110 protein-coding genes and 3 pseudogenes (1 of these 113 running past the window's edge) are annotated in these 112,581 nt (G+C 59.4%); 54 read left to right on the top strand and 59 right to left on the bottom strand.

What is annotated here, in order from left to right:
- Positions 1-348: 348 nt before the first annotated feature.
- On the top strand, positions 349-1,179 hold the full coding sequence (locus ACM6IQ_RS12845) for an alpha/beta fold hydrolase (RefSeq protein WP_414878990.1): 831 nt from the start codon (positions 349-351) through the stop codon (positions 1,177-1,179).
- A gap of 308 nt (positions 1,180-1,487) precedes the next feature.
- On the opposite strand, the pseudogene ACM6IQ_RS12840 reads toward ACM6IQ_RS12845, so the two are convergent.
- Positions 1,488-1,679 (bottom strand): annotated as a pseudogene (locus tag ACM6IQ_RS12840) (DUF4113 domain-containing protein); the annotation flags it as partial.
- Between the two features lie 5 nt (positions 1,680-1,684).
- On the opposite strand from ACM6IQ_RS12840, the pseudogene ACM6IQ_RS12835 reads away from it, so the two are divergent.
- The 4 genes and pseudogenes from ACM6IQ_RS12835 to ACM6IQ_RS12820 all read left to right on the top strand — a co-directional run.
- Positions 1,685-1,786: pseudogene (locus ACM6IQ_RS12835) on the top strand (peroxidase); the annotation flags it as partial.
- Between the two features lie 104 nt (positions 1,787-1,890).
- The gene (locus ACM6IQ_RS12830; RefSeq protein WP_017338113.1) at positions 1,891-2,397 is read left to right on the top strand and encodes a sigma-70 family RNA polymerase sigma factor; all 507 of its coding nucleotides are present in this window, start codon (positions 1,891-1,893) and stop codon (positions 2,395-2,397) included.
- Positions 2,394-3,362, top strand: a complete 969-nt coding sequence (locus tag ACM6IQ_RS12825) for a FecR domain-containing protein (RefSeq protein ID WP_414878955.1) — start codon at positions 2,394-2,396, stop codon at positions 3,360-3,362. The genes ACM6IQ_RS12830 and ACM6IQ_RS12825 overlap by 4 nt, the downstream gene beginning before the upstream one ends.
- A gap of 102 nt (positions 3,363-3,464) precedes the next feature.
- The gene (locus ACM6IQ_RS12820; protein WP_414878954.1) at positions 3,465-5,900 is read left to right on the top strand and encodes a TonB-dependent siderophore receptor; all 2,436 of its coding nucleotides are present in this window, start codon (positions 3,465-3,467) and stop codon (positions 5,898-5,900) included.
- Positions 5,901-5,965: 65 nt separating this feature from the next.
- Here the strand turns inward: ACM6IQ_RS12820 and ACM6IQ_RS12815 are convergent, their stop codons facing one another.
- The gene (locus tag ACM6IQ_RS12815; protein WP_414878953.1) at positions 5,966-6,475 is read right to left on the bottom strand and encodes a winged helix-turn-helix transcriptional regulator; all 510 of its coding nucleotides are present in this window, start codon (positions 6,473-6,475) and stop codon (positions 5,966-5,968) included.
- Between the two features lie 100 nt (positions 6,476-6,575).
- Here ACM6IQ_RS12815 and ACM6IQ_RS12810 point away from each other — a divergent pair, with 100 nt between their 5' ends.
- Positions 6,576-7,205: an isochorismatase family cysteine hydrolase gene (locus ACM6IQ_RS12810; protein ID WP_017338109.1), complete on the top strand. Its 630-nt coding sequence runs from the start codon at positions 6,576-6,578 to the stop codon at positions 7,203-7,205.
- 6 nt (positions 7,206-7,211) lie between these two features.
- Entirely contained in the window at positions 7,212-8,777 is a 1,566-nt protein-coding gene (locus tag ACM6IQ_RS12805; protein ID WP_414878952.1) for an aldehyde dehydrogenase (NADP(+)), read from the top strand.
- Between the two features lie 20 nt (positions 8,778-8,797).
- Here ACM6IQ_RS12805 and ACM6IQ_RS12800 read toward each other — a convergent pair whose 3' ends face one another.
- The 4 genes from ACM6IQ_RS12800 to ACM6IQ_RS12785 all read right to left on the bottom strand — a co-directional run bounded on the left by ACM6IQ_RS12800 (position 8,798) and on the right by ACM6IQ_RS12785 (position 13,058).
- Positions 8,798-9,796: a bile acid:sodium symporter family protein gene (locus ACM6IQ_RS12800; protein WP_017338107.1), complete on the bottom strand. Its 999-nt coding sequence runs from the start codon at positions 9,794-9,796 to the stop codon at positions 8,798-8,800.
- Between the two features lie 266 nt (positions 9,797-10,062).
- Positions 10,063-11,571 carry a tripartite tricarboxylate transporter permease gene (locus ACM6IQ_RS12795; RefSeq protein WP_031318754.1) on the bottom strand — a complete coding sequence of 503 codons (1,509 nt, stop codon included), beginning with the start codon at positions 11,569-11,571 and terminating at the stop codon, positions 10,063-10,065.
- A 24-nt stretch (positions 11,572-11,595) separates the two neighbouring features.
- Positions 11,596-12,090, bottom strand: coding sequence for a tripartite tricarboxylate transporter TctB family protein (locus ACM6IQ_RS12790; RefSeq protein ID WP_414878951.1), 495 nt, complete (start codon positions 12,088-12,090; stop codon positions 11,596-11,598).
- Positions 12,087-13,058 carry a Bug family tripartite tricarboxylate transporter substrate binding protein gene (locus ACM6IQ_RS12785; RefSeq protein WP_017338104.1) on the bottom strand — a complete coding sequence of 324 codons (972 nt, stop codon included), beginning with the start codon at positions 13,056-13,058 and terminating at the stop codon, positions 12,087-12,089. The genes ACM6IQ_RS12790 and ACM6IQ_RS12785 overlap by 4 nt, the downstream gene beginning before the upstream one ends.
- A gap of 158 nt (positions 13,059-13,216) precedes the next feature.
- Here ACM6IQ_RS12785 and chrA point away from each other — a divergent pair, with 158 nt between their 5' ends.
- From chrA to ACM6IQ_RS12770, 3 genes are all read left to right on the top strand, one after another.
- The gene (chrA, locus tag ACM6IQ_RS12780; RefSeq protein ID WP_414878950.1) at positions 13,217-14,422 is read left to right on the top strand and encodes a chromate efflux transporter; all 1,206 of its coding nucleotides are present in this window, start codon (positions 13,217-13,219) and stop codon (positions 14,420-14,422) included.
- Positions 14,423-14,583: 161 nt separating this feature from the next.
- A complete protein-coding gene (locus tag ACM6IQ_RS12775) occupies positions 14,584-14,934 on the top strand; it encodes a DUF6152 family protein (RefSeq protein WP_017338102.1) in 351 nt (116 codons plus the stop codon).
- Positions 14,934-15,446, top strand: coding sequence for a DUF6644 family protein (locus tag ACM6IQ_RS12770; protein ID WP_414878949.1), 513 nt, complete (start codon positions 14,934-14,936; stop codon positions 15,444-15,446). The genes ACM6IQ_RS12775 and ACM6IQ_RS12770 overlap by 1 nt, the downstream gene beginning before the upstream one ends.
- Before the next feature lie 75 nt (positions 15,447-15,521).
- Here the strand turns inward: ACM6IQ_RS12770 and ACM6IQ_RS12765 are convergent, their stop codons facing one another.
- A complete protein-coding gene (locus tag ACM6IQ_RS12765) occupies positions 15,522-15,743 on the bottom strand; it encodes a hypothetical protein (protein WP_017338100.1) in 222 nt (73 codons plus the stop codon).
- 199 nt (positions 15,744-15,942) lie between these two features.
- On the opposite strand from ACM6IQ_RS12765, the gene ACM6IQ_RS12760 reads away from it, so the two are divergent.
- The 6 genes from ACM6IQ_RS12760 (at position 15,943) to ACM6IQ_RS12735 (ending at position 23,403) form a co-directional block, all read left to right on the top strand.
- Entirely contained in the window at positions 15,943-16,713 is a 771-nt protein-coding gene (locus tag ACM6IQ_RS12760; RefSeq protein ID WP_414878948.1) for an alpha/beta hydrolase, read from the top strand.
- A gap of 126 nt (positions 16,714-16,839) precedes the next feature.
- The gene (locus ACM6IQ_RS12755; RefSeq protein ID WP_414878947.1) at positions 16,840-17,100 is read left to right on the top strand and encodes a DUF2790 domain-containing protein; all 261 of its coding nucleotides are present in this window, start codon (positions 16,840-16,842) and stop codon (positions 17,098-17,100) included.
- A gap of 39 nt (positions 17,101-17,139) precedes the next feature.
- Positions 17,140-17,811, top strand: a complete 672-nt coding sequence (locus ACM6IQ_RS12750; protein WP_017338097.1) for a heavy metal response regulator transcription factor — start codon at positions 17,140-17,142, stop codon at positions 17,809-17,811.
- Complete coding sequence (locus tag ACM6IQ_RS12745; RefSeq protein WP_414878946.1) at positions 17,808-19,211, top strand: heavy metal sensor histidine kinase; 1,404 nt, start codon at positions 17,808-17,810, stop codon at positions 19,209-19,211. The genes ACM6IQ_RS12750 and ACM6IQ_RS12745 overlap by 4 nt, the downstream gene beginning before the upstream one ends.
- A 505-nt stretch (positions 19,212-19,716) precedes the next feature.
- Positions 19,717-20,901: an acetyl-CoA C-acyltransferase family protein gene (locus ACM6IQ_RS12740; RefSeq protein WP_414878945.1), complete on the top strand. Its 1,185-nt coding sequence runs from the start codon at positions 19,717-19,719 to the stop codon at positions 20,899-20,901.
- 114 nt (positions 20,902-21,015) lie between these two features.
- A complete protein-coding gene (locus ACM6IQ_RS12735; RefSeq protein WP_414878944.1) occupies positions 21,016-23,403 on the top strand; it encodes a DUF3772 domain-containing protein in 2,388 nt (795 codons plus the stop codon).
- Position 23,404: 1 nt separating this feature from the next.
- On the opposite strand, the gene ACM6IQ_RS12730 is transcribed toward ACM6IQ_RS12735, so the two are convergent.
- From ACM6IQ_RS12730 to ACM6IQ_RS12715, 4 genes are all read right to left on the bottom strand, one after another.
- Positions 23,405-24,895: an aldehyde dehydrogenase family protein gene (locus ACM6IQ_RS12730; protein ID WP_414878943.1), complete on the bottom strand. Its 1,491-nt coding sequence runs from the start codon at positions 24,893-24,895 to the stop codon at positions 23,405-23,407.
- A 47-nt stretch (positions 24,896-24,942) separates the two neighbouring features.
- Complete coding sequence (locus ACM6IQ_RS12725; protein WP_414878942.1) at positions 24,943-25,332, bottom strand: c-type cytochrome; 390 nt, start codon at positions 25,330-25,332, stop codon at positions 24,943-24,945.
- A 206-nt stretch (positions 25,333-25,538) separates the two neighbouring features.
- Positions 25,539-26,249 (bottom strand): AAA family ATPase, encoded by a 711-nt coding sequence (locus tag ACM6IQ_RS12720; RefSeq protein ID WP_414878941.1) that lies wholly within the window; start codon positions 26,247-26,249, stop codon positions 25,539-25,541.
- On the bottom strand, positions 26,249-26,992 hold the full coding sequence (locus ACM6IQ_RS12715) for an ABC transporter permease (protein ID WP_414878940.1): 744 nt from the start codon (positions 26,990-26,992) through the stop codon (positions 26,249-26,251). The genes ACM6IQ_RS12720 and ACM6IQ_RS12715 overlap by 1 nt, the downstream gene beginning before the upstream one ends.
- 1,254 nt (positions 26,993-28,246) lie before the next feature.
- On the opposite strand from ACM6IQ_RS12715, the gene ACM6IQ_RS12710 reads away from it, so the two are divergent.
- The 3 genes and pseudogenes from ACM6IQ_RS12710 to ACM6IQ_RS12700 all read left to right on the top strand — a co-directional run bounded on the left by ACM6IQ_RS12710 (position 28,247) and on the right by ACM6IQ_RS12700 (position 31,749).
- Positions 28,247-29,569 (top strand): hypothetical protein, encoded by a 1,323-nt coding sequence (locus tag ACM6IQ_RS12710; RefSeq protein WP_414878939.1) that lies wholly within the window; start codon positions 28,247-28,249, stop codon positions 29,567-29,569.
- Between the two features lie 53 nt (positions 29,570-29,622).
- Positions 29,623-30,891, top strand: a pseudogene (locus tag ACM6IQ_RS12705) (HAMP domain-containing protein); the annotation flags it as partial.
- 93 nt (positions 30,892-30,984) lie between these two features.
- The gene (locus ACM6IQ_RS12700) at positions 30,985-31,749 is read left to right on the top strand and encodes a methyl-accepting chemotaxis protein (RefSeq protein WP_414878989.1); all 765 of its coding nucleotides are present in this window, start codon (positions 30,985-30,987) and stop codon (positions 31,747-31,749) included.
- Between the two features lie 83 nt (positions 31,750-31,832).
- Here the strand turns inward: ACM6IQ_RS12700 and hpaC are convergent, their stop codons facing one another.
- Positions 31,833-32,345: a 4-hydroxyphenylacetate 3-monooxygenase, reductase component gene (hpaC, locus tag ACM6IQ_RS12695; RefSeq protein ID WP_414878938.1), complete on the bottom strand. Its 513-nt coding sequence runs from the start codon at positions 32,343-32,345 to the stop codon at positions 31,833-31,835.
- Positions 32,346-32,606: 261 nt separating this feature from the next.
- On the opposite strand from hpaC, the gene ACM6IQ_RS12690 reads away from it, so the two are divergent.
- Positions 32,607-33,236, top strand: coding sequence for a response regulator transcription factor (locus ACM6IQ_RS12690; protein WP_017338085.1), 630 nt, complete (start codon positions 32,607-32,609; stop codon positions 33,234-33,236).
- Positions 33,237-33,271: 35 nt separating this feature from the next.
- Here the strand turns inward: ACM6IQ_RS12690 and feaR are convergent, their stop codons facing one another.
- The 9 genes from feaR to ACM6IQ_RS12645 form a co-directional block, all read right to left on the bottom strand.
- Positions 33,272-34,192, bottom strand: a complete 921-nt coding sequence (gene feaR / locus ACM6IQ_RS12685; protein ID WP_414878937.1) for a transcriptional regulator FeaR — start codon at positions 34,190-34,192, stop codon at positions 33,272-33,274.
- Between the two features lie 153 nt (positions 34,193-34,345).
- Positions 34,346-35,293, bottom strand: coding sequence for a PDR/VanB family oxidoreductase (locus tag ACM6IQ_RS12680; RefSeq protein WP_017338083.1), 948 nt, complete (start codon positions 35,291-35,293; stop codon positions 34,346-34,348).
- Between the two features lie 199 nt (positions 35,294-35,492).
- Positions 35,493-36,233 carry an SDR family NAD(P)-dependent oxidoreductase gene (locus ACM6IQ_RS12675; RefSeq protein ID WP_017338082.1) on the bottom strand — a complete coding sequence of 247 codons (741 nt, stop codon included), beginning with the start codon at positions 36,231-36,233 and terminating at the stop codon, positions 35,493-35,495.
- Positions 36,234-36,244: 11 nt separating this feature from the next.
- Entirely contained in the window at positions 36,245-36,745 is a 501-nt protein-coding gene (locus tag ACM6IQ_RS12670) for an aromatic-ring-hydroxylating dioxygenase subunit beta (protein ID WP_017338081.1), read from the bottom strand.
- Positions 36,742-38,025, bottom strand: a complete 1,284-nt coding sequence (locus ACM6IQ_RS12665; protein WP_414878936.1) for an aromatic ring-hydroxylating oxygenase subunit alpha — start codon at positions 38,023-38,025, stop codon at positions 36,742-36,744. Before ACM6IQ_RS12665 ends, ACM6IQ_RS12670 begins: the two co-directional genes overlap by 4 nt.
- Before the next feature lie 22 nt (positions 38,026-38,047).
- On the bottom strand, positions 38,048-39,196 hold the full coding sequence (locus tag ACM6IQ_RS12660) for an amidase (protein ID WP_414878935.1): 1,149 nt from the start codon (positions 39,194-39,196) through the stop codon (positions 38,048-38,050).
- Positions 39,193-39,678: a nuclear transport factor 2 family protein gene (locus tag ACM6IQ_RS12655; RefSeq protein WP_414878934.1), complete on the bottom strand. Its 486-nt coding sequence runs from the start codon at positions 39,676-39,678 to the stop codon at positions 39,193-39,195. The genes ACM6IQ_RS12660 and ACM6IQ_RS12655 overlap by 4 nt, the downstream gene beginning before the upstream one ends.
- Before the next feature lie 3 nt (positions 39,679-39,681).
- Complete coding sequence (locus tag ACM6IQ_RS12650) at positions 39,682-40,053, bottom strand: hypothetical protein (protein ID WP_008033901.1); 372 nt, start codon at positions 40,051-40,053, stop codon at positions 39,682-39,684.
- Positions 40,054-40,079: 26 nt separating this feature from the next.
- On the bottom strand, positions 40,080-41,243 hold the full coding sequence (locus ACM6IQ_RS12645) for an acyl-CoA dehydrogenase family protein (RefSeq protein WP_017338077.1): 1,164 nt from the start codon (positions 41,241-41,243) through the stop codon (positions 40,080-40,082).
- Between the two features lie 225 nt (positions 41,244-41,468).
- Here ACM6IQ_RS12645 and ACM6IQ_RS12640 point away from each other — a divergent pair, with 225 nt between their 5' ends.
- From ACM6IQ_RS12640 to ACM6IQ_RS12610, 7 genes are all read left to right on the top strand, one after another.
- Positions 41,469-42,950: a PAS domain-containing sensor histidine kinase gene (locus ACM6IQ_RS12640; protein WP_017338076.1), complete on the top strand. Its 1,482-nt coding sequence runs from the start codon at positions 41,469-41,471 to the stop codon at positions 42,948-42,950.
- A gap of 276 nt (positions 42,951-43,226) precedes the next feature.
- Positions 43,227-44,375 (top strand): amine dehydrogenase large subunit, encoded by a 1,149-nt coding sequence (locus ACM6IQ_RS12635; protein ID WP_017338075.1) that lies wholly within the window; start codon positions 43,227-43,229, stop codon positions 44,373-44,375.
- Positions 44,376-44,388: 13 nt separating this feature from the next.
- Entirely contained in the window at positions 44,389-44,928 is a 540-nt protein-coding gene (locus tag ACM6IQ_RS12630; protein WP_414878933.1) for a MauE/DoxX family redox-associated membrane protein, read from the top strand.
- Positions 44,929-44,931: 3 nt separating this feature from the next.
- Positions 44,932-45,552 (top strand): methylamine dehydrogenase accessory protein MauD, encoded by a 621-nt coding sequence (gene mauD, locus ACM6IQ_RS12625; RefSeq protein ID WP_017338073.1) that lies wholly within the window; start codon positions 44,932-44,934, stop codon positions 45,550-45,552.
- Between the two features lie 19 nt (positions 45,553-45,571).
- A complete protein-coding gene (locus tag ACM6IQ_RS12620; protein ID WP_008079640.1) occupies positions 45,572-46,093 on the top strand; it encodes a methylamine dehydrogenase light chain in 522 nt (173 codons plus the stop codon).
- 99 nt (positions 46,094-46,192) lie between these two features.
- Positions 46,193-46,714, top strand: coding sequence for a cytochrome C (locus ACM6IQ_RS12615; RefSeq protein ID WP_414878932.1), 522 nt, complete (start codon positions 46,193-46,195; stop codon positions 46,712-46,714).
- A 414-nt stretch (positions 46,715-47,128) separates the two neighbouring features.
- Positions 47,129-48,553 (top strand): undecaprenyl-phosphate glucose phosphotransferase, encoded by a 1,425-nt coding sequence (locus ACM6IQ_RS12610; RefSeq protein WP_414878931.1) that lies wholly within the window; start codon positions 47,129-47,131, stop codon positions 48,551-48,553.
- Positions 48,554-48,576: 23 nt separating this feature from the next.
- Here the strand turns inward: ACM6IQ_RS12610 and ACM6IQ_RS12605 are convergent, their stop codons facing one another.
- From ACM6IQ_RS12605 to ACM6IQ_RS12545, 13 genes are all read right to left on the bottom strand, one after another.
- On the bottom strand, positions 48,577-49,713 hold the full coding sequence (locus tag ACM6IQ_RS12605) for a glycosyltransferase 61 family protein (protein ID WP_414878930.1): 1,137 nt from the start codon (positions 49,711-49,713) through the stop codon (positions 48,577-48,579).
- A 77-nt stretch (positions 49,714-49,790) separates the two neighbouring features.
- Positions 49,791-50,933: a hypothetical protein gene (locus tag ACM6IQ_RS12600; RefSeq protein ID WP_414878929.1), complete on the bottom strand. Its 1,143-nt coding sequence runs from the start codon at positions 50,931-50,933 to the stop codon at positions 49,791-49,793.
- A gap of 375 nt (positions 50,934-51,308) precedes the next feature.
- Positions 51,309-52,043: a WecB/TagA/CpsF family glycosyltransferase gene (locus tag ACM6IQ_RS12595; protein WP_414878928.1), complete on the bottom strand. Its 735-nt coding sequence runs from the start codon at positions 52,041-52,043 to the stop codon at positions 51,309-51,311.
- The gene (locus ACM6IQ_RS12590; protein WP_414878927.1) at positions 52,043-53,230 is read right to left on the bottom strand and encodes a glycosyltransferase family 2 protein; all 1,188 of its coding nucleotides are present in this window, start codon (positions 53,228-53,230) and stop codon (positions 52,043-52,045) included. The genes ACM6IQ_RS12595 and ACM6IQ_RS12590 overlap by 1 nt, the downstream gene beginning before the upstream one ends.
- Complete coding sequence (locus tag ACM6IQ_RS12585; protein WP_414878926.1) at positions 53,227-54,429, bottom strand: glycosyltransferase family 4 protein; 1,203 nt, start codon at positions 54,427-54,429, stop codon at positions 53,227-53,229. The genes ACM6IQ_RS12590 and ACM6IQ_RS12585 overlap by 4 nt, the downstream gene beginning before the upstream one ends.
- 12 nt (positions 54,430-54,441) lie before the next feature.
- A complete protein-coding gene (locus ACM6IQ_RS12580) occupies positions 54,442-55,431 on the bottom strand; it encodes a DUF535 family protein (protein ID WP_414878925.1) in 990 nt (329 codons plus the stop codon).
- Between the two features lie 7 nt (positions 55,432-55,438).
- Positions 55,439-56,416 carry a glycosyltransferase family 2 protein gene (locus ACM6IQ_RS12575; protein WP_414878924.1) on the bottom strand — a complete coding sequence of 326 codons (978 nt, stop codon included), beginning with the start codon at positions 56,414-56,416 and terminating at the stop codon, positions 55,439-55,441.
- A 5-nt stretch (positions 56,417-56,421) separates the two neighbouring features.
- Entirely contained in the window at positions 56,422-56,973 is a 552-nt protein-coding gene (locus ACM6IQ_RS12570; RefSeq protein WP_214382496.1) for a serine O-acetyltransferase, read from the bottom strand.
- Between the two features lie 8 nt (positions 56,974-56,981).
- Positions 56,982-57,938 carry a glycosyltransferase family 2 protein gene (locus ACM6IQ_RS12565; RefSeq protein WP_414878923.1) on the bottom strand — a complete coding sequence of 319 codons (957 nt, stop codon included), beginning with the start codon at positions 57,936-57,938 and terminating at the stop codon, positions 56,982-56,984.
- Positions 57,935-58,546: an acyltransferase gene (locus tag ACM6IQ_RS12560; protein WP_414878988.1), complete on the bottom strand. Its 612-nt coding sequence runs from the start codon at positions 58,544-58,546 to the stop codon at positions 57,935-57,937. Before ACM6IQ_RS12560 ends, ACM6IQ_RS12565 begins: the two co-directional genes overlap by 4 nt.
- A 75-nt stretch (positions 58,547-58,621) precedes the next feature.
- Complete coding sequence (locus tag ACM6IQ_RS12555; protein ID WP_414878922.1) at positions 58,622-60,085, bottom strand: GMC oxidoreductase; 1,464 nt, start codon at positions 60,083-60,085, stop codon at positions 58,622-58,624.
- Complete coding sequence (locus ACM6IQ_RS12550; protein WP_414878921.1) at positions 60,082-60,276, bottom strand: hypothetical protein; 195 nt, start codon at positions 60,274-60,276, stop codon at positions 60,082-60,084. Before ACM6IQ_RS12550 ends, ACM6IQ_RS12555 begins: the two co-directional genes overlap by 4 nt.
- A gap of 120 nt (positions 60,277-60,396) precedes the next feature.
- A complete protein-coding gene (locus ACM6IQ_RS12545) occupies positions 60,397-61,773 on the bottom strand; it encodes an oligosaccharide flippase family protein (RefSeq protein WP_414878920.1) in 1,377 nt (458 codons plus the stop codon).
- A gap of 95 nt (positions 61,774-61,868) precedes the next feature.
- Here ACM6IQ_RS12545 and ACM6IQ_RS12540 point away from each other — a divergent pair, with 95 nt between their 5' ends.
- The 3 genes from ACM6IQ_RS12540 to galE are packed head-to-tail and all read left to right on the top strand — an operon-like array spanning position 61,869 to position 67,039.
- Entirely contained in the window at positions 61,869-63,395 is a 1,527-nt protein-coding gene (locus ACM6IQ_RS12540) for an O-antigen ligase family protein (protein ID WP_017338057.1), read from the top strand.
- A gap of 5 nt (positions 63,396-63,400) precedes the next feature.
- Entirely contained in the window at positions 63,401-66,016 is a 2,616-nt protein-coding gene (locus ACM6IQ_RS12535; protein WP_414878919.1) for a cellulase family glycosylhydrolase, read from the top strand.
- A 45-nt stretch (positions 66,017-66,061) separates the two neighbouring features.
- Positions 66,062-67,039 (top strand): UDP-glucose 4-epimerase GalE, encoded by a 978-nt coding sequence (gene galE / locus ACM6IQ_RS12530; RefSeq protein WP_414878918.1) that lies wholly within the window; start codon positions 66,062-66,064, stop codon positions 67,037-67,039.
- A gap of 43 nt (positions 67,040-67,082) precedes the next feature.
- Here the strand turns inward: galE and ACM6IQ_RS12525 are convergent, their stop codons facing one another.
- The 6 genes from ACM6IQ_RS12525 to ACM6IQ_RS12500 all read right to left on the bottom strand — a co-directional run bounded on the left by ACM6IQ_RS12525 (position 67,083) and on the right by ACM6IQ_RS12500 (position 73,141).
- Positions 67,083-67,814 (bottom strand): CpsD/CapB family tyrosine-protein kinase, encoded by a 732-nt coding sequence (locus tag ACM6IQ_RS12525; protein WP_238588342.1) that lies wholly within the window; start codon positions 67,812-67,814, stop codon positions 67,083-67,085.
- Positions 67,815-67,882: 68 nt separating this feature from the next.
- Complete coding sequence (locus ACM6IQ_RS12520) at positions 67,883-69,448, bottom strand: GumC family protein (RefSeq protein WP_031318733.1); 1,566 nt, start codon at positions 69,446-69,448, stop codon at positions 67,883-67,885.
- A gap of 21 nt (positions 69,449-69,469) precedes the next feature.
- The gene (locus tag ACM6IQ_RS12515; RefSeq protein WP_031318732.1) at positions 69,470-70,585 is read right to left on the bottom strand and encodes a hypothetical protein; all 1,116 of its coding nucleotides are present in this window, start codon (positions 70,583-70,585) and stop codon (positions 69,470-69,472) included.
- Between the two features lie 26 nt (positions 70,586-70,611).
- On the bottom strand, positions 70,612-71,169 hold the full coding sequence (locus tag ACM6IQ_RS12510; protein WP_017338051.1) for a polysaccharide biosynthesis/export family protein: 558 nt from the start codon (positions 71,167-71,169) through the stop codon (positions 70,612-70,614).
- A gap of 364 nt (positions 71,170-71,533) precedes the next feature.
- Positions 71,534-72,031 carry a hypothetical protein gene (locus ACM6IQ_RS12505; RefSeq protein ID WP_017338050.1) on the bottom strand — a complete coding sequence of 166 codons (498 nt, stop codon included), beginning with the start codon at positions 72,029-72,031 and terminating at the stop codon, positions 71,534-71,536.
- Positions 72,032-72,313: 282 nt separating this feature from the next.
- Positions 72,314-73,141, bottom strand: coding sequence for a cupin domain-containing protein (locus ACM6IQ_RS12500; RefSeq protein ID WP_414878917.1), 828 nt, complete (start codon positions 73,139-73,141; stop codon positions 72,314-72,316).
- Positions 73,142-73,275: 134 nt separating this feature from the next.
- On the opposite strand from ACM6IQ_RS12500, the gene ACM6IQ_RS12495 reads away from it, so the two are divergent.
- The 4 genes from ACM6IQ_RS12495 (at position 73,276) to ACM6IQ_RS12480 (ending at position 75,105) form a co-directional block, all read left to right on the top strand.
- Positions 73,276-73,794: a carboxymuconolactone decarboxylase family protein gene (locus ACM6IQ_RS12495; RefSeq protein WP_414878916.1), complete on the top strand. Its 519-nt coding sequence runs from the start codon at positions 73,276-73,278 to the stop codon at positions 73,792-73,794.
- Between the two features lie 27 nt (positions 73,795-73,821).
- A complete protein-coding gene (grxC, locus tag ACM6IQ_RS12490) occupies positions 73,822-74,073 on the top strand; it encodes a glutaredoxin 3 (protein ID WP_017338047.1) in 252 nt (83 codons plus the stop codon).
- A gap of 145 nt (positions 74,074-74,218) precedes the next feature.
- Positions 74,219-74,620, top strand: coding sequence for a hypothetical protein (locus ACM6IQ_RS12485; protein WP_414878915.1), 402 nt, complete (start codon positions 74,219-74,221; stop codon positions 74,618-74,620).
- Positions 74,621-74,823: 203 nt separating this feature from the next.
- Positions 74,824-75,105: a DUF3303 domain-containing protein gene (locus tag ACM6IQ_RS12480; protein ID WP_017338045.1), complete on the top strand. Its 282-nt coding sequence runs from the start codon at positions 74,824-74,826 to the stop codon at positions 75,103-75,105.
- A 41-nt stretch (positions 75,106-75,146) separates the two neighbouring features.
- Here ACM6IQ_RS12480 and ACM6IQ_RS12475 read toward each other — a convergent pair whose 3' ends face one another.
- From ACM6IQ_RS12475 to ACM6IQ_RS12460, 4 genes are all read right to left on the bottom strand, one after another.
- Positions 75,147-76,208, bottom strand: a complete 1,062-nt coding sequence (locus tag ACM6IQ_RS12475) for a hypothetical protein (RefSeq protein WP_017338044.1) — start codon at positions 76,206-76,208, stop codon at positions 75,147-75,149.
- 106 nt (positions 76,209-76,314) lie between these two features.
- Positions 76,315-78,900 carry a DNA ligase D gene (gene ligD, locus ACM6IQ_RS12470; RefSeq protein ID WP_414878914.1) on the bottom strand — a complete coding sequence of 862 codons (2,586 nt, stop codon included), beginning with the start codon at positions 78,898-78,900 and terminating at the stop codon, positions 76,315-76,317.
- Positions 78,901-78,903: 3 nt separating this feature from the next.
- A complete protein-coding gene (locus ACM6IQ_RS12465; protein WP_414878913.1) occupies positions 78,904-79,896 on the bottom strand; it encodes a methyltransferase in 993 nt (330 codons plus the stop codon).
- Between the two features lie 10 nt (positions 79,897-79,906).
- On the bottom strand, positions 79,907-81,292 hold the full coding sequence (locus ACM6IQ_RS12460) for an iron-containing redox enzyme family protein (protein ID WP_414878912.1): 1,386 nt from the start codon (positions 81,290-81,292) through the stop codon (positions 79,907-79,909).
- Between the two features lie 194 nt (positions 81,293-81,486).
- On the opposite strand from ACM6IQ_RS12460, the gene ACM6IQ_RS12455 reads away from it, so the two are divergent.
- Positions 81,487-81,918: a cupin domain-containing protein gene (locus ACM6IQ_RS12455; RefSeq protein ID WP_414878911.1), complete on the top strand. Its 432-nt coding sequence runs from the start codon at positions 81,487-81,489 to the stop codon at positions 81,916-81,918.
- Positions 81,919-81,927: 9 nt separating this feature from the next.
- On the opposite strand, the gene ACM6IQ_RS12450 is transcribed toward ACM6IQ_RS12455, so the two are convergent.
- The gene (locus ACM6IQ_RS12450) at positions 81,928-82,644 is read right to left on the bottom strand and encodes a tellurite resistance TerB family protein (RefSeq protein WP_414878910.1); all 717 of its coding nucleotides are present in this window, start codon (positions 82,642-82,644) and stop codon (positions 81,928-81,930) included.
- Positions 82,645-83,245: 601 nt separating this feature from the next.
- On the opposite strand from ACM6IQ_RS12450, the gene pcsA reads away from it, so the two are divergent.
- The 3 genes from pcsA (at position 83,246) to ACM6IQ_RS12435 (ending at position 85,455) form a co-directional block, all read left to right on the top strand.
- On the top strand, positions 83,246-83,968 hold the full coding sequence (gene pcsA, locus ACM6IQ_RS12445; RefSeq protein WP_031318729.1) for a phosphatidylcholine synthase: 723 nt from the start codon (positions 83,246-83,248) through the stop codon (positions 83,966-83,968).
- A 6-nt stretch (positions 83,969-83,974) separates the two neighbouring features.
- The gene (locus tag ACM6IQ_RS12440; protein WP_414878909.1) at positions 83,975-84,361 is read left to right on the top strand and encodes a DUF488 domain-containing protein; all 387 of its coding nucleotides are present in this window, start codon (positions 83,975-83,977) and stop codon (positions 84,359-84,361) included.
- Between the two features lie 167 nt (positions 84,362-84,528).
- Positions 84,529-85,455, top strand: a complete 927-nt coding sequence (locus tag ACM6IQ_RS12435) for a universal stress protein (RefSeq protein WP_414878908.1) — start codon at positions 84,529-84,531, stop codon at positions 85,453-85,455.
- Positions 85,456-85,591: 136 nt separating this feature from the next.
- Here the strand turns inward: ACM6IQ_RS12435 and ACM6IQ_RS12430 are convergent, their stop codons facing one another.
- Together ACM6IQ_RS12430 and ACM6IQ_RS12425 are read right to left on the bottom strand one after the other, a co-directional pair.
- Positions 85,592-86,404 (bottom strand): class I SAM-dependent methyltransferase, encoded by an 813-nt coding sequence (locus ACM6IQ_RS12430; RefSeq protein ID WP_017338035.1) that lies wholly within the window; start codon positions 86,402-86,404, stop codon positions 85,592-85,594.
- Positions 86,405-86,440: 36 nt separating this feature from the next.
- The gene (locus tag ACM6IQ_RS12425; protein ID WP_017338034.1) at positions 86,441-86,710 is read right to left on the bottom strand and encodes a DUF4242 domain-containing protein; all 270 of its coding nucleotides are present in this window, start codon (positions 86,708-86,710) and stop codon (positions 86,441-86,443) included.
- Positions 86,711-86,892: 182 nt separating this feature from the next.
- Between ACM6IQ_RS12425 and ACM6IQ_RS12420 the strand changes: the two genes are divergently transcribed.
- Positions 86,893-87,882, top strand: coding sequence for an AraC family transcriptional regulator (locus ACM6IQ_RS12420; protein ID WP_414878907.1), 990 nt, complete (start codon positions 86,893-86,895; stop codon positions 87,880-87,882).
- A gap of 41 nt (positions 87,883-87,923) precedes the next feature.
- Entirely contained in the window at positions 87,924-88,385 is a 462-nt protein-coding gene (locus tag ACM6IQ_RS12415; RefSeq protein ID WP_414878906.1) for a GNAT family N-acetyltransferase, read from the top strand.
- A 17-nt stretch (positions 88,386-88,402) separates the two neighbouring features.
- Here ACM6IQ_RS12415 and ACM6IQ_RS12410 read toward each other — a convergent pair whose 3' ends face one another.
- From ACM6IQ_RS12410 to ACM6IQ_RS12400, 3 genes are all read right to left on the bottom strand, one after another.
- Positions 88,403-89,635, bottom strand: a complete 1,233-nt coding sequence (locus ACM6IQ_RS12410; RefSeq protein ID WP_017338031.1) for a cytochrome c biogenesis protein DipZ — start codon at positions 89,633-89,635, stop codon at positions 88,403-88,405.
- 109 nt (positions 89,636-89,744) lie between these two features.
- On the bottom strand, positions 89,745-89,999 hold the full coding sequence (locus ACM6IQ_RS12405) for a hypothetical protein (protein ID WP_017338030.1): 255 nt from the start codon (positions 89,997-89,999) through the stop codon (positions 89,745-89,747).
- Positions 90,000-90,047: 48 nt separating this feature from the next.
- Positions 90,048-90,308 carry a DUF2790 domain-containing protein gene (locus ACM6IQ_RS12400; protein WP_017338029.1) on the bottom strand — a complete coding sequence of 87 codons (261 nt, stop codon included), beginning with the start codon at positions 90,306-90,308 and terminating at the stop codon, positions 90,048-90,050.
- 306 nt (positions 90,309-90,614) lie between these two features.
- On the opposite strand from ACM6IQ_RS12400, the gene ACM6IQ_RS12395 reads away from it, so the two are divergent.
- The 5 genes from ACM6IQ_RS12395 to ACM6IQ_RS12375 all read left to right on the top strand — a co-directional run bounded on the left by ACM6IQ_RS12395 (position 90,615) and on the right by ACM6IQ_RS12375 (position 94,933).
- On the top strand, positions 90,615-91,355 hold the full coding sequence (locus tag ACM6IQ_RS12395) for a response regulator (RefSeq protein ID WP_017338028.1): 741 nt from the start codon (positions 90,615-90,617) through the stop codon (positions 91,353-91,355).
- Positions 91,352-92,665: an ATP-binding protein gene (locus ACM6IQ_RS12390; protein WP_017338027.1), complete on the top strand. Its 1,314-nt coding sequence runs from the start codon at positions 91,352-91,354 to the stop codon at positions 92,663-92,665. The genes ACM6IQ_RS12395 and ACM6IQ_RS12390 overlap by 4 nt, the downstream gene beginning before the upstream one ends.
- Positions 92,666-92,770: 105 nt before the next feature.
- Positions 92,771-93,403 carry a CDP-alcohol phosphatidyltransferase family protein gene (locus ACM6IQ_RS12385; RefSeq protein ID WP_017338026.1) on the top strand — a complete coding sequence of 211 codons (633 nt, stop codon included), beginning with the start codon at positions 92,771-92,773 and terminating at the stop codon, positions 93,401-93,403.
- Entirely contained in the window at positions 93,390-93,989 is a 600-nt protein-coding gene (locus ACM6IQ_RS12380) for a lysophospholipid acyltransferase family protein (protein WP_017338025.1), read from the top strand. Before ACM6IQ_RS12385 ends, ACM6IQ_RS12380 begins: the two co-directional genes overlap by 14 nt.
- Positions 93,986-94,933, top strand: a complete 948-nt coding sequence (locus tag ACM6IQ_RS12375) for a phosphatidate cytidylyltransferase (RefSeq protein WP_017338024.1) — start codon at positions 93,986-93,988, stop codon at positions 94,931-94,933. Before ACM6IQ_RS12380 ends, ACM6IQ_RS12375 begins: the two co-directional genes overlap by 4 nt.
- 82 nt (positions 94,934-95,015) lie before the next feature.
- Here the strand turns inward: ACM6IQ_RS12375 and ACM6IQ_RS12370 are convergent, their stop codons facing one another.
- From ACM6IQ_RS12370 to ACM6IQ_RS12360, 3 genes are all read right to left on the bottom strand, one after another.
- Positions 95,016-95,774, bottom strand: a complete 759-nt coding sequence (locus ACM6IQ_RS12370; RefSeq protein ID WP_017338023.1) for a DUF2063 domain-containing protein — start codon at positions 95,772-95,774, stop codon at positions 95,016-95,018.
- Positions 95,767-96,606, bottom strand: coding sequence for a DUF692 domain-containing protein (locus tag ACM6IQ_RS12365; protein ID WP_414878905.1), 840 nt, complete (start codon positions 96,604-96,606; stop codon positions 95,767-95,769). Before ACM6IQ_RS12365 ends, ACM6IQ_RS12370 begins: the two co-directional genes overlap by 8 nt.
- Before the next feature lie 143 nt (positions 96,607-96,749).
- Positions 96,750-98,084, bottom strand: coding sequence for an acetamidase/formamidase family protein (locus ACM6IQ_RS12360; protein WP_414878904.1), 1,335 nt, complete (start codon positions 98,082-98,084; stop codon positions 96,750-96,752).
- Positions 98,085-98,432: 348 nt separating this feature from the next.
- Here ACM6IQ_RS12360 and ACM6IQ_RS12355 point away from each other — a divergent pair, with 348 nt between their 5' ends.
- Entirely contained in the window at positions 98,433-99,479 is a 1,047-nt protein-coding gene (locus ACM6IQ_RS12355) for a class I SAM-dependent methyltransferase (protein ID WP_031318726.1), read from the top strand.
- 147 nt (positions 99,480-99,626) lie between these two features.
- Positions 99,627-100,469: an NAD-dependent protein deacetylase gene (locus tag ACM6IQ_RS12350; RefSeq protein WP_031318725.1), complete on the top strand. Its 843-nt coding sequence runs from the start codon at positions 99,627-99,629 to the stop codon at positions 100,467-100,469.
- Positions 100,470-100,587: 118 nt separating this feature from the next.
- Here the strand turns inward: ACM6IQ_RS12350 and ACM6IQ_RS12345 are convergent, their stop codons facing one another.
- Complete coding sequence (locus ACM6IQ_RS12345) at positions 100,588-101,490, bottom strand: LysR substrate-binding domain-containing protein (protein ID WP_414878903.1); 903 nt, start codon at positions 101,488-101,490, stop codon at positions 100,588-100,590.
- Between the two features lie 235 nt (positions 101,491-101,725).
- On the opposite strand from ACM6IQ_RS12345, the gene ACM6IQ_RS12340 reads away from it, so the two are divergent.
- Genes ACM6IQ_RS12340 through ACM6IQ_RS12330 form a run of 3 tightly spaced genes read left to right on the top strand, consistent with a single transcriptional unit; the run spans position 101,726 to position 104,319 of the window.
- Positions 101,726-102,424 (top strand): CoA transferase subunit A, encoded by a 699-nt coding sequence (locus ACM6IQ_RS12340; RefSeq protein WP_017338017.1) that lies wholly within the window; start codon positions 101,726-101,728, stop codon positions 102,422-102,424.
- A gap of 36 nt (positions 102,425-102,460) precedes the next feature.
- Positions 102,461-103,126 carry a CoA transferase subunit B gene (locus tag ACM6IQ_RS12335; protein ID WP_017338016.1) on the top strand — a complete coding sequence of 222 codons (666 nt, stop codon included), beginning with the start codon at positions 102,461-102,463 and terminating at the stop codon, positions 103,124-103,126.
- Between the two features lie 11 nt (positions 103,127-103,137).
- Positions 103,138-104,319: an acetyl-CoA C-acetyltransferase gene (locus ACM6IQ_RS12330; RefSeq protein WP_414878902.1), complete on the top strand. Its 1,182-nt coding sequence runs from the start codon at positions 103,138-103,140 to the stop codon at positions 104,317-104,319.
- A 264-nt stretch (positions 104,320-104,583) separates the two neighbouring features.
- Here the strand turns inward: ACM6IQ_RS12330 and ACM6IQ_RS12325 are convergent, their stop codons facing one another.
- Positions 104,584-105,903 carry an Nramp family divalent metal transporter gene (locus ACM6IQ_RS12325; protein ID WP_017338014.1) on the bottom strand — a complete coding sequence of 440 codons (1,320 nt, stop codon included), beginning with the start codon at positions 105,901-105,903 and terminating at the stop codon, positions 104,584-104,586.
- A 189-nt stretch (positions 105,904-106,092) separates the two neighbouring features.
- On the opposite strand from ACM6IQ_RS12325, the gene ACM6IQ_RS12320 reads away from it, so the two are divergent.
- The 3 genes from ACM6IQ_RS12320 (at position 106,093) to ACM6IQ_RS12310 (ending at position 108,379) form a co-directional block, all read left to right on the top strand.
- Positions 106,093-106,884 (top strand): hypothetical protein, encoded by a 792-nt coding sequence (locus ACM6IQ_RS12320; protein WP_414878901.1) that lies wholly within the window; start codon positions 106,093-106,095, stop codon positions 106,882-106,884.
- Between the two features lie 84 nt (positions 106,885-106,968).
- The gene (locus ACM6IQ_RS12315; RefSeq protein WP_414878900.1) at positions 106,969-107,643 is read left to right on the top strand and encodes a glutathione S-transferase family protein; all 675 of its coding nucleotides are present in this window, start codon (positions 106,969-106,971) and stop codon (positions 107,641-107,643) included.
- Positions 107,644-107,809: 166 nt separating this feature from the next.
- Positions 107,810-108,379 carry a hypothetical protein gene (locus tag ACM6IQ_RS12310; RefSeq protein ID WP_414878899.1) on the top strand — a complete coding sequence of 190 codons (570 nt, stop codon included), beginning with the start codon at positions 107,810-107,812 and terminating at the stop codon, positions 108,377-108,379.
- A 3-nt stretch (positions 108,380-108,382) separates the two neighbouring features.
- On the opposite strand, the gene ACM6IQ_RS12305 is transcribed toward ACM6IQ_RS12310, so the two are convergent.
- The 3 genes from ACM6IQ_RS12305 to ACM6IQ_RS12295 all read right to left on the bottom strand — a co-directional run bounded on the left by ACM6IQ_RS12305 (position 108,383) and on the right by ACM6IQ_RS12295 (position 111,373).
- Positions 108,383-109,099, bottom strand: coding sequence for an alpha/beta hydrolase (locus ACM6IQ_RS12305; protein ID WP_414878898.1), 717 nt, complete (start codon positions 109,097-109,099; stop codon positions 108,383-108,385).
- Positions 109,100-109,278: 179 nt separating this feature from the next.
- On the bottom strand, positions 109,279-110,391 hold the full coding sequence (locus ACM6IQ_RS12300) for a M14 family metallopeptidase (RefSeq protein ID WP_414878897.1): 1,113 nt from the start codon (positions 110,389-110,391) through the stop codon (positions 109,279-109,281).
- Between the two features lie 202 nt (positions 110,392-110,593).
- Positions 110,594-111,373: an ABC transporter substrate-binding protein gene (locus tag ACM6IQ_RS12295; RefSeq protein WP_414878896.1), complete on the bottom strand. Its 780-nt coding sequence runs from the start codon at positions 111,371-111,373 to the stop codon at positions 110,594-110,596.
- A 162-nt stretch (positions 111,374-111,535) separates the two neighbouring features.
- Here ACM6IQ_RS12295 and ACM6IQ_RS12290 point away from each other — a divergent pair, with 162 nt between their 5' ends.
- A complete protein-coding gene (locus tag ACM6IQ_RS12290; protein ID WP_414878895.1) occupies positions 111,536-112,189 on the top strand; it encodes a type 1 glutamine amidotransferase in 654 nt (217 codons plus the stop codon).
- A 241-nt stretch (positions 112,190-112,430) separates the two neighbouring features.
- On the opposite strand, the gene ACM6IQ_RS12285 is transcribed toward ACM6IQ_RS12290, so the two are convergent.
- Positions 112,431-112,581: the end of a rhodanese-like domain-containing protein gene (locus ACM6IQ_RS12285; protein ID WP_414878894.1), read on the bottom strand. 284 nt of this gene lie beyond the right edge of the window; 151 of the gene's 435 nt are visible here — the last part of the coding sequence; its start codon lies beyond the right edge, outside the window; its stop codon occupies positions 112,431-112,433.

Here is a 112,581-nt window from a genome sequence, read left to right as displayed (position 1 = left end):
GCGTCGCATCAAGTTGGTGCGAATATTTCTGATTTTGTACTGATTACACGCGCTGTTGCGGTGAGATTGCTGTTACGTGAAAGCAGGGACGTACAAAACTAAGCAATGCCGTTCAATAGCTGAACACCTCTCTATCAATACTATGAAATGGGTTTTTTTAGTGAGGATAAGGCTATGCAGCGAAATTCCGATGACGAGACGATAACTGACAACAAGGGCGTTTCACTGCCAAGGCGGGACTTCCTCACCGGTGTTGCCGCAGTGACCATACTTGCGAGCGTGCCCTTTGGCGTCATGGCAGCAACGCAAAAGAAGGTTCAATCACATCCAGCAGGGAGTAATTTCGAAATGACTACAATTAAAACCAAAGATGGCACCCAGATTTTCTACAAAGACTGGGGCCCGAAAGACGCCATCCCCATCATGTTCCACCATGGCTGGCCGCTCAGTGCTGATGACTGGGACAACCAACTGATGTACTTCCTGCAAAAAGGCTACCGCGTCATTGCCCACGATCGTCGTGGTCACGGTCGCTCAACGCAGACGTGGCAAGGTAACGACATGGAAACCTACGCCGCTGACGTGATTGAGCTGACCGATGCGCTCAATCTCAAAGGTGCCATCCACGTCGGCCACTCTACCGGTGGTGGCGAGGTTGCCCACTATGTCGTGCGTGCCAAACCAGGTCGTGTGGCCAAGGCTGTACTGATCAGTGCCATACCGCCGATTATGGTCAAGTCCGACAAAAACCCAGGTGGCCAGGACATCGGCGTTTTCGACGGGCTGCGTAAGGCTCTATTCGAAAACCGCGCGCAGTTCTACGTCGATGTGCCATCGGGCCCGTTCTACGGCTACAACCGCCCAGGAGCCAAGATCTCTCAAGGCACAATCAATAACTGGTGGCGTCAGGGCATGATGGGCAGCGCCCAAGCTCAATTCGATTGCATCAAGGCTTTCTCTGAGACCGACTTCACCGAAGATTTGAAAAAGATTCAAGTACCTACACTCGTGATGCACGGTGGTGATGACCAGATCGTGCCTTACGAGAACTCAGCACCTTTGGCAGTAAAGCTGCTGAAAAACGGCACCCTGAAGAAATATCCAAGCTTCCCACACGGCATGCCGACCACCAATGCCGCTGAAATCAACGCTGACATCCTGGCGTTCATTCGCGGTTGAAAGCTCGGCCATAATCGACCGATGTCTAATATTGTTTGGTTCTTAACGGAATCCTGGGAAACACAGAAACAAGAACGCCGATTTGTTGATGATGTTCGTGCGAGCAAACACATCTAACAAACCGGCGTTTTTATGCGCTAGCGTGGGCCGGTGAGGTAGAAGGAAGGCAGCCCTGATTTCGATAGATACTAGGTTACTAATACACCCTATGCGGACTGGTACCTCCAGAGAGTGCCGCTAGCTCTCATGTGAGTTACCCCCCTCAAAAATATGTCCCTGCGATAATTATTGCTGAGCCATTAGGCTAGTCAGGGCAATCGAACGAAGTTAACGGGCGATACGAGCCACCGGCAATACACTGTCCAAAGCTGATCAACCCGCGTCGTGAAGCTTTGACTCATCATCTCTCTTCGCATGCCCCAATCCGGGTCGGCCGGCACACCCGCAAGATGCATCGTTCCCCTGCACCACCTACTATTGATGGCATCCAAAACGCCCATCACTTTCGGGCAATTACGACCGTTTGCTCGATTTCAGCACGGCGGTCACCGGAGGCCTGTTCTTCGTTCCTTCAGCAGACCTGCTGGAAGAACTGGCGGATCGTTGAACCAAAGAAGTGCCCGCTCCGTTGGCGAAGTCAGAGATTGCAGTGGCCATCATCTCAAAGGTAGTATTGAGAACGATTCACACTAACATCTGGAAAACCAACCGGTGCAACCTCCTCCGACCAGCAAGCTGGGCTTCTTTTTCAGCGACCATCATCGCTGGCTGCTGCAGCATATCCAGCGGCGACTGCGCAATCACGCGGACGCTGAGGACACCGCCGCCGATACGTTTTGCCAGATGCTGACTGCCCGGGTAGACCCGGACAGCATCGAACAACCTCGCGCTTACCTCTCGACCATTGCCCGACGCCTGATCTTTGATCGTCATCGCCGGCGCAAGCTGGAACTGGCCTACCTCGAACGCCTGTCCACGCTGCCCGAAGCGTTCGCCCCTTCCCCTGAAGAACAGTTGCAGTTGATCGAAGCCCTGGTTGCCATCGACCGGGCGCTCGACGGCTTGCCAATAGTCGTCAAAGCCACGTTCCTCTACAGCCAGCTCGACGGTTTGAGCTACGTGGCGATTGCACAAAAACTGGAGCTGTCGGAGCGCACGGTCAGCCGTTACATGAAACAGGCATTGAGTCAGTGCTACCTGAGCGAGTTGGCGCCATGAGCACGCCGCGTCTCGATCCGGTCAGCGAGCAGGCCATCGACTGGATGGTGAGCCTTCGTGCCGGCAAGCCCGATGCCGCACTGCAAGAACGGTTCAACGCATGGCTGGCGATGGATCCCGCCCACGCCCGGGCCTGGGCAACATTGCAAGAGCGCCTCGGGGCTTCCTTCAACACCATTCGTGCGCTGGATCGGCGCCTGCCCGGTCAGGCCGACGAAGCACGGCAACTGCTGCTGCAACCCCACGGTTCACGCCGCGATGCGCTGCGCGTGATCGTCGGCCTGGGCCTGCTGGGCGGCGGCGCATGGCTGGGTGTTCGCAGCCCGCTGGGTGACTCGCTGCTGGCGGACCTGCACACCGTCCGCGGCCAGCGCCAGGACTTCACGCTGACCGACGGCAGCCGCCTGAGCCTGAATGCCGACAGTGCGGTGGATCTGCGCTTCGATGACCAGCAAAGGCTGGTGATTCTGCGCCACGGCGAACTGGTGATTCAGGTCACAGCCGACCCCACGCGTCCACTGCGCGTGCGCACTGCCCAGGGTGAAATACGTGCACTGGGCACCCGATTCCTGGTGGCTCAGGAACAAGACGCGACTCGCGTCGTGGTGCTGCAGCATTCGGTCGAAGCCCGTCTGTTCGACGGTGCGACGCTTGACCTGCAGGAAGGCCAATCGGCCTTGTTGTATGAAGGGAAAATTGCCCCGGTGGCTGGCGATCAGCGTCATCGCGCCGATTGGCTCAGCGGCCGATTGAATGTGCTGGACGAACCTCTGGAGCAAGTGGTCGACGCGCTACGTCCTTACAGTAGGGGTTTCGTCCGAGTGGCGCCCGAGGTTCGCGGTTTGCGCGTCCAGGGCGTATTCCCGTTGAACGATCCCGATCGGGTGTTCACGGCGCTGGCAGAAACACTGCCGATTCGCGTGGATCGCTACAGCCCGTGGCTGACGCTGATTCGTCCGAAATAACCCGGCTGAACCACTTTTTTTGCAAATCGCTCTCATTCGTGTCCGGTTTTCATTTCTCGTCCCACCTATCTCCTGACACTTTCACATTTTCAGGAGAACGCTGTGTTCAACCCATGGCCCCACGCCCTTTCCGCCGCTGTCGCCCTGGCAACCCTGGCGAGCCCTGCCCTGTCACAGGCCCAAGACCTGACGTTCAACCTGCCGGCCGGCCCCCTCGCCAGCACACTGAATGCCATCGCCAGCCAGAGCGGCCATATCGTTTCATTGGAGCCTTCGCTGGTGCGGGGCAAACAGGCACCGGCGGTGATCGGCCAGATGCCCGTGGAACAAGCGATGCAAAAGGCGTTGGCGGGCAGCGGCCTGCAATTGCGAGTGACCGGACAAGGTAACTTCAGCGTCGAGCCCGCCGCCGACAGCGGCGCAGCGTTGCAACTGGGCGTGACCAACATCGTCGAACGCAGCACCGACGCCACCACCGAAGGCTCAGGCTCTTACGCCGCGCGAGCAGTGACCATCGGCAAGGGCACCCACACCCTCAAGGAAATCCCGCAGTCGGTCACGGTGATGACCCGCAAGCAAATGGACGATCAGGATATCGTCGATCTCAAGGACGCGGCCAACAAGACCACCGGCCTGGTCGGTGCTCAAGGTGTCGGCAGAGGCTTGATCCTCAGTTCGCGCGGTTTCCAGATCGATGACTGGCAATACGACGGCGTGCCGATCCCGCGCAACACCTACGCGCTGGGCAACTGGGCCACGCAGGACCTGATCTTCTTCGATCGCATGGAAGTGCTGCGTGGCGCGTCCGGTTTGCTGCAAGGCACCGGCAGCCCTGGTGGCGCCGTCAACCTGGTGCGCAAACGCGGCCAGAACGCACCGACCGTCACCCTCACCGGCAAGGCCGGCTCCTGGGATCACTACGGTCTGCAACTGGACGCCGGCGGGCCGCTGAACCAGGCCGGCACCGTGCGCGGCCGCCTGGTGGCCGACCAGGACAACAGCCACTCGTTCGTCGATTCCGAATGGTATGAGACCACCTCACTGTACGGCGCGCTGGACTTCGATCTGAGCGAGGACACGACCCTGGGTTTTGCGGTCAGCCAGTCCGACGGTGAATCGCGCTCGAATGTCCGCGGCTTCCCGCGCTACGCCGACGGCAAACCCGTCGACCTGCCGCGCAAAACTTACACCGGGGCGAAGTGGAACCATTCGGACATCGATGTCACCACGCTCTACACCGACCTGGAGCACCGTTTCAATGACGATTGGGCTTTCAAGGTTGGCGCTGTGCGCATGACTGAAACCAACAAGGCGAAGAACCAACGGGTGCAATCCAGTGGCAATGGCATCAATGCCGATGGCAGCGGCGTGCAATACGCTGACTTCGTAACTGACTTGGACTCCACCAAAGTCGCGCTGGACATGAACCTCAACGGCAAGTTCGAAGCCTTGTCCATGCAGCAGGAAATCATGGTGGGCGGCAACTACTCCAAGTACACCTCGGATGACAAATTCGCTCGGACCTTCAATAACAGTACCGACACTCTCTTCGACATTGATCACGATCGTCCCGAAATCAGCTACGACGGTTTGCTCAATAGCCCCGGAGGTCGTGGGACACCGAGCAAATATGACATCCGCCAAAAGGGCCTGTACGGCAGCTGGCGGGTCAAGCCGATCGATCCGCTGACCCTGGTGCTCGGCTCGCGGGTCAGCTGGTACGACTACAGCTACAAATCGTGGCGCCAGGACGCGACCAGCATCACCGCCGATCCTGAAAGCACCAGCAACGAAAACGGCGAAGTGACCCCTTTCGCTGGCATCGTCTATGACCTGAGCCGCGAATGGGCGGTCTATGCCAGCTACACCGACGTGTTCACACCGCAAACCGAACGCGATACCGGCGGCTCGGTCGTTAAACCGATTATCGGTACGAACTACGAAGTGGGTCTCAAGGGCGAGTTGATGGAGGGACGGGTCAATACGTCCCTGGCCCTGTTCCGTTACGACCAGGAAAACCGTGCAACGCTCGATACCGATGGTGGGCAAATCTGCGACGGTTGGTACTGCTCGAAGGCTTCCGGCAAAGTACGCAGCCAGGGTCTCGACGCTGAAATCAGCGGCGAAGTGCTGGACGGCCTGCAACTGTTTGCCGGTTATACCTACAACACCACCAAGTACCTCAAGGACCCGGACAACGAAGGCAAGGTCTTCAGCTGGTGGACGCCGAAACACATGCTGCGCGTCTGGGGCAACTACCAGTTGAGTGGCGACTGGAGCCGTGTCAGCACTGGCCTGGGCTTCGTTTCTCAAATCCACACTATTGGTTACGACCACTCCGTCAACGTACCGGGTTACACCGTGTGGAACGCCCGTGTCGGTTACCAGCTCACGCCGGAAATCGAGCTGGCGATGAACGCCAACAACCTGTTTGACAAGACCTACTTTGCGGCGGCGTACAACCAGATCAATGGCAACAATAACTACGGTGATCCGCGCAACGTGATGTTCAGTGTGAAATACACGCCGGAGTTCTGACACCGCTGATCATTTGCACAACGCCCTCCTCGTTCGCAAGCGCAGGGAGGGCGGTTACAGCCTCCTTAAGCTTGGCCCCGACTCCCTTTGAAAGCCTCACGCCGCGTATGTCGTTCTGCGGCGTAGGCTTCGCTCTGCTCACTGCTCAGCTCATCCCGACGCAACAACTCACCGCAATGTTCGCAAAGCGGTCCTAACCCTGCGGGCTCGCCACAGGTCTTGTGGGTGTACACCACCGCCAGGCCTTCCTCCGGCGACTTGCACCAGGTTTCCCCCCAGGCACGCAGCGCCAGTATCACCGAGTAAAAGGCCTGCCCTTTTTCGGTCAGGTGGTACTCGTAGCGTGGCGGGCGTTCGTTGTAGAGACGGCGCTCGACCAGGCCGTCAGCCTCCAGACTCTTCAAGCGTGCAGCGACCATTTGCGGGGTGCCGCCGGTCTGCGCCTGGATCTCGTCGTAGCGATGACTCCCCATAATCAACTCACGCAGTACCAGCACGGTCCAGCGGTCGCCCACGATCGCCTCGGCCCGGGAAATCGGGCAAAGGGTGTCGGGAACACTGGTATTTATCGACATAGGACTTGCCTCTTTCACAGTTACTATGATTATCATATCAACAAGATGCCCAGGCAAGTCCCCGGCACCGGTCACTCAACTTTTCGTGGAGAACATCGTCATGTCGAACGCCCCGTATCCGCTCAACAGGACCGCTTACCTGCTGGTCGATCCGTACAACGATTTCCTGTCGGAAAACGGCAAGGTCTTCCCCTTGATCAAGCCGATCGCCGAGCAAGTCGGCCTGCTCGACAACCTGCGCGCCCTCGACCGCGCGGTGCGCGCCCGCGACATTCCGGTGGTCATCGTACCGCACCATCGCTGGGAACACGGCGACTACGAAGGCTGGGACCATCCGACACCGACCCAGTGCAAGATCATGCACATGCACCACTTCGCTCGCGGGGAATGGGGCGGCGAATGGCATCCGGATTTCGCGCCAAAGGACGGTGACATCGTCGTCCAGGAGCATTGGGGCTCCAGCGGCTTTGCCAATACCGATCTCGATTTTCGCCTGAAGCAGAAAGGCATCACTCACGTGATCATCGTCGGCCTGCTGGCCAACACCTGCATCGAAGCGACTGCCCGCTATGCATCGGAACTGGGTTACCACGTCACGCTGGTGCGTGATGCGACTGCTGCCTTCCGCCCGGAGATGATGCACGCTGCCCACGAGCTGAATGGCCCTACCTTTGCTCACGCCATTGTGACCACGGAAGAACTCGTCGCCACGCTGGCACAGCAGGAGTAACCGCTGATGAAACTGACAGGAAACCTGCTGATCGGCGCCCACGATGTCCCTGCCACTGAAGGGACGATGAAAGCGCTCAACCCCGCCACCAACACGTTGATCGAACCGGATTTTGCGCTGGGTGGCGTGGCGCAAGTCCACCGGGCGGCAACGCTCGCCGACGAGGCATTCGACAGTTACAGCCACACCTCGCTCGCTGCGCGCGCGGCGTTTCTCGAAAGCATTGCCGACAATCTTGAAGCAGTCCGCGCAGAGTTAGGGGCCCGTGCCGCGCTTGAAACGGGCTTGCCGCAAGCGCAACTGGAAGGTGAGGCCACAAGGGCCGCCACACAGTTTCGCCAGTTCGCGGAGGTCGTGCGCAAAGGCCGCTTCCTGCAACTGGCCATCGATCCGGCGCAGCCTGATCGTCAGCCTCGCCCGCGCATGGACCATCGGTTGCAAAAAATCGCCATCGGCCCGGTGGCGATTTTCGGGGCGAGCAACTTTCCGATCGCCTATTCAGTGGCCGGTGGCGATACCGCGTCGGCATTGGCCGCTGGCGCGACCGTCATTCTGAAGGCGCACAACGCCCATCCGGGCGCTTCGGAAATCCAGGCGCGGGCTATCCAGAAGGCGGTGCAGGACCACGGGTTGCACGAGGGCGTTTTCTCGATGGTGCGCGGCATGGGCAACACGATCGGCGAAGCCCTGGTCGATCATCCGCTGGTCAAGGCCGTGACGTTTACCGGTTCGGAACAGGGCGGCATGGCGTTGTATCGCCGTGCGCAACTACGGCCCGACCCCATTCCGGTGTTCACCGAGATGACCAGCATCAATCCCACGTTCATCCTGCCCGCCGCACTGGCCGAGCGCGGTGCGCAGATCGGTGACGGCTTTATCGAGCGCATGCTGGTCAATGTCGGGCAAGCCTGCCTCAGGCCCGCCCTGCAGATCGCGATCAAAGGTGCGGGTCTTGAAGCACTGCGCGACGCCATGGTGAAACGCGTGGCCGAGGCCTCGGCGCGCACAATGCTGACGCCGGGGATCCATGCGTCCTACCTCAACGGTCTGGCCGCAATGGAGGACGCCGGTGCGCGCCGCGTCGCCGAAGGTTCGGCCCCCAGCGCAGACTTTGACGGCCAATCGGCGCTGCTGGAGGTCAACGGCCAACGCTTCCTGAGCGAAGCGGTACTTTCGCAGGAAGTCTTCGGTCCATCCGCGCTGCTGGTGACCGTCGAGGATGAAGCTGAACTGCTCGCCATTGCTCGCTCGCTCGAAGGCCAGCTCAGCGCCGCGCTGCACCTGGAAGAAAATGACTTGCCACTGGCCCGGCGCCTGCTGCCGGTGCTGGAACGCCGCACCGGGCGCATCGTTGTCAACGCGTTTGCCCATCCCCAGGAGGTGACGTACGCCACCGTCCACGGCGGCCCGTTCCCGGCCACTTCGGACAGCCGCTTCACCTCGGTGGGCATGACGTCGATCGAACGCTTCTTGCGCCCGGTGGCTTACCAGGGTTTTCCGGATGCGCTGTTGCCTGAGGCACTGCGTGATTTCAACCCGCTGAAGCTGCCTCGCCTTATCGACGGGCAATAGCTTGCAATCCAGCCCGGAAATCAAGGATCGACCTGGGCCATGAGTTCAGGAACCGTTTCCGGGCGATTGGCATAACGCTGCGCCAGCACCGCGCAGACCATCAACTGAATCTGATGGAACAGCATCAACGGCAGGATCAACACGCCTATGGTGCTGCCGGCGAACAACACCTGGGCCATCGGTACGCCGGTGGCCAGGCTCTTTTTCGAACCGCAGAACAGGATGGTGATGCGGTCTTCCTGATTGAAGCCGAAGGCTTTGCTCAGCACGGTGGACGCCAGTAATACCAGGCCCAGCACGATGCAGCAGACCACCACCAACCCGGCCAGCTCCCAGAGCGGAATCTGGTGCCAGATGCCTTCGATCACCGCCTCACTGAATGCACCGTAGACCACCAACAGGATCGAGCCTTGATCGACGAACTTGAGCCAGCTCTTGTTGCGCGCCACCCAGGCGCCGATCCAGCGTCGGGCGATCTGCCCGGCAATGAACGGCAGCAACAGTTGCACGCTGATCTTCAGAATCGCATCGAGCGTCGAACCGCCCTCGCCGTGCACATTCAGCAGCAACGTCACCAACAACGGCGTCAGGAGAATCCCGAACAGGCTGGAGGCCGCCGCGCTGCAAATGGCTGCCGGGATATTCCCGCGGGCCAGGGACGTGAAAGCAATCGCCGACTGCACTGTGGCGGGTAGCGCGCAGAGGTAGAGCATGCCCATGTACAGCTCGTCGCCGATCAGCGGCGAGAGCAAAGGTTTGAGCGCCAGGCCGATCAACGGAAACAGGATGAACGTCAGGCTGAACACCAGCAAATGCAGGCGCCAGTGGCCGGCACCGGCGATGATCGATTCACGCGACAGTTTGGCGCCATGCAGGAAAAACAACAGGGCAATGGCGAGGTTGGTCAGCCAGCCAAAACCGACCGCGACCTGGCCGCTGGCAGGCAGCAGGCTGGCGAGAACGACCACGCCGATGAGGGTCAGGGTGAAGTTGTCGGGCAAAAAACGGGGGCGAGTCATCGGTGGCATCCAGCGGTGGCGAGGAACGGTGCCCCGACTCTAACGCGCCAGCGGATTGCCGACTAACGCTAACAAGCCAGTAGATATCGGCAAAAGGACATAACCAGCGCTGAATGCAGCAAGTTGAAGCCGACCAGCATCGCGCGTCTGATTTCGCAAGCTTCGAACTACCAGGAACGCACTTTCAGCGGCGTTCCCCTCCATCGACCAGGACCGATCGGTGTTCGCCGGATTCGCACATGAATTCGTTAGCCTCTCTGACGTGCTCAATCATCTTCATGCAACTTGATGCCCCTCGCGTGCAGCAGATGCGGGACCAGCAGCACCAGCAACGTCAACGCCAGAAACGCAGCGGAAATCGGTTGCGTCAGAAACACCGTCCAGTCGCCCTCGCTGATCGATAACGCGTTACGCAGTTGTTTTTCCGCCATCGGCCCCAGCAGCATGCCCACGATCACCGGAGCGACAGGGAAGTCGAATCGGCGCATCAACACCCCGCCCCACCCGATCGCCAGCATCAGCAACAGGTCGAAAGATGAGTGACGCATGCCGTACACGCCGATGGTGGCGAACACCAGAATCCCGGCGTTCAGGTACGGCCTCGGGATTTGCAGAAGTTTGACCCACAACCCCACCAACGGCAGGTTCAGCACCAGCAGGATGACGTTGCCGATGTACAGCGAGGCCACCAGGGTCCAGACCAGTTCACCCGAGGTTTCAAACAGCAGCGGCCCCGGTTGCAGGTTGTAGTTCTGGAAGGCGGCCAACAGGATGGCTGCGGTGGCCGATGTCGGGATACCGAGGGTCAGCAACGGCACCAGCGAGCCGGTGGCGCTTGCGTTGTTCGCCGCTTCAGGGCCGGCAACACCCTCGATGGCGCCCTCGCCTTTGCTGGCAGCAAATTCTTTCGGGTATTTGCTGAGCTTGCGCTCGGTGGAATAGGACAGGAACGTCGGGATCTCCGCGCCACCGGCCGGGATCGACCCGAAGGGAAAACCGATCAACGTTCCCCGCAGCCACGCCGGAACCGAGCGCTTCCAGTCGGCGCGCGTCATCCACAAGGAGGACATGCGGTGTCGACCGGTTGCCTCTTCCTTCTGATACAGCAGGCTGTACAGCGCTTCGCCCACCGCAAACAACCCGACCGCCACCAGCACGACTTCGATGCCATCGACCAGCTCTGGAACGCCCAAGGTGTAGCGAGCGATACCGGAGGTCGAGTCCAGCCCGATCAATCCGACGGTCAAGCCAATCCCCAGGGATGCAAAGCCGCGCAACATGGACGCCCCGAGCACCGCAGACACCGTTGTGAACGACAGCACCAGAATCGCGAAATACTCCGCAGGCCCAAACTTCAGTGCCAGTTTTGCCACGATGGGCGCAAACAAAGTCAGCAGAACCGTGGCGATAGTACCCGCCACAAAAGAGCCGATGGCCGCCGTGGCCAAGGCTGGTCCCGCTCGACCATTTCGGGCCATGAGGTTGCCTTCCAGGGCCGTGACCATGGACGAGGATTCCCCGGGTGTATTAAGCAAAATGGACGTCGTGGAACCGCCGAACTGCGCGCCATAGTAAATGCCGGCGAACATGATCAGCGCGCCGGTGGGATCGACCTTCGCGGTGATCGGCAGCAGCAGCGCCACGGTCAGCGCCGGACCTATGCCCGGCAAGACGCCGATGGCGGTGCCGAGCAGGCAGCCAATGAACCCCCACATCAGATTGATCGGCGTCAGGGCCGAGGAAAAACCCATTGCCAGGCTTGCAAGAATGTCCACCCTGTTGATCTCCTGCGGCCCGAATCAGATCCAGGCGTTGACAAGCGGCGGAAGGGAAACCCCCAGCCCGGCATTGAACAGCCAGTAAATCGGTAGCGTCAGGGCTATGCCGATGGCGAGATCACGCAGCGGATGGCGACTGCCAAAGCCCCGCGCCGAGCAGGCGAACAACAGCGCGGCCGCCAGGACGAATCCGATCAGATTGATCAGCACGGCCACCCCCAACAACCCCCCCGTCACCCACGCCACACCGGCCTTGCCGCCAGGCAACACTTTGGCGGATTCGTCTTCGTGGTCCGCCAGTTCGCGAAAACCGCCGGTAAGGGCCTGATAGCTCAGTACCACGCCTACGCCCGCGAGGAATACCGCCACGGCATAGGGATAGACGTACGCGCCAAGAATGACGAACCCCATCTCGTCAGGGAAAAGAAAAGCGCCGTAGGCCAGCACGGCGCTGATGGCGATCACACCGACGCCAATCGCCAGTTGCACTGGCACGATTGCGCGCGAATGGCTCATGGTTTGACCAGCCCCACCTCGACCAGCATCGCCCGCAGCCGCACGTGCTCGGCGTCGACGAATTTACCGAACTCGTCACCGGTGAGGATGTTGGGCGACCATTTGTTGGTTTCAATATTGTCTTTCCAGACTTTGCTGTTGGCGGCGGCGACCACGGCGTCGGTCACTTCCTTGCGCTGCCCGGGTGTGAGATTCGCAGCACCGTAAACACCACGCCAGTTGCCGATGATCACGTCATACCCGCTTTCTTTAAGCGTTGGAGCATCGATGCCTGCCACGCGCTCCGGTGCACCGATGGCGAGCACACGGAACTGACCACTCCTGACGTACTGGCCCAGCTCGGCATAACCGCCGGTGATGACTTTGATCTGCCCTCCCAATGCCTGGGCAACCACTTCCCCTCCGCCCGCGAAGGCAACGTAATTGACCTTGTTGACCGGAACGCCCATTTTCGCGGCCAGTTCGGCAATGCCGATGTGATCGATCGACCCCTTGGAACCCCCGCCCCAGGAAATACTGGTCGGTTTGTCCTTGAAGGCTTTCAGCAGGTCCTCCAGGGTTTTGAATTCGGACTCCTTGCGCACCGCAATCACGTTGTATTCGGTAAACAGCCGTGCAATTGGCGTCACATCTTTCAAGGTAATCTGCGGTTTGTTCTGCTCGATGCCAGTCACCATGATCGCACCGACCACCAGCAGCGCATTCGGATCGCCTTTGGTGCTGTTGGCAAACTGCGCCAGCCCCAGCGTCCCCCCTGCACCCCCCTTGTTTTCGAAGGTGGCGGATTTGGCGGCGTTGGCTTCAATCAAGGCTTTGCCCAAGACGCGTGCGGTCTGGTCATAACCGCCGCCCACCGAACCGGGAGCCATGAACTTGACGGTATCCAGCGCAAATGCAGGCGTTGCAAGCACAGCGGTGCTGACGACAGCCGCGAGCAAAAGGGTGGATCGACGTAACAATGCAAACATGCGTTTTCTCCCGAGACTTTTGTTTTTATGGGGCACCGGTTGAACGTCGATCAGGGCAAATATCCCGATCAATGAACATCCATCTCAGGATAAGCGTAGGCCATGGTTAGAATGGCGGCATACAACACTGAATCACTTCATTTCAGGAAGACGCGTATATGGACGATCCCCGTGCCGATAGCCGCAGTAGCCCATGGTCGGTGTTCATCATTTTCCTGCGCCTCGGGCTGACCTCTTTCGGCGGCCCCATTGCGCATCTGGGCTATTTCCGGGATGAGTTCGTCACACGGCGTCGCTGGCTGTCGGAACACAGTTATGCCGATTTGGTAGCGCTGTGCCAATTCCTGCCAGGGCCGGCCAGCAGCCAGGTCGGCATTGCACTGGGCCTGTCTCGGGCGGGATATCGCGGGGCGCTCGCGGCGTGGGCCGGTTTTACGTTGCCGTCAGCCGTTGCCCTGATCCTGTTTGCACTAGGGCTTTCCCGGTACGGTGCACTCCTGTCGCCTGGCGCGCTGCACGGGCTCAAGGTGGTGGCTGTCGCGGTGGTTGCGCAAGCCGTATGGGGCATGGGGCGAAACCTGTGCACGGATGGGCTGCGCGTCACCTTCATGATGATTTCAGCCGGCGTTGTCCTGTTTGAACCGTCTGCCTGGGCGCAGGTCGGGGTGATAATCGCCGCCGGTGTCGCCGGCCTGCTGTTGTTCAAACCCGCACAGCGTGATGGGCACGATCCTTTGCCTATCTCCTTCAGCCGGCGCGCCGGGGCGATCTGGTTGTCGCTGTTCGTGGCACTGCTGATCGGCCTGCCGATCTTGAATCAACTTTTTCCAAGCCAAACCCTGGCCTTGGTGGATGCCTTCTACCGGGCCGGTTCACTGGTTTTCGGTGGCGGCCACGTCGTGCTGCCGCTGCTGCAAGCCGAGGTGGTGCCTTCGGGCTGGGTCAGCAATGAAGCGTTTCTCGCCGGGTATGGCGCCACGCAGGCCGTACCGGGCCCGCTGTTCACGTTCGCCGCGTTCCTCGGTGCATCCATGAACCTTGCGCCGTCGGGCTGGCTCGGCGGGTTGATCTGCCTGCTGGCGATCTTCGCGCCATCGTTCCTGTTGATCATGGGCGCTCTGCCGTTTTGGGAGCGGTTGCGTCGCAACGTCGGCGCGCAAGCCGCGTTGATCGGGGTGAATGCTGCCGTGGTCGGCTTGTTGCTGGCCGCGCTTTATCAACCGGTCTGGACGAGTGCGATTTTCACCGCACAAGACTTCGCTCTGGCGCTGGTCGCCCTTGTTGCGTTGATGTTCTGGAAGCTGCCACCGTGGCTGGTGGTGCTTGGCTGCGGGGTGGCGGGTTGGCTGTTGAGCGCCGGGTAATCAAAAACAGGGGAATAACCGGTTGATTTTCGCGCAGTTACTTTTTCAGAAACACTAATCCCCGAGCCCACGATTCATCACTGAAAACGGGCGAGCTATTCTAAAAACCAGCTGGACTTCGCGACTTGAGTTTATTGATGGCGTGCATCAGGAGACAGGTCATGAAAAGCATGCTCGGCGGCATTGGTTTGTCACTGATACTGGTGGCAACCGCAGCGTTCGCTCATCACGGCTGGAGTGAATACGACTCCGACAATCCCTTGCAGTTGAACGGCACGATCGAAGAATCGGGTTACTCCCATCCCCATGGATTCGTGCGCCTCAAAACACCGGACAAGACCTGGAACGTGGTATTGGCGCCGCCCTCGCGCATGGAAAACCGTGGTCTTTCCCGGGAGATGCTAAGCGTCGGCAGCACGGTCAGCGTGGTCGGCTACCAGAATCGCAACAAACCGGATGAACTGCGCGCCGAACGCATCACGGTCGGCGGCAAAACCACAGAGTTACGCTGATGCAAACCCTCAACACCGGCGTGGAAGCGGATGCGGACAGCTGGCTGGACTGGGTGGGTGACTCGCAACTGGGCGCCGCCATGCGCGGCGACCTGTGGCTGTATCCGATGGTGGAGGTGGTTCACATCATCGGGTTCGCCGTGTTGGTCGGCTCGGTCGTGATGTTTGATCTGAGGGTACTCGGGTTGTCGAAAAACATTGCCGTGACTGACCTTGCTCGGCACCTGTTGACCTGGTCAGTCGCTGCACTGCTGTTGATCGTGCCTGCGGGGCTGATGATGTTTTCAGCCCACCCACATGATTTCGCCTCCAACGGCGTTTTCATCCTCAAGCTTTGCCTGATTGCGACGGCCGGCCTCAATGCCGCGCTGTTCCACGTCGGCGTCTATCGGTCAGTCCATCAATGGAACACCGCCGTCGCCGCGCCCGGCATTGCTAAATGCCAGGCGCTGCTATCGATCGCGTTGTGGTTCACCGTGGTGTTGTGCGGTCGGTTGCTGGCCTACACCTGAAGATCCGGCCTGCGCGCTGGTTCTGCAATGGTTCGCACAGCAGGCCGAAACAGGCCATTGCGCGTTGATTGAACCCTACGTGCCTCTGCCCACCCCTTCTGTCGCACTGGAAAAAGCCACTCCGGCCTCGCGCACCAGGGTTCGCCATTCCGCGCTGCTGATCAGTCCTTGGCGCTCCATCTCATCGGCGGCCTTGAGCAACTCGTCGTACTGCTCCTCCACATCCATGCGAATTTCGGGTTGTGCGAGGAGTTTGTACCAGGCCGCCAGGGCATCTCGTCTCAGATCATCGGTCATGGTCTAACTCCCAAGAATTGTCTTCGTTTGGAAGTGTTCGAGCGGATGACCGTTCCGGGCTCCCGACATACGGCAGCTCTTGCATTACAAACTTGTCATCGACTTGTCAGCGTTGCCAGCACCCTCGCTTCCTACAGTGACGTCGTCAGTCACCCACACCGGGTGACGCCTCCCACTGAAGATGACAAGGGTCGATACCATGAAACCATTGAGCAAACTCTGCCTGATCGCCGCCAGCCTGTTGATGCTCGGCACCGGATCCGCCATGGCCAGCAACATCGCGCCGGTCAAGGCCAACAACGTCGTGCTGGTGCACGGCTCCTGGGCCGATGGCTCGAGCTGGGCGGACGTGATCTCCCGGTTGCAGGCCGCCGGACTGCACGTCACCGCCGTACAAAACCCGCTGACCTCGGTGGCCGACGACGTCGCCGCGACCCAGCGCGTACTCAATCAGCAAGACGGCCCGACGGTGCTGGTCGGCCACTCCTACGCCGGCACCGTGGTCAGTGAAGCCGGGGTCAATCCAAAGGTCAGTTCGCTGGTATACGTCGCCGCCCGCGCGCCGGACGCCGGGGAAGATTTCGTCGCGTTATCAGGTAAATACCCGACCATGCCCGTGCGCGCCGGCACCGAAGAACACGACGGTTTCGTCAGCCTGAAGCAGGACGCCTTCCTCAAGTACTTTGCCAGCGACGTGCCCCACGACAAGGCGATGCAACTGTTCGCCGTGCAGCAACCGATCGCCAAGACCCTGTTCACCGATCGCACCACCGCAGCCGCCTGGCACAGCAAACCGTCGTGGTACGCGGTCTCCAGCCTCGACCAGACCATCAATCCGGACCTCGAACGCTTCCTCGCCAAGCGCATGGGCGCGACCACCATCGAGCTGCCGTCGAGCCACTTGTCGCTGGTCTCCCACTCCAAAGAGATCGCCGACTTGATCCTCGAAGCCTCCGGCCGCCAGCCATAACGCCGAGGCCGCTTCATTACAGCTTTGTCATTGAACTGTTGGTCGGCTGTCCGGATCGCCTGGTTAACCTGAACTCACTGCCAGGCCACCCGCCGACAGCCAAAACCCCGAATAGAGAGACTTATCATGAAAATGTTTATCCTCGGTTTCGCCGCCCTCCTCGCCACCGGCTCGGCGTTTGCCGATACGCAGACAACCTCGGCGCCAGTGATCCATGACAAGACCGGTTTCTTCGTGCACATGGACGTTGATAAAGTCCTGTCCAGCACCGACATTTCGCAGCAGTGCGGCCTGATTCCGGCGCGGCTCGACTACCTGGACCACCAGGGTCGCGAGCATGTGCTGGATTACCAGGTCAACGGCAGCGGCTGCACCAATGATCATTGATCCGGCTACACTGGCGCCAATTGTCTGAGGCACACGCCCATGAACATCCTCGTAGTCGAAGACGAACCCAAAGCGGGTAATTACCTGCTCAACGGCCTGCAGGAGCTCGGTTACTCCGTCAGCCTGGCGCGGAACGGCGCCGACGGTTTGCACCTGGCCCTGGAGCACGACTTCGACGTCATTGTGCTGGACGTGATGATGCCGAAAATGGATGGCTGGGAAGTCCTGCGCCGCTTGCGCAAGGAAGCCGACACGCCGGTACTGTTTCTCACCGCCCGGGATGACATCGCCGACCGCATCAAGGGCCTGGAACTGGGCGCCGACGATTACCTGATCAAGCCTTTTTCCTTCGCCGAACTGGTGGCGCGCCTGCGCACCCTGACTCGCCGTGGTCCCACCCGCGAAGAAGAACAGTTGCAAGTGGACGACCTGCAAATCGACGTACTCAAGCGCCGCATCACTCGCGCGGGTGTGAAGATCACCCTGACCAACAAGGAATTCGCCCTGCTGCACCTGTTCGCCACGCACCAGGGCCAGGTCCTGTCGCGCTCGATGATCGCCTCACGGGTCTGGGACATGAATTTCGACAGCGACACCAACGTCGTCGACGTCGCCGTGCGCCGCCTGCGCCTGAAAATCGATGACCCGTTCCAGCTCAAGCTGATCCACAGCGTGCGCGGCATCGGCTACCGCTTTGATACACAGCCATGAGCCGCCTTCGCCATTCCCTGACATTGCGCCTGGCGCTGGTGTTTGCCTTGCTGGCGTTTGTCTCGCTGACCCTGTTGGGCGTGGCGCTTTACCGCGACCTGGAGCACGAGCTGATCCGTCGCGACGACGCCGCCCTGGTGAACCGCATCGATCAGTTGCGCACCTTCCTCAACGACAGCAATACGCTGGAGCTCATCAGGACCAAACCGGCGTTGTTCCAGAACATGCTGGGTAATCGCGAAGCCCTGTTGAGCATCGGCGCGCCGGGACAAAAACCCTTGCTGGTGGTCAATCCCGGCAACCTGGCCATGCCGTCGCTGGCGCCGGTGGCGATGGACCATCCGCTGAGCCTGGCCGACGTGCAGCACTACCCCGGCGTGGATGGCGTGCCTTTCGCGGCGTTGGCGGCGACCATCGATTCCGGCGACATGGGCAGCTTGCAAGTGGTCACCGGGCGCCTGATGACCGAGCGCACCGCCGTGCTCGCCCGCTACCGGCTCAATGTGTACCTCTTCGCCAGCGTGGCAGCGATTCTGCTGGCGCTGTCCGGTTACCTGCTGGTGCATCGCGGCCTGCTGCCCGTGCGGCGCCTGGCTCGGCACGCCCACGGTATCGGCGTCGGCAACCTCACCGAGCGCCTCGATGGCCAGGGCGCTCCGCGGGAACTGCTGCCGATGATCGAGGCGCTCAATGCCATGCTCGACCGTTTGGGCAAGGGCTTTGTGCAACTGGGTCAGGTGTCGACCGATATGGCTCATGAGCTGCGCACGCCGATCAACAATCTGCTCGGCGAAACCCAGGTCGCGCTGCAGCAGAACCGCAGCGTCGAAGCCTATCAACAACTGCTCGCCTCCAACGTCGAAGAGCTTGAGCGCCTGGCGCGGATGCTCGACAACATGCTGTTTCTGGCGCGCACTGACCCGGCCAGTGCCTTGAGCCAACGCCAGGAACTGGACGCCGCCGACGAAATGGAACGCATGGCCGACTACTTCGAAGGGCCGGCGGCAGACGTCGGGATCAGCATCGACGCCCAGGGCAGCGGCGTGATTTGGGCAGAGCCGATGCTGCTGCGCCGTGCGCTGGCCAACCTTTGCGCGAACGCCATCAAATATGGGGCGCCGCATTCCGAGCTGTTCATTCGCGCCACGCCTGCGGCTGACGGTATCCGGTTGATCGTGCGCAACCAGGGGCCGACCATTGCTGCCGAACACTTGCCCCGGTTGTTTGAACGCTTTTACCGGGTCGACGAATCCCGCGAGCGTTCGGCGCATTCCAATGGCTTGGGGTTGTCGATTGTGGCGACGATCATGCAATTGCATCACGGTAGGTACAGCGTCAGCAGCAGTGAGGGGGTGACGTGTTTTGAGTTGTTTTTTCCGGAACGGCGGGTGGGTGAGTGAGACGTTGGTAGAGGCACCGATGGAGGTCATCACAGGTTGACGGACAGGCTCGGGGCTTGAGGGGGCGACTGCCGCCAATGCAACCGAGGCGGCCTACCGGCCATGTGTACGCATTCTCCTGTGGGGGGCTGGCCTGCCAGCGATGGTCGTCAACGATGACGCGTGCTGTCTGAAGGATCGCGGTGTCTGGGCGTTCATCGCTGGCAGGCCAGCTCCCACAGGGGATTGATGGCGGACATGTCGTTGGTGTTCACCGCGATGACCTTCAGGCGGCAGGCCCACGGAGCAGGACCGCAGCAACGGATCTGTCCCCGGTCAACAACCCAAAGAATCCGAAACATCGCCCACCCCCTATAAGCCGATCTAAAACACCCTTCCTCTGAAATGGCAAAAAACACCACCCCCCTTGAGCACTTTCGACATAGGCCAACCACACTGCCGCCCCTAGACTCTTTCCCCCAATAAAAGCGCCAAACGCGCCCCCGACTGAACCAGGGAAACCCTCATGAACCCATCCGACATTTTCGTAATCAGTGCCGTCCGTTCCGCCATCGGCAGCTTCGGCGGCTCGCTCAAGGATGTGCCGCCGATTCAACTGGCGACCGACGTGTGCCGCGCCGCCATCGAGCGTTCGGGGCTGGCGCCTGAGCACATTGGCCATGCGGTGATGGGCCATGTGATTCCGACCGAAGCGCGTGACGCCTACATCTCCCGGGCGGTGGCGATGAATGCAGGCCTGCCGAAAGAGACGCCGGCCTTCAACGTCAACCGCCTGTGCGGTTCCGGTCTGCAGGCGATTGTCAGTGCCGCGCAAAGCCTGATGCTCGGTGATGCGGGCGCGGCGCTGGCCGGTGGCGTCGAGTCCATGAGCCGTGGTGCTTATCTGTTGCCGCAAGCGCGTTGGGGCGCGCGCATGGGCGACATGCAAGCCATCGATTACATGCTCGGCGTGCTGCAAGACCCGTTTGCCGGTTTCCACATGGGCATCACCGCGGAGAACATCGCCGAGCGCTACGGCATCACCCGCCAGGCTCAGGATGAACTGGCCATGCTCAGCCAGCAGCGCGCCGCACGGGCAATCGCCGAAGGCCGCTTCGACGGTCAGATCGTGCCGATCGAAGTGGCGTCGCGCAAAGGCACCGTGACCTTCGCGACCGACGAACACGTGCGCGCCGAGGTCAATGCCGAACAATTGGCCAAGATGAAGCCCGCCTTCAAAAAAGACGGCAGCGTCACCGCCGGCAACGCCTCCGGCCTGAATGACGGCGCGGGTGCGTTGATCATGGCCACCGGTGAAATGGTGCGCGCCCAAGGCCTCAAGCCGATGGCCCGGCTGGTGGGTTACGCCCATGCCGGGGTCGAGCCTGAACTGATGGGACTCGGTCCGATTCCCGCTACCCGTCTGGTGCTGAAAAAAGCTGGCCTGACCGTGGCCGACCTGGACGTCATCGAGTCGAATGAAGCCTTTGCCGCGCAAGCCTGCGCCGTGGCCCAGGAACTGGGTTTCGACCCGGAGAAGGTCAACCCCAACGGTTCGGGCATCTCGCTGGGCCACCCGGTGGGCGCCACCGGCGCGATTATCGCCACCAAAGCCATTCACGAACTGCACCGGGTCCAGGGCCGTTATGCCCTGGCGACCATGTGCATCGGCGGCGGCCAGGGCATCGCCGTGTTGTTCGAACGCATCTGACACGTCCGCTGCCCCTCGCCCAGCGGGGGGCAGGCGACCAAACTATTCCTCGAAGGTTTACCTGATGACCTAACCTCATAGGCTGAATGACTAACAATAGAGTCAGGCACTCCTATGCGTCATGCACTGAAAGCCATGATTTTCGTTGCTTTCACGCTTTTCGGGGCGGGACCCGGAATGCTGTCGGCGGCGGACCAACCCGAGATTTCAATGCCCAGGGCGGGCGCTGCGACCCTCACCGTTTCCCCAAGCGATCTCCAGACCCTGCAGGTTCGGCTCGACAACCTCAAACAGCAGATCTCGCTGGTCGATAACTTCAACCAGCTGGAAGGCCCGCAAGACCTGGTCCAGATGTTCATGCTGGATGTCGATCGCCTCACCGCCTCACTGCTTCCGCTACAAACCCAACTGCGTACACAACTGGGCGTGTTGGGGCCTGTCCCCCTCGACGAGGGTGCGGCCGAACAATCCGATATCACCGCGCAGCGAACAGCGCTCACCGAACAAAAAAACAAAGTCGACGCCACCCTGAAAACCCTGGCCACTCTGAAAACCAGTGCCTCCGACCTCATTACCCAGATCGCCGGCATCCGTCGCAACATGCTGGAAAGCGAACTGACCCTGAGCACCCGCAGCATCCTTAACCCCGACTTCTGGTCGCCGGTCCTGGCCCCTTCGCTGGACGATCGACTGCGCGCCAAAACGTTCTTCGACCAGGCGACAGCGGTCACCCGAGCCGCGTGGCAACCGGGCCTGCGCCTCACAACCAGCGCGCTGCTGTTGCTGGCCCTGCTCATCTGGACGCTGGGTCGCCGGCTCGCCGAACGCGGGCTGACCTGGCTGTGCATTCACCGGATGCCGGAAGGACGCCTGCGCCGAAGTTCCCTCGCGCTGGCCTCTGTACTGGCCACCGTATTGACCGTCGGGGTCGCCCTGCAACTGCTGTTTTATACCTTCACACGCCAGACTCCGCTGACGCCGATGCTGACCACATTTTCCCAGGAGTTCGAAAAAGTCGCCTACACCTGCGTCCTGATCACCTCGCTGAGTCGCGCCCTGTTATCCACGAAGCACCCGTCCTGGCGACTTCCGGCGCTCGCCGACCCGGTGGCGCTGTCACTGGAACCTTATCCCCGAGCGCTGGCCGTGGTGCTGTTGGTGCTGATGACAATGAACCAGATCATCAACGCAACCGGAATGAGCAGCGAAGTGGTGATCGCCGGTCGAGGCATCATCGCGCTGGTGATTTGTTTTGTACTGCTGGACATGTTGTTGCGCACCGGCAAGGTCCGAAGGGCCGTCGTGCTCGCGGGAGAGGCCCCCGAGGCAGGCAGGACGGTGGCTGGCGTGCTTTACACAATCGCCAGCCTCTCGATGGGGATAACACTGTTATCTCTGTTGACAGGGTATGTGTCCCTGGCCCGGTTCATCACGTATGAACTGGTCTGGGGCTTCCTCGTGCTCTGCGGCTTTTATGTGCTGATGCAATGCTTCAAGGATGCCTGCGAATACCTGTTCTCGGTCAAAAGTTCCAGCGGCAAGTCGCTGAAACAACTGCTGGGCATTGAAGATCGGCGCCTGGAACAGATTTCGACCATCCTGTCAGGGGTCGGCCGCGCCGGTCTGTTGCTGCTGGCGATCGTCATCCTGTTTGTAGGGGGGGTCGGCACGACCCTGGGGCAATTGCTCGACAACGTCTTTTCCATCCTTGGCGGGGCCGGGTTGCGCAAGCTGAACATCATCCCGGGGCACTTGCTCAATGCCGCACTGGCCTTGTTGATCGGCATTTACCTGATACGCACGCTGGGCCGCTGGCTGGACAAGGAGTTTCTGCCAAAGACCGAAATGGACCCGGGCATGCGCGCTTCGATCACCACACTGTTCGCCAATATCGGCTATGCGTTGGTGATCCTGATGGCGCTGTCATCATTGGGTGTGCAGTGGACCAACCTGGCCTGGATCGTCAGTGCGTTGTCGGTAGGGATTGGCTTTGGCTTGCAGGAGATCGTCAAGAATTTCGTGTCCGGCCTGATCCTGCTGACCGAACGCCCGGTGAAGGTCGGCGACCTGATCAGCATCAGCGGGGTCGAAGGCGACATCCGCCGGATCAACGTGCGGGCCACCGAAATCCAGCTCAGTGACCGCTCGATTGTCATCGTGCCCAATTCGCAGCTGATCTCGCAAAACCTGCGCAACGTAACCCTGGGCGGTAGCGCCCAAGGGGTGGCGACACTGGAACTCACCTTCCCCCTGGACATCGACCCCGAACAGGTGAAAGACCTGCTCTACAACACCTACTGCGAGCACGAAACCATTCTCGACAAACCGGCACCGATGGTGCGCTTCAGCAAACTGACGCCCGAAGGCATCACCCTGACCGTCACCGGCTATGTCGGCAGCCCGCGCATTGTCGGCGTGACCAAGAGCGACCTGCTGTTCGAGATTCTCAAGCGCCTGGGTGCCGCGGGCATCGAACTGGCGAAGCCGGCACCCGCGGTGTGAATCAGTGGGCAATGCACACTGATTTCAGCTCGGTGTACGCTTCGATCACTGCACGCCCGAACTCGCGGCCCATGCCGGATTGCTTGACGCCACCGAACGGCATCGCCGGGTCGAGCAACACGTGGGCATTGACCCAGACAGTGCCGGCTTCGATGCGCGGCACCAGGTTCATGGCTTTGCCGAGGTCATTGGTCCACAGGCTGGCCGCCAGGCCGTAGCGGTTATCGTTGGCCAGGGCGATCACGGCGTCTTCATCGTCAAACGGCATCACCCCCAACACCGGACCGAACACTTCTTCGCGGGCGACCGTCATGCTGTGGTCGATGTCCGCCAGTATCGTCGGCTGCACATAGAAGCCCTCGCCTTCCAGCAACTCGCCACCGGACACCACGCGCGCACCTTCCCGGCGAGCCAGTTCGATGTGTTTGAGTACGCCTTGTTGCTGCTTGCGCGACACCAGCGGGTTGATCGCCGCTTCGCAGTTCATGCCCGCACCGATTGGCATGGCCGAGACCGCTGCCGCGAGGCCTTCGACGAATCTGTCGTGGATCGAGCGATGCACATAAAAGCGCGAAGCTGCCGCACAGACCTGGCCGTTGTTCAGCAGACCGCCGAGGATCGCGCCCTGAATGGCTTTGTCGATATCGGCATCGGCCAGCACGATCATCGGGTTTTTACCGCCGAGCTCCAGCGAGAAACGCGTCATGTGTGCCATGCACGCCACGCCGACACTTTTGCCGACAGCGGTCGAGCCAGTGAACGACACCTTGCTCACCAACGGATGCGCCGTCAGCACGCCGCCGACATTAGCGCCACCGCCGGTGACAACGTTGAACACGCCCGCCGGAATGCCGGCCTCCAGCGCCAGTTCGGCCAGGCGCATGGCGGTCAGCGGGGTTTCCATCGCCGGTTTGATGATCACCGTGCAACCGGTAGCCAGCGCGGGCATCAACTTCCAGGCCGCAATCAACAACGGGAAGTTCCACGGCACAATCCCGACCACCACACCCACCGGCTCACGCTTGGTGAACGCGGTGAATTTCGCCCCTGGCGGCAGCGGAATCGACACGTCAAAGGTCTGCCCTTCGATCTTGGTCGCCCAGCCGGACATGTAGCGCATGAACTCCACGGTGGCGTTCAGATCCAGCGCGCGCGCCATGTTGATCGATTTGCCCTGGCTCAGGGTTTCCAGCTGCGCCAGCTCTTCGGCATGCGCCTCAACCAGTGCGGTGAAGTTCAGCAGAATGCGTTCACGGTCTGCCGGACGCAGCCCCGACCACACGCCGGATTTGAAGGCTTTATGGGACGACTGCACGGCTTGCTCGACCACTTCCAGCGGCGCGTCAAGGGTTTCGCACAGGGTTTTGCCGGTGGCCGGGTTGACCACGGCAATGCTCGGCCCTTCGGCAAACACCCACTGGCCGTCAATGAAACAGCCATGGCGGCGGTCAAGAAATGCAGCAACCTGCGGCAGGATTTCAACGTTGCTCATAAATCACCTTTGGTTTAGACGCATTGTTCAGCCGGATAACGGGCTGATTACTGTTGTTCTTTGAGGAAGCACACGACCGCCTGGCGATCGTCCGCCGATGCCAGGCCCATGTAAGGCATGTAGGTCCCCGGCACGAATGCCTGGGGTTGGGTGATGAGTTGCGCGATGTTCTCGGCCTGCCAGTCGATGTCCTTGTTGCGCATGGCCTGGGAATAGTTGAAGCCTTCCAGCGAGCCGGACTTGCGCCCGACCACACCCGCCAGGTTCGGTCCCATCATGCCTGTCATGCCCTTGGCCACTGAGTGGCAGACCGCGCACTCATTGGCGAAGACCTGGGCGCCACGGCCCTGATCCGGGGCGCAGTCGGCGGCATACGTGGTGTCAGCCAGGACGATAGAGAGCAGACCGATAAGAGGTAGTCGCAGGGAGGTAAACATAGGAAAACGACCTTGAAAAATCTGCGCATTCGCCAAATACGAACGCCAACACTAAAAACCGGGACAGGAACATCCCGGTTGGTTGAAAAGATTGTCTATGGTCGGCGTCACGCAGGTATTGCCCTGCGTGCCAGATGTTTTGGCTGTTCTGCCAAATCGCTTTAAAGTCTCGCTGGAATGCTGGAAAGGGATAAATCGGCTGATCTTTAGACGGATTCAGCTGCTGCGTGGATAAAGGCTTGGTCCAACGAAGTTGCGTTATAACGACTCATGAAATCCTCACCTGAACAGAATGGTTTAAATTGTTTCTGACTGATCATGTAAAAACTGTCACAGTGACTCGCAACCTCTTCGATATTATGCGACGACATTAAAATCGCCGCCCCTTCACTTGCAGCCCCACGTAGACACTTCCAAATATAATGCCTGAACTCCGGATCCACGCCAGCGGTTGGCTCATCCAATACAACAAGATCCGCTTCCACGGCCAACAGTGAAAGAGTAAAGAACCACCGTTTCTCACCGTAACTACATACAGCAGATTTTTTATTCCAAATCTCTTTAAAGCGCTCCACTATTTCGGGACTCCAAGAAGCTAGCTTTCCTAGCGCTTGCTCTTGCGATACAGGCCTGGCAGAACTGAGTAACGCTGTCATCTTGAAAATATCAAACATCCGCAGCACAGGTGGAGTAACTACTGTTTGCGAAAGATAAAGTTGACTAGAGAAGCCATTATTAAACTCACTCTTATCTACCCTCTTCAGACCACAAACAATATCAAAAAAAGTGGTTTTCCCAGATCCATTTGGACCCAGCAAGCCGGTAATCACCCCCGGCAAAACATTCATAGAAGCATCCTTGAATATCACTTTATCAGAATAACTAAAACACAGTAATTTCGCTTCCAGAGCGTTCATTAATAACGACTCCATACTGGATTAATCCTCAAACAATGCAGCGAGAGCAAAAAAGCCAACACAAATGCCACCAACAGACAACACACAAAAATCAAGTGACACTCAACCCCTTCAGTCATAATTTTGTTAGCGACAAATAGTGGATTTACAACATTAAGAGCTTCAACAATCGGGTGTGTACTACGAATACTAACCACACCCAAAACAAGCATTACAAACGAAGCAATCGAAAAGACAGTACCCGCATTCTGGAAATTTATAGGCAATAAACTCAATAGAATCCCGAGCACGCTAAACAGCACGTAGCACAAGAAAAAACGAAAAACAATTGACAAAAGTCCAGGAACATCAGAAGAACCGATAGAAAAATAAATCAACGCATAAAAGACACTACAATAAATGATAGCGATCAAGGAATAAGATAAAAATTGCGCCAACATAAATACTAGTTTTGCTTCAAACGTATATATGAAGGACCTGATAAAACCACTTTCCCTCCTCCCAACTATGTAAAAAGAAAAACCAAACAGAGCTACACTCGAAGAAATATACGCATAAAACCAGGAAGTACGTTCCCAGTAACCCACCCCTGAATCAATAACACCTCCTCGCAAATAGGCCAACAAATAATATGTCGTTGCTGGAGAAACAATCATCCAAAAAAGCGCAACAGGCTCCTTCAATTGTTCTTTTACAAATAAAAGCATCAACATTACAGATCTTTTTATTATAGAAGATGACATCTTTAATCTCCTAAGGAAATGGAATCATTACTCTTTTTCGACCAGCCAATATCGAATCGAAAAACCTGCGGGAATATCTATTTTTGATATTTATATTCTTTGAGTTGTTCATATGAAGAAAAAAATCTGGAGAAAAAAATTTGCAGAAATGATACTGAGAGCTTTCCATGTTGATAGTTTCAGTGTAAAGATAACCGTCGATTTCTTGAGCGCTCAGCACAGTCAAAAGCCCGTCCAAACTAAAATCAAATGTTGGTTTCCTTGGGGCGCGACCACTGATATTTATCGAAGTTGTCTCTCGAAACGTCTCATACTTATTACAACCAATAAAATATCGTAAATACGAGTCTTCAACCTCCTCAACACCACCTTCCGTAGCAGCGAACAAATCCAAGAACCTATATGTTTGCCAAAGCTCATATATCGATTTCTCTAATGCCGACGCTAATGACCCTGCGTATGCCATTCCAGCACAATAATGCACATTCCGGCTTTCATCAGCCTGACCGTAAACTGTCAACAAACATGAACCCGGATAGTCGCAATCCGATATATCTAACACAGCCAATTCCCTGACTTAACAAGATTTTCATTATTTTTCACTCGCTATTTTAGGAAGTGCCTCCAGATGCTGGCGGCGCTTTATATTTATTCATTTTTTGGCCAGACAGCAAGGAGAGATTTTTTTGCATGTAGGACACTTCTCACGAGCCCCTAGGAAAGTTCTCGCAAAAAATAGAGAAGCCAATTCTATTCAACTAATGTTTAAGTTCAAACGAATTTATAACACCACTTTATAAGCTATTAAAAACCCTCGATTTACCCATCATAGATATTGGCGAAAACGGAGTAATATTCGACTCGGGTATCTGTAGGAGCGTCGTAAGAAGTTTCCGCATTTTTCAAAACACCTGCTGATTACTCGAGTTTTTTTCAAAAAAAAAACGACAAACGGTAGCGATAACCAGAGTAGTTATTATTGATAGCCGGGTGATTGTGATGCTTGGTTCGCCGCGCAATTTTGGGCTCGCCACTTAAGTCGGAGGTCATGGCTCACGCTCTGTGTGGATACCTTTGGCAACTCCACTCGAGGGTGTAAACAAACGTGAAACAGCCTGTCAGGTGCCCCCTTCCTAAAATCTGGCATGCACAACCAACTAATTGGCAACCACACAAAAGGCCGGAAAAGTTCCGCGCCTTAGTATCGAAAAAGACCGCAAACCTGCGCTCAAGAACAAGAACGGATGCCACACCATGCTCAAGTCCCCCTTGCTTCGTCTCTCTACGCTTGCTCTGATGATCAGTGCTGGCCATGCCAGCGCGTATGAACTCTACGCCGATGACGACAGTCACCTGAACGCCACGCTGGAAGCGGTATTCGGTATTTTTCACAGTCAGGAAAACTACGCGCTGTCCGGCCGTCTCGATCAGGGTTCTTCTTCGTGGCGCGAAGGCTACGTCAAATATGGCCTGAGCTTCGACAAGGGCCTGGCCGGTGTGGGCACCGCGTACGGCGCGGCCAATATGCTCAGCTCCGGCACCTGGGGCGACGGCGATGCCGCGGGTTTCACCGACGGTTCGGAACGCACCACCAAATTCGAAGACGCCTACCTCGGTTGGCGTTCAGGCAAGCTGTTCGACGTGTTGGGTGAGGATGGCGTCGACCTGTCCTTCGGCCGTCAGAACATCGTGGTCGGTGATGGCTTCCTGATTAATGGTGACGCGCTCAACCTGGGCAACGGCCTGGCCGACGGCGAATTCAACCGCGGAGGCGCTTACTGGCTGGCGGCGCGCAAGGCGTTCGACGAGACGGCCGTGTTGCGCATTGGAGGCAAGGAAGGTTGGCGTGGCGACCTGATGTGGCTGAAATCGGACAACCGCGCCCAAGCCATGACCGAGATGTATGTCGGCACCCTGGAACACGTGTCCGATGTCGGCACCGTCGGTTTGACTTACATCGACACCACCGATATCGACGAACAGTACGCCTCGCCGATTCAACTCGAACGCGACGGCATGAAAACCTACAGCCTGCGCGCTACCGGCAATGCCGGGGTCAAGGACCTGTTCCTTTCCGGCGAATACGCCAAACAGGACAAGCCTCACACCTCGACCGAAGACGCCTGGTACCTGGAAGCCGGCTGGACCTTTTCCGACGTGGCCTGGTCGCCGTATGTCAGCTACCGCTACAGCCGTTTCTCGGAAGGCTACGACACGCTGTTCTACGGTTTCAGCCGTGGTTTCGGCACCTGGTTCCAGGGCGAAGTGGCGGGCAACTACACGGGTCCGTTCAACGCCAACTCGCGGATCCAGAACGTCAAGTTCTCTGTCTCGCCACTGGAGAACCTGACGGTTGGCGCCCTGTACTTCAACTTCGACACCATCGACCGCAACCTCGGCAATACCGATGGCCACGAGGTTGATCTGTACGCCGAATGGCACGTCAACGAGCACCTGAGCGTGATGCCGCTGATCGGTCTGTTCCAGCCGGACAAGAGCGCCGATCAGGGCGGCACGCAGTTGGGCAACAACGACAGGAACCTCTACAGCCAGGTGATTTTCGCCACCACTTTCTAAGCCAGACCGGGGCGGTGGCGCATCCGCTGCCCCGATGGAAAAAGGCCTTTCCAATGCACAAGAAATTCCTGACGATTCAGAGCAAGATCGCCCTCCTCGCCGGCCTCTGCCTGTTGTTGGTGGTGGGTTTGCTGATGGGTTTGTCGCTGTACCAGACCCATCAAAGCAGCCAGCAAGTGGCCCGGGCGAGCAGCGAAATGCTCGCCAATGCCGCCAGGGAACACATGCAGGCACTGGGCAAAGTGCAGGCGATGCAAGTGCAACGCACCTTCATGCAGACTCACGAATATGGCCAAGGGTTGTCGCGCTATCTGCTTTACCTCAGGCAGCTGCAACACCAGGGCAACCTGACCCGCCCACAACTGCGCCAGGCGCTGAGCACCCAGTTGCATCAGGCCCTGATCGACAAGCCCGACCTGCTCGGGCTTTATGTCATTTTCGAACCCGATGCCCTGGACGGTGCCGACGCCAGCTTCGTCGATCAGGCCGTCATGGGCAGCAACGAGACCGGGCGCTTTTCCCTGTACTGGGTGCAAAGCAAACCCGGCGAACTGCAAGCGGTGATCGGTGACGAAGCGCTGCTCGCCAACACCTCGCCCGGTCCCAGCGGCGCGCCGTACAACGCCTTCTACACCTGCGCCCGCGACAGCCGCAAAGCCTGCGTACTGGAGCCGTATTTCGACGAGGCGTCCGGCAGCCGCAAACTGGTGACCAGCATTGCGTTTCCGCTGATCGACAATGGCAAAGTCATCGCCGTGGTCGGCCTCGACATCAACCTCGCCGCCCTGCAACAGAACAGCGAAGCCAGTGCGCTCCAACTGTTCGATGGCAACGGGCAGATCAGCATCGTCAGCCCCCGTGGCGTGATCTCCGCCAACAGCCAGGACGTCAGTCGCCTCGGCCAGCCGCTGGAGAATGCCGAGGTCATGGACACCTTGCGTCAGGGCCAGCCGAAGGTGTTCGTCGACCGGCAACAGATCAACGTCCTCGAACCGCTGGCGCCAATTGCCGGTGCAGTGCCTTGGGGCGTCCTGGTCGGCGTGCCGCAGGATGTGCTGCTCGCGCCTGTCACCACGCTGCAAAAGGCACTGGACGCGCAAGGCGTGCAAAGCACGGCGCTGGAGTTGTTGCTGGGCGGCGGTTCGGCCCTGCTCGGGCTGGTGTTGATCTGGTACGCGGCCTATCGCATCACCCGGCCACTGCAATTACTGACGCGGGTCATGGAGGACATTTCCTTGGGCGAAGGCGATCTGACCCGACGGCTGGCCGTGCAATCACGGGATGAAATCGGCCAACTGGCAACCGCGTTCAACCGGTTTGTCGAGCGCATTCATCACTCGATCCGCGAAGTGTCTTCAGCGGCGACCGGCGTCAATGAAGGTGCCAAACGCGTGCTGCTGGCAACCCATTCATCGATGAGCAACTTCGACGAACAATCGATCCGAACCAACAGCGTGGCGGCGGCCATCAACGAACTGGGCGCCGCCGCCCAGGAAATTGCGACCAACGCCTCCGACGCCTCACAGCAAGCCTCCGCCGCGCGCCAACAAGCCGAAGACGGGCGTCAGGTGGTCGAGCGCACGATTCAGGTGATGAACGAACTGTCCGGAAAAATCAGTGCGTCGTGCGTCAACATCGAAGTGCTGAACAGTAAAACTGTGAACATCGGGCAGATTCTCGAAGTGATCAAGGGCATCTCTCAGCAGACCAACCTGCTGGCGCTCAACGCAGCGATCGAAGCGGCGCGGGCCGGTGAAGCAGGCCGTGGCTTTGCGGTGGTTGCCGATGAAGTGCGCAGCCTGGCCGGGCGCACGCAGACCTCGGCAGCGGAGATTCAGCAGATGATCGAAGCGCTGCAAATCGGTGCGCGTGAATCGGTGACGACCATGACCGAGAGCCAGCAACACAGCGAAGAAAGCGTCAACATCGCCAACCTCGCCGGCAAGCGGCTGGGCAGCGTGACCCAGCGTATTGGCGAGATCGACAATGTGAACCAGTCGGTCGCTGCGGCGACTGAGGAACAGACGTCGGTGGTCGAGGCGTTGAACGTGGACATCACCGAGATCAACACACTGAACCAACAAGGGGTAGAGAACCTGCAATCGACGTTGCAGGCCTGTACCGAACTGGAGCGGGAGGTTGGGCGGTTGAATCATTTGGTGGGGAGTTTTCGGATCTGAAATGAGCGTTGCCTGATCTTCCGCCATCGCGGGCAAGCCCTGTGGGAGCCTGGCTTGCCCGCGATGAACGATAACGCGGTCTCTCAGCAATGCGCTCCGGCATGCTCCAGCCGATGGAACAGCCGGTTGAAATACACCAGGCTATCCCCCTCTCCACGCACCCCGACCTTCGACAACTCCACAAACATCACCGAATGCGACCCCACCTCCTTGCACTCGCTGATGCGCCCTTCCAGCTGCACCAGCGCATCCCGCAGCACCGGCACGCCCGTGTCGCCGCCGTCCCACAGATCCCAGGCGAAACGCTCTTCCATCGACACCTTGGTCATCCCGGCGAAGTGCCGGGCCAGCTCTTCCTGCTCGCCGCACAGCACGTTCACGCACAGCCGGCCGTTGGTGCGAAACACATCGTGGGTGGCGCTGTTGCGGTTGACGCACACCAGCACGGTCGGCGGCGAGTCCGTCACCGAGCACACGGCGCTGGCGGTGATGCCGCAGCGCCCTCCGGGGCCGTTGGTGGTGATGATGTTCACCGCCGCCGGCAACTGCGCCATGGCGTTGCGAAAGTCAATTTGCTGCTGGCTCAGGTCGGCCATGTCGGTGCCCCTTCCTTCATGAGGACCGCGCGTTCGCGGCCCGTAGGTGATGGAACAAGACTAAAGCCCGGCGCGGCGCGCAACCATTCTGACGAATCCCATGGCGAGGTGGGCTTTCCGCTAGTCGACTAGGTGGTTTCTTTATCGTCAGGGCCTGCCGCAATGGGTATTCTGCTGATGTGCGTCAACACAGGCGCCGATGTCCGCCGCAGCGTGCACGCGTGCGAAAACAATAATTAGAAATTCTCGTGGCAGTCCCTGATGGAAACCCGCAAACCGATTGTTTATATCGTTGATGACGACAAGGATTTGCGCACGTCGCTGGCCTGGTTGCTGGAGTCGGTCAGCGTGCAGGCGCAGTGCTTTGCCGGCGCTGAAGAGTTCCTGAGTCAGTACGACCCCAGGCAACCGGCGTGCCTGGTGCTGGATGTGCGCATGCCGGAAACCAGTGGCTTTCAGCTGCAGGAAATCCTCAACCAGCGCGGCAGCACCCTGCCGACCATCTTCGTCTCCGCGCATGGCGACATTCCGATGTCGGTGACGGCGATGAAGAACGGTGCGCTGGATTTCGTTGAGAAGCCCTACAACCCGCAGCAAATGATTGACCGCATTCAAGCGGCGCTGAAGACAGCCGTGCATGCCCAGGCCGATCAGGAGCAACGCCAGCACCTGCAAAGCAAACTGGCCTTGCTGACCAGTCGTGAGCGGGAAGTGTTGATGCTGGTGATCGATGGCAAGGCGAGCAAGGTCATCGCCCGGGAGCTGAACATCAGCGTGAAAACCGTTGATGTGCACCGGACCAAGATCAAGGAAAAAATGGGCGTGACCAGCATTGCCATGCTGGTGCGTGAAGTGCTGCATTTGCCGGCGGAAGAGCCGGCGCGGCATTGAGGCGCTTCGGGGACTGTCAGAGCGCCATCAAGCAATCAGTTCTGGCTATAACGCTTGCGGTACACCCCCGGCGACACGCCGAAACGCGACTTGAACGCCGACGAGAAGTAACTGGAATCAGAGAATCCCCAGGCATAACACAGCGCCGAAAGCTTCTGTTCAACGTTGGAGCGGCGCAGGTTCTCTGCGCAGAAATCCAGGCGCCGGTGCTTGATGTATTGCGCCACCACCAGGCCGCGCTTGGAGAACATCCGGTACAACCCCCGCACTGAAATCCCCACCTCCCGGGCGATCAGCTCGGGGCATAGCTCTTCGGCGCTGATGTGTTCGTCGATGTAGGCGATGATCTTGCGAAACTGCCGCTCGTGGGCATCGCCGCCGCTGTCGCGGGTGCTGATCCCCGGCAACAGCAGGCTGACCAGGGCATCGAGCACCGCTTCGCTCTCTTGCATGTCCAGGCCTTCCTGCTGCCGGGTGTCCATGACCAGTTTGTTGGCCATCGCTGCCAGTGGCGTGCTGGCCGCGATTCGGGTGGCGCAGTTGACCGTATTGAAATGCGAACCGCGCTCGACCACCTGACGCGGCAGGATCAGCGACAGCTGTCGGGAGTCCTCGTTATAGGTCATGTCACTTGGGCGACAGGCATCGATCAGGGCGATGTCGCCCGCCCCCAGTCGAGCGCGATTTTCACCCTGCTCCAGCTGTGAACTGCCGCGCATCTGGAACACCGCGTAATAGTGGCCGTCGCGGCTGACGCTGACGTCTTTGCTGGTGCGATACAGGTGCACGTGCGCCATGTCGACCACACTGAGGTTGATGGCACCGCTGCGGTATTCCGCGAGCTCACCGTAGAAATCCGTATCCAGAGCCCTGGCATCGAAACGCCCACAGGCCTGGTTGACCTGGCTCAACCAGTTTTCGAACGCCTCATTGCGAACCGCCGAAGAAGTCATCATCACTGCAAAGCCTCACGCCTGTTTTATTGTTATTTTTCGACCGCTTCGTCGAGCGGTTCGGCAAATATTACGTACCTGGCTGTCTCCTCCGTTGACGGCCGCCAGAGCGCTATTCAACAGGCTCCGGCCCTGGGTTGCCAGCCTTCCCTTGCGTTAGATGTCCAATACCAGACGAGCGGAAACGGCCCGGGAAACGCAGGCGCAAATCTGCTTGTTGGACGCCTTCTCCTTGTTCGAGAGACAGTTGTCACGGTGTTCCGGTACGCCGTCCAGTACCTCGACGATGCACGTGCCGCAGATGCCTTCGCGGCATTCGGTGTCGATGTCGCAACCGTGGGCCTGCAACACATCGACCAGACTGGCGTTGGCCGGGACCTGGAGCACCACGCCGGAACTGGCGAGCTCCACTTCGAATCCGCCGCTCGGACCGGCATTGGCCGACGGGTCGGCCTGGAAGTGTTCGAGGTGGATAGCGTCGTCAGACCGGCTGCGCGCCGCGACGTCCACCACTGTGTTCATGAACGGCGCAGGGCCGCAGGTGTAGACATGTGCCGCACTGCCCGCCTGGTTCAGGCATTCGCTCAACGCGGCATCCATATCACCCGGCTCGAGTCCGTAGTGGAACTGCACATGCCCGGCGAACGTGCTCGCCAACAGCTCGGCAAACGCCGCGTACTGCGGCGAACGAGCAAAATAATGCAAGCGCCACGGCTGGCCCGTTTCCGCCAGCCGATAGGCCATGCTCAGCAGCGGCGTGACGCCGATACCGGCTGCGCACAACACGTGCTCGGTGGCCGTCGGGTCGAGGCGGAACAGGTTGCGCGGCGCGCCCATTTCCAGCTCCATGCCCTCTTCCACCTCGTGCAGCGCCGCCGAGCCGCCCCGGGACTGCGCTTCTTTCTTCACCGCGACCAGATACGCACGACGGTCCTGGGGCGGACTGCACAGCGAATACTGGCGAGTGACCCCGGTCGGCCCGGTCAGGTCGACATGGGCACCGGGTTCATAGGCGTCGAGCGGCTGACCGTCACTGCGCACGAGGCGAAAGGAGCGGATATCCAGCGCTTCGTCGACGATCCTTTCGATCTTCACCTTCATCATTGCGTCACCTGAAATACGGTTGTTTTTATTAAGGAGCCTTCAAGTCGAACACGGACCTGTGGTCTGGGAGCCTCTGTGACAAGGGAGCTTGCTCCCGCTCGACTGCGCAGCAGTCGCAAAAACTGCGAGATTCGGGGCCGCTTCGCAGCCCAGCGGGAGCAAGCTTCCTCGCCACAACGGGCCGCGTCGCACCGAAAAATCAGCGCATGAACAACCCGCCGTTAATGTCCCAACACGCGCCGGTTACCGAGGCCGCGTGATCGGCGATCAGCAGCAGGACCGTGTCGGCGATGAACCCGGGATCGCCGAGGGTGCCCGTCGGGATCATTTTCAGGATCTGTTCCAGACGCTCCGGCGCCACCGTTTCACGCACCACTGGCAAGTCCAGCGGCCCCGGCGAGAGACTGTTGACCGTCACCCCTTGCGGCGCCAGTTCACGGGCGAAGACTTTGGTCAGCGTCGCCACACCCCCCTTGGCCGCCGCGTAATGTGCGCCCGTGGCGGTGCCGCCGTTTTGCCCGGCAAGCGAGGCGATGTTGACGATGCGGCCGAACCCGCGCTCGGCAAAGTGCGCGCCGAACACCTGGCACGCGACAAACGTGCCGCGCAGGTTGATCGCCAGCGACTCATCGAACTCTTCCGGCGTGATGTCCATCAGTGCCGCCACTTTCGACACACCGGCGTTGTTCACCAGAATGTCGGTGCCGCCCCACCGCTCGGCGAGCACGTCGCGGGCACGGACAAAATCGGCTTTGTTGCGCACGTCCAGTTCGATGGCGACGGCACTCGCGCCGCTGCCATCCAGCTGCGCCGCCAGACGTTGCACGCCGTCGAGGCGCACATCCGCCAGACCCACGCGATACCCCGCCGCGTGCAAACGACGGGCGATGCATTCGCCAAGACCGCGCGACGCGCCGGTGACCAAGGCTACTCGGTTCATGGTGTTGACCCTCACAGCAGGAAACCGAGCGCGCTCAGGCTGTCGGTGGAATTGATCAGGCGCACGACCTTGCGCTCCAGCTTCGCGACACCGTCGGTGAAGCGAATGCGATGGTTCAGGTCAGCCACGAACGGCGTGTGCACGCCGCGTTTGTAGGCGTACAGCAACTGCGCGGAATTCACGTCAACCACGTCCCCCGCCGCTTCCACCAGACGAAAGCGCGAAACGCTGCGCACGGTTTTCGCCGCGTCCACCGCCGACGGCGAGTAGCCGGCAGTCAAGCGTTCGATGCGCAAGTCACGCATGCGTGCATCGTCATAGGCGTAGTTGAGGCTGGCCTCGAAGTCTTCGGTGTCCGGGTCGATCGGCACGATGTAGCGGCCGTTGTCGCTCCACAATGTTGCCCATTCGGCGTAGCGCTTGTGATCGAGCAGTTCGGCTTCGCGCCAGATGAACTCGATGGCCTGGGCCAACGGGCCGGAAAAACCGTTCAGGGTGTCGTGATTGCTCATTGGCTCATCATCCTTTTCCACATGTCATAGGCACCGCGCATGCCGCCCTCATCGGTGGCGTGGCTGACCTTGTCACCGTTTTCAGCAATGATTTCGCGATTGAGGCCGCGGTTGACCAGAATCGGCGCATTGACGCCGGCGTACGAACCGCGCTGCACTCGGTCCCAGGCCTCGGCATCATCCGGACTGCCGAAACCGAACGGACCCTGGAAATGCTCGTGAATACGCAAGCGTTCGCGGTTGGCGATTTCCGGACCGCCATCCATGCCAAGCGCGACGTGACGGATCTCCGTCTCAGTCACCGAGACCGGACGCAGCACGCGGAAGAACGACATCGACATCGCGACGTTCGGGAACAGGTTCAGGTTGAAACCGGCGCCGTGCAGCGAACGGACGATGCGGCGTACTTGCGCAGGCTCCATGGTTTTCGACAGTTCTTCGGTGACGTGAGCGAAGCGTTCCTGCAATTGTTCGGTGCCGTCGTCGTGATCAAGATCGACGTGCTCCGGGACCATCACCATCACGCTGTGGCCATTGCCCAGCGAATGGGTGACGGCTTGCTCGTCGGTCATGAACGAGAGCATTTCCGAGGTTTCTTCGTCCACCGACGACATGAACGACTTGTGTACGATCGGGAAGTGATAGCCGTCCGTGGTGTTTTCCAGCTGGATCTTCCAGTTGCCCTTGAAGCTGAACCTGTGTTCGCCCTGAGTCTTGATCGGGTAACCGGCGCCCTGCTTCATGAACAGGTCCATCCAGTGTTTTGCACCGCCAAGGAAATCCACCAACGGCTCGATCTCGTCGTTGTAACTGGCGAAGACCATGCCGGCATAACTCTCCACGCGCAGGCGGGTGAGCGGCAGTTCGGATTTTTCCAGAATGCCTTCGTAGCCATCCGGATAAGGCAGCGCACGCAGTTTGCCGTCGAGGCCATACGACCAGCTGTGATACGGACAGGTGAAACCGGTGGCGTTGCCCTTGTGCTTTTCACACACCGTGGCGCCACGGTGCCGGCAGCGGTTTTCCAGGACGTTGATCTGGCCCTTCTTGTCGCGTACCACAATCACCGGGCGACGGCCGATGGTCGCGGTCTTGAAGTCGCCGCTGTTGCGCACTTCGCTTTCGTGGGCAACCCAGACCCAGGTGCGGTAGAAAATCTTTTCCAGCTCGACTTCGAACAGTGCCGGGTCGTTGTACAGCGAAACGTCGACCCGGTCGTGGCTGACCAATTCGTCCGGGCTTTTCGATGATGCGATCAGCCGGTATTCATGAGTGCTCATGCGGTTCTCCTCATGGCTTTTCTTATGACTTCTTTTCAGGGGTTGGCCGCTCAAGGGCCATGCTCTGTTGCAACTGCGCACCGAAGGCGCAGACAAGCTCGTCCTGGCCTTTACGGCCCACAATCTGCAGGCCGACTTTCAGCCCGCCGCACTCCAGTTCCACCGGCACCGTCAGTGCCGGATGGCCGCTGAGGTTGAAAGGCCGAACCAGTGGCGTCATGCCGGCCACGGCTTTGCTCGCGCTGCGCGCATCAATCAGCGTCGGTGGCAGGCTTGGCATCGTCGGTAACAACAGCACCGCAAACTCCTCCAGGGCGGCGTCCACTTGCTGAGTGAAACGTGCGCGAACTTTTTCAGCCTGCGCCAGCTCGGCGGCGTTGGTGCGGCTGGCGACCAACAGACGTTGCTCGACATCCGCGCCGATCAGGCCTTTACCGGTGAGGTGACCGAACGCGGCCCAGTTTTCGACGTTGATGACGGTCAGGCCGGCGGCAAACGCGGCCTCGAACTCGCTCAGGTGCAGGAGGCTGCGACGCCAGCCGGCACGGTCGGCGGCGGTGTCGAGGCAGGCTTGCAATAGCGGGTCGCAATCGACTTCAAGGAAACCGACTGACGCGTTACTCGTTGGCAAACCCTGAACCTGAAAGCCAGGGCAAATCACCTGCATCGCAGCAATCAAATCCGCCATGTCGGCAGCAAACGGCCCGACGCAATCAAGACTGGAAACCGCCGGATGGGCGCCGACCCGGCTGACCCGCCCGTATGTCGGCTTCAACCCGGCAATGCCGCAACACGCCGCCGGTACGCGAACCGAACCGCCCGTGTCGGTGCCAATGGCGATGTCCGCCAGACCGGCGGCGACGGCTGCGGCCGAACCGCTGGAGGAACCGCCCGGCACCCGGTCCGGCGCCTGCGGATTGATCGGGGTGCCGGTCCAGTCGTTGATGCCGGTGACGCCGAAGGCCAACTCGTGCAGGTTGGTTTTGCCGACGATTTGCCAGCCTGCATCGAGGATCGCGTCCACCACGTCGGCGTTGCGCACCGCCGGTTTGGCATCGGCAAATGCACGACTGCCCGAACGCGTCGGATGGCCGGCAATGTCGATCGAGTCTTTGATCGCGACCCGTTTACCGCCACCACCGAGTCGAAATTCGCTGATAAACGTACTCATGCGCCCGGCTCCGAGGTGAAGAGGTCCGTGTTGAACAAGCGTTGCGTACGCAAATGCGCGATCAGCCAGAGGCCGTCGACACAGCGGAAATCGATATTCAACCGTGTGCCGAACAGCTCACTGCGGCCATCGGTGTAAGTGGATATCTGCTGCATGATCCACTGCCCTCGAGCCGTGTTGCCGTCGACCGTGATCGACTCGCTGGTGAGGTAATGCAGGTTCAGGCGAAAGTGCTCCGAGGGCGGCAAGTAACTGCCGACGAATGCCGCCACCGCATCACGCCCACGGTGCTGGCCGAAGGTCTGCGCGGTGACGCTGCCGATGCCTTCCCAGATCGCATCGATGCAGAACAACGCCGCCAACTCGCTGACTTGAGTCACCGCCCTCGGCACATCGCACAAGTCCATATAACGCGCCATCAAGCGACGCACCTGACTCTCCCCTTCGAGCGTCGCGAGACGCTGCAGCAAGGCCTCGTTCATGGCTTACACCCTGGCCGCATCTGGAATGGTCAGCGGGCGACCGATGCGCGCTTCTACCTTGGCGTAACGCCACAGGCTGTATTCGTTCACCGGTGTGGTGCGAAACAGGTTGCAGGCGTCGATCACCGACTGGTGGCAGTCGACGTCGGCCATGATGTAGACGGTCCACGGCGAGGTGGTGGACGGGCCGACCATCAGCCGGTCATCGTCCATCGCGCCCAGAACGGTAATGCCGGGCATGGCGCCGAGGGAGCCCATCATCTGGCTGAAACCCTTCCACACGCTCAGGCCTTCGCCGGTGGGCAGGTCAAAAAAATTCTGGGTGATACCGATGCAAAAGACGACGCGCAGAGGTTCTTGGGTGGTCTGGGACATGGGGGTTGATCCTTTGAATAATGGGTTCAGATGTAGCCAGGGAATGGCGGCACGCCGAGGAACACCGAGCCGGCGCCGTCGTACAGGCCTTCACTGAGGAACGCGTGTTGGGTGACCACCATCGAATCGCGCAGGTAGCGCTGCAGCGGATGGCGCAGGTAAATCGCGGTGGTGCCGGCGAGGCTGTAAGCGCTCTGCACCACGGCCGCTCCGGCCTGGGAAACGTGGATCGCGCTGAGGCGCAACAGGCTGGTTTGTTCGGCGGTAACCGGGTTGCCGGCAAGGATCGAATGCCACACCTGCTCGGTGGCGCCGTAGAAGAAACCGCGCGCGGCGGCCAAACGCGCTTCGGCCTTGGCGATCTCGATGCGCACGTAGGCACGGTCGGCCATTTTCGGCGCGCCGGTGATGCCGCTGCCGGCCGCCATGCGGCTGACTTCATCGAGCGCGGCGCGGGCCAGGCCGAGGTTGACCACGGCCAGCACTTGCGCGGCGTAGGCAATCGAGGGGTAGCGGAACAGCGGCTCGTCGATGGTCGAAGCGCCGCCACGGATGAAGGTCCAGCGTTCATCGACGCGTTGGTCGGTGACGCGCAAATCGTGGCTGCCAGTGCCTTTGAGGCCGACCACGTCCCAGTTTTCGACGATGTCGACTTGATCGGCGCGCAAGACCGCGGTGCGTGGTTTGCCGCCGGCAGCGCCAATACCCACGCCGAGCAGATCGGCGCCCTTGCAGCCGCTGGCGAATTTCCAGGTGCCGCTGACCTGCCAGCCGCCCTCGACGGTTTCGGCGGGTTGCAGCGGAAACAAGCCGCCGGCGAACACCAGGTCAGGACTTTTCGAGTAAATTTCAGCGAGGGTTTCTGGCGGCAATGCGGCGAGATAAACACCCGCACTGCCGAAGCTGGCCACCCAGCCGGCCGAGCCGTCGGCTTCGGAAATGCGTTCGATCATTCGCAGGAAAAGCGCCGGCGCCAGGGCGTCACCACCAAAGCATTTCGGCGTGGCGGCACGGTAGATGCCCACCTGTTTGAAGCGTTCGATCATGTCCCTCGGCACGTGGGAGCCGGTGTCGAATTCCTCACGACGCTGGCGCACTTCCTCCAGCACCTGCTCAAAGGCCTGGCTGTGGACGGTGTTCTCGTCGACGCCTGGCAGAGGGTCTTTCTCCGCGACAGCTGAGCGCAGCATGGGCTTCTCTCCGTTTAATTGTTATTGGTCGGAGCCTGCCTGGCGGCGTGGCGACCGTTGATGGGCTCAGTGTAAAAACCGCATCGGGTCGCCACTATTGGTGCGTGTAGCCACTTGGCTAAAGAAATCCCCTAGCCCGCCCCTGGTTACTTCTGAGCGCATCCCCACGCGCAAGACGGTATAAAACGCCATACTTCCCTTTCACCGGTTCCTCTGGGCTGCGCGATGTACCTGCCAAAACCGCACGACTTTTTCACCCTCATCGAAGCCATGCCGTTGTGCATCATTCTTCACGACGCACAGAGCAAGGAGATTCTCTGGGCCAACGCTGCCGCCCTGAGCGCGCTCGGTTTCACCCTGGAAGAACTGACGCCACTGAAAGCCCCGGACATGACCCGCGATGCGCCGAAGTACCGGCGCTCGGTGGGTTTGCGCTGGCTCGAAGGCGCCGCGCGCACGGGCCAGCGCGCCATCGAGTGGTGTTATCGCTCCAAGCAGGGGGTTGAAATTCTGTCCGAGGCGGTCGCCACACTGGTGCATCTGGAAGGGCGCGATGTGTTGATGGTGCAATTTCGCGACATTTCCAGGGAAGACAAGGTCAAGCGCGACCTCAAGCGTTTCGAGAGTCGGCTCAAGGCGTTCATGCAGGACCTGGCCGAAGGTGTTGCGGTGCTTGGTCCTGAGGGAGATATCCGTTTTATCAGCGACTCCGGCGCCCATTTGCTCAACAGCGAAGAGCACGCGCTGATCGGCGAAAATTTCCTGTCCTGGTGCGACGAGGAGTCACGCCAGCGCCTGTTGCAACAGTTGGCCAGCGAAACACCGGAACACGCACCGTTCAGCGTGCACTACCACGTGCAACGCCGCGACGGTGAGTGGCGCTGGCATGAAGCGACCTGTCGTTTTATCGAAATCGAAGACGATCTGGTTGGCCATCTGCTGTTGTTTCGCGACGTCACCGAGCAAGTGCGCGCCGAAGAAGCGCGGCGCGTCAGCGAGCAAAAACTCGAGTACCTGGCCCGCTACAACGCCATGGGCGAAATGGCCGTGGCGATAGCCCATGAGCTGAGCCAGCCGCTGGCCGCCACCCGCAACTTCATCGAAGGCGCGATGATTCGCCTGAACAAAGAGCAAGCCACCGATCAGGGCGTCGCCTGGGGCTTGCAAAACGCCGTGCGGCAAATCGAGCATGCGTCGCTGATCATCAAGAGCGTGCGCGATTACGTGGTCAAGCTGGAGCAAAGCGAAGAGCTGATCGACCTCAATGCGTTGCTGCGCGAAACCCGTTACTTCATCAGCCTGCGCGCCGACCCGAGTCAGGTCCGCGTCGACATTGTCGCCAGCCCGGTGCCGCTGATGGTGAGCTGCGAAAAAGTGCTGATCGGTCAGGTCATTCTCAATCTGGCGTTCAACGCGATTGAAGAGATGAACGACTTGCCGGTCGAACGACGGGTGTTGCGGATTCAGGCCAGCGCCGAGAACCACCTGGCGCTGGTGCGCATCGAAGACTGCGGTCGCGGCATTCAGGCCCAGGCGCAAGAGAAGCTCTTCGACGGCTTCTTCTCCTCCAAGGTCAGCGGCAACGGTATCGGCCTGGCGCTGTGCAAAAACATCATCGGCCGTCACCGTGGCGATATCTGGGCGCAAAACCTTGAGCCCTGCGGCGCCGTGTTCACCTTCTCCCTTCCCCTCGCCACTCCCGCCTGACACTCGAAGACTCGCTACGACCAAAACCTGAGACAAGCACAAAACCTGTGGCGAGGGGTTTACCCCCCTTGCCACAGGTTTTTCACCCGACTCCTGCGCCCAGTTGATCGGCAGTTTCTGCGATTTCGAAATGTGCTTCTTGAGACTGGCACAGACACACAAACACTTGGCAGCCACAGCAATTCACCCCCTCGGCCGGCGAGGCAGAATCGAACTGCAAAAATCTGCCAATGCACCCGCGATTTGCGTGAACAATAATTCAGGGAGTTCCCCCTAATGCGAGCCACCAGGATCACCGTACAGTCAGCGCTGAGTCTCAGCCTGCTGGTACTGGGTTTGAACAATGCCAGCGCGGATCTGCCCGCTGACACGATCGGCCAGACCGTTCTGGCATTTCCACCGGAAGTCCATCGCGCGTTCATCGTCGACGTCGAATTCGAAAGCTTCGTGGCCGGCCGCGTCACCGTGGTCGACCCCGACAAAAAACGCGTCCTCGGCATGGTACCCACCGGTTTTGCGGCGCCTTCGACGCTCAGCCACGATCAGAAAACCCTCTACAGCGCCGACATCTTTTACTCACGCGGCACCCGTGGCACACGCACGGATGTATTGACCGCATGGGACAGCTCGACCCTGTCGCCGGCCTGGGAGCTGTTGATTCCGACCAAGCGCGCCGAGTCGCTGACCCAGCGCTACGGCTTGAAGACCAGCGGCGATGACCGCTTCGTCTACGTCTACAACTTCACGCCGTCGACTTCAGTGACCGTGGTCGACACCCAGGCCAAGTCCGTCGCCGCTGAACTGGCGATTCCGGGTTGCGTACTCAACTACCCGATCGGCAACCGCCGCTTCGCCTCGCTGTGCGGCGATGGCAGCCTGCAGGTGATCACGCTCAACGATCAGGGCCAGGAAACCGCGCGCAGCCGCACGCCGTTCTTCGACCCCAATGCTGAGAAGCTCAATGAGCGCGCGGTGAACATCGGCGACACCTATTACTTCACCACCACGACGGGCACGGTGCGCCCGGTGGATTTCTCTGCCGATGCACCGAAAATCCTGCCGGCGTGGTCACTGACCAGCGACGAGGAAAAGAAAGCCGGATGGGCGCCCGGTGGCTGGCAGCTGATGGCCGTCGCGCCAAAGCTGAACCGTTTGTACGTGCTGATGCACGACGCTCACGAACCGATGAAGTGGGAAGACCCGAGCCCGCTGATCTGGGCGTTTGATCTGAAAACCCACAAGAAGGTGGCGACGCTGGAAGCACCGGTACCGGTCTGGAGCATGCAGGCCACCGGCGACGACAAGCCGCTGCTGCTCGGCACGGACGTTGAAGGCGGCTTGCAGATTTTCGACCTCAAGACCAACACGCTCACTGGCAGCATGCCGAAAGTCGCCAAAACCGCGACTCAGGTCATGAGCTACTAAACGAGGTTCGGCCATGTATATCGATCCGATCTTCATCATTGCCAGCGCGCTCGCGATTGCGGTGTTGCTGGCCAGTGCCGCGACGCACAAGTTACGTGCACCGGCACGTTTTGCCAGGCAACTGGGCGACTACCAACTGCTGCCTGGCGCGATCGTGCGCCCTGTCGCCCGAGTCATTCCAGTGATTGAACTGGCGATTGCCTTTGCGCTGCTGGTGCCGGCCTGCCGTTCGTGGGCGGCGCTCAGTGCTGCCAGCCTGATCGCGCTCTACGCCGCGGCCATCGGCATCAACCTGTGGCGCGGTCGCGGCGACATCGACTGCGGTTGTGCCGGCCCGGACCAGGCGCAGCCATTGCGTCCGGTTCTGCTGTTGCGCAACAGCGCGCTGGTGGTCCTGGCGCTGCTGGCCAGCGTGTCGCCGGTCGCCCGTGACCTTGGTTTTTTCGACGGCTTCGTCACTGTCGCCGCCAGCGCCGTCGCGCTGCTGATTTACGCCACAGCCGACGGCTTGCTGGCGAACTCCCCTCTTCTGCTCAAACTGATTGGTAGGTGATCAATGGAAGGCTTAATCGTTTCCAACGTTCTGCTCTGGGTACTGCTGGTGGCCGTGGCGTTTGTCGTCATGGGCCTGGTCCGGCAGATTGGTGTGCTGCACGGGCGTCTGGCCCCGGCCGGTGCGCTGATGGTCGACAAAGGCGTGGCAGTCAACGAAGCCGCGCCGCAAGTCACGGCTTCCGACCGTCACGGTCGCCCGGTCAACTTCGGCTATGCCGGTGAAAAATCCCAACTGCTGTTTTTCCTTTCGCCGACCTGCCCGATCTGCAAATCCCTGCTGCCGGCGATCAAGTCGATTGCCAGGGAACAGGCGAATCGCCTCGACGTGGTGTTCATCAGCGACGGTGACATGGACGCCCAGCAAGCGCTGATCCGCGAACACAAACTGGAAGACGCCACTTATGTGGTCGGGCCGGAAGTCGGCATGACCTATCAGATCGGCAAGCTGCCGTACGCCGCCCTGATCGACAAGACCGGCACCTTGCGCGCCAAAGGCCTGGTCAACTCCCGCGAGCACCTGGACAGCCTGTTCGAAGTCGAACACCTGAAAAGCGCCACGCTGCAGGAATACCTGAACAGCCAGCCGCACGCTCACGATCACAGCCACGGCCATAGCCACTGATTAAGGCAGGGAGACTTTTATGAAACTGCTGGATCTGTTATTCGAGCGCTCGACCCGTCGAGTGGCCGACACCACCTCGCGTCGCAAACTGCTGGCGCGCATGGGTTCCCTGATGGTCGCGGGCGCCGCGCTGCCCCTGCTGTTGCCGCTGGACCGCACCAGCAAAGCCCTGGCCGCGGACAACCCGAAGGCCGGTGACCCGGGTGATCCGAACAGTTGCGACTACTGGCGCTACTGCTCGATCGACGGTTTTCTGTGCAGCTGCTGCGGGGGGTCGGTGACGTCCTGCCCGCCGGGCACCGAAGCGTCTCAAGTCACCTGGATCGGCACGTGCCGCAACCCGGCCGACGGCAAGGACTACATCATTTCGTACAACGACTGCTGCGGTAAACAGAGCTGCGCCCAGTGCGCCTGCACCCGTAACGACAGTGAAGAACCGGCCTATCGCCCGTTCAACAACAACGATGTGAACTGGTGCCTGGCCGCCAAATCGCACATCTACCACTGCACCGTTTCGATCATTCGTGGCGTGGCGGTTTAACGCGCAGTTGCCGTCGATTGTTCACGCAATCGGCGGTTTTTTTTGGGTTTGTCGTTTTCTTTATTTGCGGTTACCGGCCATCAGCACAAGGTGTCTGTCATGCGTAAGTTGCTATTCCTCGGTCTTGCCTGCGTCATGGCTGCCCCGCTCGTACACGCCAGAGCCATCCCCGACCCGGCGCAGCGTCATGCGCCGGGTAATGAAGCGCCGCAGAAACCGATTGCCCAGGCCGGCTACAGCGTTGGCGTGAATTACCAATTGCAATGCGCCGGTTGCCACCTGGGCAATGGCATGGGCTCCCCCGCCAATGACACACCGCGGATGGCGGGATTTGTCGGCAACTTTCTCAAGGTGCCGGGCGGGCGCGAGTTTCTCGTGCGTGTTCCCGGCATGTCGCAGTCCGCGCTGGACAACGCGCAGCTGGCCGACTTGCTGAACTGGCTCATGCGTGCAGACGGCATGGCCGGCAAAAGCACACCTGCGGATTATCAACCTTACAGCGCGGAAGAAGTGGCGGCCCTGCGCGCAAAAACCATGCTCAACCTTCCCGGCACCCGCGCCGAACTGATCCAGCAGATGCGTGCGCAAGGCATCGCCATTGACGACGGGATGAATAACTGACAACGGTGTAACCAGACCGCCACGATGAAAACGGGGACCCCGGTTCCCGCCCTGCCGCTTGCGCCCTGCCCTGCGAGACGTCTGTCCCGCGCGAGTTACCGTCCCCAAGATTGCTGATCAGACAAGCCTGCGGTAGACACCGCGGAGGCGTCCCCCCGTGTTTGCTCGGCCCCTCCTGCCCAACTTCATTTTTTGCCTTGATTGTTGTATGAAACAGCAGTGATTCAGTGAATGTTTGCACAGTGGTGCTAAAGTGATAGCACCCGACTTCGTCTCACCAGATTTACACATTTTAGGGTGGAGACCTGTCACAAGCATGAGTAACTTGTCGGTGGCGCTGAGGCTCTCAAGCGAGGGCTGTTTGACCTGAATCCTGTCATATCGAGCGCAAGGGAAAGCAAATGAGGTCTGAAAATGATTTTTGAGCCCAACAGTACGCGTTCCGTTCTCCAGCGAAGAAGCAGCACCAGTATCGTCATTCAGGCCGGTCTCGATTGCGTTGCGGTAACCGGTGTCGCGTGGTTTTTGATCAATTATCATATCGGCTTCATTTCCCAGGATTACGTCATCCTGCTCCTGCTCCTGCTGGGGGGATTGGCGGTGGTGTACGACCACTACGCCATTTACCGCAGCAATGTCGGTTTTACCGTCAAAGCCTTCAAGCTTCTGAAAGCGTGGACCGCGACCTTTGGTTTTCTCGTGGCCATGGCTTTTCTGACCAAAACAAGCGAACGGTATTCGCGGCTGTTGGTTGGGGAGTTATTTGTTCTTGGCTACTTTGCCCAGTTGTTTTTGCACCTCGCCACACGGGAAATGCAGAAGCGGTTTCTGGCTCACCCGACGCAACTGGAAAATTCGCTGATCATCGGCTCAGGGGAACTGGCGAGCTACCTCCACAAGAAAATCAGCAATAACCCCTGGCTCGGTGAACGCATCGTCGGCTGTGTGTTGATTGGCGCGGACGATGACTGGGGAAAGGAAGGCCAGGAAGGCGCAACTCGTCTGTCGATACTGGGCAATATCTCCGATCTTGATGAGTTGGTTGTCAAACACGCCATTCGTACCGTCTATTTTGTGACCCCTGTGGGCGGCTCCGAAGTTATCCAGAAGGTCTATCTAAGCCTGTTTGACAAACACGTCAGGGTTAACTGGGTGCCTGACATTTTCGCCTTGAAGTTGATCAACCACAGCGTTCGCGAGATTGCCGGCATTCCCGTGCTGACCTTGTCCGAAACGCCGCTGATGGGTATGCGGCTGTTTCTGAAGAATCTCGAAGACAAGGTCGGAGCTTTTCTCATCCTGCTTTTTGCGGCGCCCGTGCTGGCGATCGTCGCCCTTGCGATCAAGATCGATAACCCCGGCCCTGTGTTCTTTCGTCAACAACGCATGGGGTGGAGTGGCGAAGTTTTCCGGATCTGGAAGTTCAGAAGCATGGTGGTCCATCAAGCGTCGGACGGCACCGTCAAGCAGGCACAAAAGAATGATCCACGCGTGACGAGGGTCGGCGCCTTTATTCGGAAAACCAGCCTGGATGAACTACCGCAGTTGTTCAACGTGTTGATGGGGGAAATGTCGCTGGTAGGCCCTCGTCCGCACGCGATCCAGCACGACGTGCAGTACTCGCCCGATGTCTCGGGCTACTTTGCGCGCCACAACATTAAACCGGGCATCACCGGCCTGGCTCAGGTGCGTGGCCTTCGCGGTGAAACGAAAGATATAGAACAAATGATTCGGCGGGTTGACTCAGACATCGAGTACATCAACAACTGGTCGCTCTGGCTGGACTTCATCATTCTTTTACGGACGGTATCGGCCTTCTCCGGCAAACAAGCCTACTAACCGGTCACGCGTAAAGGCGAGGATTAAGCCTCGCCGTACGATGACGGAAAGAGATCCAGCGTGCGCTCCACTTCATCGGGGTCAATGGTGAAACCGGTGCCCGCGGGCGTGCCGACCACAAAGCCAAAGTTCTGCCGGTCACGATCGGTCAGGTACTTGAAGAAACAGACGAAACGATCAGGCGGCTGCAAAACGAGCAGCGAGCCGCCCGGGGGAAGCACATTGACCCCATGGATAAGCTGGCTCCCCTCGATCCCTATCACGGTTCTTGCCCCGGCACAGGCCGCGACAATGGTTGGAACATCGGATGTCGCCGGGTCGAGAATGCGAAAGCCTCTACGGTCACGCAGGCGCTCTGCCAGTTCCCTCTCATTGCGCAGCAATCGCAGCTCACCCTTGCCGCCTCGCAGGATGAACACGCCCGGATGAGCGCTGACGTTGACGTGCGACAGCAATTTTTCACCCATCGCCCGAAAACGCAGGTGCTTGTTTCGGTTTTGGCTCAGATCGTCAAAGATCACGAGTTCACGGAAAAAAGCATTACGTAAACGAACGGGCCTCATGTCCAGCCAGTTCTCGTAACCGGGGGCATGAAGTATGCCGTTCCTGGCAATGGAAACATTATCGGCAAAGGGTGCCGTGGTCACCGGGACACCTTCGTCGCAGGCTAATCCATAGGTCAAACAATCATCCATCAGCCAGGTGCCAAACCATTTGTTTCCCCCCGCAGTGCAATACAACGCGCCGCGATCGATTTCGTTTTCTACGCGAATGCCCGGTAACCGGCCAGCACCCGGGGTCAACCATGATTTGGCATTGCCTTTGTAGAGCGTGCCATCGATCAACCAGACATCCTTCAGCAAGTAGCCTCGGGTCGGGCTATGTTCAACACGACCGATACCTTCCATTGTGCGTCGAGGATGCTCATGAGGATAAAAAAGCGCCTCGGCCCAACCCGTCACACGCTCCAGTTGATCGGGCAGGTAGAACGCGGGCGGAGCCATCGCGATTTCGCCCGGGGCAATGTCCCAGGTTTTCACGGCCTGACTCTGAAGGGCCAGCGACGGCGTCCGAGTGACACGCGTGTTGAAAAGGTGCTTATACGCCGCGAAGCTCCATTTCGATTGGCCGCCACTCGTCAATGCATTAAATTGAGACATAGCCACCCCATCCAGATATGGATAAACAGCAACAAGCGTTCTTGGTTAAAACCGGCTTTTTAAAGACAACAACTTGTTCAGGTGGATACAACAATTTCCAGGACAGGGGGCAACTTCAAATGAGCGTAACGACTGCGCAAGGTGTCGAGAAGCGCTTCTCCCGGCACTCTGGAACAATGGATATATATTGTCGAAAGACCACCAAATCCCATCTCGCGATATCGGCTGGCAACTTCTTCATCACTCGGCCCGTCCGGCAACCCAAGATGAAGTGTCAGGTTTTTTCCCTCAACCGCAAATAACGGCGCCTCCCAGAGAAACTGAGCTGCACCTGCCTTGGGCAGTTGAACAAACAAATAACCGTGGTTACCCAGCGTATCGACATCGCCACCGCGTCTTCTTTTCCATTCCAGAAGCCCGTCGTCCGGGCGTGCCAGGCAAGTTCCAATATCGTAATAGTCAAAACCATTTTCAATCGCCCATTCCAGCGCCATGAAAGTGGTAATGGAGTTAACTTCACGTAATTTCTTTGTATCCGAAAACACTACATCTGGGTAACCGAAGCGCACGGTACTCCAATAACGCTTACCTGCCCGGGTGACTACACAGCCAAGATGGCATGCAACAACCTCGTCTTCCAGCAGCACCAGATCGAGTCGCCCGGCAACTTTTGCCACCCGATGAACTTCCTGTGCTTCAATTTGTGAGGCGGCCGAACCATGCCGGGCCGCGGCATAAGGTTGAAGCATTTCCCGATCGGCGATTTCAATCTCGTCATCGTTCAACGCTTGCTTCATGCGGTAACGCAGACGATTCTTGCGCAGGTTCCGACGCAGCTCGGTGTTGTATCTCGCGGTGATCTCGTCGATTGACCTGCTCAGCGGCACGACAGCACTCAAGTACTGAGGCACATATAAGGCCCCCGGGGTCGGCATTTCGCTGACCACCACTGTCCGGTCTGACTTGCCCAGCTTCAACTGCCCATCAACCCCTTGAGATTGGACGCCCAGTAAAACCTTCACAAACTCCCGCTGTGTTTTCCTGCCCACATAAAGTATGTCGTAGAGGCTGTCTTCCCGCAGTTTGAACCTGACAATTTCCCAGCGCCAAAAACAGGCGCGCCCGAGAATATCCCGCAGCCAGGCGACAGCTTTCCTTAGCTCAAATCGCATTGAAGGAGTTAATAAGCGACGCATGGGTTCTGCTATATATTCTTTCATTTGGTTATTAGCACAATTCAAGGAAGGGCCATTTTAGTTTCAAATCAATAAACCAAAGACTTGAAATGAAAGCGCGACAACTGAGCACATTGTTCAAACCGGTCGGTTATTACAATCTCGATACAATCCGTCATCCACTTTGAGCCTGCCACCCTTCTTCTTGCGAAAAACTCGCCACTCCTTCCCTGGAACTCAAGATTGTTCGACAACATTTTGTTGACGCCAATCTTAATGAAGCAAACAACCTCAAGCACACCCGTCAAGTCGAAACTTCAACATGAGTAAAGGTGCAACGCCGAAGTTTTGCAAGATATTTCAGACGCTGTTTTTATGGCGCCGGAAAAGCTTGAGCCAGGTATCAAAAGACCTGTTGAGTCAGGCTTGCCTGAAGATCAAAGTACGCAGTAGAAACAGCGGGTTGCCCATCACATAACGACGGAAGAGTCGCTTTGGCTCAGTGATGAGTCTGAACACCCATTCGCAACCGATATGACGCACCCATTGCGGAGCGCGAGTCACCTTGCCGCCCAGAAAGTCCAGGATCGCCCCGCCGCACACGACAAGACAGGGCACGCCGCTGTCGGCCAGCCTGGCAGCAACGGCTTCTTGCTTGGGCATGCCCATCCCCAGCACAACCAGTTCCGGCTGAAACTCCCGGGCAAGGTTGATGTAGGTGTCCACTGGCGCGAAGCCATGATGCGCAGAGACAACATTGACCGCAAATTGCGCTTCGCTGTGCCGCACGGCATGGGTCAGAAAAGGCTCTTCAGTCCCCCAGAAAGCCACACGCCGGCCCTTGTACGCGGCCAGCAGTTTGGGGATGAAATCGGTGCCGTTCATATTCAGTCCCGGTTCCAGTCCGAGGCGACGAAACAGGATGGCCAGGCCGGAGCCATCGCGCAGCAGCACGTCCGCCGAGAGCAGCGCGCTATGGTAATCGGTATTGGCTGCCACCAGGTTCATGGCATGGGCATTGGCGAATCCGAGCACGGTCGTCCCTTCAGGTCTGGACAACACCTCAATCAATCGTTGCTCATCATCAACGTCGCTGACCACCCTGAGTTTTCGGGTAATCGTTTGCCAACGGTGTTGCCAGGACAAAGCGTGCATTAATTATCGTCCCTCTTCGACCGCACCCACTCAACCTGGCGCTTCAGAATAAAGCCGATGTACAGGGGGATTTTTTTCAACGCGTAGAACGGCGCATACAACAAAGTCGAAAAAGCGATGATCCCCCGACCGAAGCGACTCCACGCCAGCAGGACAGTCCCTCCCAACAGCGCCATCCCCAGCGAAGCGATCACTGCGGGCGCCAATGCTCCGCCCAGCAAAAACAACAGCCATGAGAGGATAAAGGCTGCGGCCAGAACCAACGTCAGCAAGGCCAGCGGAGGCACCAGCAAATCCAGCGTCATCGCTAACAGGCTCCCGTTACGCCGGGTGATCGCCTCTACCATCAACTTTGGCGCATCCCCCAGGATGACCCCCAGATGACCGTGTTCCCAACGCTTACGCTGGATACTCAAGCCTTCGTCACTGCGCGGAAAATAACTGGTGACCAGCCCATCGGGACAAAACAAAGGCGGCTTGCCGCTTCGACAAAAATCCAGGCCCATCTTCAGATCTTCGACGATATGGCCGCTGGCGAGATCGACCAAAGCCAGGTCCTTCCAGACGAAAGCCATGCCCGAGCCCATTAATGAACAAGGCAAGCCAAGCCGTGCCCAACCTTGCGGCCGCACTCGGTTTTTCACACACCAGGCGAACTCGGCAAGCTGCACTTTCAACCCGGAACCCGCTGGAGCATGCATTAGATACAGTGCCTGCGCTGGCCGCCCCGAGTTGATGCAACACACGGCGAGACGCTCGATCGAGCCTTCACTCACCAGGGAGTCGGCATCGACAATGATCATGACGTCCGGCGCGTCGATCGCCAGATGGCGCACCCCAAAGTCCAGCGCATACCCCTTGCCACGCTGCTGTTCGTTGCGACGTTCCACCACCTCGGCACCCGCGGCGCGGGCCAGCGCTGCGGTGTCGTCAGAACAGTTGTCCGCCACCACCAACAGGCGATCGCCTTCCCGCAGCTGCGGCCGGATGCTGTCCAGCGTCGCAACGATGAGTGAGGATTCATTGTGCGCCGGCACCAGCACCGCCACCCTCGGCCGCGGTCCCGGCGTCAACGGACGTGACCGCGCAGGCAGACAGGCCAGCAACACCTGGGCAGACAACACCAATACCGGCGGGACGATGAGCACCAACAGTGCGCTGAACAGCCAACCCAGTAACGTGATCATGCTTGTGCCTTGAATAAATCAGCCAACCTGGCTGCTTCGGTATCGATATCGTGGCGTTCCACCACCCGCTGCCAGGCCGCTTCGCCCATCCGCTGCAACACCTCGACAGGTTGCGCGAGGCAGTCCGCCATCGCTGCGGCCAGCGCCTCCACTTCGCCGGCGGGAAACAGCCAGCCGTTCTCGCCCTGGCGCACGAGCTCGGGAATGCCCGCCACATAAGTCGTCAACACCGGCCGGCGCAAGGCCATGGCTTCCATGATGACCACCGGCAGGCCCTCGGCAAAGCTGGGCAGTACCAGGGCGCGCGCGGCAAGAATTTCCGTACGCACCTGGTCGCTGCTGATCCAGCCGGTAATGCGTACCTTCGACTGCAAGCCATACTGTGCAATCAGGGCCTCGATTTGCCCACGCATTTCCCCATCGCCAGCCAGTACGATTTCGAACTCCACGGCTTGCGCTGCCAACAGACGCGCGGCCTCCAGCAACAGCAACTGACCCTTTTGCTCACACAAGCGACCGACGCAAACCAGACGCGGCACGGCAGGCACCGCCACCGGCGTCACATCGTGAAAGCTCCGCTCCAGGCCGCAATGCACCACTTTTACTTTTGCCCAGTGCGAATGATCCACCCAGCGAAACAACTGGCTGCGGCCATAAGAACTGATGGCCGCGACAAACGCCGCGCGCCGTACTTTCTCGCCCAGATGAATGAACTGCGGTTTGTCGAACTCTTCCGGACCGTGCACGGTAAAACTGTACGCTGGCCCGCCGAGCGCGTTGGCCAGCATTACCACCTCGGTGGAGTTAGTGCCGAAATGCGCATGCACATGCCTCGCGCCGAACGCCTGCAACCAGGTCAGCAGGCGACAGGCTTCGAGCAGATAAACCAGGTGATACGGCCAGGCGCGATCAGCACGCCGGCCCATGCGTAACGCCAGCCACAGTGCCGAGAAGAAGCGGCGTGGCTGGGCGCGCAATACCTGCAGCGCGGGACCCAACAGCCCTTTTATTCCGTCCTGCAAGACATACCGGGTTTTATCGCGCTCGGACACGTCCTCGGCATCCACCAACTCGGCATCCCAGCCACGCAGCGCGATACGCTGCACCTCAAAACCCTGACGTTCCACCGCCAGAATCTCGCGACGAATGAAGCTATGGCTGACCTTGGGGTACTGATTGATGAAATAAGCAATGCGCATAGGAACCCAGGCTTAGTTGTCGTTGCGGAGGGTTATTGCTGCAGGTGATTCCACCGTCGTACAGCGATCAGGTACGTCACGGCGCTTGCTGTAACTGGCTGACAACACGCTGTCTATCCTTCTGAAGGTGTCATCCAGAAGCTCATAGCGTCGGCGGTACATGGCACGTTTTTTTGCGACGATACTGTCGAGCGGTTTTCTGGACGGCTCCATGGGAATCTCGAAAAAGTCCTCGCGCTGCGAAGGCGTCGCGCCGTGCTCCAGCCAGATCACGTCGTAATTTGCCGCCAGATCCTGAGCCTTTTCAGTACCGAAATACGCGTGACGATGGTGGCGATACCCATCCCCTACCGCATAGATTTTTTCAACGCCAAGGTTGATGGCAAGGTATTTGATCACTTCGATCAGAAAGCTTCTTGGCCGCAGACCTTCAAAATCTTTTGTCAGGTCCCTGTAGATGCTCAACGACAGATCACTCTCCACGCCTTTGTGTATCCCTTGAACGGCGCCGATAAAAATACACAACTCAGTGTCCGTGCGGCACAAGGAGAACGCGATGGAGGCGATGCGCAGATCCCCCTGAAACAAATTCAGTACCAGCTCCCCTTCCCGCATGAACCATGTAGGACGGTCCAGCACCAGGAAACAACCTGCGGAGTATTCCGACAAGTCACTCAACACCAGACGTTCGCTTCGCCCGGAAAGCAATAATTGCGGGCAGCTTTTTGTGATGACTTCGTAATGCGAAGCCAGCACATCCAATCGGTCCTGAGCGCTCCAGTTTTTACTGATGTAGGGCCAATGAACGACACCGATACAATCTGCCCCCAACTTCTCAATACCGGACTTGCCCAGAGCATTCGACATGCGCCCCAAAAACACATTGAGCCCCGACCAGTTCTTCCCAATCAAAACCAATAATTTAAGCTTGTTTTTCAAGGCTCTTAACGAATAGCCCGCATGCAAGTTAAACACGCTCTTCAATAGCAGCCAATTATTCATGGACGTCTCACTTGTATTCGATCAACGCGGTTTTGCCGGTGCCGAATCTGTTCAGAAGAAACTTGGCTTGCCCGAGCATCTCGGGAAATTTTCCCAGCACGAGGAATAAAGCCAGCAGCCAGTTTTCGCGCTTTGATCTACCGCCTCGACGAGCCAGGCGCACGACTTGCAACGGGTAGACCAGCAGCAGAAGCAGCCCTGACCAGCCCAGCATCAACAGTGCGATCACCGTCGCCAGTGGCACGCCCAAGCCCCAGAACCAGGCACGACGCGACTCCCGCAGCCAATGTTTCTCCGGTGCAGCCCCATGTAAAAAAGCACCTTCGGCAAAGGCATGCCCGCCGCGCAATGTACGCCGCCACCACTGGCCGAAGCGGGTCATGGCCGCATCGTGCAAAGTCATTTCCTCGGCCAGACGCCAGACCTTCCATCCATTCGCCCGCAGGCGCACACACAATTCGGGCTCTTCCCCGGCGATCAGGTCCGCTCGAAACCCTGACGCTGCGGCGAAGGCATCCGCCCGCATCAACGCATCGCCACCACAGGCCTTGGCCTCGCCTATCGGCGTGTCCCATTCGAGGTCGCACAACAAGTTGTAAATCGAGCGCTGTGGAAATCGTTCGCGGCGCCGCCCACAAACCACCGCCACGTCAGGCCGGGTATCGAGAAAGTCCTGTGCCCGGGACAACCAGCCTTCGACAACCTCGCAATCACCGTCGACAAATTGTACGTAGCGCATCGCCGGCAGCAGACGTTGCAGGCGGGCAAATCCTTCATTGCGAGCGCGGGCCGCCGTAAACGGGATCGACATATCCAGCTCGACCACCTCGACCCCGAGCGCCTTTGCCATCTGCACCGAATCGTCCGTTGATCCAGAGTCGACATAGACCACCTGCTCTGCCGCACCCACCAGCGAAACCAGGCAGCGCTCAAGCCGCAGGCCCTCGTTGCGACCGATAACAACGACCCCCATGCCGATCGCCATGGGGTTCACTTGGCGTCGCAGTCGGAAGTGTCCAGGGAGGATGCTGTTGCTTCCGCCGACTGCCTTCTCTTGATAATGGCGGGCACGCCCACTGCCACCGAGTCATCCGGTACATCGGTCAGCACCACGGCATTGGCACCAATCACGACATTGTTGCCAATGCGGATATTGCCCAGCACCTTGGCCCCGGTGCCGATATCAACGTTGTTGCCGATCACCGGGGCGATCGGCTCATTCACATTCTTCAGGCCCACGACCACGCCATTGCGGATCCGGCAATCATCGCCGAACTGCGCATACCCACTGATAATGATCCCGCCGAAATGATCGATGACAAAGTTGCGTCCGACCACGACTTCACAGGGCAGCTCGATACCCGTGAGGATCTGCACCAGTTTGTAGAGAACTTTGTAGATAAAGGAGAGCAGCTTGCGCAACAGCGCCGGACGCACGCCGTAGCGCCAGCGTCCGAAGCGATAAACCAGCATCACCCAGAAGCCCTGAGCCCCCCAATCACCCGCGTATGCACGCAAGTCCGCACGTATGTTTTCGAACATGAATGGCTCTACCGTGTTGGTTGGGTGGCGAATTTGGTCTCGCGCAGCAGCGCCCAGGTGGCACGCGCATGCTGCCAGCACGCGTCGATGGCGGCTCGGCCACGACCTTTCAATAACGCCTTGAGCGCCAGAATCAGATCACCCAGGCACACCAGAAACATATGCAAGGCCAGACCGGACAGACCGTGGTGCTTGCGGAAATACAACAGCTCGCTTTCGATCTGCATCTTGGGTATCTGTCGACTGACCGCGTTGAGTTCAACCACCGTTTTGGCACTTTCACCGCCGATATGCACCACCGTGGTGTCCGGGTAATACACCACTTTCCAGCCAGCCTGCTTGACGCGCTTGCAGTGATCGACCTCCTCGTAATAGAGGAAGTAGCGCGGATCGAACAAGCCCACCTGGTCGATGACTTCACGGCGGATCAGGTAATAGCAGCCCGGTACCCAGTCGCACTCACGGACCGAGGCGTGATCCCAGTCCATGTCATCCACCCTCTTCACCACAGGGAAAAACCGTTCAAGCCCGGTGCGCGAGAGGAAGACATTCAGAGGCGTCGGAAAGTAGCGACACGAGGGTTGCAGATCGCCTTCCCGGCCAACCAGCCGAACGCCGAGGACTCCGCAATCCGGATGCGCCTCCATGTAGTCGAGGGTTTTTTTCAGGGTGTCGGCGGCAACGAAGGCATCGGTATTGATGAGCAACGCGTACTTGCCTTGCAAGTGTTCAACCAGTTGATTGTTGGCACGGCCAAAGCCCACATTGTTTTCATTGGCCAACAACAATGCCTCTGGGCAAACATTTTCCAGACGTTCCAGGGAATTATCGGCAGAGGCATTGTCCACGACCAGATAGCGCGTCGGATCCGCACTGTTTGCCTGGCGTAATGCATCGAACATCGGCTGTAACAGCGTCGCCGTGTTGTAGTTGACGACCAGTACATCAAGGGGAGTACGGGTCATTTTGGTGGCTCGCCAAAAAAGTATTCCACTCGCATTTCCATAAGCGCCGACTCCAGACTTGGGTCATAGCTACCGGTGCGCTCTCTGATGAGGTCCATCCACGGATAGTCGTTGCAACGCGCCTCGAATTTTTTCATCAGGTCTTCAACGGTGCAAAAAACTCTCGCTGGATTGCCCCCGACCACGACACCCGGCGGGACATCCTTCCTGATAACAGCACCTGCGGCGACAATTGAACCCGGACCTATGGTCACGCACGGCATGATGATCGCACCATGCCCGATAAAACAGTTGTCACGGATGTCGACGGGGCCGACAGAATCAAGTTTTACGTTGTAGAGAGTGGAGAAGAAAACGGCTCCATCGTGACAGAACAGGGTGCAATCCGATAAAGCGATGTTGTTGCCGAGGCGCACTAGCGAAGGGTCAGCGATATTGCAACCGACATTGATCCACACATTGCTGCCGACGGAATGCAGCGATCCCCAGCGCGCCAGATATCGAGCCCACTCGAACCCGTCAGGATTACAAAACCGTTTAAAGATCCAGCGCCCCCGCCCCGTTTTGTTGACGAAATAACTTACAGCACGCCTTGCCAGCCTTATCATCCTGTCAGCCTCACAAATCCTGCGATTCTCATCCATGCCAGAGCCAGAAACACCCTGGTTTTTTTGATTGTAGTATCAGGAATACCTGCCCGCCGGGCCCGCTTGATGATTAAGATGGTCTGCCAGCCTCAGGGCAAGCTGCAAAAGAGGCATGGTCGGATTGCTCGCACCGGCTGTAGCGAAAACACTGCTGCCCGCGACGTAAAGATTATCGGTGCCGAACACTTTGCAGTTCTCGTCGACCACTCCGTACTCAGGCGCCGAGGCCATCCGTGTGGTTCCCATATGATGCGCGTGGGGCGCCACTTTCAGTGGCACAGAGACGTCATACACGCACTCTTCCAGCTTGACGAAGCCCAGCCCCGTGTCGGCAAAACACTTCGCCACCTCCATCCCTATGCACTTGATGGTACGCCTGTCTTCGGGTGCCACTTCCCAATTGATGCTGACCTTGCGCACCCCCAATGCATCCCGTTCATCAAGCAACGTGATGCCGCTGTTTCGATTGGGAAATTGTTCGATAAGCGTGGTGATCACCCCATCCCCGGGACAATTGAAGCGGGAAATGAAATCGAGCTTGTGCGCCAACCCTACATCGCAGGCGAGGTTCTCCAGAAAGTCCTTGATGGCTGCCGTTCGCCCATAGGCCTGCACGTGCGCCAGGAGCGATGCCGATACATTTCCTTTGCCTGATTGATATTGCGCTACAAACGCATCGGTCGTGAAGTACTGTCGAGGCTCTGTACTCTGCCCCTCCCCCAGGATGAAAGTCCCCAGGTCGAGGTTCAGGTGTTCCATGAAACATTTGCCGACCAAACCGTCCTTGCTGACGACTCCGGCGGCTGTCAAAGACTCACTGTTCATCAGCTGCCTGGCATTCTCGATGGCGCCCGTGGCCAGAATGAACTGTTTTGCCTTCACTCGCTCTCGGTGCCTGTCGTAATCGGACACAACAATGGCGGCGATGCGGCCGGTCTTGTCATCAAATTCAAGATCGACACAGTTGCAATTGATGAAGACATCAATCCCCTCGGTCTCTTGAAGATCCTTGGCGTATTTTTGTGCAAATCGCGTCGGCGGACTCAGCAGGAAACGATCCGCTACAAAGTCGTTGCCGTCCATGGACGCATTGATCGTCTTGAATCCGGAATCCGACGGGAGATCCACAATGGCCAAGGCTGCTGGCAGATAGCGTTCGAACTCGGAAAATCTGATGGGCCAGCCAGGAAGGCTGACCGGAGGGCCCCAGTCGAAATCTGATTTTTCGAAGGGCCGGCAACGCCCCGCCCAGTGGTTCGACGTGCCGCCGAGAAACCGCAGGCGTGTTTCTTCAGCGTAGACATTCAGACCTGTCGAGGGGCAGTTGTAAAGGGTTTGCGAGGATTGTGAATATTCGTGCCCCCCGCCCTCGACAAGCAGCACGCGCCGGCCATCACCGGCCAGACGCAACGCCAGCGTGATGCCCGCCGGCCCGGCCCCGATGATGCAGAAGTCATAGTGATCGCGCAGTTCTTTCTGCGATTGGTAATCTTTGATCATGTGCGCGTTTGCCGAAAATACTGGGCAGGCAACACCCAGCCGTTAACGACGACAAACCCGTTTTTTTCAGAAGAAGGCGGAACAAGGAACGAGGACAATCCAAATGTCATCCCCCCCAGACTCAACACCGCAAACGCCTGGAGGAAGTCTCTGCGCCCCATCACAGAGGTATTCAAATCAAGTTCACTCATGATTCAAAGCCCCACGACATTAAGATTGCGTTTGTATTTTCAGCGACCCGTCAAACCCATCACTCCCCGAAAGGTGACGTTCCGCCAAGGCGTTGAAAACAGCAAGTGACATCGATCAAATCAAAGCCATTCGGCAATGCCCAGCACCAACTCCCCGCACAACACCCCAACCAGCAACATTGGCAGCACAACCAGCTCACGCTTGAGATCGAACAGCCCTATACGACAGTTCACATAAACAATTAGCACAAGTGTAGGAAACGTATGCAGCGCGACACCCCAAATGGCGTATTTCACCCCGCCAATGGCCAGCAGCACCGGCAGCAACACCCATAACGAGACGGCGCGAATAATGTTATCCATGGCCTGGTACTTCGTGAGTCCCAGCGCCAGCCACGCTTGATGCGCGATGCCATAACGCAAGGTGAAGAAAGACAATGAAAGGACGGCCATCATGCTGCCCGCCTCGGCATAGCGCTCGTCGTATAACCAGTGGATGATCAAAGGACTGATGACCCACAACAGTCCAGTGATAAACAGCAAGGCGATGTCGAAAATCAGTTTGAAGCGGTCATACAAAGAGCGGAGCCGCGCGGTGTCATTGCTTCTTGCCGCTTCACCGAAGGCTGGCAACGCCACGGCGCCAACCAGCCTCTGCACACCGAGTGTAATAGCCCCCAGAATCAGCACGGCAATGGAGTAGACACCCAGTTCGGCGGCCGACATGCTGCCGCCGAACCAGATGCGATCGCCATTCATGGCCAGTACGCCCACTGCTGAAGACAACAATATCCATCGGCCGAAGACGACCAGCTCCTGGAGCGCACTACGATCCCACAGCAGACGGTTAGGCGGCCCCGGAAACCAGAAATGTCCCAGAAGCAGGCTGACCAGAGCGGAGACCAGCCCCGCCCCCACCAGCGACCAGATAGACCGGGTGAAGTAACCGATAATCAGCATCACCACCAGGCCGGCAATCTGCGACGCAAACTCGGCGAGCACGACTTTCTTTTGCTGGAATGAGCGAACGGCCACGTCGACCTTTGTCGACTGAAAACCATAGATGATCGCGGACAAACCGGTAACGGCCAACACCAGCGGCAACTCGGGTGCACCATAGGTGGATTCGGGCGACCACAGATGGATCGCCTGCGCAAACCAGGCGAAGCCCGCGATCAGAAGTGTCGTGGAAAACAGAACAAAACCGCGCACGATCTGCACGGTCCACACGGTATTGAGAAATACCGGGTCGTCACCCCGCGGGCTCTGGATGATGTTCTGGCGCAAGCCGACATCGGAAAGCAAATGGATGATCACCGAAACGGTGGTGGCGATGATCATGATGCCGAACATCTCCGGCATCAGCAGGCGAGCCATGATCAGGTTGCCGCCCAGGCGCATGGCCTGAGACGTTACAAGTGCCCCGAGATTCCAGGCTCCGGCGAATATCGCTCGCTTGCGCAGGCTCAACGATGGCGATATATCAACTGAAGGCATAACATCAATCCCGGACTCTGTTGCACGAACGTTACTATAGCCGCAATCAGGCAATCCACTATGCTTCGCTCACCAATCAATAAGTGCATTAATTCATGCCTGAGCACATTCGCGCGCTAATCGTCATTCTGGTCCTCGCCGGCACCGTTTTTACCCTGGCCCGTCGACCGGCAAAGGACCTGATTCCGTACAACGACTTCACACGTCGTCGCAATCTGTGGTTCGTTTTGACCCTTCTGGTTTTTTTCGCGCACAGTTTCTGGGTGTATGCAGCGGTTGCCGCTGTGGTGCTGACGGTCGCACGGAAACGCGAGCGCAATCCCATGGCGCTGTTCTTCATGCTGCTGTTTCTCGTCCCGCCGGCGTCGGCGCAGATTCCCGGCATGGGCGTCATCAACTATTTCTTTGATCTCAACCATATCCGGTTGCTGTCCCTGTGCGTCTTGCTTCCCGCGTTTTTCGTGCTGCGCAGGCGATCGGACACGCTGCCTTTCGGGCGCACCTGGCCTGACAAACTGTTGACCGCCGGCCTTGTGCTGACGAGCCTGCTGTTGCTGCGCGAAACCACACTCACCGACACGTTGCGCCAAACGGCCTACATGTTCATCGAAGTCTTTTTGCCTTACTACGTCGCCAGCCGGGCCCTGAAAGACCTCAGCGACTTCAAGGACGCCCTGTTGGCGTTTGTCCTCGCCGCGATGGTGCTGTCCATTATCGGGCTCTTCGAATTTGCCCGCAGCTGGCTGCTCTACAGCGCGCTGACGGACGCCCTGGGCATGCAATGGGAAATGTCCGGGTACTTGAGCCGTGGCGGTTCATTGCGCGCGAGCGCCACCACTGGCCAGGCCATTGCGCTGGGGTTTGTCATCAGCGTCGCCCTCGGCCTGTACCTGTTTTTGCAGGAAGGTGTGCGCAGCAAGCTCCAGCGGCGGCTCGGTGGTCTCCTGCTGGCTGGCGGACTGTTCGCGCCGCTGTCGCGTGGTCCCTGGATCGGCGCCGTCGTCATGATCACAGCGTTTATCGCCACGGGTCGCGGCGCTGCCAAACGCTTGATGCTGCTGGCGCTCGCCGCCGTGCTCGCTATTCCTTTGCTGGCCATCGTGCCGGGCGGGCAAAAATTCCTGGACCTGCTACCGTTCATCGGCACCATCGAAGTAGAGAACATCACGTACCGACAACGTTTGTTCGATAACGCAATGATCGTTATCCAGCGCAACCCCTTGTTCGGCGCTTTCGACTTCCGCAGCACGCCGGAAATGCAGTCCATGATCCAGGGCCAGGGCATCATCGATATCGTGAACACCTACATCAACGTGGCGCTGCAGGTCGGGTTGGTCGGGTTGACGCTGTTCGTGGCTTTTTTCGTCACGGTTCTGCTGGGTATCCGCAAGGCAATGCGTTCGTTCCCCGACAAGGATGATGAAAGACGCCGGCTCGGACGCGCGCTCCTGGCGACACTGGCCGGGATCATGGTGACCATCGTGACGGTCAGCAGTATCACGTTCATCCCCATTGTGTATTGGTCGGTGGCCGGGCTGGGCGTTGCCTATGTCCAGATGGCTCGCAAGCTCAAGCACACTTCGATCGCAGTCACTGCGAGTGCCCACCTCCAACTCCGGTAATGCCAATGACCACTTTGTTACGCCGCACTCCGATGCTGCTTCCGGCGCTCCTGTGCGTTGCCATTTGGCCGTTCAGTACCTGGGCCTCGGAGTGGGTTGCCAGTGTCGATGAACGCAGCGGCCTGCCCGTGCTGACGCGCGGCGGCAGCCCTGTCGCGGCGTCAAAATTTACCTTCTGGGGGAGTAACTGGGACTGGACTTTCTTCGGCACCCGATTCAAGGTCGACGCCCCCTACAAATACACCCTGGAAGGCCAGAACAAAGCACTGGACTTCGACCTTACGGCGCAGATTCAGAAAGAAGACGAAAAGACACTGACCTGGGACTTTGACCTGAATGCACACAGCGTGAAGTCAGGCGTGATGGGTGGAGGTATCGTCTTCAATTTCGACCCGGCCCTTTTCGCCGGTGAAATGAGCAAGCCGCAATTGCTGCCCGACAACCGCGGCTGGTCGTGGGGCAATGCACAAGGCCGACGCATCGAGATGCGTTTCGAGCCGGCGCTGGCGAGCGTGTACTTTGAGCCCGGCAGCCCATCCGAGGTACGTGCTTTCTTCTACAAAAACACGATCAAACCCGGCGAGCAACACGTCAAAGCGACCCTGAGCATTTCTGGCGACGTTGTTCTCGGCCCCACCACGACAGAGCGTTTTGGCCTGACGGACCCGAAGACCTGGCCAGATGACAAGGTCGACATCAAAACCTCTCCGGTCGATCTGTCCTTCCTCAACGCTGGCGAAAAACCTGCGGGCAAGCGCGGCTTCGTCAAAGCGTCCGGCGAACAACTGCTGTTCGCGGACAACACCCCGGCGCGCTTTTGGGGCACCAACATCACGTCCTATGCGCTGTTCCGAACGTCCGACGATGCAATCAAGCAACAAGCCAAACGCCTGTCGGCACTCGGTTTCAACCTCGTCCGCCTGCACCACCATGACTCCCCCTGGGTCAGCCCCAACATCTTTGGTGACCGCGACCAAACGCAGAACACTCAGCAACTCAGCGCAGCATCGCTGAAAAAAATCGACTGGTGGATCAAGTGCCTGAAAGACGAAGGCATTTATGTATGGCTCGACATGCACGTCGAGCGAGCCCTGATGGCGAAAGACAACATTTTCGGCTTCGACGAGCTGCCAAAAGACGAGCAGAACAATGCCAGCCTCAAGGGCTTCGCGTATGTGAACATCACCATTCAGCAGGCGATGAAACGCTTCGCCGAAGCCTACATGACCCATGTAAATCCCTTTACCGGCCTCGCCTATAAAGATGATCCGGCAATCGCCGCCGTGCTGATCACCAACGAAAATGACGTCACTCAACACTTTGGCAACGCCCTGTTGCGAGACAAGGGCGTTCCCAGGCACTGGGAGCTCTACAAGAACCGGGCGGATGCCTTTGCCAGTCAGCACAATCTATCGGCAAGCCTCACCTGGCGCTCGTGGGAGCATGGCCCCGCCAAGCTGTTCCTTAACGATCTGGAACGGAATTTCAACGTAGAGATGATCCAGCATCTTCGCGAATTGGGCGTGAAGGTACCCATTGCCACCACCAGCAGTTGGGGCGGCGATGGCCTGAGTTCCTTGCCGGCCCTGACTGCGGGCGACGTCATCGACGTTCACAGCTATGGCGGCTCCGGGCAGCTGGAGAAAAACCCGCTCACCACCGAAGGGATCGTCGACTGGATGAGCGCAGGCCAAGTCACCGGCAAACCGCTGACCGTCACCGAGTGGAACAACGAACCGTTCCCGACACCCGACCGCCACTCGTTACCCCTCTATGTCGCCGGCACCGCCAGCCACCAGGGCTGGGACGCGCTGATGCAATATGCCTACAGCCAGCAGCCGCTCGACGGCGGCTGGGTAACGGCCGACAACTGGCACGCCTACAACGACCCTGCGATGCTGGCCACCCTGCCCGCCGCCGCCCTGCTCTACCGCCGTGCCGACGTCAGCGAAGCCAACACGACTTACGTCTTCGCACCGACACCCGACACCCTGTTCAACAAACCCGTCTCACCGGCCAACTCGGTTCTGCTGCGTACCGCCATGGAGAAAGGCAAGCTGCAAATCGCCATGCCACAGACGCCGGAACTGCCCTGGTTGCAGCCGGGCATTATCCCGAGCAATGCGCAGGTGTTTCATGATCCTGACCAATCGTTGCTGGACGCCAATGCCAGCGAGTCCACGACCGATACGGGCGAACTCAAGCGCAACTGGAAACAAGGCATCTACACCATCAATACGCCGCGCACCCAGGCCGTCACCGGCTGGATCGGTGGCGAGTCGATCAGCCTGGGCAACATCCAGGTTCAAGTGAAGACCGCCAATGCCAGCGTGGTGGTGCAAAGCCTGGACGCCGCACCTGTCGGTCGGTCGCAGGATCTGCTGATTTCTCTGGGCACTCGTGCTATCCCCAAAGACGATGACAAAACACCTTTTTACGTCGAGCCGCTCGAGGGCACGCTCAGCATTCAGGGGCCGCCAGGCCTGACGCTGTACACCCAAGGCACGCAGGCCCAACTGAAGAAGGTGCCCGCGACCTACGTTGACGGGCGCTACACGATCAAGTTCGACGGCGTGCAGGCTTTCAATTGGTTGTTTTTGAAAAAAAGCGCTGCGCACTGACGGTACAATCTGCGTTTGCACAGCAACAGTTTCCAGGAGGACAGGATGAATTTTTTGGTGGTCGGCGGCGCAGGTTATATCGGCTCGCACATGGTCAAGCATCTGCTGCGCACAGGTCACGAGCTGGTGGTGGCGGACAATTTTTCCACGGGGTATCGCGACGCCTTGACGGGCGGAACACTGGTTGAACTGGACATCGCCGACGCGCAAGCCCTGGACACCTTGTTTGCCACGCACCACTTCGATGCCGTGTTCCACTTCGCCTCGTTCATACAGGTTGGCGAATCCGTCACCGAACCGGCCAAGTATTACCAGAACAACCTGGCCGCCACGCTGACGCTGCTACAGGCCATGGTTCGCGCGAACGTCAAGCGCTTCATCTTTTCCTCGACTGCCGCCATTTATGGCGACCCGGCGTATGTGCCCATCGACGAAGAACATCCCAAGGCGGCGATCAATCCTTATGGTCGCAGTAAGTGGATGGTGGAACAGATGCTTGAAGATTTTGATCGCGCGTACGGGCTGAAGTCGGTTTGCCTGCGCTACTTCAACGCGGCCGGAGCAGACCCTGAAGGACAGCTGGGTGAACGCCACGAACCGGAAACCCACCTGCTGCCGTTGATCCTGCAAGCCGCCTCCGGCCGGCGCGCGAGCATCACCGTCTATGGCCGCGATTACGACACGCCTGACGGCACCTGTATTCGCGACTACGTCCATGTCGCCGATCTGGCGGCCGCTCACGCACTGGCCGTGGATTACCTGGTGACCGGCGGTGCAAGCACGGCGTTCAACCTCGGCAATGGCCAGGGATTCTCGGTACAGGAAGTGATAGATACCGCGCGTCGTGTCACTGGCCAGGCGATCTCCGTCAGCGATGCGCCACGCCGTGCGGGTGATCCTCCAAGGCTGGTGGCTGATCCCCAAAGGGCGTACAGCCTGCTTGGCTGGCAACCGCAATTTGCCTCGCTGGAACAGATCGTGACGCACGCCTGGAGTTGGGAAAAGAAGCATCCCTGGCAGTGAAGTCGGCGCTGGCCGCCAGCGCCGATCGTTTGAGAATGACGCGCTAGTAGTAAGAGCGGTTTTGCGGCTCGGCTTTGTTCAACACAGTGCCAATCAGATTGGCTGTCCCGAGATGGTGAAGGCTTTCCTCGATCTCTTTCCTGCTGTTCATGCCGTTGGCGACGACCAGCAGGACGCAGTCGAATTTAGGCAGGACGGTAATGACATCGTCCGAACTCAAGATGGGCGGCAAATCGAAAATCACGACCCGTGAGTTGTAGCGTTCGCGCAAATCACTGATCAAGTGGCTTACCTTGGGCGAAGACAGCACCTCGGTGGAGAGCGGAATCGGCTTGCGGGTCGGCAGGACTACAAAGCGTGGCAAGGTCGGGTTAACCAGAACCTCTTGCAGTTCCGCTTCATCGGCCAGGTATTCATTCAGCGATTTCTCCATCGACAGGCCCAGGCAGGCGCCCACGGTCGGACGGCGCAAGTCGAAATCCACCAGCAATGCTGTCTTGGTGGTGTGATGAGCGATGCTCATTGCCAGGTTGATCGCCAGTACCGTCTTGCCGGCCTCCGGTGTCGGCGAGGTGATGGCGAGCGTGCGCCAGCCATTTTCTTCCATGACTTTCAGAACTTGCGTACGCAGCAGATCGAACGCCCCACCCATATTCGAATTCTTGTTGTACGCCACAATGCGATTGCGCTCGAGGTGATCCGGCCGCAAAGGGACAACTTTGGTTTGCACATAGCTGAGCGCGTTCAGGCCTGAAGAATGCGCGGTAGGTGTCATGGCTTTGGACGAGTTCTTGGGCTCGGTGTTTTCGGTATCGGGCTTGATAATTTCCATGTCTATATTCCTTATGCAAACCGGCCCAGCGTTTTATACGCCAACTGATCCAGAGGCATGTAGAGGAAGTGCACGAGCACCAAAAGGATTGCGACCAGCACGATTCCACACACGATCAGGCGCGTTCGCCACTTCTTGCGGCGCTCCAGTTCGGCCATGGTGTGAATGTAGGGGATGGAAACCAGTACACGTCTACCGAGCACACTGGCCAGGGCTTCAGCACCGCGCACACGCGAACTCATCATCTCGAGCAGCATCACCAGCGCGCCAGCGCCCACCGGAGCAAGCACGAAGCCCATGGCGACCACTTTCTTGCGGTTCGGCCGAACCGGCTTTTCAGGCATCAGCGGCGACTCCAGAAGAACAAAACGCTCCGCCTTGTTTTCCTGTTCCAGGCTTTCGGAAATTCTCGCGTTCATCTCTTTGGCGCGCATTTCCTCATACTTCTTTTTCGCGTTGTCATGGTCGCGCATCAGCGTGATCAGGCCGCGCTCGACTTGAGGCATTTCAATAATTCGCGCTTGGTATTCGGATATTTTCTGGACCGTCTGCTGCTTCTGATCGGCCAGTGACTTGATTCGCGCCTCGGTGGCGGCGATCCGCGTCTGAGCCCTGGATACATCCATATTGACGGGCGCTGCCGCGCTACCGGCAACCATTTTGTTCGCCTCAAGTGCCGCAATCTTGCGTTTCACGGAACGCACATCGGGGTGGGCGTCGGTATACAGCGTCTGCAAACGGGCGTACTCCGCCTTGAGGCTGGCGAGGTCCTGCGGTTTGTCGGCGGCTGCTCCCGCTACTCCAGGCTTGGTCGCTACGCCGGAATTGGCGGCAATGAGCTCCAATTCATTGAAACGCAACTCCTCGCGGGCAGCCTTGTAGTCACGGTCGACCTCTTTGAGGTCGCTCTCGGCGCGGGTCAACATGTTCGTGAGCAGTTCCCGATTCTCGGGCAGTGCATCACTGTGCTTCTCCTTGAATTCCGCCACGCGACTGTCCTGGGCATTCAGGGCAACCTCGAGCTTGTCTGCCTCCTGCTTGGCGAACTCCGTGTTTTCATTGGCGCGCTCGGTGCGCTGCCGGATGTTTTCATTGAGGAACAGCGTCACCAGTTCGTTGGCCACCTGGGTGGCAATCTCTGGCTGGCGGTGCTCAAAGGAAAGGCGAAACGCAATCGTCACTTCCCCGCGCCCCTTGATCGCGGCGCTGACCAGGGTGACGCCAATCGCATTGCGCATTTCATCGATTTTCTCTGTAACGCTCAAATTCCGGCCTTGAGTAGAGAACAAGTTGTATTTGTCGATGATCGCGGCCAGGTTTTCTCGGGTCATCACGCGCTGGCGAATGACTTCGATGCGCTCATCGGCAAAGGTGCTGTTGTTCGCCGCGACCAGCTCAGGCGAGATCTGTTGCGACTCGATCAGAATCGTGCCGGAGGACTCGAAGGTGGGCGGGAGTGACATCGCGACCGCGATGCTCACGCCAAGGATCGCTGCGCAACTGACGATCAACAGCACCGCGTGGTGCTTGATGATTGCAATGTAGTCGTTGACCGACATTTCGTATTCAGTAGTCATAGATCATCACAAAGCTGAATTTCAGAGACCGGGGTAACTATAAGTCAAGGTCAACCCGACGACATTTGCGCTGGCATCCGGCAAGCTGTCCTGCTTGCGTTCTTTGTAAGTGAAGAATAGGCGGGCATTCCAAAAAGGCGAGAGTTCCTGACTGATCCAGGCGCTGTAATTGACCAGGGTATTCGGCGTCTGCCCCTTGGTGTCCTGCCAGGAAGCATCAAGACCGGTGCGTCGGGTTTCATCGATGAGGTAACTCACGGAGCCCTTCAGGTTATCGGCCTCGACGAACCCACCGTCCCCGCTGGCGACGGTGCTACGGCTGGCATCGAAGATGCTTTCAAAGCGCTCACCGGTGTACTGCAAGTTCACCCCGCCCTCGCCTGTGGGACCGTCACCCGTGCCGGAGACTTGATTGACGCCCGCGTACACCGACCCCTTGAATGCCTCGGAGACCTGGAAATTCAGGCCAACCGTGGGAGTGTAGCTATTCGAGGAAGACGCCACGGTTCCCTCATCCGGCTCATAACGCCTCACGCCAATACGGGTGAAGAGCTCGACCCGCTCGCTCCATGCATAGGTCAAGCTAAAGCGGCTTGCCAACTCGTCATAGTTGATCAGGGTGGGGATGTCGTAAGTGACATGAGTGTAGTCAGTTTCGTTGAGCAGAGTGGTTCGCTCACTGAGCGCCGTACGCCAGTTGCCCCCCACGGTATAAAGCTTTTGCGTGCCGTCGGAAGCCACTACGCCGGTTTCCTGGACCTCGGTGGAAAGCGTGGAGCTCTCTTCATAGCGGGCCGTGAGTCCATAACCACCGGTTTCGGTCTCGCGACTCCACCGGAACCTCAATCTGGGGTCTTCACGATCTGACACGATATCTGTATCGGACGAACGCACGACATACACCCCGAGACCGAACTGGAACTCATCTCGTCCGGAGGTGCCGACAAGGTTGAGGTCGGGGGCGATGATGGCGCGGGTCACGCCCTTCTCGCCACTTGTGAGCAACAGTGGATTGCTGTCGTACTCAACCGTCGAAGGCAGCGATATTGCCGGTAGCCAGGTCGCCGCAGAGGCCACACCGGAACACGAAAGGATCAGGGTTGCCGTGGCAACCCCGGTGGTTCGAAGAGAAAGCAAGGTAATCCCTAGTGCATCGCGCAAGGCTAAGGCACGACCAGCGTATCGCCGGCCTCAAGAATAAAATTGGTCGTCATGTCATCGCCGGACATCAACTCGTTGTAGTCGACACGCAGGATCTGTTGTTTTGATCCATTGAGTCGCACGACCTTGATGTCATTCTTGGCGGCGAATTTGTCGAGGCCACCCGCCATGCTCAAAACCTGCAGCACTGACGTTTGACCTGATAAGTGGACACTGCCGGGCTTCAACACTTTGCCCTGCACGTACACGAGATTACCGGCGGTGCCCGTGACAACCACGCTCACCTGCGGATCGGGTATGAATTTTACAAGCTTGGCCGCTATTTTCTCTTCGACTGCGGTGGCATCGAGACCCACCACATCAACCTGCCCTGCCAACGGGAAGGTGATGCTTCCGTTGGGAAGAACGATCACATCCTTATTGAGCTTGTCTTCGCCCCAAACAGAAACATTGAGCGTATCACCCGGACTCAGCCGGTAGTTCGCTTCGTTTGCGACGGCATTGGAAATGCTGGGCAGGACAGCCAGCGCGCAGACCACAGGTAACCAGAAACGCAACATCGGGATCCCTCCGCCTAAGTAGCCTTGCCAAGAGTTTCACACAAAAACCAAGGCAAATCACGCTCGCAATTTTTGTCGCTCGGTAACCGCTCAACGAGCATTTTTTCGCGGCTGGCAGCGGCCATTTTTCGTCGGCCCGACGTATCAATTATCTGCAGCAAGGCCTCTAGTGAAGGAAGTTTTTTATTTAACAGTAACTTGTCGTTAAACATATGACCCCCGATGCTTACTCGCCAAATTAATAGCACTCTTTTCAATAGAGTCCGTCATTCAGCCAATACACCGCCAACCACTGACACATCAAACTGATATCAACCACTAGTATCAATGCGCCACTTAATCGCCAGCAAAATCAAACTGCTAGTTACACCTTCCGCCGATTGGCGACCATGACAAAACCGAACAATGCCGACGAAAACAACCAGGCTGCAGCAGACAACGGAACTGCATTGGGTTGATTAACGAACGCGTCGGCTCCTCCACTCAATACTTTAGCCTGTGCATCTAAATCTGCCGTGAACTTGTCAGTATTTAGTTGCGCCATTAATCCGTCACAGGAAGTACTATTGACGGTGGCACCCACCTTGACAACAGAAGTGATAAGGTTTTTGAGTTGATCTTTTGCAGTATCAACGGAAGAAATATCGCCCAGCGAGACTGTCGCGCCAAGTTTGCTTTCGACAGTAGAAGGGGCGCCAGCCTGCCCTTCCGCTGTCGCGCCCACTTTTGGCCCGGACGCTGCACAAGAATCGGCTATGCGGTTAATTTCATGGGCCAAATGGCTCGCGTGAGCGGTGGCAATGGCCGCACCATTAAAGAGCACACAGAACAAAACGGATTTGAGAACCAGTGATGAACGCATGAAGACCGCCTCCCTGCCTACAGGGTTTTCCTGATATCGAATGAAGGATTCGTTACCCAGTTGCTTGGAGCCTATAAGCACATCGCCATTACGTCAATGGTCCGTCACAACAATAAATAAAAATAAAATTCTACGGAGAATGGCGTCAAAAAAACGCCAACAAATGCCGTTGAATACGGTTCGCTCTATTCATATGAAACGGCTCAAGCGTGGGCTTTGGGCGCTTTCCAAGGTGTGATAGACCCGTTCCACCCCCCCCGCCGAAAGGCCGGCGACAAAAAACTATCGCAGCGTCCCGTTGCGCATCCATTCCCGCGGACTGACGCCAGTCTTGCGCCGAAACGCCCGAGCCAGCGCCGAAGGGCTTTCGTAGCCCACTTCCTCGGCAATCAGGGCGATGGACTTGCCTTCACGCAAGCGTTTCTGCGCCAGGCTGATGCGCCAGCTCACCAGATAATCAACCGGCGTCTGCCCCACCACCTGGCGAAAGTACTCGGCGAAGCTGGCCCGGGACATGTTGGCTGCCGATGACAATTGCGCCACGGTCCAGGCTTTGCCCGGGGTGTCATGCATCAGGCTCAACGAACGCGCCAGTCGCGGGTCGGCCAGGCCTGCCATCATGCCGGGGCTTTGCTGATGGTGAGTCAACAGGTGCCGCAGCAACTGGATCACGAGCATTTCGAACAAGCGGTCCATCATCGCTTCGCGACCGCAAATGCCACCGAAGGCTTCGTTGAACAGCCAGTCCAGCGTGCCGGTCATGCTGGGTATTTCGTCGAGCCCCAGCACCAGGTAATCGGGCAAGGCGGCCGCCAGCGCATTGCCCGCACCGCCATCGAAGGTCAGTGAGGCGCACACCAGTTGTGTGTCGGACGTCTCTGCAGCGAACAAGCGATGACGGAAGGGTCGGGGGGAAAAAATCAAGGTGGGCTTGTTGATCTGGATATCGCGGTCATCGGCCAGCTTAAGGGTCAGGTCACCGTCCTTTAGCAAATGAAGGTGCCCACACGCCTGCTCACCGTCAAAACCCGTGGTGCCACAGAACGTGCCGCTGTGGAAGGTTCCGGCACTGACGCCGAAGTGGCTGAGCAACGTAGACAAGCGATCCATTGGCAGGCTCCCGGGGGAAAATCTGGACGATCTGTCGTATATCCTCGACGATTTGCACCCAATAGACCAGCGTCCGTCAATAACATGGACTCCGTACCCAGCGCACACCGCGCAGTCATCTACGGAGATCCATCATGAGCCGCATCAATACCCTGAGTCTTGAACACGCCACCGACACCACCCGCCCGCTGCTGGAAGGCGTGCAGAAAAAAATCGGTTTTCTGCCCAATGTCTTCAAGACGCTGGCCCATGCACCTGCGGTGCTTGTGTCTTATCTGCAACAGTCCGCGACCCTCGGTAAAACATCCCTGAGCGCTACCGAGAAAGAAGCGATCTTCCTCGCCACCTCTCAGGTGAATGGTTGCGACTACTGCCTGGCGGCCCACACCCTGTTTGCCGGCAAGGCCGGTTTGTCTGCACAAGACATCCTCAGCGCCCGTGATGGCCAGCTCAATGCGTTCGCAACCCTCGCCCGACAGATCACCGAAAGCCGGGGTCACTTGAACAGCGAGCAGATCGAGGCGGCACGGGCAGCCGGTATCGACGACAGCAAGATTGTCGAAGTGATCGGCCATGTGGCGTCGCAGACCCTGACCAATTACCTCAACAACGTTGCCCTGACCGAGATTGATTTCCCGGCCATCGATGCTTGAACGACTTTCAATTCGGGAGCACCGCTTATGAAGACCGTGACGCTCTATACCACCGACACCTGCCCTTATTGCCGCAACGCCAAAGCACTGCTGGCCAGTCGGGGCATTGCAGCCCAGGAATTCAACGTTCAATCAGAACCGGGGAAATTCCAGGAGATGCAAAGCCGCAGCGGGCGCCGCAGCGTGCCGCAGATTTTTATCGGTGACACCCATGTCGGCGGTTTTGACGAACTGGCCAAGCTTGATCGTCAGGGAGGTTTGTTATCGATGCTGGCCTGAGGCGACGGATTTTTGTTGGGGTGCATATCCGTTGCTGCGGTAACGGATATACATCCCCAAACCGCCGCGCTTTTAACAATGCCCCCTCGAGCACACCGGCGATCCCTATGGGCAAATCAGTACACAGCGCACTATGATTGCCGCCATGACAACACCGCTGCCGATCCGCCAACCCTGCCCGCCCGGTGCCTGCATCTGCGAGCGTGAACCGCTGCTGGAAACACCCGGCGCGGACCTGCGCATCCTGTTTCTGACTCGCACCGAGGAAAGGCGCCTGATCGAACGCCTGGAAAACCTCCAGAGCCTGAGCGACCTCGAACGGTTACAGCAACGGATGTACGAGCAACTGGGCATCCGGGTAGAAGTCGCCCCGGGTTTCAACGAAGTCCGCACCATGCGCGGTATCGCCATCACCATCGCCGAACTGCCAGGCCTGTGCCGCAAAACCCGCCAGGCGATCCCGACCGCCATTCGCCGCGGTCTGGAAAAACGTCCGGAAATCGCCTACGAACTGCTCAACGCCAACGACCTGTTGCGCGATACCTGACGGTCAGGCGCCGCGATCAATTCCAGATGCAATAAAAGAGGATCAGCGGTCATACGCGAACCGTTCCGCGCTGCTATGCCTTCTCATGGGAGCAATTGCTTCAGCCCTGTCAGGGAGACACGGGAAACAGGCGTGGCCGTGGTCCCGGCGCCAGCCAGGCGCGCGAAGAGCAACAGGTGCCAGTCCGTAGCAGGAGGTGGCAAATGTTATTCATGGTCAGTTGGTCGATCAGTCCGCAAAACCGTAACAGCGTGATCAAGCGTTTCCTCGAGACCAAAGGGGCACCACCCGCCGGCGTCAAGATGTTGGGGCGCTGGCATGCCGTCGGCGGCTCGAGCGGTTTTGGCATCGCAGAAACCGATGATGTCGTACAGATTCAAAAGTGGGTGCTGGAATGGAATGACCTGATGAACATGGAGGTGCATGCGGCACTCACCGATGATCAGGCCGGGCCGCTGCTGGCGGCGGCTGTCAGCCAGCAATAAACGTTCGGGGCGGCGAGTGCCGCTCGCCGCCCGGCACCCTGTCAGCGTTTCCAGCACTCTGCGTAACGCGCGCACACGCCATACTGCCGATCCATTTGCGCCATTCGGTCGAGATGGTGATTGATGGTTTCGAGCAAGAGATTCTGGCTGGTCTGGACGTAAAACTTCGCCATCGTCTTGCGCTCTTCAGACGCCGCAAAGTGCGTAGGCCTGGACGCCTTGTCCTCAGGATGTGCCCATTGTTCCAGTTGCTGATCGGTCAGTCGTTGCAGGCGCAGACGGTATTTGTCGCTGTAACGCTTGAACGTTTCCGCCTTGTTTCCCGCCGCTTCTTCGTCGAAGGCAATCAGGTTCTGGCGGTACAGGGTCCAGTAATCGTCCGGCAGGGTAAAGCCCAGCTTCGCCTTGCGTTCGGCAATCAGCTTGTCGAGTTTTTCCGGTGTGTAGCGTTCGCTGCTGTCCTTGGCCGGGTCCGGCTTCATGCCGGCGATGGTCGCACCGTCGAAGATCCGCTCTATCAACATCACCCGCTGAGGCGTGTCGGGGAGCGCGGGCGGAAGCGCCGGGAATGACGTGCCGCGACCGACACAGGCAGGCAAGCCCTTGTCCATGACCGGCATCGGCAACCGCACCGCACGGCCATCGATGCGCTTCAACTGATTCAACAGCACGCCGCAACGGCCGTCGCGCAGATTTAACGTCACCTCGTATTCAGCATTGCGCTCGGGTGTCAGGCTCAAACTGGTGACACACACCCAGTTGCTGCCACTCGTGGCGAGGTGCAGGTAATTATCCTGGTCGGGTTTGACCTTGATCTCCAGATAGCCCCTGGCATCGGCCGGCGGCGCGACACTCATGCCCACCCGACGCTCGGTATCACGGGCGTACAGGTTGTTGAGTTCACCGGTGACGCGCCCCTGACAATGTTCCGGATCGTAGTAGTAGAGCTTCGCATTGCTGGTGTTGGCGATGAAGCGCACCTTGGCGGCGTCGGGTTCGGTGGCATCGGTGTAAGTGTCTTTGACGGCGCAGCCGCTGAGCAGAGCGGACAGAAGCGCCGCGACAGCAATGACGCGTGTGGAGCGATTGAAGGAAACCGGCATTGGATCGTCCCTGACGCGCAAAGGCTATGGAGAGCGCGCGATGCTACTAAAGGGCCACCACCCTGTCCATCGCGCACATCAGAGCATATTAATCCGGCTGAAAAGGCTACTTCTTCATCCCCACCCGCCGCCGCATCTCGGCGGTAATCGTCTGTTTCGTTTTCTTCAGGTCGGCCCAAGGCCCGTCGCCCACCTCGGCCAAGCGCTCATGCACCGTGTGGATGTTCCACTGATTGCCGCCCTTGAGCCCGGCCACCTCCTCGCGAAAGATCGGCACCGACACCGGCAGCCCTTCGCGGGTGCGGGCGGCGTAGGCACAAATGGTGGTGGCGCCGAGGCCGTTGCGCAGGTAATCGATGAAGATCCGACCCACCCGGTTCTTCGGCCCCGACACCGCGGAAAACCGTTCCGGCAACAGTTTGGCCATGTGACTGACGATGGCGTGGCTGAAATCCTTCACTTCATCCCAGCCGAGCTTGCGGGTCAGCGGCACCACGAGGTGAATGCCTTTACCGCCGCTGGTCTTGAGAAAAGCCTTGAGCCCCAGCTCATCCAGCACCGACAGCGTCAGCTGAGTCGCCTCGACCATGCTTTTCCACGGCAGCGCCGGGTCCGGGTCGAGGTCGAGAACGAAGCGATCGGGCTTGTCGAGGTTGTCCGACGTGGCGTTCCAGGTATGCAGTTCGACGGTGCTCATCTGTACGGCACCGATCAGTGCTTCGGCGCTGTTGATGATCATGATCGGCTGACCGGTGAGTTCCTTGTCGAGTGTGGTAATCCCGGGAATGGCCAGGCGTTCGGCGTTCTTCTGGAAAAACAATTCACCGGCAATACCGTCCGGCGCACGAACCAGCGCCACGGGCCGGTCTTTCAATTCGGGCAGAATCCATTCGGCGACGCGGGCGTAATACTCCGCCAGCTGCACTTTGGTCGTGCCGCTGCTGGCGTCGATGACCCGGTCCGGGTGAGTGATCCGCACCTTGCCCTCGCCCAGACCGAGTTGTGACGGCGCCGGTGCGGCTTTTTCCGAGCTTTTCTTTTGGCGGGTGGCAGGTTTTTCTGCGGTGCTTTTCTTCACCACTTTCGGGCGCTCCTCGGTGATGTCTTCGGCCGGCTTGTCGTCGCGCAGGCCATGGAACACGGCGTGGCGCACCGAGCCTTCCTTGGTCATTTCGGCAAAGGCAATCTCAGCCAGCAGAACGGGTTTGAGCCAGTGCACACCTTTGGCGTCAAAACCGGTCGGTGGATTGACCACTGACGGCTTCCTGGTCTGCAACGGTTTCAGTTGCTCGTAAATACTCTTAAGCGTTGTCTCGTTGAAACCGGTGCCGACCTTGCCGGCATACCGCAGCTGACCGCTGTCCCGGTCGTGCAGCCCCAGCAGCAACGCGCCAAACGCATTGCGCGATCCTTTCGGATCGGTGTAGCCGACTACCACAAATTCTTGCCGGTGCTTGCACTTGAGCTTGATCCAGTCGCTGCTGCGACGCGACACGTAAGGCGAGCCCAGGCGTTTGCCGATCAGCCCCTCCATCTGCATCTGGCAGGCGCTGTTGAGCAAGGCGTCGGGCTCTTCGGCGAACGCGTCGGAGAACCGCAACAACGGATCTTCATTCGGCTTGAGCACCGTCGCCAGCGCGACCCGACGCTCTTCGACCGGCACCTCGCGCAGATCCACGCCATTGAGGTAAGGCATGTCGAACAGGTAGTAAAGAATATTGCCGCTGCGCCCGGAGTCGAAGGCGTTTTGCAGCGCTTGAAAGTCCGGCACGCCCTGCTCGTTGGCAACCACCATTTCACCGTCAAGCCAGGCCGATTCGAGTTGCAGCGAAGCCAACGCCTCGGCTTGTTTCGGCAGTTTGTGGGTCCAGTCGTGACCGTTGCGGGTGAACAGCTTGACCTCGCCATGGTCGATGCGAGCCATGATCCGATAACCGTCGAACTTGATCTCGTAGCTCCATTCACCGTCCGGGGCTTTTTCCACCAGCGTCGCCAGTTCGGGTTTCATCAGGTCCGGCATTTTCGCTTTGTGCGCACCGGTAAGTTGCGCCGCCTGTTGTTTAGCCGCAACTTTGCGCGCCGGTTTTTTGATGGGCTTGGGTTTTTCCGCTGCTTTCGGTTTTTTCGCAACGATTGTCCGGTCACTGAGCACACTGTCCGGCTCGGCGGCGACCACGTCGTAATCGCTTTCGGGTTTGGCGGCGCTGTCCTGATGCTTGATCAGGAACCATTGCTCCTGCTTGCCCGGCATGTGCGTACGCACCAGGTTCCACAGGCCGCCGAGCTTCTCGCCCTGCAGTTCGAATTTGAGCTTGCCCTTGGCGTAGGCCTTTACCGGGTCTTCCTGCGGAATCCAGACACCACGGTCCCAGACAATCACGTCACCGGCACCGTAATGCCCTTCGGGAATGCTGCCCTCGAACGTGGCGTAATCCAACGGATGGTCTTCGACATGCACCGCCAGGCGCTTGACCTTGGGGTCCAGAGACGGGCCTTTCGGCACCGCCCAACTCTTCAACGCACCATCGAGTTCCAGGCGAAAGTCATAATGCAGGCGCGAGGCGTCATGTTTCTGGATGCAGAACTGCAAGGCGTGATCTTTCGCGGCTTTCTTGCCCGAATGTTTAGCGGCCGGCTCAGAGGTCGCCGAGAAGTCGCGCATGCGGTTGTAGTCATCCAGGTTCTTGTTCATGGCTCACTCACCTGTGGCTGATTCAACGCTGCCCCCGATGCCCGGAGCGAGACGCGTAACGATCAGCGCGACCACTGCGATCCGCTCCACCCTTTGGTAGTCGGGCATCAACAGTTCTTCGCCAAACACATCGGGATCGATCTCGCGATAGGTCCAGCCGAACCGGGCCGAATCCAGGTACGGCGCCAACGCGGCGATAAACGGATCGCAGCCGTCGACCATTGCCACTCCGGTGTATAACACCAGCGAACCGCCAGCGGTCAGTCGATTCAGCGCCTGCTCGACAATGCGCACCGACAATTGCGCGCCAAGCGCCCCGCCGCCGTGGCGATAGGCACGCTCGGCCGGGTCGGCCATGTAGGGCGGATTGGCAACGATCAGGTCGAATGTGCCGTCGACATCCTGCAGCACATCACTGGTTTCAATACTGACATTGGCCACTTCGGCGAGCGCTGCATTCACAGCCGTCAGGCGGAGCGCCGCTGGGTTGATGTCCACCGCCAGCACCTCGGCCTCACGGCGTGCGCGAGCAATCACGATGGCGCCGACGCCAGCGCCGCAGCCGATGTCCACGGCGCGTCTGATCGGCGCGAGACGCTGTTGCAGATGGGCGTGAATCAACTGGGCAAAACGATAGGTATCCGGACCAAAGAACACTGCGTCGGCCGCGTCCGTGGGGAATCCGGAATGCACGAACAGCAGGTCATCGAGGCTGGACCAGCGTACTCGGCTTTTCAGCCGGCCATTGCTCTCTTCGAGAACGCCCGCCTGTTGTAATTGCCGCTGTTCGTCCGCCGATAACAGACCCGGCTCGAATGGCCGCGACCAACCGAACACCTCGCGCAGGGTCCGGGCACTCTGGCCGAACGCGCGGTCATTGACTCGCTGATGGGTCAGCGGCGTCGGGGTGATAAACCGGTAACCGTCCGCTTGCAAGCGGCGCCCCAATTGCAGCAAGGCCAGATCCGCAGCCCCCAGTTGTTCTTCCTGATTCATGCCGTGCACCCTATCGAAGGCTGGATTTGAGTTCGATGAATCGCCGCGTGGCCATCAGGCCGGCAGGATGGGCGTGTCGATGGGCGGACAGCCACGGAATCAGCACCGGCATTTGCTCGGCGGCGGACAATCCTTCCAGCGCGGCTTGCAGGGTTTGAATATCCGGGTCGCTGGCGGGCAACACCGGCTCGACCGAGCCACTGCTCAGGCGGCGAGCCGCAGGTGCTGAACGCTCCGCTGTCCAGTCACCCGAGATCCAGTCGTGCAGCAGTTGCTTTTCGTAAGGACTGAACACACCGAACATGGCCGCACCGTCGCCATCAATCAACTGCCAGAAGCGGCTCTCCTGCGGGTCCTGATGACGTTTGATCCAGCCCTTGTTTTCCATGGCATCGAGAAAACCTGGCAACTGCTCCGGCGAGGTCAACCATTGATTGACGGTCTTGCCCTCGAACCGGCAATAGTCGGAATGCATGTGCTGGCCGAACGGGCGTTTGCGTTCCAGCATGTTCAACACTTCAGCGTAAAGGTCGAACGACTCGATAATCGCGCGACTGCCCTGCCCCAGGTCATTGAGCCGGTAGCCCAGCGCGACCCTGCGCAAAAAGTCCTCGCGATCACCTTCGATCGGCAGCAGTTGCAGCACCGATTGCACTGCTTTTTGCGCGTGCCCGGTGCTGGCATTGTCGATGGTCACGTGCAAGGTGAAGTAATACGGATCGATACCCAGTTCGCTGAGCTCGTAGGCGCTGATCAACAAATGCAGCGGCAGCTGTTCGTAGCCGAGGTTGTAGCCGATCACTTCTGGCAAAAAGTCGTCGGCGCATTCGCCCAGCGCCAGTTGAATCGCGCCTTGCAGGTAATGCTCATCGGCAATGACGCCGCTGTCCTGCAAACCGAGTTCGGCGAGAAGCTTGCGGTAGATCACCACATGATTCTGGGCTGGGTTGCCATCGCCCAACTCCTCCAGATAGGTGCAGATCAGCCCTTCGAAACGCGGGTCGCGCCAGTGCTGCAACAGGCCGTACAACCAGGCACCGTCCACCAGTTTGGTCGGGCTGACGGCTTGCAGGAAGAACAGCGCGTGGGCCTTGTTGCTGAAGAACTGCCGTGGCCCGCCTTCCTTGCGGGCGCTCAGGTAATCAGCATATTGGCGCGCCACTTCGGTGCTGTGCTGCTCGACGAAGGATTGCAGGGCCGACACGTCCTCCGGTATTTCTTCGGGAAGGTCTGCGGACCGTTGCAGTTGCGCTTTCAGGAACGTATTGCCGAGTGCGCGGCGTTGCTCGGCATCGTCGCCCAGCAGTAACTGTTCATAGCACTGCTTCAGGCTGCCGGCAGTCGGGATGGCGTGCTCGTGGGAAGGCTGGGCTTCAAGTCGTGTCAGGGCAGTCATGGGCGCATCTCTCGGTCTATGGCCAGTGGCAGGACGCTGAATCATCACGTCTCTAATTCAGCAGAGCGATTTGCCCGGAGAAAAATTCAATCGGGGTTGAAATTACCCTGACAGACGGCCTTGCGCCGCCGCACCCGGCGCGGTTCGAGTGAATATACTCAACCGGGTGTGGACTCATCTTCGGGAGAGCAGTCATGCGAACGGTTCACGTCATCGGGTCTGGAAAAACCCCCAGGCCGGTCAATGTCGTGGGTGAGGCGATCACGATTCTCGCGGGCGGTGATCTGAGCAAGCCCTTTGAGGTGCACATCCAGGAAGGCGTGCAGGGAGGCGGCCCGCCACTGCACTTTCATCCTTGGGATGAGGCGTTCTACGTGATTGACGGGCAGGTGGAAGTGACGGTCGAGGGCACTTCCACCGCCGTCTCGGCCGGCGGTTACGTGCATATACCCGGTGGGTCCATCCATGCCTACAAGAACATCAGCGCCACGGCGAAGATGATCGGCGTGGTGTCTGATCCACGGGGCGGCCAGTTCTTTGCGGCAGTGGACCGGCTAAGGGTGCCGGAGGATTTGCCGCAGATACTGGAGATTGCCGAAGCGCACGGGGTGACGTTTCTGGTGTAGGCCGACCGGTCAGGCCGCGCCGCTCTTGGCCTGCTGCTCCAGATGCACCTGCAAATCCGGATCGATCTGCAACGCCGCCGCCAGTTCATCGAGGTAGCTGCGTTCGGCGTCCTGCTGATCGTCCACCAGCATCACGCTGGCCAGGTACATTTCCGCGGCTATCGCCGGGTCCGTCGCCGCCTCCGCCACATTGGCGGCATCGAGCGGACGGGCAACTTCATTGTCCAGCCATTGCTGGAGTTCCGGGTCATCGGTGTGGCGGCCGAGTTCAGTGCTGATCATCTGTTTCTCGGCGTCATCGATCCGGCCATCGGCCTTTGCCGCTGCTATTAATGCTCGCAGGACGGCGTGACTGTGATCCTCGACTTCCGGGCCGGATAACAAGTCCACGGTGCGGGGTGCCTGTTGCGGCGCGGCCGCCTGGCTGCGCTGCCAGGCCTGATACGCTTGAAAAGCCATCATGCCGAGGGAGGCCAGCGCCGCGTACTGGGTGCCGCCACCGGAGCGCCGCTGGGTTGAACCGCCCAAGCCGGAGCCGCCGCCGAGCAGTCCTCCCAGCAAACCGCCCAATCCGCTGTTTGCACTGCCCCCTGCGCCCAGCAGTCCCCCGAGCAATCCGCCAAGACCGCCACCCATGCCGCCCTGGCCTGGTACGCCGCCACCTTGCTGTGTCATCGAGCCCTGGCCGGCTCGCAGGAGTTGTTCGAGCAAATCGCTGGTATTCATGACGACGTCCTCATGGGTTGGGTCAGGCAACAATAGTCCTCGCAGGCTATTGCGCCAGCACCGTTTGGCTGACTTCGCGGGCGATCTGAATCAATGCGGTGTCTGGACGTCCATCGCTAGCAGGCTAGCTCCCACAGTGGATTGTCGGGTGGCATGACATGGGTGTTCACCGCCGATGATCTTGACGGAATTCAGGTCGGCTATCAGGCCGCCTCGCTTTGTTTTTGATTTTGATCTTGATCTGCCCCGTCGGGAGGCCGTACGTCAGGGGCACTGGCGCTTGGTTACTTGGCGCTTTTCCAAGTAACCCGCTGTCAGAGCGGAACCCATAGCCGCCGTTACCGCAGAAACGGATATGTACCAGCACAGTCCGCCGGGGACATTCCCCATCGTCAAGAATGTCAGTCCCACTCAAGCGTTTTCTCAAGCGAACAGCCTCAGGATTAATCCGAAGTATTTTTTGGCGGCGCAGCTAAGATTCACAGACGGTGAACCTTATTCCTGGATTTCCGGTCGATACCTGCAACCCGACCCGGTTTGCCGCCGCCCTCGATCGACGAGGGTGATGACTGGCTTGCTTCACTTTCTGGAGAACGCCCCCGTGATTTCGACTCTACACATCGCCAGGCTCAAAGCATGGGGCGCCCATGGTTTTACCGCCACTGGCGTGGTCACTGCCTTCCTCGCAACCCTCGCCCTGCTGGAAAACCAGCCCACCAACTGCCTGCTGTGGCTGGGCGTCGCCCTGATCGTCGACGGGCTGGACGGTGCGTTGGCGCGCAAGGTCAATGTCCAGTCGGTACTGCCGAGTTTCGACGGTTCGATCCTCGATCTGGTGATCGATTACCTCACGTATGTGTTCATCCCGGCGCTGTTCATCTATCGCTACATTCCATTGCCGGACTACACGTTGCTGTTGACCGTGTCGCTGATTCTGGTCTCGTCGCTGTTTTGCTTCTGCAACGTCAATATGAAAAGCAAGGACAACTACTTCCAGGGCTTCCCCGCGGCCTGGAACGTGGTTGCGCTATGCCTGTACATCATCGCACCGTCGCCGTGGATCACCCTGCTCACCGTCATCGGCCTGGCACTGCTGACCGTGACCCGGATGAAATTCCTGCACCCGTTCCGCGTGCGCAAGTTCATGCCGATCAACATTGCCGTGACCGCCATCTGGTTGCTGTGCAGCTTGTCGCTGGTGATCAACCACCCGGTGATCAACCCGATGGTCATGGGGCTTTGGCTGCTGATGTCGGCCTACTTTCTGGGGATCTGCATCTGGCGTACGGCGCTGGAGTGGTTTGACGGGTCGCGGCTCCGGTAAGTCGCCATGCCCATTCATATCGTGCGACTCGGTTCACCTCGCTTGCCCGATGAAGGCCTGCGTTTAGGCACGGCGCGCCGCCCGCCTCGGGGTGTGCCGAAAGCCGAGTTTGCCAGCCGTGATTTTTATGATGTGTGGCAGCCGCTGTTGTCGCCCAGTGAGGAACTGGTTGCAGAAGCAAAAGCCGCAGAAGACGAAAAAGCCTGGGAGGCTTTTCGGCGCAAGTTCAAGGCTGAAATGAATCATCCTGCCGCCAGCCAGCTGCTCGATTTGTTGGCGGCCCTCTCCCATCAAACCTCGATGGCCATCGGGTGCTATTGCGAGGTTGAAGCGCACTGCCATCGCTCCGTATTGCGCGAACTGCTAAAGGCACGCGGCGCCAAAGTGGTATAGGCCGCGCGAACGCCAAATGCCCCCTGTGCCCACCTGACGGACAGGACGTCGAACATGGTCAATACTTGAAGGATTGAATGCCTGTCGAATGACCGCGCACCGGGCGGCAATGTCCAGGCTGTTGCAACGGGACCATCACCTGCTCGTTCACCCACGGGAGGTTTGTCATGTCTGAGCAATCACGTTTCATGCTGGTCGCCTCGCCCCTGATGGAACACAGCCCCGCCTTCGACCGGGCCGCGGCGCTGGCCAAGGCCGAAGACGCGGCGCTGCACATTGTGGCGTTCGATTATCTGGAAGGCCTGGCGACCGCCAGCCTGGTCAATGAAAAAGCGCTGGAGCAAATGCGCCTGGGCTATGTCGATCGACACCGGCAATGGCTTGAGGAACAGGCCCGGCCGTTGCGCAAGATCGGCGTGAAGGTCACCACCGAAGTGACGTGGGTCGAACGTCCGCTGGAAGAAATACTGATTCACCTCAAAGAACAACCGATGGACGTGCTGATCAAGGCGCTGGAGCCGCATTCGATGCTCTCAAGGCTGATGTTCACGCCTCTTGATGTGCATCTGCTGCGTGAGTGCCCGGTGCCGCTGCATTTCGTCAGCCATGCCGTGCATGCCCTGCCCCGCAGGATTGTTGCGGCGGTCGATCCTTTTCATCGGGATGATCAGTACAAAAGCTTCAACGACCGGATCCTTCACGAAGCGTTGAAACTGGCGAGCGTCTGCGATGCCGAACTGGACGTGGTCTACGCCTACGACCTGTCATCCATCAGCGCCGACGAATTCGGCTTCGACAATGGCTCTGCGTTTTTCTCTTCGGCCAAGGCCAGAACCGTATTCGACTATCAGGAGGAAGCCTTCCACGAGCTGGTCGAACGTAACGGCATCGCGCCGGAGCAACGGCACATGATCATGGGCAACCCGGCCAAGGTGTTGACCCGCTATGCCGATGCCTTCGACGTCGACGTGCTGGTCATGGGCCGGATCGGCCATCGTGGCCTCGGGCGGCTGATCGGCAGCACGGTGGAGCACCTGCTGTACAAAATGCCGTGCAGTGTCTGGGTGGTGTACACCGAGCGGCTGGATGAGTAATCAATCGACCAGACACCCCACATCCCTGTGGGAGCGGGCGTGCTCGCGAAGGCGGTCTTTCAGTCGACAATGATGTTGCCTGACACTCCGCCTTCGCGAGCACGCCCGCTCCCACAAGGGGTTTTGCGTGGACCGGTCAACGCCTTGTGATCACCACCTCAAGGTATTCACTCGGCACCACCAGCGACTTGTCTCCCGCCCGGTTCATGTGGTTTATCAGCTCGGTCAGATCCCCTTCAAGGGCTGTGGCACCTTCCGGTGGCAGCGCCGCGAACGCCTTGTGGACCGGGCCGTACCAGGTGCGGAACGTGTCGATGAAATGCGCCGCCGAGCGGTAACGAAAGTTGAAGAACCGCCGGGTCACCTGGAGCAGGAAATCCCGCTCATCGAAGTGCGCATGCAACCAGGCCTCGGTGCCCCAGTTCGAGGGTGGTTGAGCCCCTGGCGGTGGCGGCAGATGGCGGCCGAGGGTTTTGAACATCTGGCCGACAAAGCCTTCGGGCGTCCAGTTGGCCAGGCCGATCCGGCCACCGGGGCGACAGACCCGTGCCAGTTCCGCAGCCGCCTTTGCCTGGTCCGGTGTAAACATCACACCGAAAGTCGAAAGCACGGCATCGAAACTGCCATCCTCGAAAGGCAATGCCTCGGCGTCGGCCACTTGAAAAGTGACCTCCAGGCGTTCGGCCCGGGCCCGGTCTTCGCCACGCTCAAGCAGGGCAGCGACATAGTCGGTTGAGGTGACGTGAGCGCCACGGCGCGCGGCTGCCAGCGTCGCATTGCCGTTACCGGCGGCGACGTCGAGCACGCGTTCATCGCAAAGCAGGTCGCAGGCTTCGGCCAACTGCTCGCCGACAATCTGCAAGGTGGTGCCGATCACGGCATAGTCGCCGCTGGCCCAGGAGGCCATCTGGCGGTTTTTCAGGGCAGTGAGATCAATGGGTGTACTCATTAAATCCGCTCCGATACAGGGTGGAACACCCCCGGCTCATTCCGCCGTGGTGGGATCGATGATGGATGTGACCCGGGAAATGCTGTTGGCCGGGAAACCGCTCTGCCTGGCGTGTTCCCTGATCAACTCTTCGCTGGGGGAGATGTACACGCAGTAGAGCTTGTCGCCGGTGACATAGCTCTGCTGCCACTGCACCTCCGGCAAATCGCGCAACGCCCTGCAGGACTTTTGCGAAGCCGCTTTCAAATCCCTTTCTGACAGTGTTCCAGCACCCGGAATCTCGCGTTCAATGACGAACTTCGGCATGGCAACCTCTCATTCTTGTTATTGATGACAGGGTCGGCAGACCCTGTGTGACCACTATCGCGCTGCTGGCCGGGGGCGTCCTGCCCGATCGTCGGCCAACACTGTCCGATCGTCCGGAGGTTTTGCGTTGCGCCGCGACAGGCTCACAATCAAAAGCTGCCCGCCCACAGGGGAAAACCACCATGGACGCCCTGTCCCAGACCCTGCGCGTCGTCCGCCTGGTCGGCGCAATTTTCATCAACGCCAGGTTCACCGCGCCCTGGTGCTACCAGTCGCCGAGCGCCGATACCGCAGCGCCGTTCCTGGAGCCCGGCGCCGAACGCGTGGTGATCTTTCACTTGATCACCGAAGGCGAGTGTTTTGTCGAACTCGGCGATGATCCGCCCCTTCAATTAACGGCCGGTGATGTGGTGGTGTTCCCTCAGGGAGACGCGCACCGCATGAGCTCGGCACCCGGCCTCAAACCGGCAACAGGGGCGCGGCTGGACGTGGTGCTGTCACGGCGTCCGCGGCAGTTGAGCTACGGCGGTGGCGGCACAGTCACGCGGCTGGTGTGCGGCTATCTGGCGTGCGACACGCGGTTGGCGGGCATGTTGCTGACCGGGTTGCCGGCCGTGGTGCGGGTCAATGTGCGGGATTCGAATGCCGGCATGTGGCTGGAATCGTCGGTTCGTTACGCACTGACTGAAGCACGCTCGCCGAGGCCCGGCGGCGAAGGGGTTCTGGCCAAACTGGCCGAGGTGCTGTTCATCGAGGTGCTGCGCCTGTACATGCACGAACAGGGCGAAGGACGAACGGGATGGCTGGCGGGCGTGGGTGACCGGATCGTTGGCGCCGCCCTCAACGCGTTGCACAAAAAACCCTGTCATGCCTGGACACTGGATGAACTGGCGCGCACCGCCGGCACGTCAAGATCGGTGTTGGCCGAACGCTTTCAACAATTGGTGGGCATTTCGCCGATGCAGTACCTGACGCAATGGCGGATGCTGCTGGCGGCGAACCTGTTACGCAGCAGTAACAGCTCATTGTTGCGCATCGCCGAAGAGGTCGGCTACCAGACCGACACGGCCTTCAGCCGAGCATTTCGTCGTGAGTTCGGCGCGCCGCCCGCGGCATGGCGACGAGGTCAGACGGCTTCGCGGAGCCACCTCGGGATTGCCGGGACGTCGTGAATCGGCTCTTATGGGCCACCGACTTTTGAAAGGATTCAACCATGACACCCCAACTGGACTGGCTCGCCGCCCATCCGCAGCACAGCGACACCTTCGCGGCCTGGATTCATCGGCAATTCCACTACGAATACGCCGACCAACCCCTGACCGACTGGCAACAGGAGTTTGCCGAAGGCCAACTGAACGGCCACTGGAAATGCCTGATTGCGCTGGAGAGGAATCAATTGAAGGGTGGCGCAGCGTTGGCCAGAGCGGATCTGGCCCATCGCCCGGATCTGGGGCCGTGGCTGGCCTGCGTCTTCATCACGCCTGAAGCGCGCGGGAAGGGTCTGGCGGAGCGATTGATCGAGGGGATCTGCGAGGAAGCGAGGGCCCGCGGTGTGACGAGGATTTATCTGCACACCCAGGATAAACGCGACTACTACGCCAAGCGTGGCTGGACGGCGCTGGAATCTTTTCGGGCGTGGGACAAAGAACAATGGCTCATGGTGCGAGACCTGTGAGCCATTGATGTTCAGGCTTACGCCGCGGGTGCGGTGGCGGCCTTGGCGTCTGCCTTGGCCTCTTCCAGCAACTGTTGGATCATCTTCTCCTGAGTCTCGTAGCGACCTTCACCGAAGTGGGTGAAACGCACCTGCCCCTTGGCATCGATCAGATAGTGAGCGGGCCAGTACTGGTTGTCGAAGTTACGCCAGATCGCGTAGTTGTTGTCGATGGCCACCGGGTAGGTGATACCGAGCTTCTTCACTTGATCCTTGACGTTGCCGATGATGCGTTCGAAGCCGTACTCCGGGGTATGGACGCCGATCACGACCAGGCCATCCTTCTCGTATTTCTTCGCCCAGTCTTTCACGTAAGGCAGGGTGTGCTGGCAGTTGATGCAGTCGTAGGTCCAGAAGTCCACCAGCACCACCTTGCCTTTGAGCGAGTCATTGGTCAGGGCTGGCGAGTTGATCCATTCGACGGCGCCGGACAGCGACGGCATGGCGCCTTGGGCGTTATCCATGGTCGTGTCGGCCTTGACCTTGCTGACCAGGTAATCCACCACTTTCGGTACGCTTTCCAACACACCTTTCTCCAGGGTACTGACGCCTTCGGACGAGGTGCCAGCGAGCAGAGTCTTGTCGGCGCCGGTGGAAATCACCACCGCGGCGGCCAGTACCGCAACCCCGGCCCCCTTACGCAACCAACCGGTGACCGGAATCGATGCTTTCAAGCGATTGACCAGGCCGCGACCGGCGAAAATCAGGGTGCCCAGGGACAACGCGCTGCCCAGGCCGTACGCCACCAGCAACAGACTGGTTTGCGCATTGGCGCCTTGCAGCATCGCACCAGTGAGGATCACCCCGAGGATCGGCCCGGCGCACGGTGCCCAGAGCAGACCTGTCGCGACACCGATCATCACCGACCCCAAAGGCCCGGACATTTTCCGGGTTTCCGGGTCGAGGCGGTTGCCCAGCAGGACCAACGGGCGAGCCAGCCAGCCACCGACCCGTGCAGATATCAGCGACAGGGCGAACAGACCCATCACGACCAGAGCCACATGACGACCGGTGTTGTTGGCTTGTACCACCCATTCGCTGCTGACCACGGCCAGGCTGGAGATCAGGGCGAAAGTCAGGACCATGCCGCCGAGGGTGAGCAGGATCGACGAGCGAGTGCGGTCAACGCCGGCGAACAGAAACGGTACGACCGGGAGGATGCAGGGGCTGAGGACGGTCAATATGCCGCCCAGGAAAGCGATGAGAAACATGAGGATCACCTTGAAATGATGGAGGGCGACGCACCACCCATGACCTGTGGGAGCAGGCTTGCCCGCTCGCACATGGGATCAGGGGTGACGACTGAAACACTGTCCGGCCTCAGGCCGTCTGCTCATCCAGCAACTGACCTTGTGGCGTGCGGCTGCTGCCGTTCTCGGCCAACAACTGCCCTTGCGGTGTACGGCTGGAGCCATCCTGTGCCAGGAAGGCGTTGGCGCCCTGCTCGTTGACCGGGGTCAGCTGGAAGCAGGTGCTGCTGCCGCAGGTGCTTTGTTCAACGGCGGTGTTGGCGTGGGCGGCGGCGCCGGCAAGGGCAAAGGCGGCGGCGGTCAAGTAGCGGGTTACGTTTTTCATGATGGTTTTCCTGTATCGAAGGGGATTGGCAATCGGTCAACGAAGGACTCAGTTGTCCGAGTCGCAGTCAGCAAATTTTCGGTAGTCCAGGACCTGGGTCTTGTTCTGGGAATCCAGGTAAGTCAGCTGGGCGTCCACAATCCCGCAGGAATTCGAGGCATCCTGTTTCAGCGACACCACTTTCTTGATGTCCAGGTGCGTGCCGTAGGAGTAGGTCTTGGCGGTGACGTCAGCTTCGGCACGGGCCGACAGGGTGCAGATGTTCAGGGCGGCAAACAGGCAAGCGGCGTAGATGGCTTTGGTGTTCATGGTGGTTTCCTCAAGGCTTCAATAAGTAGGTCGTTCAATTGAGCCGAGGCGGTTGGGTTTGCCTCGATGGAACCTATTAGAAGCCTGCGAGGTATCTCGTCTGTGTCGAAAACCGGCGCCTGTAAATCGGTACGTATCAAAGGGGCCTGCGGATACACAGCGATACAAACCCACTGAAATCCAGCGTTTTTGCGTCTGCGTGTATCCGCCGATACACCAGATACACTGCAATACAAAAGGTGGCGGGCGAATGGGCAAAGGCTCGATAGACTGTGCGTCATCCCCCATTTTCAGAGGCTTGGTCCCATGGAACACGTCGATCACATTCTCATCGTGGACGATGACCGCGAGATTCGAGAGCTGGTAGGCAACTACCTGAAGAAGAACGGCCTGCGCACCACCGTTGTCGCTGACGGCCGGCAGATGCGCGCGTTCCTGGAGTCCACGCCGGTGGACCTGATCGTGCTCGACATCATGATGCCGGGCGACGATGGCCTGATGCTGTGCCGCGAGATCCGCGCCGGCAAGCACAAGGCCACCCCGGTATTGATGCTCACCGCCCGCAACGATGAAACCGACCGCATCATCGGCCTCGAAATGGGCGCCGACGACTATCTGGTCAAGCCGTTCGCCGCCCGTGAATTGCTGGCGCGGATCAACGCGGTGTTGCGCCGTACGCGGATGCTGCCGCCGAACCTGGTGGTCACCGAAAGCGGGCGCCTGCTGGCCTTCGGTCGCTGGCGCCTCGACACCTCCGCCCGCCACTTGCTCGATGACGACGGCACCATGGTCGCCCTCAGCGGCGCGGAGTATCGGTTGCTGCGGGTATTCCTCGACCATCCTCAGCGCGTGCTCAATCGTGACCAGTTGCTGAACCTGACCCAGGGCCGCGACGCTGACCTGTTCGACCGCTCCATCGACTTGCTGGTCAGCCGCTTGCGTCAGCGCTTGCTCGACGATGCACGGGAACCGGCCTACATCAAGACCGTGCGCAGTGAGGGCTATGTGTTTTCCCTGCCGGTCGAAGTCCTCGGTGCGCCATCATGAAATACTCTCTGCGCTGGCCTCGCACCCTCGCCTCGCGGCTGTCGCTGATCTTTCTGATCGGTCTGATTCTGGCGCAGGCGCTGTCATTCGGCGCGCAGTATTACGAGCGTTACGAAAGCTCGAAGAACACCATGCTCGGCAATCTGGAAACCGACGTTTCCACCTCCATTGCCATCCTCGACCGCTTGCCGGCCGAAGAACGCATGAGTTGGTTGAAACAGCTGAATCGCCGTAACTACCGCTACTTGCTGAATGAAGGCTCGCCGGGTACGGCCATGAGCGACACGCCGATTGCAATGACGTCGATCAAGGACGCCATCGGCAAGGACTACCCAATGACCATGACCGACATTCCCGGCCCGGTAAAACACTTCCAGGTCCATCTGAAACTGGCCGATGGCAGCCCGGTGACCATCGACGTGATCCCGACGATGGTGCCGCTGTCGCCCTGGTTGCCCATCGTTCTGCTGGGCCAACTGTTGCTGATGATCCTCTGCACCTGGCTGGCCGTGCGAATCGCCATCCGCCCCCTCACCCGCCTCGCGCAGGCGGTAGAAACACTGGACCCCAACACCCACGCCGTGCACCTGGATGAAAAAGGCCCGACCGAAGTCGCCCATGCCGCCATGGCCTTCAACGCCATGCAGGCGCGCATCGCGGCCTATCTGAAAGAACGCATGCAACTGCTGGCAGCGATTTCCCACGACCTGCAAACGCCGATCACGCGCATGAAACTGCGCGCCGAACTCATGGACGACTGCAGCGAAAAAGACAAACTGTGGAACGATCTCGGCGAAATGGAGCACCTGGTGCGTGAAGGTGTGGCCTATGCCCGCAGCGTCCATGGCGCCACCGAAGAGAACCGCCGCACCGATCTGGATTCGTTCCTCGACAGCCTGGTGTTCGACTATCAGGACGTGGGCAAAGACGTACAGCTCAGTGGAAAAAGTGAAGCGGTCATTGATATCCGGCCGCATGCATTGCGACGTGTGCTGGTGAACCTCACGGACAACGCGCTCAAATTCGCTGGCGCGGCTGAATTGAGGGTGGAGTCCAAACCCGGCGGCAGTTTGTCGTTGAAGGTGATGGATCGCGGCCCCGGGATTGCCGAAGAAGAACTGGCCCACGTGATGGAGCCGTTCTACCGCGTGGAAAACTCGCGTAACCGCAGCACCGGCGGGACCGGCCTGGGCCTGGCGATTGCCCAGCAACTGGCACTGGCCATCGGCGGCTCCCTGACCTTGAGCAACCGCGAGGGCGGCGGTTTGTGTGCAGAGTTGAAGTTGCCGACTCGACCTGTCAGTCAGTAAACAGACACAAGGGCGAAGGAAAGCCTTTATATTGTCGGGCGCAGTCGGTGAATCGCCGCTGTGCTGTACTCGGCAGTACCTCATCATTGATATGGACATTGGCTAATGGATGAAAACAGAAGACCCATCAAGACGCGTTCTGCGGGGTGGGCCAAACGCATCACCGACACGTTGGTGAAAAGAGACCTCTCCCCCAATCAGATCTCCGTGGCCAGCATCGCCTTCGCGCTCGTTGGCATCGTGGCGCTCAACATCGATAACGGCATTGCCGGCTCAATCCTCTGCGCAATCGGCATTCAGCTGCGCCTGCTGTGCAACCTCTTCGACGGAATGGTCGCGATTGAAGGCGGCAAGAAATCCGACATCGGCAGCCTCTACAACGAATTCCCCGACCGGATTGCCGACAGCCTGCTGATTGTCGGGCTGGGATATGCCATCGGCTATCCGGACCTTGGCTGGTTTGCCGCGCTGGCCGCGGCGCTGACGGCGTATGTCAGGGTGTTTGGCGGTTCGATCGGTCTCAAGCAGAGTTTCATCGGCCCGATGGCCAAGCAACACCGGATGGCGGTGATGACGGCGGGGCTTTTGCTGAACGCTGTCGAAGCGAGCGTTTATGGCAGTCATTACGTGCTGTTGATTGCGCTGGCCATCATCGCCATCGGCTCCGTTGCTACCTGCGTCACGCGAACGCTGGACATTTCCAAGCAGCTCAAAGGTGCCGCCCATGTGGATCAGTAATGCGTTGATTTCGGTGCTTCGTTTTCTAATCGGCGTCACGGCGAGGTGGGAAAGCCCGCCGGATCTTTCGCGCCAGCGCATCTATTTCGCCAATCACACCAGCCACATGGACACCCTCGCCATCATCGCCGCCCTGCCCCCCGAAGCCCGGGTGAATGTGAAGCCGGTGGCCGCCGCCGATTACTGGGGAAAGAACCGGTTTCTGTCGTACATCTCGCAGAAAGGCTTGAATGCGGTCCTGATCGAACGTAACCCGGCGCCCGGTGTGAACGTGCTGGAGCCGATTTTCGATGTGGTGCGCGCCGGCCATTCGATCATCATCTTTCCGGAAGGCACCCGGTCCAGCCAGGCATTGCCCGGTGAGTTCAAATCGGGCCTGTATCGATTGAGCGAGGCCTTCCCCGATGTCGACCTGGTGCCCATCTACCTGGAAAACCTGCATCGCTCCATGCCCAAAGGCAAACACGTGCCGCTGCCGATTATCTGCACGATCCGCATCGGCAATCCGCTGGAGAGGGTTGCCGGCGAGGAAAAACAGGTGTTCCTGGAGCGGGCGCGTGACGCCATTGTGAGGCTGTCGAAATGAGTCTTGAAGCAAAGTTCTTGTGGTTCTTTTTTGCGATCGCCTGCCTGCTGGCCGTGGCTTCGCTCATCGGCCGACTGCTGGCCCGACGGGCCAAAACGGAAAGCTCGATCTCGACCATCGAAAACCTCAACCAGCGCGTGAATGCCTGGTGGGGGATGGTGATCATCTTCTTCGTTTCCTACCAGTTGGGCGGTAACGCAACGGTCATCCTGTTTGGCTTCATTTCGCTGTTTGCGCTGCGGGAATTCATTACCCTGACACCCACCACCCGGGGCGATCACAACGCACTGTTCTCGGCATTTTTCATCCTGATTCCGCTGCAATACGTGCTGATCGGAACCCATTGGTATTCGATGTTCACGCTGCTGATTCCGGTGTACGCCTTCCTGCTGCTGCCGGCGATTGCGGTGCTGAGCCAGGACACCGAAGGCTTTCTGGAAAGAACCGCGAAGATCCAGTGGGGCGTGATGATTTGCATCTATTGCATCAGCCACGCGCCTGCGCTGTTGTTGCTCGACCTGGAAGGTTTCCAGGGCCAGAACGCGTTGCTGCTGTTCTATCTGGTGTTCGTCGTTCAGTTGAGTGACGTGTTGCAGTACGTGTTCGGGAAGCTCTTCGGCAAGCACAAGGTTGCGCCGCTGGTGAGTCCGTCGAAAACCGTGGAAGGCCTGGTAGGTGGCGGTTTGTCTGCCACGCTGATTGGCGGCTGCATGTTCTGGATGACGCCGTTCAGCTTCTGGCAGTCGCTGATGATGTCATTCGTCATCGTGGTGATGGGTTTCCTCGGCGGGCTGGTGATGTCGGCGATCAAGCGCAGCCTCAGCGCCAAGGATTGGGGCACCATGATCAAGGGCCACGGCGGCATGCTCGACCGGATGGACTCGATCTGCTTCGCGGCGCCGATCTTCTTTCACCTGACGCGGTATTTCTTTTCGGCCCAGTAAATAACGGGCATTCCCCATTCCCTGTGGGAGCGGGCCTGCCCCCTTCCACAGGGTTATCGGGTGCTTGGAGGATTGTGTTTGGTCAGGCAATTACGCCAACCACCCCTTCTCCCTGCATCTGCCGCAACAACGCCGTCCCGCTGTCGATGAAGTCCTGCGATCCGGTGGTTCCTGCCTCGACGGCCAATCCCTCCAGCTGCGCCCGCCCGTTCAGTTCGGGAAACTCTCCAATGCGTTGCAACAACCGCCACGCCAAGGGGCTCAGCGCGGAAAACTTCACACTCCAGTCCTCAACCCGCCGCACCAGCAGCAACGTCGGCTCGGCCGGTACAGCGTCCGGTTGATAATCCGGTCCGACCAAATGCACCGGCCAGGCATACGCCAACGGCCAGGCCAGCGGCGAAATCCGCAACGGTCGATCCAGCAGCGCCCCGGCGTCGCTCGCCGGTAACGGCTCGGCCTCGGACTGCTGCAACGCCATCTCGACCCACTCGTAATGCGCCAGCTCCACCATGAAAGGCGGCCACGGCCCGTCGTTCAACGCCGGCGGCTGTGCGGCGAGAAACTCGACGAATTCCTGGGCGATCTCACCGAATTTCGGCGTGTGCGCGCGGTAGTCCCGCAGGAAGATCCGCATCAGCGAACGCCAGTGCTCATCACCCAGAATCTTGATCAACACCGGAAAAGTGCCGCTGAGCAGCATCGACAGGTTGTTGAAAATCAAGTCGCGGTAAACCTGCGCCCGCGCCACATCCATCCCGGCCGGTGGCGCGCAGTGTTCCGGGTCGCGCAGGTAAAGACCCAGGGTGTTCTGCTGTTGAAACAGGGTGGGTTTATCCACGGTTCATCCCCTTGGCCTGCAAGCGGCGGATGGTTCGCAATTCGGCGACCAATTCAGAGAACGCAGGGAAATTGAAATCCCGCTCCAGCAACGTCGGTTGCGCGCCGAACCGGGCATAGGCCTCGGCCAGCAACGACCAGACCACTGGCTTCACCGAGGCGCCATGGGTGTCGATTTTCAAGGTATCGGACTCATCGAAATGCCCGGCTATGTGCATCGCCACCACCCGCCCCGAATCGATGCCGGCCAGAAAGGTCTGCGGATCGAAACCGTGGTTGATCGAGTTGACGTACACATTGTTGACGTCCAGCAACAGGTCGCAATCGGCTTCGCGCAGCACCGCATTGGTGAACGTCAGCTCGTCCATGTCTTGCTGTGGCGCGGCGTAGTAAGAGACATTTTCCACCGCCAGGCGCCGACCGAGGATGTCCTGGGACTGGCGAATGCGCGCGGCGACGTGATGCACCGCTTCTTCGGTAAAGGGCAGCGGCAACAGGTCGTAAAGGTGGCCGTCATCGCTGCAGTAGCTCAGGTGTTCGCTGTACAGCGGCACGTTGTATTGATCAAGAAAACCCCGGACTTCCTGCAAAAACCCGACGTCCAGCGGCGCCGACCCGCCCAGTGACAGCGACAGACCGTGACAGGACAACGGATACCGCTCGGCCAGGGCGCGCAACGCCGCGCCATGGGCGCCGCCGATGCCGATCCAGTTCTCCGGCGCGACTTCCAGGAAGTCGAAATCGCCCACCGGGGCGGCCTGGAGGTCTTTCATTAAACCGCGACGCAGGCCAAGTCCGACGGTGGCCTTCGTTGATGTGAGGGAAGTCTGCATGATGTCGATCTCAGGGGTTGCCAGAACAGAATCGCAGTTAACCGAAGCGGTGTATCGGGCCTGTGTTTCGTTCCGGCAGAAAATCGCAGCGGTTGTATCGCCGGCGGGTCTGTACACACTTCGGTACAGACCCGTCGGTGGCGTTACGCCAGGTCGTATTTCTCGCGAACCAGATGGCCAATGCCCATGCGATCCAGCACCGGCATCGGGCACAGGAACGTCACGCGCACAGTGCCCGGCAAGCGGCTGATGTCGATGGAACCGGTGATGGTCGCGCGGTTGAGTACTTCGTCATACGGCAGGCCGGTGACCGAGGCGGCGCGTTTCAGGCCGTTTTCCACCGCCACGTTAAGGTTTTCGCCACTGCCGATGAAGGTGATCGGGCCGCTCTCTTCGATGTCATGCTGACCCCAGCGCTCACCCAGTTCATGGACTTTCTGCCGCTGCCGGGCATTCATCGGCCGGGCCATCGGCGGCAGATCGTCGAGGTTCTGCAGGAGGATCGGCCCTTCCAGGGTCAGGTTCTTGATCACTTCGACCTGCACTTCGGTTTCCCCGGAGCAGTCGGTGGCGTGCCCGGCGATTTCGCCGTTGCCCTGCTGGGCATGCATGTCGCCCATGTACACGCCGGCACCCGGGACTTTCACCGGGCAGATCAGCACGCAGCCTTCGCGGATCGAGTTGGTGTCCATGTGACCGTCGGTCTTGGCCGCGTGCAGTTCTTCGCGGGTCATGCCGAAACGGTGCGGCGCGCCGATCAGGTACTGGCCGAAATCGGCGCAGTTGTGCGAGTCCGGCAAGTCCCGCGACGGCGTGGTGCCGATGTTGCCGAGGAACGGCCGCATGTGCGCGGCGACACCGGGAATGTCAGCGCGGGCCAGGGACAGGATCGAATGCTGGGCGGCGAATTCCGGCAGCGCCGACATTTCGGAGGCGTTGCCGGCCAGTTGATTGGCGATGTCCTGATTGACGGTCAGGCTGACCTGGTTCTGCGCATCGAACACGATCACGTAACCGTGGCTGAAACGGAACGCGCTGACCTCGGCGCCACAGTTGTTGCAGCGAATCGAATCCTCGCCGATGCCTTCGACGTGACTGGCCGGGTGTTCGGTGCCGCATTTGCTGCAGAATTTCGAAACGAACGGGTCGCCGTTGTATCGGCCTTCGACAAAACTCATCACCCCGGACGAGGTGGCCAGCGACGTGACGCGCAGGCTTTTGATCTTGATCGCCACGGCATCGCCGATTTCGGCACCGGCGATGGCCACCGGTTGAGTGACTTCATGGCCGCCCTCGAAGGCTGGCGTAATCATCGGCCCCCAACAGCCCGGCGGCGTGCCGGTGATCAGGGTGCCACCGTCGGCCAATGGGCCGAGCATCGGCTGGCTCGGGCCGATGAGGCCGTTGGTGTATTGGTCGACGCGCAGGCGATCGACGGGGGTGGAATTCAGGTCGGTTTCAGGCAGGAGCATGGTCATTGTTGTCCCCTTCACGGTGTATAGGGCGCCAAGCGGCCTATGCAGTTCATCGCAGGTTTGTATCTGGGCTGTGTTCGGCAGTGGCGGGGAATGAACTGGAATGTGTCGGGGTGGTGTTTAGATACAGTGAGATACACACCCCCAATCCCCTGCGGGTTCCCACAGGGGATTGGGGGTGTCTGGAGGATGGGCTTTCGTCGCTGCGGCCGGCGGCCCACAACCACCGGACTAAACTTAGAGCACCCAGGACGCGGTTATTGTCCTGTTCATTCCCACGACCACCGCCCAGAGCTGAACGCCTCGAAAACAATGCCTCTGGACCGTGATCCTGCTGAAGGAGCACACATGATGGACGAGGCCAGACTCAACGATTTCATGGGCAAACTGGTGAACGACATGGGTGGCGCGGCCATGCTCGCCAACGTCATCCTCGGCGAAGAGCTCGGCCTGTACCGGGCCATGGCCGACAGCCAGCCAATCACCCCTGAAGCACTTGCCGACAAGACCGGCTGCAACCCCCGTCTGCTGCGCGAATGGCTCAGCGCCCACGCCGCTTCCGGCTATATGGAACACAGCGACGGCCAGTTCCGTCTGCCCGAAGAACAAGCCCTGGCCCTGGCCATCGAAGATTCGCCGGTCTACATCGCCGGTGGTGTCGGGGTGGTCGCGTCGTTTTTCCATGACAAGGACAAACTGGTCAACGCCATGCGCGGCAACGGGGCCCTGGCCTGGGGCGATCACCATCCGTGCATGTTCAGCGGCACAGAGCGATTCTTCCGCCCCGGCTACAAAGCGCACTTGATCACCGAATGGCTACCGGCCCTAGACGGCGTCGTCGCCAAACTCGAAGCGGGCGCCAAAGTCGCCGACATCGGCTGCGGCCATGGCGCCTCCACGGTGATCATGGCCCAGGCGTTCCCGGATTCGCGGTTCGTTGGCTTCGACTACCACGCCCCGTCCGTCACCGTCGCCACCCAGCGTGCTGAAGAAGGCGGCGTGGCCGGCCGGGCGCGGTTCTTCCAGGGCACGGCGAAAAGCTATCCGGGTGATGACTACGACCTGGTCTGCTATTTCGACTGCCTGCACGACATGGGCGATCCGGTGGGTGCAGCCAGGCACGCGTATGACTCGCTGAAACCCGACGGTACGGTGCTGCTGGTGGAACCGTTCGCCAATGACAAGCTCGACGACAACGTCACCCCGGTCGGCCGGTTGTTCTACGCGGCTTCGACCTTCATCTGTACACCGAACTCCCTGTCCCAGGAAGTCGGGCTCGGGCTCGGCGCCCAGGCGGGTGAGGCGCGACTGCGCAAAGTGTTTACCGAGGCCGGATTCAAGACATTCCGTCGAGCCACGGAAACGCCATTCAACCTGATTCTGGAAGCGCGTAAATAAGCACCGGTGACCGCGGACTGCGAACCGATTACTGTAGGAGCTGCCGAAGGCTGCGATCTTTGGATTTTATTGGTCGATGCTGAAATCGCTGAAAGTCAAAAAATCGCAGCCTTCGGCAGCGCCTACAGGCCCATCGGAGTGTTGAACATGCTCGACAGCCGTACCCGCGAACAACTCGACCGGCTCCAGCAGCTCATGGCCGACCAACCGTTTGTGGTCCTGACCGGTGCCGGCATCAGCACCCCGTCGGGCATTCCGGACTACCGCGACAATCAGGGCATACGGCGTGGCCGGCAGCCGATGATGTATCAGGAATTTCTCTCCGCCCCGGAATCCCGGCGCCGCTATTGGGCGCGGGCGATGCTCGGCTGGCCGCGGGTGCGCCTGGCACAACCGAATGTGGCGCACGAGGCGTTGGCCAGTCTGCAAAGCACTCGGCGGATCGGCGGATTGATTACCCAGAATGTCGACACCTTGCACGATCAGGCCGGCAGTCACGAGGTGATTGAACTGCATGGCAGCCTGCACCGGGTGTTGTGTCTGGATTGCGGGCAACGCAGCGAACGCGACTCGATCCAGCAGTTGATGGAAGCGCAGAACCCTTACCTGGCCGGTGTCGACGCGGTACAGGCGCCGGATGGCGATACCTTGCTCGATTCGGCGTTCGAGGCGCGCTTCCAGGTGCCGCAATGCCCGCATTGCGCCGGTGAACGGATGAAACCGGATGTGGTGTTTTTTGGCGAGAACGTGGCGCAACAGACGGCAGCCAAAGCGATGGCGGCGGTCGAGAAAGCCGCGGGCCTGCTGGTGGTCGGGTCGTCGTTGATGGCGTATTCGGCGTTTCGTTTGTGCCGGGCAGTGGCGGATCAGGGCAAGCCGTTGCTGGCAATCAACCTGGGGAAGACACGGGCGGACGATCTCCTGGACCTGAAGATTGAAGCCTCCTGCGAACAGCTGTTACCGCTGCTGGCTCAACGCCTCTCCACCTGACGCCACTACCCCCTGTGGGAGCCAGCCTGCTGGCGATTGGGTCAGCACATCCAGCATTCACGGTCACTGACATACCGCTATCGCCAGCAGGCTGGCTCCCACATCAGGTGGACAGTGATCAGTCCATGGAAACCCGTTGGCCCAGGTTTTCCTCCTTCAAAATATCGAATAACGCCTGCGCCGCCGCCGACAATTCAATCCCGGGTTTGGTCAACACACCAATCGCCCTTTCCACGACCGGGTCGCGTAACGTGATGCACCGCGCGCCCAACTCGCGCATCTGTCCGGCACACAAAGCCGGCACCGCACTCACCCCAAGCCCGCTGGCAACCATTCTTCCAACCGTCGCCAACTGATGGCTTTCGAACTCCACCGGCAACTTCATCCCTCGCGCCTGCAAGTGCTCTTCCAGCATCACCCGTACCGTGGACGGTCGCTGCAAGGTAATGAACGGTTGTTCAAGCAACGTCTGCCAGTCGATATCGTCCCGTTCAGCAAACGCGGAATCAAACGGCACCACCGCAACGAAACGGTCGATGTACAGCGGCGTGAACGCCAGCGACGAACTCTGCGTCGGCTCAAATGCCACACCCAGCTCGACCTGCCGATCACGCACCATCTCCAGCACCTGTTCGTTGATCACGTCATTCACCGTGACGTTGACCTTCGGATAGCGCGCACGAAACGTCTTGAGGATGGGCGGCAACAGGTTGCCGGCAAACGACGGCATCGCCGCCAGCGTCACCCGTCCGCGTTGCAGGGTAAAACGCTGGCGCAGCTCATCTTCGGCGTTGTCCCAGTCGGCGATCAATCGACGGGCCAACGGCACCAGCGACTCACCTTCAGCGGTCAGCGCCACATTACGCGTGTTACGCGTAAACAGCCGTCCGCCCAGGCCCTCCTCCAGCGCCTTGATGGTCAGGCTCAGGGCCGATTGCGACAGGTGCAACCGCTCGCAGGCCACGGCAAAGCTCAGGCTCTGGGCCACGGCCAGAAAGGCGCGGATCTGCTTAACGGTCATCTGCGGTATCTCCGAGGTATTGTAGGAGCTGCCGAAGGCTGCGATCTTTTGATTTTTACTGGGCGATGCTGAAATCGCTGAAGATCAAAAGATCGCAGCCTCCGGCAGCTCCTACGGATTGGTGAGTTTTATCTATCAATCCACCTTAAAAATCAACTTAACAAATAAATCATCGAGCGAGACACTTCATCCCATACGGCTAGCCAGCCGCCCACAAAGAATAAAAGAGGTGCATATGGCAGGTTTCGACAAGCGCGTGAGTTCCTACGAGGAAGCTCTGGCAGGTCTTGAAGACGGCATGACCGTGATCGCGGGTGGCTTTGGCCTCTGCGGCATTCCGGAAAACCTGATCGCCGAGATCAAGCGCAAAGGCACCCGTGACCTCACCGTGGTCTCCAACAACTGCGGCGTCGACGGTTTCGGTCTCGGTGTCCTGCTGGAAGACCGGCAGATCCGCAAAGTAGTGGCCTCCTACGTCGGTGAGAACAAACTGTTCGAAGACCAACTGCTCAAAGGCGAAATCGAAGTCGTCCTGACCCCTCAAGGCACCCTCGCCGAAAAAATGCGCGCGGGCGGCGCCGGCATCCCGGCCTTCTTTACCGCCACCGGTGTCGGCACACCCGTTGCCGAAGGCAAGGAAGTGCGCGAGTTCCATGGTCGCAAGTACCTGATGGAAGAATCCATCACCGGTGACTTCGCCATCGTCAAAGGCTGGAAAGCCGACCATTTCGGCAACGTCATCTATCGCCACACCGCCCAGAACTTCAACCCGCTGGCGGCCACCGCCGGCAAGATCACCGTGGTCGAAGTCGAAGAAATCGTCGAACCCGGCGAGCTGGAACCGTCGCAGATCCACACCCCTGGCATCTACGTCGACCGGGTCATTTGCGGCACGTTCGAAAAGCGCATCGAACAGCGCACCGTGCGTAAGTGATCCCCTGCCCCCGGACCGAATGAAGGAATAACAACAATGGCACTTTCCCGCGAACAAATGGCTCAACGCGTCGCCCGCGAAATGCAGGACGGCTTCTACGTGAACCTGGGCATCGGCATTCCGACCCTGGTCGCCAACTACATTCCTGAAGGCATGGAAGTCATGCTGCAGTCGGAGAACGGCCTGCTCGGCATGGGTCCCTTCCCCACTGAAGAAACCATCGACGCCGACATGATCAACGCCGGCAAACAAACCGTGACCGCGCGGATCGGTGCGTCGATCTTTTCCTCGGCCGAGTCCTTCGCGATGATCCGCGGTGGTCATGTCGACCTGACCGTGCTGGGCGCCTTTGAAGTCGACGTGCAAGGCAACATCGCCTCGTGGATGATCCCTGGCAAGCTGGTCAAGGGCATGGGCGGCGCCATGGACCTGGTGGCCGGCGCAGACAACATCATCGTTATCATGACCCATGCGTCCAAGGACGGTGAGTCCAAGCTCTTGTCCCAATGCAGCCTGCCGCTGACCGGTGCCGGTTGCATCAAGCGCGTCCTGACTGACCTGGCGTATCTTGAAATCGAAAACGGCGCGTTCATTCTCAAGGAACGGGCGCCGGGTGTAAGCGTCGAGGAAATCGTCGCCAAGACCGCCGGTAAACTGATCGTGCCTGATCACGTTCCGGAAATGCAGTTCGCTGACCAGTGAGGAATCATTCCATGCAAGAAGTCGTCATTGTTGCCGCCACCCGTACCGCCATCGGCAGTTTCCAGGGTTCGCTGGCCAATGTGTCCGCCGTTGACCTCGGCGCCGCGGTGATCCGTCAGTTGCTGGCGCAAACCGGTCTGGACCCTGCTGAAGTCGATGAAGTGATCATGGGCCAGGTGCTGACCGCCGGCGCCGGGCAAAACCCTGCGCGCCAGGCGTCGATCAAGGCCGGCCTGCCGTTCGCTGTACCGGCGATGACCCTGAACAAGGTCTGCGGCTCGGGTCTCAAGGCACTGCACCTGGGCGCCCAGGCGATTCGCTGCGGCGACGCCGATGTGATCATTGCGGGCGGTCAGGAAAACATGAGCCTGTCCAACTACGTCATGCCCGGGGCGCGCACCGGCCTGCGCATGGGTCACGCGCAAATCGTCGACACCATGATCAGCGACGGCCTGTGGGATGCGTTCAACGATTACCACATGGGCATCACCGCCGAGAACCTGGCAGACAAGTACAACCTGACCCGCGAACAACAGGACGCCTTCGCGGCGGCCTCGCAACAGAAAGCCGTGGCCGCTATCGAAGCCGGGCGTTTTGCCGATGAGATCACGCCGATCCTGATTCCGCAGCGCAAGGGCGACCCACTGTCCTTCGCCACCGACGAGCAGCCACGGGCCGGCACCACCGCCGAATCCCTGGGCAAACTGAAAGCTGCCTTCAAGAAGGACGGTTCGGTGACCGCCGGTAACGCTTCGTCCCTGAACGATGGCGCCGCCGCCGTGATCCTGATGAGCGCGGAAAAAGCCAAGGCCCTGGGTTTGCCGGTGCTGGCAAAAATCGCCGCTTACGCCAACGCGGGCGTGGACCCGGCGATCATGGGCATCGGTCCGGTATCGGCCACTCGCCGTTGCCTGGACAAGGCCGGCTGGACCATCGACCAGCTTGAGCTGGTTGAAGCCAACGAAGCCTTCGCCGCGCAATCCCTGGCGGTGGCCAAGGACCTGGAATGGGACTTGAATAAGGTCAACGTCAACGGCGGTGCCATTGCGCTGGGCCACCCGATTGGTGCGTCAGGTTGCCGCGTGCTGGTGACCCTGCTGCACGAAATGATCAAGCGTGACGCCAAGAAAGGCCTTGCCACCCTGTGCATCGGTGGCGGTCAGGGCGTGGCGCTGGCACTCGAACGAGCGTAACGCGTTCAACGGACGGCGCGGGGACCCACGAAGATCCGCTGCCGTCCGGCAACACCCCCGGTGTTTCTGCTGGGCTAGCTTTTGTGGCGAGGGGGCTTGCTCCCGCTGGAGTGCGCAGCGCTCCCAAAATCTTCGACAGTTGCCGAGATTTCAGGGCTGCTTCGCAACCCGGCGGGAGCAAGCTCCCTCGCCACAAAGGGCTGGCAGACATCAGATGCACCGGGTTCCTTTTGCCTGAGGAAGACTGCGATGAAGCCCTGACAGTCACGCCAAAAACTGCAGAATCAACCAGCTATTCGCCCCACTGATCACCACAAACAATCCCCACGCCAACACCCGCGTCGGCAGTCGGTTCACAAACGGCCCCATCAATTTCTGGTCGTTGGTCATCCGGATCAGCGGATAAAGCGCAAACGGCAGCTGCAGACTCAACACCACCTGACTCAGCACCAGCAGCTTGCCAATCGCATCGTCCCCCATCAGCCACACGCCGATAAACGCCGGGATCAGCGCCAGCCCTCGTGTAATCAACCGCCGTTGCCAGCAGGGAATCCGCAGGTTCAGGTAACCCTCCATGATCACCTGCCCCGCGATGGTGCCGGTGAACGTCGAACTCTGACCGGACGCCAGCAACGCAACGCCAAACAACACGCTGGCCAACGCCCCGCCCACCAGTGGATCAAGCAGGTGATAGGCGTCCTGGATGTCCACCACGTCGGTGTGCCCGGTCTTGTGGAATGCCGCCGCCGCGAGAATCAGGATCGCGGCGTTGACCAGCAACGCCAGTGCCAGGGAGCCGATGGTGTCGATACGCGCCAGCTTCACGGCGTCCTGCTTGCTGGCCAGGTCCTTGCCGATCATCCGGGTCTGTACGATCGAGGTGTGCAGGTACAAGTTATGCGGCATCACCGTGGCCCCGAGAATCCCGATGGCCAGGTACAGCGGCGCGGCATCGCCGATGGCGGACAACGACGGCGTGAATCCCCGTGCGACGTCCGGCCAGTAAGGCTTGATCAACAGCAACTCAACGAAGAAACACACGCCGATGGTGCTCACCAGCACCAGCATGATCGCTTCCAGTCGGCGGAAGCCCCGATTCTGCAGGGCCAGCACCAACAGCGTGTCGAACGCCGTGAGGGCGATGCCGAAGGTCAGCGAGCAACCCAGCAACAGATGGAATGCCAACGCACAGCCGAGTACTTCGGCAAGGTCGGTGGCGATGATCGAGATTTCCGCCAGTAACCATTGGGTGCGCGCGGTGCGCGTGCTGTAGCGTTCGCGGGACAACTGCGCCAGGTCCCGCCCGGTGGCAATGCCCAGGCGCGAGCACAAACACTGCACCACCATGCCCGCCAGACTGGCCAGCAGCACCACGAACAACAGGCTGTAGCCAAACCGCGAACCGGCCTCGATGGCGGTGGCCCAGTTACCCGGGTCCATGTAGCCGATGGACACCAGCAAACCCGGACCGGCGAAACGCAGGACACGCTTGAAGAATGACGCGCGAGGGTCAACGGCAACGCTGCCCGCCACTTCCGGCGGGCAAAATGGCGCAGTGGCGACTTTGGGCAAACTGAATTTCACGCACTTATTCCAGAAAACAGACGGGAGGGGCAGCTTAGACGTTTCACTCGAACTGATGTACAGGCAAAACCCGTAGGGAAGGTGATCTTTTGAAACCTGACGCTTTGTATACAAAACATCGATATCCATAGAGCAATCCGCCACCCACAATGCTAACGTTGCCCCCTCACACAGGTCGGAGGCGCAAGCGTGCTGCTGCTCAAACTGCTGGTCATTCCCGGGTTTCTCTTGCTGATCTCCCTCGCGGGCAAACGCTGGGGCCCGAGCGTCGCCGGTTGGCTTTCGGGGTTGCCGGTGGTGGTCGGGCCGATTCTGTTTTTCCTCGCCATCGAGCAAGGCGAAGTGTTTGCCGCGCAATCGGCCAGCGCCGCGTTATCCGCGATGTTTGCGATGATCGCCTTCTGCGTCACCTACGCCCAGGTCGCACAACGGACTGGATGGCCATGGGCACTGACCGTTTCGCTGCTGGTCTGGGCGACGGCAGCCGTTGTGCTATCGGTGATCCCGCCGTCCCTGACGTTCTCCGTCATCGCCGCCGCGACTGCGCTGCTGGCGGCGCCGTATCTGTTCCCGACCGTACAGCCCATCGTTTCAGGCTCCGCACCCAAGTCCGATAAATTGTTGCTGCGCATGATCGCTGGCGCCCTGCTCACCCTCGCCGTGACCTTACTGGCGAGCACCGTCGGCGAACGCTGGAGCGGCCTGCTCGCGGTGTTCCCGGTATTGGGCAGCGTGATGGCAGTGTTTTCCCAGCAAACCCGCGGGCCAGCCTTTACTGCGGCCTTGTTGCGAGCCACAGCGACGGGCATGTATTCATTCGCAGCGTTCTGCCTCGTCCTAGCACTGACGTTGCCCGTCATGGGCCTGAGCGGCTTCGGCGTCGGCGTCGCAGTGTCCGTGGCCATGCTCGGCGTCACCAAACGCCTGTTGGCCAAACCCGTGAATACACCGACAACTCGTTCAACTATTTCGAACGAATAGAACAACAACCTCGTACGTCAATCGAACGGGTTTAGCCGACCATCAGCCTCAGTTACTTACCCATCACTGACTGAGGCCTACACCATGAAGTTCTTTTTCCACCCTTCGCCCAACCCGATGAAAGCTGCCCTGCTGCTCGAAGAGCTGCAAACGCCGTACGAATTGATCGGCGTCGACACCTTCAAGGGCGAGCAACATCAGCCAGCGTTCCTGGCGATCAACCCGAACGCCAAGGTGCCAGCCTTGGTCGATGGCGACGCCACGGTCTTCGACTCCCAGGCAATCCTGCTGCACCTCGCGCAAAAACATCAACGCTTCCTGCCGACCTCGATCACCGGGCAAGCCGAACTGCTGTCGTGGCTGATGTTCATCGCCACCGGCCTGTCGCCATTCTCCGGCCAGGCTGTGCATTTCCTGCATCACGCACCGGAAGACCTGGCTTACGCGAAAAACCGCTATCTCAAGGAAGTCGAACGCCATTACCGCGTACTCGACCAGCGCCTGGCCGATCATCCCTATCTGGCGGGCGACACCTACAGCATCGCCGACATGGCGCTCTGGGGCTGGGCCGGTTATGCGCCGTACATCCTCGGCGAGAATGGCCTGGCGGCGTACCCGAACGTCAAGCGTCTGTTCGATGAAATCAGCGCCCGCCCGGCAGCGCAGCGTGCCCAGGGTCTTAAAGAGAAACTGGTGTTGAAGGCCGAGTTCGACGAAGAAACCCGCCGCAATCTGTTTCCGCAGAATCAGGCGCAGTAAGCCGTTTGCGATACTCGTTCCCGTGGTGAGGGCTCGGCTCTCACCACGGCGACACTGGCTACATTCAAAAGCGGTTTACCCGACCGTCCGTTAGCCCACGCTGGAATGCGTCACGACCTCCATGGGATGATCGCCCCCCACCGCGAGACCACCCTGGAGATTTTGAATGTCACTGTTGAGTAAAAAAGCCGTTGTCCTGCTGCTGGCGGTTGCCAGCCTGGGGGCTTTGAACGCGCAGGCTGCCAAGGTCGTGGCCAAAGAGGCGGCGTCGACGCAGAAAGTCTCGATGCTGGGCAATAAATTCACCTTCACCCTGCCCAAGGGCTTCATCGCCAACCCTCTGCCACCGAGCTCGACCGGCGCGAGTGGCACCATGTACACCAACGAAACCACGAAAACCGTGGTGATCGCTGCTGAAAACACCATCCCCGGTGGCGTCAATGCCAAGGACAACGACGGTGAGTTCCTCGACGCCACGGCGTCCGACTTCGCCACCGAGCAAGCCAAGGCACTGCCGGATTTCACCAAGCTCAGCGAAAAAAGCATCACTCAGAAAGGCACCGGCCTGGGGCTGCGACAGATCGACAGCATCGCCACCCAGGGCGGCGGCAAAACCCTCGATACCACGCTGATGGCTGCCTCGGGCACGCGCATGGCGCTGGTTCAGGTGATTTCCCGCCTCAGCGACAATGCCGGCCACGAAGCACTGGTCAAACAGATCGTCAGCGGCAAGTAAGGCTCAGGGGTTGAGCCGCTGCAACCAGGCGCTCAAGTCCTGCATCTCGGTGGCACTGATGCTGTGCCCGACGCCCGGGTAGGCATGGAACTCGGGCTTGAGTGACAGACTCTGCAACAGGCTGTCCGCTTCAGTGCCGTCGTTGAAGGGAAGGCGTTTGTCCGCCGTGCCATGCCCGATGAAAATCGCCAGTTTCTGGCGTTTTTCATCCGGTTTGAGCGCTGACTTGAGCACCGGCAGAATCCGCCCGCTCAACGCGGCAATCCCGCCCACCGCCTCGGGATGACGTAGCGCGACCTCGTAGGACATGATCGCGCCCTGACTGAAGCCCACCAGGAAAACCTTGTTCGGTTCTGTGTGATATTTCTTCGCAGCCTGTGCGATGAAATCCAGCAACACCTGGCCGCTGGCCTTCAGATCATCCGTCTCGCCGTTGTAGGCACCTTCGCCTTTCTTGCGAAACCATTGATAACTGCCCTCTTCCATCACCATCGGAGCCCGCACCGACAGGAAGTTGTATTGGGCAGGCAATTCATCCTTGATGCCGAACAGGTCCTGTTCGTTACTGCCGTAGCCGTGGAGAAAAATAACCAGAGGCTGATTGACCGATTCGGGGTTGGCTTGCGCCAGGTACTTGAGCGGCAGATCAGTGTGCAGCGGGGTTTGAGCGTGGACGGCGGCGGACGCCAGGAGTGTCAGCAGAGCGAGAACCTTCAACATAAACCTTCCTTCACAAAGCGCAGGATTCGGGGCAGAGCCTAACATTGTGAAGCCGGTCGAGGGATTTTCGCTGCCCCGCATGGCCTCTTCGCGAGCAAGCCCGCTCCCACAGGGGAAGGCGTTTCAAATGTGGGGGCTTGCTCGCGAAGAGGCTCGATAGAGCACTAAAAAACTTGCGCTCAGTCGTTGATCAACTTCCCGGCCCGAATCGGCTCACGCCCCGCCACCTTCGCCTGCCACGTCCCGGGTTGCGTATAGCGCCCACGATCAATCGCAAACAACACCCCGCGGGTCCCGGCGCGCACGGTAGTAACCCGGTCGTTCAACGGATCAACCACTTCAAACAACGCATCCCCCTGCTCCACCCATTCACCCGCATCGCGCAGGAAACTGACCACGCCATGATGGGGCGCAAACAGATACTCCGTGCCTTCGAAAGGCATGCCTTCACAACATTCACTCGGTGCCGCTGGCCAGGTGCCTTTGATGAAACCCTGTTCGGCGAGGAACCCGAGAATAGCCTCGCAATTGGCTTGGGCCTGATCGACGCGGGTATCGCCCATGCTGCCCAGCTCCAGCGTTGTCGCCAGGTTGGCCGGCGGAATCGCCGCCTCGGGAAACGCCCTGGCCAGTCGCAACCACGGCGAGGAGCAGGATTCGTCGAATGAACTGCCGCCAGAATCTTCACACAGCAGCGCCACGCCCGCCTTCAAGCGAGCCGCCAGTGGCTGCCACTGCGGCCAGTGTTGCGGCAGTGCATAAATATGAATGGCCGCTTCGAAATCGCAATGCAGGTCGAGGGTGATGTCGGCGTCGCAGGCGTGGCGCAACAGCAAACGGTGCATGGCTTCCAGTTGCGACTTGGGTGCAGGCAAATCGTCGAGCACCTGGCCCATGGTCTGACGAATCAACGCGATATTGGCGCTTGCATCGGCACCCAACCGGTCGCCGATCAATTCGCCCACTGGCGCGCTCAACTCGACGAACGAGCGGTTGAAGTTCTTGCCGCTGCCAAGTTCGAAACGGCCCATGTGGCTGCCTTGCAGGTGCTGGTCCAGACCGATGGGATTGGCCACCGGCACCAGTTCGATCACGCCTTGCAACTGGCCCTGGGTTTCCAGTTCTGCCAGGCGTTTCTTCAGTTCCCAGGCCGTGCGCATCCCTGGCAATTCATCCGCGTGCAAGCTGGCCTGGATGTAAACCTTGCGGGTGCCGGCGCCATAACGAAACACGCTGAGGGAGCGTTCGGTGCCCAGGTGGCTCCAGGGCAGTGGATGGTCAATGCGTTGCATGGGAGAACTCCTGAATATCAAAACAGTGAGGTCCCCTGTGGGAGCGAGCCTGCTCGCGATAGCGGACTGACATTCAACATTAATGTCGACTGATAGGTCGCTATCGCGAGCAGGCTCGCTCCCACAGGGTTCTCATTTCATAGAAATGACAGCATAAAAAAAGCGGCCACCGCGTCAACGGAGGCCACTTTTTTACAGCGTATTAATGACCGTATACGTCAAAGTCAAAATACTTGTCCTGCACTTGCTTGTACTTGCCGTTAGCGCGGATTTCAGTGATGGCGGTGTTGAATTTGTCCGCCAGCTCTTTATCACCCTTGCGCACCGCAATGCCGGCACCGCCGCCGAAGTACTTGGCGTCTTCATAGGTCGGACCAACAAACGCGAAGCCTTTCCCGGCATCGGTTTTCAGGAAACCGTCGTCGAGGTTGACCGAGTCGGCCAGCATCGCGTCGAGGCGGCCGGAGACCATGTCCAGGTTGGCTTCCTGCTGGGAGCCGTAACGCACCAGGATAATGCCGGCCGGTTGCAGCACTTCAGTGGCGAAGCGGTCGTGGGTACTGGCGCGCAGCACACCGACTTTCTTGCCCTTGAGTTCGGTCAGCGGGTCTTTCACGTCGGAGCCTTCCTTCATCACGAAGCGCGCCGGGGTGTGGTAGTACTTGATGGTGAAATCGACGTTTTTCTTACGGTCGTCGGTAATGGTCATGGACGACAGGATCGCGTCGATTTTCTTGACCTTCAGGGCCGGGATCAGGCCGTCGAACTCTTGCTCGACCCAGACACACTTCGCTTTCATCTGCTCGCACAGCGCGTCGCCGATATCGACGTCGAAACCGGTGAGTTTGCCATCAGGGGTCTTCATCGAGAATGGCGGGTAACCGGCTTCGATACCGATGCGGATCGGCTTGGCGTCTTCGGCCACGGCGGTCAGGGACAACATCGACAGTGCCAGGGCACCGAACATCACTAGCTTCTTCATTTATAACTCCTGTGTGCGGAGGCTTTTATTGGCAGCGTTCGATTGGTAGCTTTCGGTCAGAGCTTTTTTATTGGAGAAGACCGAAGTGGCGGGCAGTCTAGAGCGGCTGTCGGCGTGCAAATTGTGCATAGGCGACAAATATTTATAAAAAAGGCGAGCTGAATGAACAATGAAATCTGCGGGCTGAACCTGATCCAGCACCACCCGGCTGAAGGTCCGGGCGCGATTGCCGAGTGGGCCGAGTTGCGGGGGCTGCCGTTGAATGTCTTTCGCGCAGACCTTGGCCAGTTACCACCCGTGAGTGCGCAACCGCTGATTGTGTTGGGCGGGCCTTATGAGTCCAACGCCGGACCGGTGTGGCTGGAGGCCGAACGGCAGTGGCTGGCGGGCTGCCTGGATCGAGGCGCTGCGGTGTTTGCGATATGCCTGGGAGCGCAGTTATTGGCGCTGGGTCTGGGCGGAAATGTGCGGCGGATGGATCGGACCGAAACGGGCTGGACCTCAGTGACGTTTGCCGATGGCCAGGAGCTGAAAGTGCTGGAGTGGCACGAAGATGCGATAGACCTGCCACCCGGCGCGCAGTTGCTGGCCAGCAGCGATCAGTGCGAGCAGCAGATGTATCGGGTAGGCCCTGCGCGGGTGGGGTTGCAGTTTCATCCGGAGTGGAATGCAGAATCGGTGGCGACGCTCAATGCGCACTTTGCCGATGAGTCGCCGTTGCCGCGGGGAGAACCGGACAGCGCCGCCCATGCAGCCGTTTTTGACTGGTTGCAGGCGACGCTGGACAAATGGTGGGCGGCTTCAGGCGCCCGCTGACTCTGTGGCCGATGCCTTTGTGGTAAATGTGGCAAGTGCTTTAGTGTCAGGTGCTTTTGTGGCAGAAGGTTTACGGCAGGTGCTTTTGTGGCGAGGGAGCTTGCTCCCGCTCGGCTGCGAAGCGGCCGCAGTCCTTGCGAATGCGCAGTGACTGAACGAATCGGGTCGCAGTTTCTGGGGCCGCTTCGCGACCCAGCGGGAGCAAGCTCCCTCGCCACATTTGATCAGCGTTGCCTGAAGTTCAGCATTCGCAACCGATGACGGTCACCGCAGGCTGTTGCACCTGTGCGCTCAACTCAAGTCCTTCATCCAGCCACCCGGTCACCCCGCCGATCATTTCCTTGACCGGGTAACCCAGCGCCGCCAGTTTCACCGCGGCCTTGTTGGCACCG

This window comes from Pseudomonas sp. IT-P100 (assembly GCF_949767185.1).
GTDB lineage: Bacteria > Pseudomonadota > Gammaproteobacteria > Pseudomonadales > Pseudomonadaceae > Aquipseudomonas > Aquipseudomonas fluorescens_B.
This window is presented reverse-complemented; position numbering and strand designations above follow the sequence as displayed.

Coding starts and splice junctions, on each gene's coding strand:
- ACM6IQ_RS12755 (WP_414878947.1), top strand. CDS start 16,840: ATGAAAATGTTTATCCTCGGTTTCGCCGCCCTCCTCGCCACCGGCTCG.
- ACM6IQ_RS12375 (WP_017338024.1), top strand. CDS start 93,986: ATGAGTCTTGAAGCAAAGTTCTTGTGGTTCTTTTTTGCGATCGCCTGC.
- ACM6IQ_RS12610 (WP_414878931.1), top strand. CDS start 47,129: ATGATTTTTGAGCCCAACAGTACGCGTTCCGTTCTCCAGCGAAGAAGC.
- ACM6IQ_RS12595 (WP_414878928.1), bottom strand. CDS start 52,043: ATGCACGCTTTGTCCTGGCAACACCGTTGGCAAACGATTACCCGAAAA.
- ACM6IQ_RS12560 (WP_414878988.1), bottom strand. CDS start 58,546: ATGATAAGGCTGGCAAGGCGTGCTGTAAGTTATTTCGTCAACAAAACG.
- ACM6IQ_RS12810 (WP_017338109.1), top strand. CDS start 6,576: ATGTCGAACGCCCCGTATCCGCTCAACAGGACCGCTTACCTGCTGGTC.
- ACM6IQ_RS12620 (WP_008079640.1), top strand. CDS start 45,572: ATGAAACTGCTGGATCTGTTATTCGAGCGCTCGACCCGTCGAGTGGCC.
- ACM6IQ_RS12600 (WP_414878929.1), bottom strand. CDS start 50,933: ATGAAAGAATATATAGCAGAACCCATGCGTCGCTTATTAACTCCTTCA.
- ACM6IQ_RS12590 (WP_414878927.1), bottom strand. CDS start 53,230: ATGATCACGTTACTGGGTTGGCTGTTCAGCGCACTGTTGGTGCTCATC.
- ACM6IQ_RS12450 (WP_414878910.1), bottom strand. CDS start 82,644: ATGAATACCAGCGATTTGCTCGAACAACTCCTGCGAGCCGGCCAGGGC.
- ACM6IQ_RS12760 (WP_414878948.1), top strand. CDS start 15,943: ATGAAACCATTGAGCAAACTCTGCCTGATCGCCGCCAGCCTGTTGATG.
- ACM6IQ_RS12415 (WP_414878906.1), top strand. CDS start 87,924: ATGACACCCCAACTGGACTGGCTCGCCGCCCATCCGCAGCACAGCGAC.
- ACM6IQ_RS12670 (WP_017338081.1), bottom strand. CDS start 36,745: ATGAGCAATCACGACACCCTGAACGGTTTTTCCGGCCCGTTGGCCCAG.
- ACM6IQ_RS12480 (WP_017338045.1), top strand. CDS start 74,824: ATGTTATTCATGGTCAGTTGGTCGATCAGTCCGCAAAACCGTAACAGC.
- ACM6IQ_RS12405 (WP_017338030.1), bottom strand. CDS start 89,999: ATGAAAAACGTAACCCGCTACTTGACCGCCGCCGCCTTTGCCCTTGCC.
- ACM6IQ_RS12715 (WP_414878940.1), bottom strand. CDS start 26,992: ATGTCATCTTCTATAATAAAAAGATCTGTAATGTTGATGCTTTTATTT.
- ACM6IQ_RS12300 (WP_414878897.1), bottom strand. CDS start 110,391: ATGCAACGCATTGACCATCCACTGCCCTGGAGCCACCTGGGCACCGAA.
- ACM6IQ_RS12825 (WP_414878955.1), top strand. CDS start 2,394: ATGAGCACGCCGCGTCTCGATCCGGTCAGCGAGCAGGCCATCGACTGG.
- ACM6IQ_RS12345 (WP_414878903.1), bottom strand. CDS start 101,490: ATGACCGTTAAGCAGATCCGCGCCTTTCTGGCCGTGGCCCAGAGCCTG.
- ACM6IQ_RS12485 (WP_414878915.1), top strand. CDS start 74,219: ATGACAACACCGCTGCCGATCCGCCAACCCTGCCCGCCCGGTGCCTGC.
- ACM6IQ_RS12730 (WP_414878943.1), bottom strand. CDS start 24,895: ATGAGCAACGTTGAAATCCTGCCGCAGGTTGCTGCATTTCTTGACCGC.
- mauD (WP_017338073.1), top strand. CDS start 44,932: ATGGAAGGCTTAATCGTTTCCAACGTTCTGCTCTGGGTACTGCTGGTG.
- ACM6IQ_RS12805 (WP_414878952.1), top strand. CDS start 7,212: ATGAAACTGACAGGAAACCTGCTGATCGGCGCCCACGATGTCCCTGCC.
- ACM6IQ_RS12435 (WP_414878908.1), top strand. CDS start 84,529: ATGTCTGAGCAATCACGTTTCATGCTGGTCGCCTCGCCCCTGATGGAA.
- ACM6IQ_RS12570 (WP_214382496.1), bottom strand. CDS start 56,973: ATGTTCGAAAACATACGTGCGGACTTGCGTGCATACGCGGGTGATTGG.
- ACM6IQ_RS12295 (WP_414878896.1), bottom strand. CDS start 111,373: ATGAAGAAGCTAGTGATGTTCGGTGCCCTGGCACTGTCGATGTTGTCC.
- ACM6IQ_RS12540 (WP_017338057.1), top strand. CDS start 61,869: ATGCCTGAGCACATTCGCGCGCTAATCGTCATTCTGGTCCTCGCCGGC.
- ACM6IQ_RS12315 (WP_414878900.1), top strand. CDS start 106,969: ATGAAGTTCTTTTTCCACCCTTCGCCCAACCCGATGAAAGCTGCCCTG.
- ACM6IQ_RS12775 (WP_017338102.1), top strand. CDS start 14,584: ATGAAAAGCATGCTCGGCGGCATTGGTTTGTCACTGATACTGGTGGCA.
- grxC (WP_017338047.1), top strand. CDS start 73,822: ATGAAGACCGTGACGCTCTATACCACCGACACCTGCCCTTATTGCCGC.
- ACM6IQ_RS12510 (WP_017338051.1), bottom strand. CDS start 71,169: ATGTTGCGTTTCTGGTTACCTGTGGTCTGCGCGCTGGCTGTCCTGCCC.
- ACM6IQ_RS12520 (WP_031318733.1), bottom strand. CDS start 69,448: ATGACTACTGAATACGAAATGTCGGTCAACGACTACATTGCAATCATC.
- ACM6IQ_RS12675 (WP_017338082.1), bottom strand. CDS start 36,233: ATGAACCGAGTAGCCTTGGTCACCGGCGCGTCGCGCGGTCTTGGCGAA.
- ACM6IQ_RS12845 (WP_414878990.1), top strand. CDS start 349: ATGACTACAATTAAAACCAAAGATGGCACCCAGATTTTCTACAAAGAC.
- ACM6IQ_RS12725 (WP_414878942.1), bottom strand. CDS start 25,332: ATGTTTACCTCCCTGCGACTACCTCTTATCGGTCTGCTCTCTATCGTC.
- ACM6IQ_RS12655 (WP_414878934.1), bottom strand. CDS start 39,678: ATGAACGAGGCCTTGCTGCAGCGTCTCGCGACGCTCGAAGGGGAGAGT.
- ACM6IQ_RS12765 (WP_017338100.1), bottom strand. CDS start 15,743: ATGACCGATGATCTGAGACGAGATGCCCTGGCGGCCTGGTACAAACTC.
- chrA (WP_414878950.1), top strand. CDS start 13,217: ATGGACGATCCCCGTGCCGATAGCCGCAGTAGCCCATGGTCGGTGTTC.
- ACM6IQ_RS12465 (WP_414878913.1), bottom strand. CDS start 79,896: ATGAATCAGGAAGAACAACTGGGGGCTGCGGATCTGGCCTTGCTGCAA.
- ACM6IQ_RS12400 (WP_017338029.1), bottom strand. CDS start 90,308: ATGAACACCAAAGCCATCTACGCCGCTTGCCTGTTTGCCGCCCTGAAC.
- ACM6IQ_RS12390 (WP_017338027.1), top strand. CDS start 91,352: ATGAAATACTCTCTGCGCTGGCCTCGCACCCTCGCCTCGCGGCTGTCG.
- ACM6IQ_RS12750 (WP_017338097.1), top strand. CDS start 17,140: ATGAACATCCTCGTAGTCGAAGACGAACCCAAAGCGGGTAATTACCTG.
- ACM6IQ_RS12785 (WP_017338104.1), bottom strand. CDS start 13,058: ATGTTTGCATTGTTACGTCGATCCACCCTTTTGCTCGCGGCTGTCGTC.
- ACM6IQ_RS12365 (WP_414878905.1), bottom strand. CDS start 96,606: ATGCAGACTTCCCTCACATCAACGAAGGCCACCGTCGGACTTGGCCTG.
- ACM6IQ_RS12665 (WP_414878936.1), bottom strand. CDS start 38,025: ATGAGCACTCATGAATACCGGCTGATCGCATCATCGAAAAGCCCGGAC.
- ACM6IQ_RS12645 (WP_017338077.1), bottom strand. CDS start 41,243: ATGCTGCGCTCAGCTGTCGCGGAGAAAGACCCTCTGCCAGGCGTCGAC.
- ACM6IQ_RS12380 (WP_017338025.1), top strand. CDS start 93,390: ATGTGGATCAGTAATGCGTTGATTTCGGTGCTTCGTTTTCTAATCGGC.
- ACM6IQ_RS12420 (WP_414878907.1), top strand. CDS start 86,893: ATGGACGCCCTGTCCCAGACCCTGCGCGTCGTCCGCCTGGTCGGCGCA.
- ACM6IQ_RS12650 (WP_008033901.1), bottom strand. CDS start 40,053: ATGTCCCAGACCACCCAAGAACCTCTGCGCGTCGTCTTTTGCATCGGT.
- ACM6IQ_RS12585 (WP_414878926.1), bottom strand. CDS start 54,429: ATGCGCATTGCTTATTTCATCAATCAGTACCCCAAGGTCAGCCATAGC.
- ACM6IQ_RS12340 (WP_017338017.1), top strand. CDS start 101,726: ATGGCAGGTTTCGACAAGCGCGTGAGTTCCTACGAGGAAGCTCTGGCA.
- ACM6IQ_RS12550 (WP_414878921.1), bottom strand. CDS start 60,276: ATGAGTGAACTTGATTTGAATACCTCTGTGATGGGGCGCAGAGACTTC.
- ACM6IQ_RS12640 (WP_017338076.1), top strand. CDS start 41,469: ATGTACCTGCCAAAACCGCACGACTTTTTCACCCTCATCGAAGCCATG.
- ACM6IQ_RS12360 (WP_414878904.1), bottom strand. CDS start 98,084: ATGACCATGCTCCTGCCTGAAACCGACCTGAATTCCACCCCCGTCGAT.
- ACM6IQ_RS12290 (WP_414878895.1), top strand. CDS start 111,536: ATGAACAATGAAATCTGCGGGCTGAACCTGATCCAGCACCACCCGGCT.
- ACM6IQ_RS12310 (WP_414878899.1), top strand. CDS start 107,810: ATGTCACTGTTGAGTAAAAAAGCCGTTGTCCTGCTGCTGGCGGTTGCC.
- ACM6IQ_RS12770 (WP_414878949.1), top strand. CDS start 14,934: ATGCAAACCCTCAACACCGGCGTGGAAGCGGATGCGGACAGCTGGCTG.
- ACM6IQ_RS12790 (WP_414878951.1), bottom strand. CDS start 12,090: ATGAGCCATTCGCGCGCAATCGTGCCAGTGCAACTGGCGATTGGCGTC.
- ACM6IQ_RS12350 (WP_031318725.1), top strand. CDS start 99,627: ATGCTCGACAGCCGTACCCGCGAACAACTCGACCGGCTCCAGCAGCTC.
- ACM6IQ_RS12495 (WP_414878916.1), top strand. CDS start 73,276: ATGAGCCGCATCAATACCCTGAGTCTTGAACACGCCACCGACACCACC.
- ACM6IQ_RS12500 (WP_414878917.1), bottom strand. CDS start 73,141: ATGGATCGCTTGTCTACGTTGCTCAGCCACTTCGGCGTCAGTGCCGGA.
- ACM6IQ_RS12440 (WP_414878909.1), top strand. CDS start 83,975: ATGCCCATTCATATCGTGCGACTCGGTTCACCTCGCTTGCCCGATGAA.
- ACM6IQ_RS12430 (WP_017338035.1), bottom strand. CDS start 86,404: ATGAGTACACCCATTGATCTCACTGCCCTGAAAAACCGCCAGATGGCC.
- ACM6IQ_RS12630 (WP_414878933.1), top strand. CDS start 44,389: ATGTATATCGATCCGATCTTCATCATTGCCAGCGCGCTCGCGATTGCG.
- ACM6IQ_RS12385 (WP_017338026.1), top strand. CDS start 92,771: ATGGATGAAAACAGAAGACCCATCAAGACGCGTTCTGCGGGGTGGGCC.
- galE (WP_414878918.1), top strand. CDS start 66,062: ATGAATTTTTTGGTGGTCGGCGGCGCAGGTTATATCGGCTCGCACATG.
- ACM6IQ_RS12455 (WP_414878911.1), top strand. CDS start 81,487: ATGCGAACGGTTCACGTCATCGGGTCTGGAAAAACCCCCAGGCCGGTC.
- ACM6IQ_RS12305 (WP_414878898.1), bottom strand. CDS start 109,099: ATGTTGAAGGTTCTCGCTCTGCTGACACTCCTGGCGTCCGCCGCCGTC.
- ACM6IQ_RS12635 (WP_017338075.1), top strand. CDS start 43,227: ATGCGAGCCACCAGGATCACCGTACAGTCAGCGCTGAGTCTCAGCCTG.
- hpaC (WP_414878938.1), bottom strand. CDS start 32,345: ATGGCCGACCTGAGCCAGCAGCAAATTGACTTTCGCAACGCCATGGCG.
- ACM6IQ_RS12545 (WP_414878920.1), bottom strand. CDS start 61,773: ATGCCTTCAGTTGATATATCGCCATCGTTGAGCCTGCGCAAGCGAGCG.
- ACM6IQ_RS12425 (WP_017338034.1), bottom strand. CDS start 86,710: ATGCCGAAGTTCGTCATTGAACGCGAGATTCCGGGTGCTGGAACACTG.
- ACM6IQ_RS12335 (WP_017338016.1), top strand. CDS start 102,461: ATGGCACTTTCCCGCGAACAAATGGCTCAACGCGTCGCCCGCGAAATG.
- ACM6IQ_RS12690 (WP_017338085.1), top strand. CDS start 32,607: ATGGAAACCCGCAAACCGATTGTTTATATCGTTGATGACGACAAGGAT.
- ACM6IQ_RS12580 (WP_414878925.1), bottom strand. CDS start 55,431: ATGAATAATTGGCTGCTATTGAAGAGCGTGTTTAACTTGCATGCGGGC.
- ACM6IQ_RS12395 (WP_017338028.1), top strand. CDS start 90,615: ATGGAACACGTCGATCACATTCTCATCGTGGACGATGACCGCGAGATT.
- ACM6IQ_RS12800 (WP_017338107.1), bottom strand. CDS start 9,796: ATGACTCGCCCCCGTTTTTTGCCCGACAACTTCACCCTGACCCTCATC.
- ACM6IQ_RS12815 (WP_414878953.1), bottom strand. CDS start 6,475: ATGTCGATAAATACCAGTGTTCCCGACACCCTTTGCCCGATTTCCCGG.
- feaR (WP_414878937.1), bottom strand. CDS start 34,192: ATGATGACTTCTTCGGCGGTTCGCAATGAGGCGTTCGAAAACTGGTTG.
- ACM6IQ_RS12605 (WP_414878930.1), bottom strand. CDS start 49,713: ATGTCTCAATTTAATGCATTGACGAGTGGCGGCCAATCGAAATGGAGC.
- ACM6IQ_RS12505 (WP_017338050.1), bottom strand. CDS start 72,031: ATGCGTTCATCACTGGTTCTCAAATCCGTTTTGTTCTGTGTGCTCTTT.
- ACM6IQ_RS12535 (WP_414878919.1), top strand. CDS start 63,401: ATGACCACTTTGTTACGCCGCACTCCGATGCTGCTTCCGGCGCTCCTG.
- ACM6IQ_RS12735 (WP_414878944.1), top strand. CDS start 21,016: ATGCGTCATGCACTGAAAGCCATGATTTTCGTTGCTTTCACGCTTTTC.
- ACM6IQ_RS12460 (WP_414878912.1), bottom strand. CDS start 81,292: ATGACTGCCCTGACACGACTTGAAGCCCAGCCTTCCCACGAGCACGCC.
- ACM6IQ_RS12410 (WP_017338031.1), bottom strand. CDS start 89,635: ATGTTTCTCATCGCTTTCCTGGGCGGCATATTGACCGTCCTCAGCCCC.
- ligD (WP_414878914.1), bottom strand. CDS start 78,900: ATGAACAAGAACCTGGATGACTACAACCGCATGCGCGACTTCTCGGCG.
- ACM6IQ_RS12745 (WP_414878946.1), top strand. CDS start 17,808: ATGAGCCGCCTTCGCCATTCCCTGACATTGCGCCTGGCGCTGGTGTTT.
- ACM6IQ_RS12680 (WP_017338083.1), bottom strand. CDS start 35,293: ATGATGAAGGTGAAGATCGAAAGGATCGTCGACGAAGCGCTGGATATC.
- ACM6IQ_RS12575 (WP_414878924.1), bottom strand. CDS start 56,416: ATGGCGATCGGCATGGGGGTCGTTGTTATCGGTCGCAACGAGGGCCTG.
- ACM6IQ_RS12330 (WP_414878902.1), top strand. CDS start 103,138: ATGCAAGAAGTCGTCATTGTTGCCGCCACCCGTACCGCCATCGGCAGT.
- ACM6IQ_RS12355 (WP_031318726.1), top strand. CDS start 98,433: ATGGACGAGGCCAGACTCAACGATTTCATGGGCAAACTGGTGAACGAC.
- ACM6IQ_RS12525 (WP_238588342.1), bottom strand. CDS start 67,814: ATGACACCTACCGCGCATTCTTCAGGCCTGAACGCGCTCAGCTATGTG.
- ACM6IQ_RS12475 (WP_017338044.1), bottom strand. CDS start 76,208: ATGCCGGTTTCCTTCAATCGCTCCACACGCGTCATTGCTGTCGCGGCG.
- ACM6IQ_RS12710 (WP_414878939.1), top strand. CDS start 28,247: ATGCTCAAGTCCCCCTTGCTTCGTCTCTCTACGCTTGCTCTGATGATC.
- ACM6IQ_RS12660 (WP_414878935.1), bottom strand. CDS start 39,196: ATGAGTACGTTTATCAGCGAATTTCGACTCGGTGGTGGCGGTAAACGG.
- ACM6IQ_RS12555 (WP_414878922.1), bottom strand. CDS start 60,085: ATGATCAAAGATTACCAATCGCAGAAAGAACTGCGCGATCACTATGAC.
- ACM6IQ_RS12615 (WP_414878932.1), top strand. CDS start 46,193: ATGCGTAAGTTGCTATTCCTCGGTCTTGCCTGCGTCATGGCTGCCCCG.
- ACM6IQ_RS12740 (WP_414878945.1), top strand. CDS start 19,717: ATGAACCCATCCGACATTTTCGTAATCAGTGCCGTCCGTTCCGCCATC.
- ACM6IQ_RS12720 (WP_414878941.1), bottom strand. CDS start 26,249: ATGAACGCTCTGGAAGCGAAATTACTGTGTTTTAGTTATTCTGATAAA.
- ACM6IQ_RS12565 (WP_414878923.1), bottom strand. CDS start 57,938: ATGACCCGTACTCCCCTTGATGTACTGGTCGTCAACTACAACACGGCG.
- ACM6IQ_RS12700 (WP_414878989.1), top strand. CDS start 30,985: ATGAGCAACTTCGACGAACAATCGATCCGAACCAACAGCGTGGCGGCG.